Annotated in this window: 93 protein-coding genes (2 of these 93 cut by a window edge); 31 read left to right on the top strand and 62 right to left on the bottom strand. The window is 66.6% G+C overall.

The genetic code is table 11. From position 1 onward, the window contains the following. The 6 genes from ABOD76_RS08020 to ABOD76_RS07995 all read right to left on the bottom strand — a co-directional run. Nucleotides 1-91: the 5' end (the start) of a VOC family protein gene (locus tag ABOD76_RS08020; protein WP_350244292.1), read on the bottom strand. It extends 836 nt beyond the left edge of the window; the window shows 91 of its 927 coding nt (coding positions 1-91); its start codon is at nt 89-91; its stop codon lies off the left edge, out of view. A 60-nt stretch (nt 92-151) separates the two neighbouring features. Then, nucleotides 152-625: a MarR family winged helix-turn-helix transcriptional regulator gene (locus ABOD76_RS08015; RefSeq protein ID WP_350244291.1), complete on the bottom strand. Its 474-nt coding sequence runs from the start codon at nt 623-625 to the stop codon at nt 152-154. Between the two features lie 143 nt (nt 626-768). Continuing rightward, on the bottom strand, nt 769-3,018 hold the full coding sequence (locus tag ABOD76_RS08010) for a hypothetical protein (protein WP_350244290.1): 2,250 nt from the start codon (nt 3,016-3,018) through the stop codon (nt 769-771). Beyond that, complete coding sequence (locus tag ABOD76_RS08005; protein ID WP_350244289.1) at nt 3,005-3,766, bottom strand: fimbrial biogenesis chaperone; 762 nt, start codon at nt 3,764-3,766, stop codon at nt 3,005-3,007. The genes ABOD76_RS08010 and ABOD76_RS08005 overlap by 14 nt, the downstream gene beginning before the upstream one ends. A gap of 59 nt (nt 3,767-3,825) precedes the next feature. Then, the gene (locus tag ABOD76_RS08000) at nt 3,826-4,230 is read right to left on the bottom strand and encodes a hypothetical protein (protein ID WP_350244288.1); all 405 of its coding nucleotides are present in this window, start codon (nt 4,228-4,230) and stop codon (nt 3,826-3,828) included. 105 nt (nt 4,231-4,335) lie between these two features. After that, on the bottom strand, nt 4,336-4,920 hold the full coding sequence (locus ABOD76_RS07995; RefSeq protein WP_350244287.1) for a hypothetical protein: 585 nt from the start codon (nt 4,918-4,920) through the stop codon (nt 4,336-4,338). A 476-nt stretch (nt 4,921-5,396) separates the two neighbouring features. Here ABOD76_RS07995 and ABOD76_RS07990 point away from each other — a divergent pair, with 476 nt between their 5' ends. Beyond that, nucleotides 5,397-7,355, top strand: a complete 1,959-nt coding sequence (locus tag ABOD76_RS07990) for a hypothetical protein (protein WP_350244285.1) — start codon at nt 5,397-5,399, stop codon at nt 7,353-7,355. A 281-nt stretch (nt 7,356-7,636) separates the two neighbouring features. On the opposite strand, the gene ABOD76_RS07985 is transcribed toward ABOD76_RS07990, so the two are convergent. Next, nucleotides 7,637-8,122: a DinB family protein gene (locus tag ABOD76_RS07985; protein WP_350244283.1), complete on the bottom strand. Its 486-nt coding sequence runs from the start codon at nt 8,120-8,122 to the stop codon at nt 7,637-7,639. Nucleotides 8,123-8,761: 639 nt separating this feature from the next. Between ABOD76_RS07985 and ABOD76_RS07980 the strand changes: the two genes are divergently transcribed. The 3 genes from ABOD76_RS07980 to ABOD76_RS07970 all read left to right on the top strand — a co-directional run bounded on the left by ABOD76_RS07980 (nt 8,762) and on the right by ABOD76_RS07970 (nt 11,427). Continuing rightward, entirely contained in the window at nt 8,762-9,682 is a 921-nt protein-coding gene (locus ABOD76_RS07980) for a hypothetical protein (protein WP_350244282.1), read from the top strand. A gap of 444 nt (nt 9,683-10,126) precedes the next feature. Then, complete coding sequence (locus ABOD76_RS07975; RefSeq protein WP_350244281.1) at nt 10,127-10,363, top strand: hypothetical protein; 237 nt, start codon at nt 10,127-10,129, stop codon at nt 10,361-10,363. 53 nt (nt 10,364-10,416) lie between these two features. Further along, nucleotides 10,417-11,427, top strand: coding sequence for a chemotaxis protein CheB (locus tag ABOD76_RS07970; protein WP_350244280.1), 1,011 nt, complete (start codon nt 10,417-10,419; stop codon nt 11,425-11,427). Between the two features lie 9 nt (nt 11,428-11,436). On the opposite strand, the gene ABOD76_RS07965 is transcribed toward ABOD76_RS07970, so the two are convergent. Continuing rightward, on the bottom strand, nt 11,437-14,424 hold the full coding sequence (locus tag ABOD76_RS07965) for a chemotaxis protein CheB (protein WP_350244278.1): 2,988 nt from the start codon (nt 14,422-14,424) through the stop codon (nt 11,437-11,439). Nucleotides 14,425-14,665: 241 nt separating this feature from the next. On the opposite strand from ABOD76_RS07965, the gene ABOD76_RS07960 reads away from it, so the two are divergent. Beyond that, the gene (locus tag ABOD76_RS07960; RefSeq protein WP_350244277.1) at nt 14,666-15,994 is read left to right on the top strand and encodes a sensor histidine kinase; all 1,329 of its coding nucleotides are present in this window, start codon (nt 14,666-14,668) and stop codon (nt 15,992-15,994) included. Nucleotide 15,995: 1 nt separating this feature from the next. Further along, nucleotides 15,996-17,012, top strand: a complete 1,017-nt coding sequence (locus ABOD76_RS07955) for a chemotaxis protein CheB (RefSeq protein ID WP_350244276.1) — start codon at nt 15,996-15,998, stop codon at nt 17,010-17,012. Between the two features lie 134 nt (nt 17,013-17,146). Here ABOD76_RS07955 and ABOD76_RS07950 read toward each other — a convergent pair whose 3' ends face one another. The 4 genes from ABOD76_RS07950 to ABOD76_RS07935 are packed head-to-tail and all read right to left on the bottom strand — an operon-like array spanning nt 17,147 to nt 20,953. Then, a complete protein-coding gene (locus tag ABOD76_RS07950; RefSeq protein ID WP_350244275.1) occupies nt 17,147-17,437 on the bottom strand; it encodes a thioredoxin in 291 nt (96 codons plus the stop codon). Continuing rightward, complete coding sequence (locus tag ABOD76_RS07945) at nt 17,434-18,444, bottom strand: ribonucleotide-diphosphate reductase subunit beta (protein ID WP_350244274.1); 1,011 nt, start codon at nt 18,442-18,444, stop codon at nt 17,434-17,436. Before ABOD76_RS07945 ends, ABOD76_RS07950 begins: the two co-directional genes overlap by 4 nt. Nucleotides 18,445-18,467: 23 nt before the next feature. Beyond that, nucleotides 18,468-20,555 carry a class 1b ribonucleoside-diphosphate reductase subunit alpha gene (gene nrdE, locus ABOD76_RS07940; RefSeq protein WP_350244273.1) on the bottom strand — a complete coding sequence of 696 codons (2,088 nt, stop codon included), beginning with the start codon at nt 20,553-20,555 and terminating at the stop codon, nt 18,468-18,470. Further along, the gene (locus ABOD76_RS07935) at nt 20,534-20,953 is read right to left on the bottom strand and encodes a class Ib ribonucleoside-diphosphate reductase assembly flavoprotein NrdI (protein WP_350244272.1); all 420 of its coding nucleotides are present in this window, start codon (nt 20,951-20,953) and stop codon (nt 20,534-20,536) included. Before ABOD76_RS07935 ends, nrdE begins: the two co-directional genes overlap by 22 nt. A 467-nt stretch (nt 20,954-21,420) precedes the next feature. On the opposite strand from ABOD76_RS07935, the gene ABOD76_RS07930 reads away from it, so the two are divergent. Continuing rightward, nucleotides 21,421-22,521, top strand: a complete 1,101-nt coding sequence (locus tag ABOD76_RS07930; RefSeq protein ID WP_350244271.1) for an alpha/beta hydrolase — start codon at nt 21,421-21,423, stop codon at nt 22,519-22,521. Between the two features lie 281 nt (nt 22,522-22,802). Here ABOD76_RS07930 and ABOD76_RS07925 read toward each other — a convergent pair whose 3' ends face one another. Further along, complete coding sequence (locus ABOD76_RS07925) at nt 22,803-23,495, bottom strand: hypothetical protein (protein ID WP_350244270.1); 693 nt, start codon at nt 23,493-23,495, stop codon at nt 22,803-22,805. Between the two features lie 68 nt (nt 23,496-23,563). Here ABOD76_RS07925 and ABOD76_RS07920 point away from each other — a divergent pair, with 68 nt between their 5' ends. Continuing rightward, nucleotides 23,564-23,833, top strand: coding sequence for a hypothetical protein (locus tag ABOD76_RS07920; RefSeq protein ID WP_350244269.1), 270 nt, complete (start codon nt 23,564-23,566; stop codon nt 23,831-23,833). A gap of 25 nt (nt 23,834-23,858) precedes the next feature. Here the strand turns inward: ABOD76_RS07920 and ABOD76_RS07915 are convergent, their stop codons facing one another. After that, entirely contained in the window at nt 23,859-24,788 is a 930-nt protein-coding gene (locus tag ABOD76_RS07915) for a diacylglycerol/lipid kinase family protein (RefSeq protein WP_350244268.1), read from the bottom strand. A gap of 151 nt (nt 24,789-24,939) precedes the next feature. Beyond that, complete coding sequence (gene tal / locus ABOD76_RS07910) at nt 24,940-25,932, bottom strand: transaldolase (protein ID WP_350244267.1); 993 nt, start codon at nt 25,930-25,932, stop codon at nt 24,940-24,942. 813 nt (nt 25,933-26,745) lie between these two features. Between tal and ABOD76_RS07905 the strand changes: the two genes are divergently transcribed. Next, the gene (locus ABOD76_RS07905; protein ID WP_350244266.1) at nt 26,746-27,312 is read left to right on the top strand and encodes a DUF1990 family protein; all 567 of its coding nucleotides are present in this window, start codon (nt 26,746-26,748) and stop codon (nt 27,310-27,312) included. A 35-nt stretch (nt 27,313-27,347) separates the two neighbouring features. On the opposite strand, the gene ABOD76_RS07900 is transcribed toward ABOD76_RS07905, so the two are convergent. From ABOD76_RS07900 to ABOD76_RS07840, 13 genes are all read right to left on the bottom strand, one after another. Beyond that, nucleotides 27,348-28,856 (bottom strand): sensor histidine kinase, encoded by a 1,509-nt coding sequence (locus ABOD76_RS07900; RefSeq protein WP_350244265.1) that lies wholly within the window; start codon nt 28,854-28,856, stop codon nt 27,348-27,350. A 426-nt stretch (nt 28,857-29,282) separates the two neighbouring features. Further along, the gene (locus ABOD76_RS07895) at nt 29,283-30,332 is read right to left on the bottom strand and encodes an alpha/beta hydrolase (RefSeq protein WP_350244264.1); all 1,050 of its coding nucleotides are present in this window, start codon (nt 30,330-30,332) and stop codon (nt 29,283-29,285) included. An 84-nt stretch (nt 30,333-30,416) separates the two neighbouring features. Continuing rightward, nucleotides 30,417-31,304, bottom strand: a complete 888-nt coding sequence (locus tag ABOD76_RS07890; RefSeq protein WP_350244263.1) for a Nif3-like dinuclear metal center hexameric protein — start codon at nt 31,302-31,304, stop codon at nt 30,417-30,419. Further along, complete coding sequence (locus ABOD76_RS07885) at nt 31,297-32,337, bottom strand: ABC transporter ATP-binding protein (RefSeq protein WP_350244262.1); 1,041 nt, start codon at nt 32,335-32,337, stop codon at nt 31,297-31,299. The genes ABOD76_RS07890 and ABOD76_RS07885 overlap by 8 nt, the downstream gene beginning before the upstream one ends. Next, on the bottom strand, nt 32,334-34,340 hold the full coding sequence (locus tag ABOD76_RS07880) for a dipeptide/oligopeptide/nickel ABC transporter permease/ATP-binding protein (protein WP_350244261.1): 2,007 nt from the start codon (nt 34,338-34,340) through the stop codon (nt 32,334-32,336). Before ABOD76_RS07880 ends, ABOD76_RS07885 begins: the two co-directional genes overlap by 4 nt. Beyond that, a complete protein-coding gene (locus ABOD76_RS07875; RefSeq protein WP_350244260.1) occupies nt 34,337-35,275 on the bottom strand; it encodes an ABC transporter permease in 939 nt (312 codons plus the stop codon). The genes ABOD76_RS07880 and ABOD76_RS07875 overlap by 4 nt, the downstream gene beginning before the upstream one ends. An 18-nt stretch (nt 35,276-35,293) precedes the next feature. After that, the gene (locus tag ABOD76_RS07870; protein ID WP_350244259.1) at nt 35,294-36,265 is read right to left on the bottom strand and encodes an alpha/beta hydrolase; all 972 of its coding nucleotides are present in this window, start codon (nt 36,263-36,265) and stop codon (nt 35,294-35,296) included. A 60-nt stretch (nt 36,266-36,325) separates the two neighbouring features. After that, nucleotides 36,326-37,876 (bottom strand): ABC transporter substrate-binding protein, encoded by a 1,551-nt coding sequence (locus ABOD76_RS07865; RefSeq protein ID WP_350244258.1) that lies wholly within the window; start codon nt 37,874-37,876, stop codon nt 36,326-36,328. Between the two features lie 124 nt (nt 37,877-38,000). Continuing rightward, nucleotides 38,001-39,044 carry a LacI family DNA-binding transcriptional regulator gene (locus ABOD76_RS07860; RefSeq protein ID WP_350244257.1) on the bottom strand — a complete coding sequence of 348 codons (1,044 nt, stop codon included), beginning with the start codon at nt 39,042-39,044 and terminating at the stop codon, nt 38,001-38,003. A gap of 261 nt (nt 39,045-39,305) precedes the next feature. Next, a complete protein-coding gene (locus ABOD76_RS07855; protein ID WP_350244256.1) occupies nt 39,306-39,977 on the bottom strand; it encodes a Type 1 glutamine amidotransferase-like domain-containing protein in 672 nt (223 codons plus the stop codon). Nucleotides 39,978-40,455: 478 nt separating this feature from the next. Next, the gene (gene map / locus ABOD76_RS07850) at nt 40,456-41,199 is read right to left on the bottom strand and encodes a type I methionyl aminopeptidase (protein WP_350244255.1); all 744 of its coding nucleotides are present in this window, start codon (nt 41,197-41,199) and stop codon (nt 40,456-40,458) included. 389 nt (nt 41,200-41,588) lie between these two features. After that, nucleotides 41,589-42,401 (bottom strand): SDR family NAD(P)-dependent oxidoreductase, encoded by an 813-nt coding sequence (locus ABOD76_RS07845; protein WP_350244254.1) that lies wholly within the window; start codon nt 42,399-42,401, stop codon nt 41,589-41,591. A gap of 271 nt (nt 42,402-42,672) precedes the next feature. Further along, entirely contained in the window at nt 42,673-43,089 is a 417-nt protein-coding gene (locus ABOD76_RS07840; RefSeq protein WP_350244253.1) for an Rrf2 family transcriptional regulator, read from the bottom strand. Between the two features lie 264 nt (nt 43,090-43,353). Between ABOD76_RS07840 and ABOD76_RS07835 the strand changes: the two genes are divergently transcribed. Then, nucleotides 43,354-46,134: a GAF domain-containing protein gene (locus ABOD76_RS07835; RefSeq protein ID WP_350244252.1), complete on the top strand. Its 2,781-nt coding sequence runs from the start codon at nt 43,354-43,356 to the stop codon at nt 46,132-46,134. 115 nt (nt 46,135-46,249) lie between these two features. On the opposite strand, the gene ABOD76_RS07830 is transcribed toward ABOD76_RS07835, so the two are convergent. Continuing rightward, a complete protein-coding gene (locus ABOD76_RS07830) occupies nt 46,250-47,458 on the bottom strand; it encodes an LCP family protein (RefSeq protein ID WP_350244251.1) in 1,209 nt (402 codons plus the stop codon). A gap of 150 nt (nt 47,459-47,608) precedes the next feature. Between ABOD76_RS07830 and ABOD76_RS07825 the strand changes: the two genes are divergently transcribed. Further along, nucleotides 47,609-48,385 carry an aminoglycoside adenylyltransferase domain-containing protein gene (locus ABOD76_RS07825; RefSeq protein WP_350244250.1) on the top strand — a complete coding sequence of 259 codons (777 nt, stop codon included), beginning with the start codon at nt 47,609-47,611 and terminating at the stop codon, nt 48,383-48,385. 55 nt (nt 48,386-48,440) lie between these two features. On the opposite strand, the gene ABOD76_RS07820 is transcribed toward ABOD76_RS07825, so the two are convergent. Both ABOD76_RS07820 and ABOD76_RS07815 read right to left on the bottom strand, forming a co-directional pair. Beyond that, complete coding sequence (locus ABOD76_RS07820) at nt 48,441-49,811, bottom strand: replicative DNA helicase (protein ID WP_350244249.1); 1,371 nt, start codon at nt 49,809-49,811, stop codon at nt 48,441-48,443. After that, a complete protein-coding gene (locus tag ABOD76_RS07815; protein WP_350244248.1) occupies nt 49,808-50,851 on the bottom strand; it encodes a hypothetical protein in 1,044 nt (347 codons plus the stop codon). Before ABOD76_RS07815 ends, ABOD76_RS07820 begins: the two co-directional genes overlap by 4 nt. 556 nt (nt 50,852-51,407) lie before the next feature. On the opposite strand from ABOD76_RS07815, the gene ABOD76_RS07810 reads away from it, so the two are divergent. Next, complete coding sequence (locus ABOD76_RS07810; RefSeq protein WP_350244247.1) at nt 51,408-51,863, top strand: hypothetical protein; 456 nt, start codon at nt 51,408-51,410, stop codon at nt 51,861-51,863. A 170-nt stretch (nt 51,864-52,033) separates the two neighbouring features. Here the strand turns inward: ABOD76_RS07810 and ABOD76_RS07805 are convergent, their stop codons facing one another. From ABOD76_RS07805 to ABOD76_RS07785, 5 genes are all read right to left on the bottom strand, one after another. Continuing rightward, the gene (locus tag ABOD76_RS07805) at nt 52,034-53,089 is read right to left on the bottom strand and encodes a P1 family peptidase (protein ID WP_350244246.1); all 1,056 of its coding nucleotides are present in this window, start codon (nt 53,087-53,089) and stop codon (nt 52,034-52,036) included. Between the two features lie 144 nt (nt 53,090-53,233). Continuing rightward, nucleotides 53,234-54,076 carry an alpha/beta fold hydrolase gene (locus ABOD76_RS07800; protein ID WP_350244245.1) on the bottom strand — a complete coding sequence of 281 codons (843 nt, stop codon included), beginning with the start codon at nt 54,074-54,076 and terminating at the stop codon, nt 53,234-53,236. 55 nt (nt 54,077-54,131) lie between these two features. After that, a complete protein-coding gene (locus ABOD76_RS07795; RefSeq protein WP_350244244.1) occupies nt 54,132-54,917 on the bottom strand; it encodes an isocitrate lyase/PEP mutase family protein in 786 nt (261 codons plus the stop codon). Continuing rightward, nucleotides 54,917-55,504 carry a TetR/AcrR family transcriptional regulator gene (locus ABOD76_RS07790; protein WP_350244243.1) on the bottom strand — a complete coding sequence of 196 codons (588 nt, stop codon included), beginning with the start codon at nt 55,502-55,504 and terminating at the stop codon, nt 54,917-54,919. Before ABOD76_RS07790 ends, ABOD76_RS07795 begins: the two co-directional genes overlap by 1 nt. 163 nt (nt 55,505-55,667) lie before the next feature. Beyond that, entirely contained in the window at nt 55,668-56,093 is a 426-nt protein-coding gene (locus tag ABOD76_RS07785; RefSeq protein WP_350244242.1) for a DUF7010 family protein, read from the bottom strand. 443 nt (nt 56,094-56,536) lie between these two features. On the opposite strand from ABOD76_RS07785, the gene ABOD76_RS07780 reads away from it, so the two are divergent. Further along, on the top strand, nt 56,537-56,866 hold the full coding sequence (locus tag ABOD76_RS07780; RefSeq protein WP_350244241.1) for a hypothetical protein: 330 nt from the start codon (nt 56,537-56,539) through the stop codon (nt 56,864-56,866). A gap of 677 nt (nt 56,867-57,543) precedes the next feature. Continuing rightward, the gene (locus ABOD76_RS07775) at nt 57,544-59,736 is read left to right on the top strand and encodes a PAS domain-containing sensor histidine kinase (protein WP_350244240.1); all 2,193 of its coding nucleotides are present in this window, start codon (nt 57,544-57,546) and stop codon (nt 59,734-59,736) included. 251 nt (nt 59,737-59,987) lie between these two features. Here ABOD76_RS07775 and ABOD76_RS07770 read toward each other — a convergent pair whose 3' ends face one another. Continuing rightward, nucleotides 59,988-60,821, bottom strand: coding sequence for an alpha/beta fold hydrolase (locus ABOD76_RS07770; protein WP_350244239.1), 834 nt, complete (start codon nt 60,819-60,821; stop codon nt 59,988-59,990). A 60-nt stretch (nt 60,822-60,881) separates the two neighbouring features. Between ABOD76_RS07770 and ABOD76_RS07765 the strand changes: the two genes are divergently transcribed. Further along, a complete protein-coding gene (locus ABOD76_RS07765) occupies nt 60,882-61,451 on the top strand; it encodes an HAD family hydrolase (RefSeq protein ID WP_350244238.1) in 570 nt (189 codons plus the stop codon). A 195-nt stretch (nt 61,452-61,646) separates the two neighbouring features. Here ABOD76_RS07765 and ABOD76_RS07760 read toward each other — a convergent pair whose 3' ends face one another. Beyond that, complete coding sequence (locus tag ABOD76_RS07760) at nt 61,647-62,063, bottom strand: hypothetical protein (protein WP_350244237.1); 417 nt, start codon at nt 62,061-62,063, stop codon at nt 61,647-61,649. 203 nt (nt 62,064-62,266) lie between these two features. On the opposite strand from ABOD76_RS07760, the gene ABOD76_RS07755 reads away from it, so the two are divergent. Further along, entirely contained in the window at nt 62,267-64,063 is a 1,797-nt protein-coding gene (locus tag ABOD76_RS07755; RefSeq protein WP_350244236.1) for a glycoside hydrolase family 2 protein, read from the top strand. 279 nt (nt 64,064-64,342) lie between these two features. Here ABOD76_RS07755 and ABOD76_RS07750 read toward each other — a convergent pair whose 3' ends face one another. Further along, nucleotides 64,343-65,659: a lactate 2-monooxygenase gene (locus ABOD76_RS07750; RefSeq protein WP_350244235.1), complete on the bottom strand. Its 1,317-nt coding sequence runs from the start codon at nt 65,657-65,659 to the stop codon at nt 64,343-64,345. Between the two features lie 251 nt (nt 65,660-65,910). After that, nucleotides 65,911-66,372, bottom strand: a complete 462-nt coding sequence (locus ABOD76_RS07745; RefSeq protein ID WP_350244234.1) for an Hsp20/alpha crystallin family protein — start codon at nt 66,370-66,372, stop codon at nt 65,911-65,913. A 278-nt stretch (nt 66,373-66,650) separates the two neighbouring features. Between ABOD76_RS07745 and ABOD76_RS07740 the strand changes: the two genes are divergently transcribed. From ABOD76_RS07740 to ABOD76_RS07730, 3 genes are all read left to right on the top strand, one after another. Further along, the gene (locus ABOD76_RS07740; protein WP_350244233.1) at nt 66,651-67,463 is read left to right on the top strand and encodes a hypothetical protein; all 813 of its coding nucleotides are present in this window, start codon (nt 66,651-66,653) and stop codon (nt 67,461-67,463) included. Between the two features lie 65 nt (nt 67,464-67,528). Then, on the top strand, nt 67,529-67,882 hold the full coding sequence (locus ABOD76_RS07735) for a hypothetical protein (RefSeq protein ID WP_350244232.1): 354 nt from the start codon (nt 67,529-67,531) through the stop codon (nt 67,880-67,882). A 107-nt stretch (nt 67,883-67,989) separates the two neighbouring features. Continuing rightward, on the top strand, nt 67,990-68,730 hold the full coding sequence (locus tag ABOD76_RS07730) for a hypothetical protein (RefSeq protein WP_350244231.1): 741 nt from the start codon (nt 67,990-67,992) through the stop codon (nt 68,728-68,730). 197 nt (nt 68,731-68,927) lie between these two features. Here the strand turns inward: ABOD76_RS07730 and ABOD76_RS07725 are convergent, their stop codons facing one another. The 4 genes from ABOD76_RS07725 to ABOD76_RS07710 form a co-directional block, all read right to left on the bottom strand. Beyond that, complete coding sequence (locus tag ABOD76_RS07725; RefSeq protein WP_350244230.1) at nt 68,928-70,805, bottom strand: glycoside hydrolase family 2 protein; 1,878 nt, start codon at nt 70,803-70,805, stop codon at nt 68,928-68,930. 26 nt (nt 70,806-70,831) lie between these two features. Then, a complete protein-coding gene (locus ABOD76_RS07720; RefSeq protein ID WP_350244229.1) occupies nt 70,832-71,668 on the bottom strand; it encodes a carbohydrate ABC transporter permease in 837 nt (278 codons plus the stop codon). Then, on the bottom strand, nt 71,665-72,558 hold the full coding sequence (locus ABOD76_RS07715) for a carbohydrate ABC transporter permease (protein WP_350244228.1): 894 nt from the start codon (nt 72,556-72,558) through the stop codon (nt 71,665-71,667). Before ABOD76_RS07715 ends, ABOD76_RS07720 begins: the two co-directional genes overlap by 4 nt. Nucleotides 72,559-72,649: 91 nt before the next feature. Next, the gene (locus tag ABOD76_RS07710; protein ID WP_350244227.1) at nt 72,650-73,930 is read right to left on the bottom strand and encodes an extracellular solute-binding protein; all 1,281 of its coding nucleotides are present in this window, start codon (nt 73,928-73,930) and stop codon (nt 72,650-72,652) included. A 366-nt stretch (nt 73,931-74,296) separates the two neighbouring features. On the opposite strand from ABOD76_RS07710, the gene ABOD76_RS07705 reads away from it, so the two are divergent. Then, nucleotides 74,297-75,265: an ArsR/SmtB family transcription factor gene (locus ABOD76_RS07705; protein WP_350244226.1), complete on the top strand. Its 969-nt coding sequence runs from the start codon at nt 74,297-74,299 to the stop codon at nt 75,263-75,265. Nucleotides 75,266-75,370: 105 nt separating this feature from the next. Here the strand turns inward: ABOD76_RS07705 and ABOD76_RS07700 are convergent, their stop codons facing one another. Next, nucleotides 75,371-75,637 carry a WGxxGxxG family protein gene (locus ABOD76_RS07700; protein WP_350244225.1) on the bottom strand — a complete coding sequence of 89 codons (267 nt, stop codon included), beginning with the start codon at nt 75,635-75,637 and terminating at the stop codon, nt 75,371-75,373. Between the two features lie 436 nt (nt 75,638-76,073). Between ABOD76_RS07700 and ABOD76_RS07695 the strand changes: the two genes are divergently transcribed. The 3 genes from ABOD76_RS07695 to ABOD76_RS07685 all read left to right on the top strand — a co-directional run bounded on the left by ABOD76_RS07695 (nt 76,074) and on the right by ABOD76_RS07685 (nt 83,796). Further along, nucleotides 76,074-80,978: a HAMP domain-containing protein gene (locus ABOD76_RS07695; protein ID WP_350244224.1), complete on the top strand. Its 4,905-nt coding sequence runs from the start codon at nt 76,074-76,076 to the stop codon at nt 80,976-80,978. 69 nt (nt 80,979-81,047) lie between these two features. Beyond that, the gene (locus tag ABOD76_RS07690; protein WP_350244223.1) at nt 81,048-82,694 is read left to right on the top strand and encodes a sensor histidine kinase; all 1,647 of its coding nucleotides are present in this window, start codon (nt 81,048-81,050) and stop codon (nt 82,692-82,694) included. A gap of 298 nt (nt 82,695-82,992) precedes the next feature. Then, nucleotides 82,993-83,796, top strand: coding sequence for a carboxypeptidase-like regulatory domain-containing protein (locus ABOD76_RS07685; protein ID WP_350244222.1), 804 nt, complete (start codon nt 82,993-82,995; stop codon nt 83,794-83,796). A 532-nt stretch (nt 83,797-84,328) separates the two neighbouring features. Here ABOD76_RS07685 and ABOD76_RS07680 read toward each other — a convergent pair. Next, entirely contained in the window at nt 84,329-84,523 is a 195-nt protein-coding gene (locus ABOD76_RS07680) for a hypothetical protein (RefSeq protein ID WP_350244221.1), read from the bottom strand. A 278-nt stretch (nt 84,524-84,801) separates the two neighbouring features. Between ABOD76_RS07680 and ABOD76_RS07675 the strand changes: the two genes are divergently transcribed. The 3 genes from ABOD76_RS07675 to ABOD76_RS07665 all read left to right on the top strand — a co-directional run bounded on the left by ABOD76_RS07675 (nt 84,802) and on the right by ABOD76_RS07665 (nt 88,095). Continuing rightward, nucleotides 84,802-86,037: a hypothetical protein gene (locus ABOD76_RS07675; protein ID WP_350244220.1), complete on the top strand. Its 1,236-nt coding sequence runs from the start codon at nt 84,802-84,804 to the stop codon at nt 86,035-86,037. A 70-nt stretch (nt 86,038-86,107) separates the two neighbouring features. Beyond that, nucleotides 86,108-86,962, top strand: a complete 855-nt coding sequence (locus ABOD76_RS07670) for a hypothetical protein (protein WP_350244219.1) — start codon at nt 86,108-86,110, stop codon at nt 86,960-86,962. Further along, nucleotides 86,959-88,095: a hypothetical protein gene (locus tag ABOD76_RS07665; RefSeq protein ID WP_350244218.1), complete on the top strand. Its 1,137-nt coding sequence runs from the start codon at nt 86,959-86,961 to the stop codon at nt 88,093-88,095. The genes ABOD76_RS07670 and ABOD76_RS07665 overlap by 4 nt, the downstream gene beginning before the upstream one ends. A gap of 58 nt (nt 88,096-88,153) precedes the next feature. On the opposite strand, the gene ABOD76_RS07660 is transcribed toward ABOD76_RS07665, so the two are convergent. After that, on the bottom strand, nt 88,154-91,525 hold the full coding sequence (locus ABOD76_RS07660; protein ID WP_350244217.1) for a BTAD domain-containing putative transcriptional regulator: 3,372 nt from the start codon (nt 91,523-91,525) through the stop codon (nt 88,154-88,156). 345 nt (nt 91,526-91,870) lie between these two features. Then, the gene (locus ABOD76_RS07655; protein ID WP_350244216.1) at nt 91,871-93,316 is read right to left on the bottom strand and encodes a PLP-dependent aminotransferase family protein; all 1,446 of its coding nucleotides are present in this window, start codon (nt 93,314-93,316) and stop codon (nt 91,871-91,873) included. A gap of 74 nt (nt 93,317-93,390) precedes the next feature. Here ABOD76_RS07655 and ABOD76_RS07650 point away from each other — a divergent pair, with 74 nt between their 5' ends. Beyond that, nucleotides 93,391-93,933, top strand: coding sequence for a GNAT family N-acetyltransferase (locus tag ABOD76_RS07650; RefSeq protein ID WP_350244215.1), 543 nt, complete (start codon nt 93,391-93,393; stop codon nt 93,931-93,933). Nucleotides 93,934-94,078: 145 nt separating this feature from the next. On the opposite strand, the gene ABOD76_RS07645 is transcribed toward ABOD76_RS07650, so the two are convergent. Both ABOD76_RS07645 and ABOD76_RS07640 read right to left on the bottom strand, forming a co-directional pair. Beyond that, nucleotides 94,079-94,876: a hypothetical protein gene (locus tag ABOD76_RS07645; protein WP_350244214.1), complete on the bottom strand. Its 798-nt coding sequence runs from the start codon at nt 94,874-94,876 to the stop codon at nt 94,079-94,081. Nucleotides 94,877-94,893: 17 nt separating this feature from the next. Beyond that, a complete protein-coding gene (locus ABOD76_RS07640; RefSeq protein ID WP_350244213.1) occupies nt 94,894-96,153 on the bottom strand; it encodes a CHASE2 domain-containing protein in 1,260 nt (419 codons plus the stop codon). A gap of 275 nt (nt 96,154-96,428) precedes the next feature. On the opposite strand from ABOD76_RS07640, the gene ABOD76_RS07635 reads away from it, so the two are divergent. The 3 genes from ABOD76_RS07635 to ABOD76_RS07625 are packed head-to-tail and all read left to right on the top strand — an operon-like array spanning nt 96,429 to nt 100,663. Further along, nucleotides 96,429-98,885 (top strand): CHAT domain-containing protein, encoded by a 2,457-nt coding sequence (locus ABOD76_RS07635; RefSeq protein WP_350244212.1) that lies wholly within the window; start codon nt 96,429-96,431, stop codon nt 98,883-98,885. Between the two features lie 4 nt (nt 98,886-98,889). Next, complete coding sequence (locus ABOD76_RS07630; RefSeq protein WP_350244211.1) at nt 98,890-100,356, top strand: hypothetical protein; 1,467 nt, start codon at nt 98,890-98,892, stop codon at nt 100,354-100,356. A 52-nt stretch (nt 100,357-100,408) separates the two neighbouring features. Then, nucleotides 100,409-100,663 (top strand): hypothetical protein, encoded by a 255-nt coding sequence (locus tag ABOD76_RS07625; protein ID WP_350244210.1) that lies wholly within the window; start codon nt 100,409-100,411, stop codon nt 100,661-100,663. A 288-nt stretch (nt 100,664-100,951) separates the two neighbouring features. Here the strand turns inward: ABOD76_RS07625 and ABOD76_RS07620 are convergent, their stop codons facing one another. Together ABOD76_RS07620 and ABOD76_RS07615 are read right to left on the bottom strand one after the other, a co-directional pair. Further along, the gene (locus tag ABOD76_RS07620; RefSeq protein ID WP_350244209.1) at nt 100,952-102,778 is read right to left on the bottom strand and encodes a polysaccharide biosynthesis protein; all 1,827 of its coding nucleotides are present in this window, start codon (nt 102,776-102,778) and stop codon (nt 100,952-100,954) included. Between the two features lie 157 nt (nt 102,779-102,935). Further along, nucleotides 102,936-104,561 carry a hybrid nucleoside-diphosphate sugar epimerase/sugar transferase gene (locus ABOD76_RS07615; protein ID WP_350244208.1) on the bottom strand — a complete coding sequence of 542 codons (1,626 nt, stop codon included), beginning with the start codon at nt 104,559-104,561 and terminating at the stop codon, nt 102,936-102,938. Nucleotides 104,562-104,695: 134 nt separating this feature from the next. Here ABOD76_RS07615 and ABOD76_RS07610 point away from each other — a divergent pair, with 134 nt between their 5' ends. Beyond that, the gene (locus ABOD76_RS07610) at nt 104,696-104,950 is read left to right on the top strand and encodes a hypothetical protein (protein ID WP_350244207.1); all 255 of its coding nucleotides are present in this window, start codon (nt 104,696-104,698) and stop codon (nt 104,948-104,950) included. A 1-nt stretch (nt 104,951) separates the two neighbouring features. Here ABOD76_RS07610 and ABOD76_RS07605 read toward each other — a convergent pair whose 3' ends face one another. The 10 genes from ABOD76_RS07605 to ABOD76_RS07560 form a co-directional block, all read right to left on the bottom strand. Beyond that, on the bottom strand, nt 104,952-106,247 hold the full coding sequence (locus tag ABOD76_RS07605; RefSeq protein WP_350244206.1) for a hypothetical protein: 1,296 nt from the start codon (nt 106,245-106,247) through the stop codon (nt 104,952-104,954). Between the two features lie 382 nt (nt 106,248-106,629). Continuing rightward, on the bottom strand, nt 106,630-106,869 hold the full coding sequence (locus ABOD76_RS07600; protein WP_350244205.1) for a transposase: 240 nt from the start codon (nt 106,867-106,869) through the stop codon (nt 106,630-106,632). Between the two features lie 12 nt (nt 106,870-106,881). Then, entirely contained in the window at nt 106,882-107,451 is a 570-nt protein-coding gene (locus tag ABOD76_RS07595) for an IS5 family transposase (RefSeq protein ID WP_350244204.1), read from the bottom strand. Nucleotides 107,452-107,656: 205 nt separating this feature from the next. After that, nucleotides 107,657-108,961, bottom strand: a complete 1,305-nt coding sequence (locus ABOD76_RS07590; RefSeq protein WP_350244202.1) for a glycosyltransferase family 4 protein — start codon at nt 108,959-108,961, stop codon at nt 107,657-107,659. 200 nt (nt 108,962-109,161) lie between these two features. After that, on the bottom strand, nt 109,162-109,959 hold the full coding sequence (locus ABOD76_RS07585) for a glycosyltransferase (RefSeq protein WP_350244201.1): 798 nt from the start codon (nt 109,957-109,959) through the stop codon (nt 109,162-109,164). A gap of 199 nt (nt 109,960-110,158) precedes the next feature. Beyond that, the gene (locus ABOD76_RS07580) at nt 110,159-111,328 is read right to left on the bottom strand and encodes a glycosyltransferase (RefSeq protein WP_350244200.1); all 1,170 of its coding nucleotides are present in this window, start codon (nt 111,326-111,328) and stop codon (nt 110,159-110,161) included. Continuing rightward, nucleotides 111,312-112,583, bottom strand: coding sequence for a lipopolysaccharide biosynthesis protein (locus ABOD76_RS07575; protein ID WP_350244199.1), 1,272 nt, complete (start codon nt 112,581-112,583; stop codon nt 111,312-111,314). The genes ABOD76_RS07580 and ABOD76_RS07575 overlap by 17 nt, the downstream gene beginning before the upstream one ends. Then, nucleotides 112,580-113,539, bottom strand: coding sequence for an SDR family oxidoreductase (locus ABOD76_RS07570; protein ID WP_350244198.1), 960 nt, complete (start codon nt 113,537-113,539; stop codon nt 112,580-112,582). Before ABOD76_RS07570 ends, ABOD76_RS07575 begins: the two co-directional genes overlap by 4 nt. 16 nt (nt 113,540-113,555) lie before the next feature. Further along, the gene (locus ABOD76_RS07565; RefSeq protein ID WP_350244197.1) at nt 113,556-114,884 is read right to left on the bottom strand and encodes a nucleotide sugar dehydrogenase; all 1,329 of its coding nucleotides are present in this window, start codon (nt 114,882-114,884) and stop codon (nt 113,556-113,558) included. A gap of 52 nt (nt 114,885-114,936) precedes the next feature. Then, on the bottom strand, nt 114,937-115,343 hold the end of the coding sequence (locus tag ABOD76_RS07560; RefSeq protein ID WP_350244196.1) for a tyrosine-protein kinase domain-containing protein. Its footprint extends 1,204 nt past the window's final position; 407 of the gene's 1,611 nt are visible here — the last part of the coding sequence; its start codon lies beyond the right edge, outside the window — the gene reads right to left on this strand; its stop codon occupies nt 114,937-114,939.

Below are 115,343 nucleotides of genomic sequence, written 5' to 3'. Positions count from 1 at the left end.
GGACGTCGCCGCTGAGGGGCGGGCGCTCCGGGTTGAGGCCGATGCGGTCCTGGGGCAGGGTGCGGTAGGGAAGGGTGGGGGGTAGATTCATCGGAAACTCCTTGTGATGCGATCAGGTGTTGAAACAAGTATCGGGTAACGCTGGACGGCCTTACTGCGGTGTCAACCGGCCACGGATCTGGGTCATGATCTCGATCAGGGTGTGCAGCTGACCGGGCGTGAGGTGCCCGAAGTGCTCGTGGTGCAGCGCGGCCACAGGCTCGTCCAGCTGGTCCACCAGCGTCCGGCCCTTCGGGGTCAGGGCGGTGGGCACGCAGCGGCGGTCGGTGGTGCTGCGCACACGCTGCACCAGGCCGGCGTCCTCCATCTTGTCGAGCAGGCGGGTGACGTCGGGCATGCGGGTCAGCAGGCGTTCCCGGATCTCGTTGCGTCCCAGTCCCGCGTCGCCCGCGCCACGCAGGATGCGCAGGATGTTGTATTGGGTGGGGGTGAGGCCGTGCTGCTGGTAGAACGCCTCGCCCCGGTCCGCAATCAGCTGGGTGGTGCGGAAGAGGTTGAGCGCCGCCTCTTCTTCCAGATTTCGGAAGGGGCGCTGTTGGTGAATCTCCTCCCGGAGGGTAGTCATGTCTCCCAATATAGGTGTTGAAACAGATAACTACAAGGGAGTGACCTTCTTGATGATCAGGAGACGCAGGTGGACCGCCGCAGCAGAGCGGTGGGTACCGGACTGCGTTCCCCTGGAGTGCGCCTCTGAACACCGCCTGTGCGTCAGTGGGCGCCTGGGTCTGCGGCGCAGGTCGCTTCCTTGGCGGCCGGCGCCAGGACGACGGCGCAGCGGCGGGTTCCGTCTGGCCCGCGCAGCTCACCGGTCCGGTTCGCCTCAGCCTGGGGCACCAGGCCATACCCCTCGTCGTCCAGCGGGATCTTCTGGCCGTCCAGGTACAGGTCCGCGCCGCTCGCCACCTCGGCCGGACTCCAGCGGAACTGCACGAAGGTCGAAACCTGGAAGTTGTCGCGCCAGTCCACCACAGTCAGGCCGGTGGCCGCAGGTTGCACCTCCGCCTCCACGCTGGTGACGCTCACGCCCAGCGGCAGGTCGCGCAGGTCGATGCGGACCGAGACCGTCTGCGCGGGCGCCACCTGGGAGATCAGGGCGTCGCCCCGCTGGTTGGTAACCACCGTGCCCAGACCATTCACCAGCAGCGTCAGGTTCGGCACGCCGGTCCGGATCAGGATGCCGCGCTGCGCCAGGCCCGAGGTGAGCATCAGGCGGCCGTCCAAGTACGCCACCGCGCCGGTGACCTCGGCGCTGGCCCCGCGCGAGGTGGCGGACGCGCCGACTTCAATGCCCCGGCTGAGGCCGTACGTGACGCCGACCTCGTTGAGGTCCGCGTTGACCGTGATGGCCTGTGTGGGGTCGGGACGGTAGCTCAGGGCCGCGGTCGGCGCAGTGCCCCCCTGTCCGACGCTGACGCCGGCCGCGCCCTGAAGCTTCGGCGTGAAGACGTAGGTGCCGCGCAGCGCCGCCCGCCAGGCGCCCGGCTGCACCGAGGCGGTGAGCGCCATGGCGCTGCGCTCGTTCAGGATGCGGCTCACGCTGGCGTCCACCCGCCACGAACCGCGGGTCAGGCCCGTGGAGGCGCCGGCCGAAAAGTACCACGGAGCGGCACTGTAGGTGGCGCTCAGGTTCAGGGTGCTGCCGGACAGCTCGCCCACCGGCACGCCCACTGCGCCGCTCACGTTCAGCGGCCCACGCTGGTAGGCGACTGAGCCGTTGACCCGCGTGCTTAGCGACGCGGCCGTGCCAGCGCTGCCGGGTGTCCGGCTGACCTGTGCGCCGATGCTTCCGGAGAGCGGTGAGCCTCCGTAGCGCACCAGGGCCGCCGCGTTGACAGCGCCGCTGCCGGACACGCTGGCCTGCGTCTCCACACTCCACTCCGGGCGGACCGCGTAGCTGACGGAGCCGCTGACGCCCCAGCCGGCATCGGTGGCCTGATCGTCGTAGCTGACGCTGGCACTGGCGAACAGCCCGCCGGTCAGGCTGTCCGCAGAAGGCGCCACGTCGTCGAAGCGGCGCGAGCTGACCCCGGTCTCGTCCTCGATCAGCAGTTCGACGGTGTTGTGCGCCTGACGTGGCAGCGGCACCCGCCACAGGGTGACCTCGCCGGCGGGCGCGTCCACGCTGCCCAGCAGCTGGCCGTTGACCAGCACGCTGATCGACGCCGGGTTTTCCAGCTGCACCTTGAGGGGAGCGGCGACGGACGGCACCTGCCGCCGGTAGGTGGCCGTCACGCCACTCACGCTGGACGCGGAGAAGGCTGGCTGGGTGACGCCGGGGGCGGCGTGATACGCGGCGTACACCGCCAGAGCCGGAGAAAAGGCGTACTGGGCCGTGGCCCGAAGTTGCAGCTGGGCGGCGCTGCCCGGATGTCCGGTGTACAGCGCGCCGACGTACCCGGTCGCGTTGCCGCGCCCGCCACCCACCCCGACGTACGCGCTGGCGGCACCGAGCGCCACGGCCGGCGCGCCCTCGGCCCGTTCGCCGCGCAGATCGTAGCTGGCGGCCCCCTGCACGCCGAAATCCAGCCCGAAGGCCGGCACCACCGGGTAGATCCGGGGCGTCAGGGTCTGGCCCACGTCGATCTGCCGCTGGCCCAGCCGGGCCAGCGCCGGCGTGATCCGCACCTCCTGGGTGTCGCCGCGGTACGTCACCCGCAGTTCCGGCAGCAGCCGCACAAACGCCTCGCCGTCGCAGTCCACCCGGCCGGCGACGTACACCTGTTCATTCGCGCGCAACACTTCTGCCGGCAGCAGCAGGTCGGTCACCTGGTCGTCCTGATGCTCGATCCGCACCACGATGCTGCCGCGCGAGGACTGTCCCACCTTCACGTCGAGCAGTTCCTCTGGCAAGTCGCAGCCGGCCGCCGCCGAGAGCCCCGCCGACCCTAGGGCCAGCCCCAGGGCGAGCAGCGCCCACCGGCGTGCCGGCCGGCGGCGGGAGGACTCAGGGAAGCGCAAGGGTCTGCTCGAGGACCCGGCCGTCCTCGGCCTCATATTTCATGGTCAGGGGGCCTGCCTCCCCGCCCAGCCCCGGCAGGGCCAGGGTGATGGTGCTGCCGGCCAGCAGCGGCAGCACCTTGGTGCCGAGCGTAACGGAGCCGCGCACAAACTGGACATTCCGCATGATGGTGCGGCGGTTGCCACTGTTCTGCAGCAGCAGCGAGACGTCTTTGCCCGAAGTCGTCGCGGTGAACGCGAGTTTTGACACGGCACCGGGCGGCGTCACATAGACCGGCAGTGAGAAGGTCAGGGCGATGTTCATGCCGGCAGTGCTGTCCTTCCCGACGGTGCCCGCCCCAATTTTAGGCAGCTCGACGCCCTCGATCGGCACCTGCTGCACCAGCACGCGGTAGGTCAGTTCCGTGGCGCCCGGCTTCTTGCGGACGCCGATGCGGATCAGCTGCGTGCCGCCGGGCTTGATGGTGAAGCTCGGCGGATTGACGATCAGGTCCCGGGTCTCGTCCAGCACTTCCTTGCCGTCCACGATGTGCCACAGCACTGCCACCACGTCGAAGCGTGCCGGGGTGGTGGTGCTGTTCACCATGGTCGTCTCGGTGACCAGGTTGTGCGAGGCGTCGATTTCCAGCAGGGTGGGGGTAAACCCGAACACCTGAGCCCGCACGGGTCCCAATCCGGCGGCCAGCAGCGCCAGCAGGGTCACTACGGCCCGGAACGGATGAAGGGAATTCAGCAGATGACGTGGCACGGGGTTCTCCTCGGAGGTGGGTGGGCGGGGATCGAGCAGCATGCCATTGTGGACTGCCCTCAGGGCAGGGGTGGTCGAAGGGAAAGGGTCAGCGGCAGGCTGTAGGTGCCCACGGAAACCCACTGACCGGCCTTGGCGGTCAGCGAAAAACGAAGGGTCTGGCTGCCGTTGACGCCAAGACCGGCCAGCAGCGGAAGGCCCTGGTTGATCGTGAGGATCAACGGCGCCTGGGTCTGGTACGGCCGGGTGCCGGTCGCCGTGTTGTAGACGGTGAGTTGCAGTTGCTGGTCCATCGAGACGCTCAGGCCGGGGCCCTGCAGCAGCAGCTGCGTGGCGTCTGACGGAGCTTCACATTCGATCTGCACCGCCAGCACGCCTGTGCTGGCACGCAGCGCGCTGTAGTCGGGCATCTCCAGCTGCGCCTGCGCGATGACGCAGCGCGCCCCGGCACTGGACAGGAGCACGCACGCAAGGGGAGCAAGGACACGGAGCACAGGGACCTCCAGACGAGAATGGACGCTGGGCGGGTGCCCTGGCCTCACGACCAAGGGCACCCACCCGGCGCAGCGTTAGTAGTTGACGGACACGTTCAGCGTGCCCTTGTAATCGCCGACCGTGGGCTCGAACTGCCCCTTGTCCGGCGTGAACGTGGCGAGGATGTTGTAGATGTCGCCGTTTCCACCGGGGACGTTGCCGGGGGCGAACTCCAGCTTGTAGGCGCCTTCCAGCGTCTTGTCGTCGTTGTTGACGCCGCTCGCCAGCGTGTACCCCTTGAGCACCAGCGACATCATGCCGTTGAGGGTGGTGGGCGCCTTGCCGCTGGCGGTGGTGGTCTGCACCTCGAAGGTGTTGCCCACGCCGTACAGGGCCTTGGCCGTGATGGTCACGTTGGTCCCGGTCTGGCAGCGGAAGTTGGGGTTGCCGGTTGACGTCGTGTCGACGACGACGGACTGAACGGTCGTGTCCGTGCCGTTGTAGGTCTTGTCCGTCTTGCTGTCGTAACTGGGGGCCAGGTTCACCGCGCAGCCGGGCACCACGGTCATGTAGAAGTTCAGTGCGGTGCTGGCTGCACCGGGATCCCGGCCACCTGGGTTGTTCTCCGCGTATGCCACCGTCATCGAAGCCATCGCCGCAATCAGAAGTGCTTTCTTCATACTCGTTCCTCCTTAGAGACCGTCCAGGCAGAAGGTGAAGGCGCCTGCACCATGTGCTGGTGCGGGTTTCTTTGACTTTGCCTGCTCGGGACTTCTCCAATGTATGAGACACATGTGCCCCTGTCAACGAATTTGATGGGCAAAAAATAAAATGAAGTTAAATAGTCAATCAACGTTTTGGCAAGTTTTAACGACGGAAATGAGCATGTTAAAGGCGGCAGCAAATTCTGGCTCTGGGACAGCTGGGCGTTCTCTGTGCAACCGGGTCTGAACGTTAAAAAGTGTGTGGCGACGTCATGCCCAGACCCGATTTGAGAGCCGCAACAACCGCCGCTCCTTCCCTTCATCTTGCGCACCCACAAATGTGTGCCTGCCCACCCGGCCCGTGCGGCAGAATGGGCCCTGTGCTTCGTGAAGATGGCTCTTCAGCTGATTCAGGCGCATCTGACACCATCCCCTTCACCCCCGCTCCCGACGTGTCCGTCAAGGTGTTTGGCAAGCTGGAAGTCCTGGTCGGGGGAGAGCCGGTCAAACTCTCTGCCCGCGCCGTCACCCTGCTGACCTACCTGGCGCTGGAAGGCGGCCGGATTCACCGCACCACCGCCGCCCAGCTGCTGTGGTCGGAAGCCGGGCCACAGGGCCTGCGCAACCTGCGGGTGGAACTGACCGCGCTGCGCCGCCTGGGCATCGAGCTGAGCCCCAACCGGTCGTCGTCCCTGAGTCTGCATGCCCTGACGGAACTCGATGACCTGCAACAGCGCAGCGGTCAGGCCCGCGCTCGCCTCGCCGCGACCCTGACCCAGCCGCTGCTGAACTTCAACGACCACGGCAACCCGGCGCTGGGCGCCTGGGCCCGGCGGCAACGGCATCATCTGACGCGGGCGGTGGAACAGCTGGTGAGCGCGGCCACGTCCGGCGCCGCACAACCGTCTGCGCCGCTCGGCGTGCCGGCAGACCGGCACCTGGTCCAGTGGATCGCCGACCGGATCCTGCCGGAGCTCCAGTCGTTCGTTCAGGGGGCGCGGCATCCCCAGCTGGCGCTGTACGTGGGCCGGTCCGGCAGCGGTCGACGCGAGTCGCTGGACCTCGCCCTGACCCGGCTGGGCCTGACCCAGGTGGAGGTCACCGCGTCCGCCAGTCTGGACAGCATGCAGCTGCTGCTGCGGGCCAACCTGATGAAGGCCCTCCACCAGACGGAGCCGCAGGACGTGCCGCAGCGCGTCCACCGTCATGGAGCGGAACCGAGCGAGCTGTCCGAACTGACCCAGCTGCTGATGAAGGCCGGTCCGCTGGCCATCGTGGTGCACGCGGGCGAGCGGCTGAGTCTCGAAACCACGCAGCTCATTGACCTCATGCTGGGTCTGGCACGGCCGCTGCTGGTGGTGGTGGTCGCGACGTCCGCCGGTCGGTCCCAGCTGGAAGACCTGCTGAGCCACCACGATCAGCCCGGCTGGTTTCAGGTGATCGCGGTGCCGACCCTGACGCCCGAGAGCCTGCCCGCCCGGTTCGGTGAGGACGCGGCGTCTGGGAGCCTGGACAGCGATGACCGCTTCGAGATCATTCGCCAGAGCGAGGGCTTTCTGGCGGCGATCCGCTGTCAGCTCCCCAGCTCCGCGTCCGTGCGCGGCCGGCTGGGACAGCGGCTGCACCGCACCCTGCATGCGGAACTGGCGGTGGTGCTGGGGGCGGACCTTGAGTATCTGCAGGTGCTGGCGCTGCTGCCGGGCCCGTTCTCCGAGGTGACGGCGCTCGGCACGCTCAGCCAGGCGGGGCTGGAGATCGGCCGGGCCCGCTGGCTGCTCCGACATGCATTGCAGGCGTGCATTCTGGAGCATGTCGACAGCGTCATCGCGGTCCGGATGCCGCAACGGCAGGTGCGGTTGCCGGACGACGCCCGGCTGCTGTGGTTTCACAGCGAACTGCAACGCGCGGCGCTGGCCGGGTCGCTGGATGCGGGCGAGCGTCACCGGCTGAAACCCTCGGTGTGCACGCTGCCGACCGTGGTGGAACCGTCTGGACCGGGCATCACGCTGACACCGTCGACGACCGCCCCCGCCCTGGTGGAGCGGCACGACAGCACGCTGCTGCCCGGAGGCTATGTGCTGCTGACGCGGGCCGGTGGCTGGACCGTCCAGCGCCTGGGGGCGGCAGGTCACGCGGTCCCACGGCTCGAGCTGCACTTTGCAGCGCCGGCCGCTGCCCGGCGCTGGCAGTTCCTTGTGCAGCTGCAGCGCCGCACCGGTGCCGAACCGGGCGTTCAGGTCCTGAATGGAGCGGGTCAGTTGTTTCAGCAGGTACGGGCCGAACCCTGGCTGCAGCCGCTGGAACCGGGCGGGTGGATGCAGGCCGAGGGGGCCTTACGAGACCAACGGCTGATCCTGGCGGTGCAGGCCACCGATCTGATCCTTCATCTGGAGCGTCCGACATTCATCTAAGGCATCCGGGAAGAGCGTAACCGCTGGCATTCGAGTAGGTATGCGTGATGCTCTTTAACTCGAAGGGGGAACGTTATATGTCCTCTGTCTTCGCCCGAGTGAATCCGCGCCAAATTCACGAGTAGGTCCTTGATAAACGACGATCGTGGACGGAGAGGGACCCGTGGAGCGCCGGGATACTGAGGCCCTCGGTTGTTCACAGGAGATTAACCTGCAACTCAGTCCCTGGCACCAGCCATCGGGCTGCCTCCTGCAGGAAGCAGCCCGATGCGAATGTTGCCCTACTGAGGGCGGAGGGTGACCGCGAGGAGCCGGATCGCCCCCAGGTGATAGGCACTGTGAGCCAGGATGCTCAAAAAGCCACCGATGGGCTCGTCGTCCCACACCTCAATCCGGGAAAGGTGCGCCATGGCGGCGGCGTACTCATCTCGAATCGCCCGCTGGAGGTTGCTCCATTCCTCGGCGGTGACCGTCCGGGTCTGCCAGCTTCCCGGCCAGTCGGGCCGCACATCTTCTTCCTGCGCGATGAACCGGCGGAGGATCTGAATGTAGTAGCGGGTATGTTCCGTGTGGGCGGCGATCGTGGCTCCCCCTGGGCTTAGGGGCGTGGACGCGAGCGCATGATCCAGACCCTCCAGGGTTTCGAAGACACTTCCGTGGCCTCGTCCATCGATGTAATGGCTGCCTTGACCGCCCGTCCCTTCAAACGTCTCTCGGAGCAGGTCCATCAAATTGTTGAGGAAATCCGGGGCATGGACCGTGGGCATAACACCTCCAGCGTCGCCCCAACGGGCGGCGCAGAACAACAAGGGCGAAGCCGGCGTGCATGGACGCTCTTGCCGGCCAGGCCGTGTGACAGCTCAATCGGGCTTAACTCAGAAGCGCGCAGATGGGGTTGGCCATGATACACCTGTCGGCGCTCACGCGAGCTCAGCGTTGGCGCACGGAACACTGCCCACTCTATCTGTTGAAGGGAGCGCCGTGCAGTCGTGCACACCTCCCATCCTCAGAGGGAGGCGGGAGGTGCATGGCAGGGCGATGATCGAGGCAAATCTGAGCTGCGTTGAGAGTGTGACGCTGCTGTCCATCCCCCGCGCCTGTCGCACTCCCGTGGGGAGGTGTCTGCGATTCGAAGGCTCATGGAGAGTCTCTGGCCAACCTGTGTTCCGTGAGGTGGTCACGCCTCGGCGCTGCTCCCTGAATTCCAGGGGGTGCAGGTCCGTGAAGGCCGATCATACCCGCCGGCAGACCCTCTGAGTCACCCCCATCAAAATACCGGGGTTGGCCGTCACTGAGCCGGGCGACAGCCTCACAGCGGCATTCTGCAGCTGCCATCCCCCAGCCATGCTCGCGCTTCTACTGTGCTCTCAAGCTCGTTCGGTTCTGAACGACCACAGGAGACGCCCATGAACAAGAAGATGACCCAGCTGATCGCCACGTCGCTCCTCTGCGCCATGCTCGCCTCGTGCGGCGGCACCACGCCCCCCGGCGGTGGCACCGGAGGCACCGGCAATGGCGGCAACGGGAACGGGAATGGCGGCAACGGCGGCGGGACCAGCTCCGTGCCGGCCGATCTGCTGGGCATCTGGCAGGCGGGTGAGGCATCGCCCATCGGGTACTACGATCCGAACAGCGGCGCGTGGCAGGGCGCGACCGGCAGCAGCTTCATCCTCAAGCTCCACGCCGACGGCACGTACCAGTACACCGGCCTGCTGGCGGTGGGGAGCGGCTCGTGCCAGAGCAAGATCCTCAGCACCGAATCCGGCCGCGTGACCTTCGACAGCGCCAAGATGACCTTCACGCCCAGTCAGGGCGACGTGCAGTCGACCGTGTGCAACGGCCCGGTCAAGCACGAGCCGGTCACGCCCTCGGTGCGCCGCTGGGCGCTGAGCGTGGACGATTACGGCAAGGAGGCGCTGTTCACGCAGCTCGAGGACGGGTCAGGCGCGCCGGACGCGTTCTACCGCACCGACAAGCCGGCCAGGACCTACCCGAAAATCGGCATTCGCGGCAGCGTGACGGCCCCCCAGGGCCAGTCGGTCGCGGGGACGCTGATCGTGGCCTGTTACGTGGAGGACCCCACCTGCGCCAGCCCCGCCACCAAACTTCAGGCGGTGACCGGCAGCGGCACCGACGGGACCTTCAGCTTCCCGGCACTCGAGGACCGGGCCTACGCGCTGAGCGCCATCCAGGACCTCAACCACAACGGCAAGGTCGACTCGGGCGACCTGGTGGACGTGTACAGCACCACCGACGCCCCCGGTGCCCGGCCCAGCGTCCGGCCCCCGGCCGAGAACGCCCACCTGGATCTGGTGCAGGTGAAGTAACCCGGAGCGGTGGAGGCTGGTCACGGGGGCCGGCCGGCAGGAAGGATTCGCGCCCAGGTGGAATGCGTCCACCTGGGCGTTACCAGGCCCGCCGGATGCCTGGCCGCACCCTGGCCGAGTGGCTGGGTCGGATGACGCGTCGACCGTGAGATCGGTGGGACCGGTGCAGCCTCCGGGGCCCGTTCTGCACAACGATTCGTTTCACCTGAGCCGACGTTCCCGGTGGGCGCTTCCATCTCCGCCACACCACGCGCCGCCGAACAGGGCGCATACTCGGGGCACCTCGGTCTTGGACCTCCTGTCCGGCCGGGCACCTCACACGTTGAGGTAGCTGTGGCAGTCCTGGAGCTGCGGCGGTTCGTTCGTTCCCGAAGACCATGCCTGTGCTGAGCAGCGTGACCGGGTCTCCTGAACACGTCCTGCGTCCTTGCGCCGGAGCTGCCCATGACCCCCGACCCCCCGCGCCCGTCCGGGATGCACGATGGTGCGAACGGCACCGTCCATGCTCAGCTCGACGAGTTTCGCCGCCTGATTCTGCAGTACCGCCGCGACCTTGCCGAGGTGGACGTCCTGATCCGGCAGAGTGCCGGCCTGTTGGCGACCAGTGAAGTGTGCCTGAAACGGAGTCACGCGGTGATCTCGGCAGCCGGGGGAGACGCCACGGTCGCCCGCCGCGGCTGACACCGGTGCCGCTCATCGCCTCCAGTGCCGTCAGATCGCGTCACAATAGCCCCATGGCTGCGGATCCCATGGTCGTTGTCGGCGCGTCGGCTGGAGGCATTGAAGCGCTTCAGGCGCTGGTTGCTGGACTGCCCGCCGATTTTCCGGCAGCCCTGTGTGTCGTGCTGCACCTGCACGCCTCCAGCCACAGCAGCCTGCCGGAGATTCTCAGCCGCGCCGGGCCGCTGCCGGCCCACCATCCGCACGACGGAGAGACCATCCGCCCCGGCTGCATCTATGTGGCGCCGCCGGACCACCACCTGCTCGTCGACGGCGACACGCTGGGGGTGAAAAAAGGCCCCAAGGAGAGCCGCTTCCGGCCGTCGGTGGACGCGCTGTTCCGCTCCGCGGCGCACACCCGCGCGCCCCGCGTGATCGGGGTGGTGCTGTCCGGGGTGCTCGACGACGGGGTGTCGGGGCTGTGGCACATCAAGCGCGTGGGGGGGGTGGCGGTGGTGCAGGCCCCCGAAGACGCCGCCTTCGACCCGATGCCCCGCCACGCCCTCGAGCAGGTCGAGGTCGACCATCAGGGTGTGGCCGGGGAGTTGGGCGCGCTGCTCGACCAGCTGGTTCGGGCGCACGCATTCGACGACCCCACACTGAACATGGACGACCAGAACCGCCTCGCCCTGGAAGTGCAGATCGCCGCTGACGGCCCCCGTTCCCCGGCGAGTGTGAGCCAGCTCGGACCGTACACCCCGTTCACCTGCCCGGAGTGCCACGGCACGATGGTGCAGCTTGAGGAGGGTGGGGGGCTGCGCTTCCGCTGCCACACCGGCCACGCCTACACGGCCCACGCCCTGCTGGCGGAGCTGTCCGACGCCATCGAAGACAAGTTCTACCAGACGCAACGGGTGATGGAAGAAAGCTTCCTGCTGCTCGGACGCCTCGGCCAGCCGTTGCCGAAGGCGCGGGCGCTCGCGCTGCGCGCCCAGGCGCAGGTCATGGAGCAGCGGGCCAGGGCGCTGCATCAGCTGGTGCTCACCCACACCGCGCTGAGCGACGAGGAACCGTCGCCCGGATGACCGGGCGGCTCAGGGGCTGCCGGAATCGTTCGCGTCTCCGCTGAACGCCGCGCCTTCCTGCGCCGCGCGGCGCAGCAGGGCCGTCACGTCCTCGAGCTTGAGCAGGAACAGGGCCGTGCCCGGCTCATCCACGGGAATCGGATCCACTTCCACCTTGACCTGGCACTGGCCCAGTTCGGGCAGGTCGAGGGTGAGCACCTGATTCACGGTGGCTTCCTCGGTGACCACCACGTCCTGCAGCAGCCGGATCAGGTCCGGCGTGTCCAGCGCGAAGTTGCCGAGATCATACACGCGCTCGCCCATCACCTGCGCCATGGTGGCCTGCAGCAGGGTGAGCAGGGCGCGGTTGGCCGCCACGACCTTCAGGTGGGTGTCGAAGATCAGCAGGGGGTCGTGAAGGCTGTTCAGCACCCGTTCGGCATACGCCGCCGTGTGCCGCAGCTGCTGCTCCAGCGCCCGGACCACCGTGATATCGGTGAACGCCACCACCACGCCGTCGATGTAGTTGTCGGACGTGCGGTAGGGGCTGACGCGCATCAGGTACCACTGCCCACTCAGCGTCTGCACCTGCACCTCCACAATCTCCAGGGTGTCCAGCACGCGGGTGAGGTCACGGGTGAGGAACTCGTACTGAAGGTTGACGCTGATGTCCGTGATGGGGCGGCCGATGTCCACCGGCATCAGGTTGATCACCTGCGAGATGCGCGACGTGAAGCGCTTGATCTTCAGGTCGTTGTCGAGGAACACCGTCACGATGCCCGCGCTGTCCAGCAGGTTCTTCAGGTCGTCGTTGGCCTGCGCGAGGTCGTGAATCACCCGCTGGTACTCGGCGTTGATGGTGGTGAGTTCCTCATTGAGCGACTGCAGCTCTTCCTTGGAGGTGGTGAGCTCCTCGTTGGTGCTCTGCAGCTCCTCGTTGGTGCTCTGCAACTCCTCGTTGGTGCTGCGCAGCTCCTCCATCGACACGCCCATCTCCTCGATGGTGGCCTGCAGCGTCTCTTTGCTGTGCTGCAGTTCGCGCTGCAGCGTCACGACCGGGTCGGTCTGCTCGGCGGCCAGCGGACCGGACCGTCCGTCGGAGCGTTCCTGGAACTCGATCATCAGCAGGCCGGAGGCGTTGCCCGGCACCGGGCGCACGGTGACGTCCACGCTCCACACCACGCCGTCCGCCTCGACCGGCACGCTGGCAAGGCGCACCTCGCGGCGTTCCGTGACCGCCTGGCGCACCGCCACCGGCAGTTCGTAGCGCAGGCTGCTGCGGGCCATCTCGAAGACGTTGGTGAGCGTCGTCCCGGCCGGCAGTTCCAGGTAGCGGGCGGTGGGGCCGTGGACGAACAGGATGTCGCCGGCGTCGTTGATCATCACGGCGGGTGGCGCGTGGTGCGCGAGCAGCAGCCCCTGGGCGATCTGTGCCGTCTCGTTGTGTCTGGATGGCCGCGCCGGCGGGAGCGGGCTCCGGGCCGGGGGGAGCGGAAGGGTGCCGGTGCTGTGGCCCTGCTCCACCGGCCAGGCCCCCGGGTCTCCATGGCCGCGCTGGTAGATTTTCCACCGCAGGTTGAGGGACCGGAAGCGCTCGCGCTCCACTCCGGCCGTTTCACTCGCGCCCAGGAACAGCAGGCCCCCCGGACGCAGCGCGAAGTGAAACACCGACATGATCTCGGCCTGCAGCGGCGGCGACAGGTAGATCAGCAGGTTGCGGCAGCACAGCAGGTCCAGGCGCGTGAACGGCGGGTCCCCGAAGGTGTTGTGCAGGGCGAAGGTCACCAGGTTGCGGATCTCCGGGCGCACCGCGTACCCGCTGGCCGTTTCCCGGAAGGCGTGGCGCAGCCGCTCGGGAGAAACGATGTATTCGATCTCCCGAGGGTACTGCGCGGAGCGCGCCTTCTCGATCGCCTCCGCGTCGATGTCCGTGGCGAACACCTGCACCCGGAAGACCCAGCTGTCCTTCAGTTCCTCCATCAGTTCGTGCAGCACAATGGCCACCGAGTACGCCTCTTCCCCGGTCGAACAGCCGGCCACCCACACCCGCAGGACGTCACCGTCGTGCTTGTGCGTGGGAATATAGCTGCGCAGCTGCGCCTTGAGCTCCTCGAAGGCCTCCGCGTCCCGGAAGAAGCTGGTGACGTTGATGGTGAAGTCCTGAAACAGGGCCTGCACCTCTTCCGGCGAGTCCTGCACCAGCCGCACGTACTGGGTGATGTCGTCGATGCGGTGGGTTTTCATGCGGCGGTCGATGCGGCGCACCAGCGTGCCGCTCTTGTACCGGCTGAAGTCATGGCCGGTGCGCATGCGCACCACGCGCAGGATCTTCTGGAGTGGGACGCCCGCCTGGGTGTCGGCCGGCGACAGGTCCTCCAGGCGCAGCGACTGCCTGCGCGTCACCAGGGTGTACAGTCGCGGGGCCAGGTCCTCGGCGGGCAGCACCTCGTCGGCGAGCTGGGTGGCGGCCGCGCTGCGCGGCATCGAGGGGTACTCGGCCGACTGCGGGTCCTGCACCAGCACCAGTCCGAAGTGTTCTTTGAGCGCCTGAACGCCGCGGGTGCCGTCGTTGCCCATGCCCGACAGGACCACGCCGACCGCCCGCACCCCCTGATCGGCGGCGAGCGACTCGAAGAAGTGGTCGATGACCTTGCCGTTCGCCGCGTCCAGGTCGTCGAGCAGCAGGACGCCGTTCATCACCGTCAGGCTGTGTCCGGGCGGCACTACGTACACCCGGTTGGGGAGCACCGCCTGCCCGTCCTCGATCTGCGTGACGGGCATGGTGGTGCACCGTTCCAGAATGTGCGGCATCAGGCCGTGGTGATCCGGGTCGAGGTGCGGCACCACCACGAACGCCATGCCGCTCCCGTCCGGCAGGCTCAGGAAGAACCGCTCGTAGCCGTCGAGGGCGCCCGCCGAGCCGCCGATGCCCACGGTGGCCGTGGGCATCGGCGGCTCGGTGTGGGACGGCGCCGCCTGAGGGGTGGAGGGGTCCGAGAGCGGCTGTTCGTCTTCCATGGGCGCGTCCTTGAGGGGTCGGAGAGGTGGACCAGCCGGCCGTGGGCGCCGGGGCCTTCATAGACCCTCGATGATGATTCTCGGCCGGCGAGTTCCGAGATACTATCGCGGTTGAGGCCCCTCCACTGTACAGATCGCTCGTTCCGGACGTCGCCCGATGACCCCGAGCCTCACGTGACGATGGACCCCGAAGCGTTCGCTCCCCGCGTGGGAAGCCGGACGATGGACGGTGGGAGGCAGCGTGAACAGAGAAGCCGAACCGACCCGCGCGTTGCGTGTTCAGGCAGAGCAGGAGCTGCACGGCCAGGGGCCTGCCGGAGCGACGCCGACGCCCGGCGATCCCGTGGCGTTGCTGCAGCAACTCCAGCGGGAACAGCACGAGCTGCTGGTTCATCAGATCGAGCTGCGCCTTCAGAACGAAGAATTGAGCCGCGTCAACGCCGCGCTGGAGCAGACCAGCCACGATTACCAGGAGCTGTTCGATGACGCTCCGGTCGGGTACCTGACGCTGGACGAGACGGGCGGCGTGTGCCGCGCCAACCTCACCGTGTGCCGGATGCTCGGCGTGGAGCGGCCGGGGCTGCTGCGTCGGCGGCTGTCCGCCTTTCTCGCGCCGGAGGAGGTCGGCACCTTCGCGCTGTTCCTGCGGCGCCTGCTCGACCGGGGCGAACGCCAGTCGGTCGAGCTCTGGCTGGTGGGCGCCAACGGGACCCGGTTCGCGGCCCAGCTGCAGGGGGAGGTGGTCGTGACGGCTGACCGGCGCCGCACCGCCTGGCTGATCCTCACCGACATCACCCTGCAACGTCAGGCTCAAGACGAGGTGCGGCGGTTCAATGCGACGCTGGAAGCGCGCGTGGAGCAGCGGACCCGTCACATCCAGGAACTCACCGCGGAACTGGAGACCTTCGTGTCCGGCGTGACGCATGACCTGATGACCCCCCTGCGGCACATCCGCAGCTTCACGGACCGCCTCGCGGAGCAGTTCCAGCCGCTCGAGCCGCAGCAGGCACGGTACGTGCAGCACGTCGAGCACTCGGTGGACCGCATGGAGCAGCAGCTGGAGGCGCTGCTGAACTTCTTCCGGGCGGGCCAGGGCCGCATGCGCTTTCAGGCGGTTCAGCTGGACCGGGTGCTGAAGGAAGTCCTCAAGGACCTTGCGGCGGAGCTGGAGGGCCGCGACGTCCAGCTCACGGCCGAGGCGCTGCCGGTGGTGGAGGGCGACAGTCTGGCGCTGCGGCTGGTGTTTGCGAACCTGCTGGGCAACGCGCTCAAATTCACGCGTGGCCGGACGCCGGCACGCATCGGCGTGCACGGGTGCGAGACCGAGCGCGAGGTCGTGGTCGGGGTGCGGGACAACGGGGTGGGGTTCGATGGGCGCCACAAGCAGCGGCTGTTCGGGATGTTTCAGCGGCTGCACCGCCAGGAGGACTTTGAAGGCACCGGGGTGGGCCTGGCGCTGGTCCGGCGGGTGATCCACCGGCACGGCGGGCGGGTGTGGGCCGAGGGAAAAGTCGGCGAGGGCGCCAGCTTCTGGTTCAGCCTGCCCAGGAACCCCACGGAGCGGCCCTGACATGCCGCGCCCCCCTCCGATACCCCTGGTGGTGATCGGCGGTTCCGCCGGCGCGCTGGACGGCCTGATGCGGCTGGTGGCGGACCTGCCCGGCGACTTCCCGGCGGCCGTGCTGGTCGTGATCCACCTGCCCCCGGATCAGCCGAGCCTGCTGCCTGAACTGCTGCACAGCGCCGGACCGCTGCCCGCCAGGGCGGCCGTGGACGGCGAGCCGGTGCAGGCCGGCCAGGTGTACGTGGCGCCCCCCGACCACCACCTGCTGGTGGGTCCCGACCGGCTGCAGCTGTCGCGCGGCCCGAGGGAAAACCGCTCGCGGCCCAGCATCGACGTGCTGTTCCGCTCGGCCGCCTATACGCACGGCGGGCACGTGGCGGGCGTGCTGCTGTCCGGCATGCAGGACGACGGCACGTCTGGCCTGTGGGCCATCAAGCAGTTCGCGGGAACGGCCATTGTGCAGCACCCCGAGGAGGCCACGTACCCCGACATGCCACTCAGCGCCATCCGGCTGGTCGAGGTGGACGACATTCTGCCGGTGCGGGAGATGGGGGCCCGGCTCAGCGGCTGGGTGAACACCCTGGGCGCCAGGGAGGGGGGAGAGCGGATGGACGACGCGGAACGTCGGCGGGTGGAGCTGGAGCTGGGCATCGCGGCCGAGGACAACGCCTTCGGGGCGGGCATCCTGAATCAGGGCCCGCTCTCTCCGTTCACCTGCCCGGAATGTCACGGGGTGATGGTGCAGCTCAAGGAGGGCGCGCACACGCGCTTCCGCTGCCACACCGGGCACTCCTTCACGTCCAGCACGCTGATGTCCGGCGTCCGGCAGATGGTCGAGGACTCGCTGTGGTCGACCGTGCGCGCGCTCGAGGAGCAGGTGATGCTGCTGGAGCACCTCGGCAAACACCTCCGGGAGGCGGGCCAGCTGGACGAAGCCGACCGGCTTGAGCGGGAGACGAGGGAAGCCCTGCAGCGGAGCGAGCTCCTGCGGCGCGTTGCCGTCAGAAAGGAGCCCCCGCCGTAAGCCTCCGGGCGGGGTGGGCCGCCCGGAGGGACCACCGGGGGTGGGCGCTCCGGAAGCGGTCACCCTGGGCGGGAGCGCGACCCGAGCGTCGTCCGCGCCCCGGCACCGCCGCTGCCACGCGCCGCACCGGCTCCTCAGACCGTGCCGGTCTCTTCCCCGTTCAGCCGCGTCTGGAAGAACCGGTGCACCTCGCTCAGGCCGGTCGGGTGCAGCAGCGCCGCGCTCGGGCGGTGCAGCAGGGTCGGGGTTGACCGGACGGCGTGGAGCCGGGTGAGGTGCTCGAATTCCTCGGGATCCCGCTGGCGATGCACCACCTCGATCTGCGGGGTGAACTGCCCTTTCAGGGGGCCGCTGAGCATGCGTTCCAGGCGCTCGCAGGCTGGGCAGTGGTCCTGGGTGAGCAGCACGAAGGGCCGGTCCGTCATGGGCGCCCCGCCGGGGGGCTGTCCTCGGGGAAGCCGCCGGACCACAGCGCGGCAACGTCGTCGTCGGTCAGCGCTTCCACGCCGATCCGCGCGTAGCTGCTGCCCTTGGCGCTGAAGAAGTCGTGGGTGGTCCCCTGCGTCTGGATGCCGTTGTGCACCACCGGGTGGATGGCCTCGTCGGGAAAGGGGCGCTCCAGGTCGAGGTTGTCGGCCAGCACGTTGAAGTTGAAGCGGATGAAGCGCTCCACCTCGGCCTGCAGGCCGAGGCCGGCGTACAGCACGTCCGTGTATGCCAGCTCGTTACGGTACAGGGTCTGCAGCGTCTGCTGGTACCACGCCCGCGCGCTGGCCTGCTCCGGCCCGCTCAGCGCGGCGTACTGTTCCTGGGCCAGCAGGGCCACGTACACGCCGTGCAGCGCCTCGTCGCGGATGATCAGGTTGAACAGCTCCCCGGCCGACGTCATGCGGCCCTGCCCGGCCAGGTACAGCGGGTAGAAGAAGCCGCTGTAGAACAGCGCCGTCTCGAGCATGCACGACACCACCAGCTTCTTCCACAGGCCCAGGCCGGACCGGTCGGGGTCCGCGAAGATGCCCTCGATCACCTGGATCTTGAACTGCAGCTGCGGCTGGGCCTGTACCCACTCGAACACCTCGCGCTCCTGGCTGGTGGTCAGGAAGGTCTTGTTCATCAGGCTGTAGCTGCGCGCGTGAATGTCCTCCATCATCCCCTGGAACTGCAGGGTGGCCTTGCGGATGTGACCGTGGACCAGCCCGCGCAGGGTGGGCATCCCCACCTCGCCCTGCAGGGTGTCGAGCGCATTGAGGCCCGCCGAGGCGTGGATGTAGGTCCAGCGCTCCGGCTCGCTGAGCTGCTGCCACGCCAGCGCGTCGTTGGTGAGCGGCAGTTCGTCGGGGAACCACAGCTGGGCGGTGTAGTTCTCGTAGAAGGTCGCCGAGAAGTGATCTTCGGGGTCGGACCAGTTGGTGGCGGAAAACGGCTGTGACATGGAATTCCTTTCGGGCGGGGCCGTCACACCACGCAGCTGAGGCAGTCCTGCACGCTGGTCTTGCGCAGGCGGGTGTAGTACAGCGTCTTGAGGCCCAGGCGGTAGGCGTAGAGGTAGTAGCGCTGCAGCGTGCGGGTGGTGACGGTGCCCGGCACGAACAGGGTGCAGCTGATGCCCTGGTCCACGTGCCGCTGGGCGGCCGCCACCGTGTCCAGCACCCGCCGCTGGTCCAGGTCGTAGGCCTCCTCGTAGTACCACTCGGTGGTCTCGTTCAGGTGCGGCATCGGATAGATGGTGCGCGCCTTGTTGCTGGTGCGCGTCTCGACTTTCTCGGTGATCGGCATGATGCTGGCGCTGGCGTGCGAGACGTAGCTGATGCTGCCGGTGGGCGCGACCGCCATCACGAACGAGTGCGCCAGGCCGAACTGTTGGATGTCCTGCACCAGCTGCTGCCAGTCCGCGCGGGTGGGCAGCACGTGGCCGTGAAACAGCCGGGCCACCTCCGGGGTCTTCGGCAGGAAGTCCTGCTCCAGGTACTGCTGGAAGTGCTCGCCGCTGTGGTAGCGGCTGCCCTCGAAGCCCGCGAACACGAAGCCGGTGTCGCGGGCGATCTCCATGCTGGTCTTGCGGGCGTGATAATGCGCGGCGGCGAAGAACACGTCCACGAACTCCAGCGCCTCGGGACTGCCGTACATCAGTTCGTTCGCCGCCAGGAACGAATGCAGGCCCATCGCGCCCAGGCCGATGGAGCGCATCTGCTCGTTGGCTTTCTTGACGGCCGGCACCTCGTGCACGCTGGTGGAGCGGGCCACGTTGTCGAGCAGCCGCACGGCCGAGCGCACCACCCGCCCGATGTCGCCGCTCGCCACGGTCTGCTCGATCACCAGCGACGCCAGGTTGCACGACACGTCCAGGCCGATCACGTCGCGGTGCTCCTGCCCGTACGCGTGAAAGGTGCTGGGCAGGGTCGGCTGCAGGATCTCGCTGCACAGGTTGCTCATCTTGATGCTGCCCACGTTGGGCAGCGGGTTCGCGCGGTTGGCGTTGCCCTCGAACAGCAGGTAAGGGTACCCGCTCTCGCCCTGGGTGATGGCGATGTCCTCCAGCACCCGGCGGGCCGACACGCGCTTCTTGCGGATGCGCGGGTTGTCGGCCAGCGCCTGATAGTCGCGCGTCCAGTCGATGCTGGTGAAGGCCTGCCCGGTCTCCTGCCACAGCGAGTGCGGGTAGAACTGGTAGATGTCCTCGCCCGCGCGCACCTTGTCCATGAACACGTCGGGGATGGTCGCGCCCACGCTGAGCGTCTTGAGGCGCGCGTCCTCATCGGTGGCGATCTTCTTGGCGTTGAGGGTGTCCAGGAAGTCCGCGTGCATGACGCTCAGGTAGATGGCGCCCGCCCCCGGCCGCTGGCCCGCCTGGTCGGCGTAGCGCAGCATGTTGTCCAGCATCTTCGCGACGCCCATCACGCCCTTGGTGACGTTCTGGATGCCGCGCAGGCTCTCGCCGCGGGCGCGCAGGTTGCTGACGTCCACCCCGATGCCGCCGCCCCCCTTGCTGAGCTCCGCCACGAAGCTCAGCGTCTTGGTGATCGAGTCGAGGTTGTCGGTGCAGTCCTGCAGCAGAAAGCAGCTCACCAGCCGGCCGGTGTTGGCCTTCCCGCTGTTCATCAGGGTGGGGGTCGCCGGGGTGAAGGTCTGGTTCACCAGGTGATGCACCAGTTCCAGCGCCTCCCGGCCGGAGTCCGCGCGGGCCAGGGCGGTGATGGCCATGCGGTCCTCGTAGCGCTCCAGCCAGCGGGACCGGTCGGGCGTCATGGTGGCGTACTCGCTGTAGAACTTGTAGGCGCCCATGAACGAGCGGAAGCGGAACTGCTGGGCGTCCGCCTCATCGAAGACCGCCTGCACCTCCGCGGGCGTGTACCGCTCGAAGACGCTGCCGTCCCAGATGCCCTGCTCGGTGAGGCTCCTGATTTTCTCGTCCAGGCTGCCGAACACGGCCGTGTTCGGGTTGACGCGGTCCCGGAAGTACACCTGCAGGGCGTCGAGGTCGTGCCGGGTGTCCACGGTGGCGCCGGCCAGCACCTTGTTGTTCAGTTCGATCCAGGGGTCCATGCGGCCTCCAGCATGTCGGGTGAGAGAGAAGGGCGGTGGTGGGCCTGCACCCACCGGACGATCCGGGCGACATCCGCGTCGCTGCCGGCCTTGTTGACCTTCGCCACGACCGGCACGTGATAGTGGGCGGCGATCAGGTCCGCGGCGCGCGCGAAGGTGTCGCCCCAGTGGTACGAGCCGCTGGCGACCACCCCGCGCAGGCCCGCGCTGTGCCGGGCGAGAAAGGCGCTGGTGGCGCCGGGCACCGTGCCGCGCTGGAAGGTGTAGGTCAGCAGCAGGTAGTCCCCCTGTGGCACGGCGTGCCGCAGGTCCAGCGCGTCCGGCAGGCCGGCCTGCCGCGCCACCCGGCCGGCCAGGCGGCGGACGTTGCCGGTCAGGGACTCAAAGACCAGCTGCATGGGGCCCGTGAGGCACAGCGGGAGGGTCACTCGGTTCGGTCATCACATCGGCTCCAGACACAGCGGCACAAGGGCACGGCCGCACGCGGGGGCTCCCGCGTGCTCCACGTCATAAAAAAGACGCGCCCAGTTCAGGACACGTTCAAAGCAGGTTTAGTTGCGCAGCATGCATCCACCTGACGCCCTTGACGCGAGGGCACGCGAGACGTGGTATTCCGCGAGGCGAGCGTTCGGACTGAAACCGTAGCGCGACTGTGCCGGACTGAACCCCGTGGGGGCGTGACCGGACTTCCCTCAATTCCTGCGGAGGCTTTCACCGTGAAAGCACCAGTGGATACTATATGTTGTACTTCCATCAATCAAGCGGCCACCCCTGGACCCGGATGGGCCATGATGATCCGGGAGTCGCGGCCAGGGCCACGGCCGGTCCGGTGGTCCGGTGCCCGTCCCTCTCCACAAGGAGTCCCATGAACCCACCTCCTGCTGAACGGCGGCGTGCCCGTCGCCTCCTCCGGGCCGGCCTGCTGGTCCTGCTCGGGGCCGCCGCGTATCGCCTGCTCCGCCCGGCCCGGCGGCGTCCCGAGCCGCTCCCGGACCACACGCTTCCCCCGCTGGATTCCCGGATGAAGCTGATCGGCACCCTGCTTCAACGGGCGCCCGGCCCGTCCATGTCCGACATCACCCCCGAGGAGCTGATCGAGCGGTCCAGCACCCCGCACTCGGGGCTGATGTTCCGCCTGATCACCGGCTGGCCCCGGCGCGGGGTGCGTCGGGAGGACCGGACCGTGCCGGGGCGTGCCGGCCCGATCCCGGTGCGCGTCTACACCCCGGAGCGTCCTGCCCGTGCGCCCAGACCGCTGGTCCTGGCATTTCACGGGGGCGGGTGGGCTCAGGGGGAGCTGAACATGGCCGACTGGATGAGCAGCACGGTCGCGGCCGACCTGGACGCCGTGGTGGTCTCGGTGGGGTACCGCCTGGCACCGGCCCATCCCTTCCCGGCCGCGGTCGAGGACTGCTTCGATGTCCTGACGTGGAGTGCCGCGAACATGGCCTCGCTCGGCGCCGAAGGCCGGATCGGGGTGATGGGGGAGAGTGCCGGCGGCAACCTCGCGGCGGTGGTCTGCCTGCTCGCCCGCGACCAGGGCGGCCCGGCCATTCACCATCAGGCGCTGATCTACCCGGCCACCGACCTGGGCTTCGAGTCGGAGTCGCGCCGCACGCACACCCATCAGATCATCCTGACCCGCGCGGACATGCAGGCCTACGAGCGCTTCTACCTCCCCGAAGGGACCCCGAACACCGACTGGCGGATCTCGCCCCTGCGCGCCCCGAGCCACGAGGGGCTGCCCCCCGCGCTGATTCAGGTGGCCGGGTACGACCCGCTGCACGACGACGGTGTGCGGTATGCCGAGGTGCTGCGCGCGGCGGGCGTCCCGGTGGTGCTGGACGCCTACCCCTCCATGCCGCACGGGTTCACCAACTTCCCGTACTTCAGCCGGGACGCCCGCCCGGCCATGCGGCAGGTGGTGGCCCAGCAGCGTCAGTTCCTGAAGGCAGGACCTCCGTAAGGCCGGTGGCCGGGAGCGGGGACCGGTTCACGCCCATCCCCAGGACGGAGTCATGGAGCGGCTCTGACCTTCGGTGAAGCCGTGCGGCGTTGGTGTGGAGCCGGTCGCGCGTCAGCGGGCCCGGCGCTCCTGCCGGTGGACGACCGGGGGTCCAGGGACCGGAGCATGGCGCCTCCACGCTGGTGCCCCTCCACAGCAAAAAAAAAGCCGACCCGCAGGTCGCCTTGATTTCTCTACTCTACCCCGGTATGCAGCGGGTGTCAACGCCATGCGGTGTCCGCTCATGGCTCCGTCTCCTGCCCATCTGCCGCCTGCGCGCTCAGCGCGTCGGCCTGGGCCCGCGCCGCGTCCGCCAGGTCATTCAGGGCCGTGATCTGCTGCTGGCTGGGCGCCTGCGACAGGGCGGCCATCTGGGCCACCGCCTGCTGACTCACCAGGCGCAACGACTCCAGCTGCCCGGTCGCTTCCCGGACTTCGATCGCCTCAATCTCTTCATGCACCTGCGCATTGACGTCCTCGAGCAGGTCGATCTGCGCCTGGGATTGGCTGCGCTGCTGCACGTCATGAATCAACCGTTCGAGCGTGACCAGCTGGGCCTGGGCACTCTGGTTGATCTCCCCCAGCACCTCCACGCTGATCTGGTCGACCGGGGTCGACGTGACGGCCTGCAGCGCCAGCGTCACCACCTGCTCGACCTGCCGCACCATCTCGAGCTGCTCGCGGCTGGCCTCCAGCAGCTCGTCGGTATCGAGCTGCACGGTGCCGGTTTCGGGCGCCTGCAGGCTCTGCGCGATCTGCTCCAGCGCCCGGCTGATGCCCGGCTGGCTGCGCCCCACCGCCACGATGCGCTCCAGGGCCGCGGTCTGCTCGAGGCCCGCCATGCCCACGTGCTCCCGTGCGGCCAGCACGACCCGCCGGTCGGCGAGCCCCTGCGCTCGGATCTGGCGCAGGGTCAGGGAGGGGAGGTGGTCCATGCCTGATCATACGCGCCCACCCACGACGTGGCGGCCTGCTCCCGCTGGTTCTGCGCCTGCTCGGCCGGGTGTTGCTCTGGACCGTTCCGCTCAACGGTCGTCGCGCCTGTTTCGACGGCTGTCGGAGCGGAACGGGAAAGGCCCGCCAACTCGCTGAAGGAGCGATCGCTGCTCAGGTCATCGCCAGCGAGGGCGAGCAGGCCAAGGAGCTCGCCGAATCCCATCCGGTGCCGGGCGAGGTGCTGGTGCTGCCGGTGAACAGGCGAGCAGCACCATGGGCAACGCGCCCCGACGCGTGCCATGAGCGGATCTCGTGGGTGCACTGGGATGTTCGTTGAGTGTCTCAGCCTTTAACGGCCGTCTTCAGGTGGTCAGGTCCTCGTGCGTTCCCTGGGTCAAAAACCGCGCCGCACCCGGCAAGACGCGCACGCTGGCTGGAAGGGCCGCGTCCTGAAGTTCGCCATCGTACTGGAGGGGAAGCTGTTGGTCGGCCATCAGGGTCGCCTCCCGGCATTCGTAGAGCTCCAGCCGGTCCTCGAACATGGGGTCACCCAGATTCAGGCGGCTGCGTACACTGTCGATCAGGGTGGGGAGCAGGCTGAGCGGCGTCAGCCCCTTCAACACAATGACGGCCAGCCGCCCGTCCGAGGGGTCGATGCCGCTGGCCACCGGCAGGCGAAAATTGGCCATCCCGAAGTTGGCGAACATCACCGAGATGCCTCGGGTCTCGATGAGCTTCCCGTCGAGTTCCAGACGAAAATTGACCTGCTGTGGCGTGAACTGCTTGAGCGCGCTGAGCAGATACGCCATCGCGCCAAAACGCGGCTTGAGCTCCTCGCTGTCCTTGATCATGGCGGCGTCGATCCCTGCGCCAGCCATCAGGGTGAAGCCCCACGTGAGGTCGCCGGAACGCAGTTCGGCCAGGTCGGTCCTGAGGATGTTTCCGCCGTCGAGCACGTCCGCCAGGGCGTCCGGCGTGGTCGGGAGATTCAGATTCTGGGCAATCAGGTTCGCCGTTCCTGCAGGAAAGGCGAGCAGCGGGACGTTCATCTCGCGGGCCTCGTAGGCGATCGAGCTGACGGTGCCGTCCCCGCCCGCCACCACCAGCGCCTGATACTCGCGCGCGTCCCGCACGTGTTCCGCGTTGCGCTCCGGGTCGTCCAGCAGACGTTCCGTGACCTCATAGCCGCGGGTCTGGAGCATCGCTGTGAAGGCGTCGACGTCGGCGTTGCCCTGGCCTGATTTCGGGTTTTTGAGCAGCAGCACCCGGCGTGCAGGAGCGGGGAGACTCATGCGGACCGTCCTGTCCCCGGCACGTCGCCGGCACACATCCATTGTGGGTGAAGGAGGGCAGGCGCGCTGGGTCGGAGCCGGCCTATGGGCGACATCCGTGGAGTTGGCGCTGGATTCCGGCCTGGACGGCCTGGACTCTGAACCATGCGGGTCATGCCTGGTCCGCCTTGGCCGCGGCACCCTGGACGTCGCGCTCGCCCGCGTCGAGCTGTTCCACCAGGTCCCGGAGTTTGAGGTAATCCACGTGAAACTGCCGCAGGCCCTCGTGGAGCTTCTCGCCCGCCATCTGGTTCACGATCAGGGCCCACAGAAAGGTCGCCTGGCTCACGGGCGGCGTGTGCTCGGCCGAGTGGAACGCCTCGGGGGAGAGCTGCCGGGTCAGGACACCCTGATCCTTGTCGAGCTCCCCCAGCAGGGCGGCACTGACGGTCAGGCGGTCGCAGCCGGCGAGCGCCTCGACCTGAGCGGCGCTGCGGAAGGACGCCCCCATGATCACCGTCTGGAAGCCCTGCTGTTTGAAGTGCGCGTAGATGCGCTTCACCGACTGCACCCCAGGGTCGTCCTCCACCGGGTAGCTGTCGCGGCCCTCGGCTTTCTTGTACCAGTCCGTGATGCGTCCCACGAACGGTGAGATCAGGAACACGCCCGCCTCGCCGCACGCGACCGCCTGCTCCATCGAGAAGACCAGCGTGAGGTTGCAGTGGATCCCCTGCTGCTCCAGCTGGCGGGCGGCCTGAATGCCTTCCCAGGTGGCGGCGAGCTTGATCAGGATCCGGTCGCGCCCGATGCCTTGTTGGTCGTACAGGGCGATCAGCGACTGCGCCTTCTGAACCATGCCCTCCACATCGAAGGACAACTGCGCGTTCACCTCGGTCGAGACATGACCGGGCACCAGACGCGCGAGCTCCGTGCCGAACCGCACCGCCAGCTTGTCGAGCGTCCGTTCGATGCTGTCGCCGGCCGCGCGGGAGGCCAGGACCACGTCACGGACGAGTTCGGCGGATTCCTCCTGCTGGGCGGCCTTGAGAATCAGGGAGGGGTTGGTGGTGCAGTCGCGTGGCCGGAACTGCTTGATGGCGTTCAGGTCGCCGGTGTCGGCCACGACGGTGGATATCTCTCGCAATTGATCGAGTTTACTGGGCATGTCAACACTCCTTGATTCAGCGGCCGGTGGTGGCCAAAGCAGCGGGGCGGGGAACGCCGGTCGTCCCTTTGCCCTATCACCTGACCTGCCTCAGGTCCAGTGCTAAACGCAACGCTCTGCAGACGCTGAAGGTCCGCGCTTCGCTGGCTGGTCGGTCGAGCGGGGTGAAGGCCGAGGCCCGGTGGGCTGTGCCTGACCTCCGGGACACCCAGAACCGACCCGGCGTGTTCCGTCGCAGCGGCCCCTCCCAGGCTTGCTGGCCGCGTGTGCTTCCATGGCCCATGAGAAAAGGAGCTCTTCGCGAACGAGGATGAGCTCGGACCGGGGGAGCACGCGGGGCACGTGGCCCGGACGGGCCGTCAAAGCGGGAAAGCTGATCCCGCCGGTGGCCTGAAACGAGGGCCAAAGCGCCTCTGGAACCCACGGACGGATGTGGCTCCGGTCCCGTGCACTTCCCTCATGCGCTGCTCAATTTCTCACGGGCAGACCAACCTTCTCTGAACGCGCCTGCACGTGCAGCTCAACCACGGTGCGCTTCTCTGCCCTAGCCTGCGCTGAGGAGTCGGGTCGCTGGACTCGTGTGATGGAACGGGCAAGAGCCGCGGACTGGGGCACACCGGCACCACGCCGGGCCGGTCTATTTTCCGTCAACCCGTTCTCGACCAAGGCGCTGAGGACTCGCGTCATCTGTGAGGTGATTTCGTGTTTCCGCGTTTCCTGAAACTGTTGACCGCTGGACTTTCGGCAGCGCTGACCGTGTTGATCGTGAAAGGGCCGGCGGACCCGTTGCGGCCGTCGACGCCCGAGGATGGCGTGGGTCCCCTGACCCGCCGGCGGTACTGGGTGGACATTGAAGGTGCCACCCGTGCCCCGGAGGACGTGGCAACCGAGTGGCGCGATCACCTGGCGGACCACGCGCCGAAGTGGCTCGCGTGGTTCCGTGGGTTGGACCATCCGGTGCCGCCGGTGCGGCAGGGCGACCGGCTGTGGATTCAGATGGTCGGGGTCCGGCGGGGTCGCGTGGTGATCGAGCACGTCGACGCGTTGGGGTTCCGTGCGCGCACGCTGCGACTTCATCCGGACGCGGGCACCTCCGATTTCCGGGTGTATCCGGGCGAGCAGCCCGGCCGGATGGTGCTGCAGGTCGAATCGCTGATGCGGACCAACTCGGCCTTCGACCGGCTGGCGTACATCCTGGGCGTGCACGCGGCGCAGCGGCGCTGCTGGGAGCTGACGTTGACCAGCGTGGCCCGTTTCGCGGGCGGGCGGATCGAGAGCCGCGGGCACGAGTCGCTGGAAATGCCGCACATGGCGCATTCGTACACCCTGCCGGACCTGCCAGACGTGCGGATCGGCAGCACGAGCGAAACGGTCAGCTGAAGCGTGATCCTGGTGGGCGGCGCGGCTTCGCTGATTCAGGCGGGCAGGGTGAAGCTGAAGGTCGCGCCCTCGCCGGGAACTGCCGTGGCCCAGATCCGGCCACCGTGGCGCGTCACGATGCGCTGCGCGGTGGCGAGGCCGACGCCGACCCCCTCGAACTCACTGGCCGGATGCAGCCGCTGGAACACCCCGAACAGCTTGCCCGCGTCCTGCGGATCGAAGCCGACCCCGTTGTCTCGCACCTCAATCACCCATTCCGTCTCCTGGAGGCGCGCCTGAATCCCAATGGTGGAGACGGGACGCTGCCGGCTGTACTTCAGGGCGTTCTGCAGCAGGTTGCTCAGCACCTGATGCAGCAGCGTCTCGTCCCCCTGGACCACCGGCAGGGTCCCCACCGTCCAGTGCACCTGCCGCCCTCCCAGATCCGGCTGCAGCTCGGCTTGCAGCCGGGTGATCACGCGTGCGAGGTTCACCGGCGACCGGCGCAGCGGCTCGCGGGCCTGCCGGGCCAGGGTCAGCAGCGACTCCACCAGCGCGTCCATCTGGCCCGCCGCCTGTTCGATCACCTGCAGGTAGGCGGCGCTCTTCTCGTGGTCGTCCTGCGCCAGGGCGCGCCGCAGCAGGCCCGCGAAGCCGCTGATGTGGCGGATGGGTGTGCGCAGATCATGCGAGACGCTGGAGCTGAAGGCGTCCAGTTCTGCGTTCAGGTCGGTGAGTTCCAGCGTCCGTTCCGCGACCTGCGCTTCCAGGCTCGCCTGCCAGGCCTGGCGTTCGCGCTCGGCCCGTTTGATCTCGCGGATGTCCCTGGTGACGGTCGCGAAGCCGACCGGCGCGCCCGTGGCCGGGTCGCGCACCGTGAAGATGGTGCGGTGCACGTCGATCGCTTCGCCGGTGCCCTGGTGAAGCAGGCGCATCTCGCCCTGCCAGTGGCCGGTGGCGCGCACCGCGGGCCACGCCTGCTGAATGAGCAGGTCCTGGTCCTCCGGATGCACCAGGTCAGCCAGCGTCGCCTGTTCGGGAATCCTGCCCTCGTACCCGACCAGGCGGCGGCCCGCCGTGTTGATGTACAGCAGGCGGTTGTCGAGGTCCGAGAACGCGATGAAGTCGGTGCTGGCCTCGGCCACCTGGGCCAGCTGGTCACGCTCCTGATCGATGCGCCGCTGCTCGGTGAGGTCCCGGATGTAAGCGGCGAAGTAGGTCCGGCCCTCGAAGTCCAGCGGGTGGAACACGATTTCACACGGGAAGATTTCCCCGCCGCGCCGCTGGGCCACCGTCTGGACCCGGTGATTCACCAGATGCGGGACCCGCGTGGCGACATAGCGCTTCATGCCGTGCTCGTGGGCGGTCCGGTACGCTGGGGGAATGATCAGGGTGCTGAGCGGCTGCCCCAGCACTTCCGCGCGAGGAAACCCGAACATCCGCTCGGCGGCCGAATTCCACTCCACCACCAGATTGTCCTGATCGATGGCCACTATGCCGTCCAGCGAGGCCTGGAGCATGGCCTGCGCAATGGCGGTGGTCGCGAGCGGGAGGGAGGCGGGCACGTTGATGCTGTGCAGTCTACTGGACCGGTCCGGTGGGGTGCGCCGCCGTCGCACCCATTGGGGGGTGCCTTCGGGGAACGCCCGTGAACGGCTGGGCTGCTCGGCGACTCGCCTCGGTCACTGCGGTCCGGCGGACTTGGGTGGCGGAAGAAGCGGAGCGGGGGAGGAGCGGGAGCGCCCCGTTGCGCGGCTGAGCAGGCACAATTCCCCTCCAGCCGCGCCGCCGGGGCGGGCACGGAGGCAGGTGGGCCGAGGGCGCCCACCGCTCACGCCACCACAAGGCCCAGCACCACCGAGAGGGGCCGCGTCCACCGGACGGTGTCGCTGTCCACCGCGATGCGCTCCGGCGGCTGTGGCACCACGGATTCGGAATCATCGAGGATGTCGCGCGTCCTCCTCTTGTCCCGGAGCGGTCCGGCCGCCTGCTTACCGGGTGTCCGGCAACACCGCGTGAGCCGCTGTGGACTCGGGCGCGGGAATTGCCATCCTGGCCTGATCAAGCGCGTCCTGCGGAGCCGCAGGATGCAATGCCCGGTGCATCACCTCCAGGCGCGTGTGGATGATGCGCCGGCTGAGTGCAGCGTCCGGGGCCAGGAATTCCGAGGCGTGAAACGCGCCAGGGTACACGTGCAGTTCGGTCGGAACGCCCGCCTGCATCAGGCGAAGGGCGAACCCGATGTCCTCGTCGCGGAACACGTCGAGTTCACCCACGTCGATGAAGGTCGGCGGCAGATCCCTCAGGTGCTCCGCGCGCGCGGGGGCCGCGTAGGCATCGGGCTGTTGCCCGCCGAGGTACCAGGCCCACGCCTCGGCGTTCTTCGCTCCGTCCCAGATCGGCCCGAGCTCACCGAACGCGCGGGCGGAGGGGGTGTCGTTGCGGTCGTCGATCATCGGGTACAGCGCCATGACCTGACACAGCCGGGGGCCGCCCTGATCGCGGGCCATCAGGGCGACGGCCAGCGCCAGCCCACCGCCCGCGCTGCCTCCCCACACCCCCAGCCGCTGCGCGTCGACGCCGAGGGAGACGGCGTTCGCGCTCATCCACACCAGCGCGCCATAGCAGTCCAGCAGCGCTGCCGGGTACGGGTGTTCCGGCGCCAGACGATACTCCACCGAGACGACCACCGCGCCAAGGTGCTCGCACAGGGTCGCGGCGAATTGGTGCTCGTGGGCGACGCTGCCGCCCCACATGCCCCCCCCGTGGATCAGCAGCAGCCCCGGACGATGTTCCTTCCCCTGCCGGGGATGGTAGCTGCGGACCGTGGCGTCCGGCTGCCCCGGCAGACCGGGGATCACCTGATCCTGCCAGCGCACCTGTTCGACGGGGGGCAGGCCGGCGGTCATGGCGGCGAGCTGATCTTCGCTGGCCCGCCGGCGGAGGACGGGGTCCGCATCCCAGGGGGCGGCGGCGTACAGACGGGTAATGGCCGCCAGGGGCGCCCGACACTCGGGGTCGACGCGGTCATGAAAGGTCACGCAGAAACTTCCTTTTCTTGAGGAGCGAGGGCTGAACAGGGCGTGGGCGAGGTGGGAGCGTTCTGGCCCGCCACCCTGCTGGGCTCAAACGGTCCGAAACGGGTCACCGCAGGGGATGTGGGTGACCGGCACGCCAGGACAGAGGGGACGCAGCCATTCGGCCAGGTAGGCCATGCCCGGCTCCTCGCTGAGGGCGTGTCCCACGACCAGCATGCCTTTCGGCCGGCCGAAGGCCTCGGCGTCCCGGAGGAACTCGCAGGTTTCCCACTCGCGCGTTTCTCCGCTGATCACCACGTCCACGTCGTCGCGCTGCAGGGTGGCGATGGTCATCTTGCCCGGCAGGGCGCCCAACGTCAGGCCCACCCGGCGGACGCTCAGGTCATCCGGGCCGATCATCCGCACCGAAGCGGCGCCCAGCCGGTCCTTCAGCTGCCGGGCGAGGTCCACCAGGGACGTTTCCGGGATCGTGGCGATGCCCGTGGCAGCGCCGGCGATCCGCTTGTCCCAGCCGTTGCCGGCGGTCATGGCCTGCATCTGCATCACGTCATGCATGGAGACCGCCGGCGGGTCGACGGTCCACCCCATCAGGTTCGCCAGGCCCGTCACGATGCCGTCCGGACGCATCATGTGCCAGTAATCGTGGAAGCGCCAGATGACCATGCCGTGGTCCTCGATCAGGCGGCGTTTCGCCTGATAGACCGGGTCCCCTTCGAGCCAGCTGAGGTCGTCGGTGTCCTCGGCGGAGTAGAAGGTGGGTTCGTGCGTGATGATCAGATTGGCGCCCTGATCGGCGGCCTGACGGATGACGTCGGCCGTCGCCAGGAAGGTGGTGACGATGCCGGTGAGCGGCGCGTCCGGATCGCCGGTTTTGAAGGTGTCGGCCGTGTGGGAGAGGGCCGGCACGGCAGCCTGAGCGAGGACGGTGTCGATGGCGTTCCGGACGGACAGGGGAGTTGAGGGCGCGTCATTCATGGGAGAACACCTCCGGGGTGGGGCGCAGGGCGCGCCATTCGGGATAGCGGTGGCAGGCGGTGAGGCCGCCCGCGTCGGTCGGGACCAGCGGGGGGCGCTCGGCGCGGCAGATGTCGATCACGTACGGACAGCGCGGCGCAAATGGGCACCCCTGGCTGGTCGTCAGGAGGGAAGGGGCGACAGCGCTGGCCGCCACCTGGCGCGCCATGGTGTTCCGTTGGCGCTGGACCCGCGGGTTGGCCACCGGGGCCGCGTCCAGCAACTCCTGGGTGTACGGGTGCGCCGGATTCCCGGTCACGGCCCTCGCCGGGCCCGTCTCCATCACCTGCCCGAGGTACAGCACGTAGATGCGGTCGGAGATGTAGCGCACCACCTCGATGTCGTGGCTGATGAACAGGTAGCTCAGCTGCTTGCCGCGCTGCTGCTCGACCAGCAGGTTCAGGATCTGCGCCTGGATCGAGAGGTCCAGGGCGCTGACGGCCTCGTCGCAGATCACCAGCTGCGGGTCGACGATCAAGGCGCGGGCGATCGCCAGGCGCTGCTTCTGCCCGCCGGAGAACTGCGCGGGGTAGCGGGCGGCCGCTTCGGGCGGGAGGCCCACGCGTTCCAGCGCGTCCGCCACCCGCTGGCGCAGTTCGGGGCCAGGACGCAGGCCATGGACTTCCAGCGGCTCACTGAGGGAGCGGCCGACGGTGAGGTAGGGGTTGAGCGAGGCGTTGGGGTCCTGGAAGACCACCTGCAGGATCCGGCTCAGGTCACGTCGACCGCGCGGACCCAGGTGGGTGATGTCCCGCCCAGCGAGGGAAATGGAACCGGCGTGGACGGGAGCCAGGCCGAGGGCGGCCTTGGCGACGGTGGACTTGCCGGAGCCGGACTCGCCCACCACCCCAACCGTTTCGCCAGGGAAGACGTCGAGGCTGACGTGATCGGAGGCCTTGAGCACCGGGTCACGCCGGCGCCGTCGGTACTGCACCTCCAGGTCCCGGACTGAGAGCAGGGGGAGGGGCCGGCCGAGTTGCTCGGTCTGGGTCATGAGGCCTCCTGGTGGCCCGCGGCTGGGGTGGTGGCCGTGGCGTGGGGTGCCCGACCCGGCGCAGCTGTCGGGAACACCTCGTCGATGCGGACGCAGCGACTGAAGTGCTGATTCACCGGTTGCAGGAGTGGCACCGGTCCAGCGGTGCATTCCGGCGCGGCGAAGGCACACCGGGCGGCGAAGCGGCAGTGGGTGGGCCAGGAGCCTGGGGGCGGCACGCGCCCAGGGATCACCGTGAGCGGTTCCCCCGGCTGGGCGTGCGCGGGATTGGCGCCGAGCAGGCCCAGGGTGTAGGGGTTCAGCGGCCGGTCGAACAGCTCATCCACCGCTGCGTCTTCGAACACCTGCCCGGCGTACAGCACAAGGACGCGGTCGCACAGGTCCGCCACGACGCCCAAATTGTGCGTGACGATCAGCACCGACATGCCGGTGCCCTCCTGCAGCTGGCGCAGCAGGCCCAGGATCTCCTTCTGCACCGTGACGTCCAGCGCTGTGGTGGGTTCATCCGCGATCAGTAATCTGGGCCGTCCGGAGAGGGCCATCGCCATCGCGACGCGCTGGGCCATGCCGCCAGACAATTCGTGCGGGAAGGAACTCAACACGCGTTCCGGCTGGCGGATCTGCACCTGCCGCAGCAGCTCCAGGCAGCGCTCCCGGTTCCTGGTGCCGGACACCCGATCATGGAGGCCGACCAGTTCGCCGAGCTGGCTGCCGACGGTGAAGGCCGGATCCAGGCTGGACAGCGGCTCCTGGGAAATCAACCCCAGCGCCCGGCCGCGCAACCGGTCGAAGGCCCGGTCGTCGAGGCCAGTGATGTCCTGACCCTCGAACCACACCTGGCCGCCGCGGATCCGCCCGCCGCTCGCCAGCAGCCGGAGCACCGCGAGGGCCGTCACGCTTTTGCCCGCTCCGGACTCGCCGACCAGCCCGACCGTCTCGCCGGGGTGAACATCGAAGCTGACGTGATCGACGATCAGCGTCTCCTGTCCACGCTGCTCGAACACCACGCTCAGGTCCCGCACCGACAGCAGGGCGGCCGGATCCGCCGGGCGCGCAGGCGAGCTCGCTGCGGTCCGCGCCCTCGTCTCATTGGGGGTGGAGCCTGTCGTTCCCCTGGCCGGGCGTGCCACCTCGGCGGCGCTGCCGACATCGGCGGTGGCGTCGCGCAGGGCATTGCCGAGCAGCATCAGCGCCAGGGCCATCAGCGCGATCAGCCCGCCCGACGGCACGAGCAGCCACGGTTGGGTGCTGATCTGCTGCGCGGCCGCCGCGACGATCTGCCCCCACTCCGCCTCGCCGGGGCTGGCGGTCAGCCCCAGGAACCCCAGCGCCACCGCGAACAGCAGCGCATTCGCGGCCACGAAGGACGCCTGCACGATGGCGGTGCGGGTCACGCCCGGCAGGATGTGGCGGGCCATGATGGTGCCTTCCGACACCCCGGCGATGCGCGCGGCGGCCACAAAGTCCGCTTCCTTCAGCGGCAGGGTGACGCCGCGGATGATGCGGGCGAAGCCGGGCGCGACCAGCAGGCCCAGGGCGATCATCGCCGCGTTCAGGTTGTTGGGGAAGACCGTGAGCACCACCAGCACCAGGATGATCGCGGGGATGGCTAAGACCAGATCGGTGACGAACGACACGGCGCGGTCGAGGGCGCCACCGAGGTAGCCGGCGAGGATGCCGACCGGCACGGCGACCAGCACGGCGGTCAGCACCGCTTCCAGGATGCCCAGCAGCGCTTTGGTGCCGCCGTACAGCAGGCGGCTGAGAATGTCCCGGCCCAGCTCGTCGGCACCCAGCAGATGACGGGCGGTGGGGCCGCTGAGGCGGGCCGGCAGGTCGAAGGCGTCGGGGGTATACGGAGCAAGCTGCCGGGCGAACAGCGACGCGAGGACGATCAGCGTCAGGAACGCCAGCGCAACGACGGCGGTGGGTTGCCGCAGCAGGGCACGCAGGAGCGGGAAGCGGCGCGGTCGGATGAGGGGGGGAGCGGCGAGGTGGGTCACACGCGGATCCTCGGGTTGAGCCAGGCGTACAGCAGATCGATCAGCAGGTTCACCACCACCACGATCACCGTGAAGTACAGGACGATGCCCTGGATCACCGGGAGGTCGTGCCGGCCAGTGGCTTCCACCGCCAGGCCGCCCAGGCCGGGGAGGGCGAAGACGTTCTCCGCGATGATGGTGCCGCCCAGCAGCGCGATGAACACCAGCCCGATCACGGTCAGGACCGGAACACCGGCGTTGCGCAGGGCGTGGCGGTAGATCAGCGAGGCGGGCCGGACGCCGCCGGCGCGCAGGGTGCGGATGAACGGGCGCTCGAGCACGTCGAGCATGGCGTTGCGGGTCTGCTGGGCGATCAGCCCGATGGCCGGCCCCGCCAGCACCGCGACGGGGAGGACCAGGCTCCGCAGCCAGCCGCCCAGGGACGTGCCGGGGGTCACGTAGCCGATGGCGGGCAGCCAGTGCAGGCGAACGGCGAAGATGGCCACGAGCACCAGCGCGACCCAGAAGTTGGGCAGGACGATGCCGAGCAGCGACAGCACGTCGACGCTGCGGGCGAGGGCGCCGCGCTTGAGGGCGCTGGCGATGCCCAGCGTGACGCCGATCACGCTCGAGACCAGCGCGGTCAGCAGCACCAGGGACAACGTGACGCCGAGGCGGGCGTTGAGTTTGGCGATGACCGACTCGTTGTTGAAGATGGAGGTGCCGAGGCTGCCGTGCGCGAGGGTGCTGACCCACTGGGCGTACTGGACCGGGACCGGCTGGAGCAGGCCGAGCTGCTCGCGCAGCCGCTGGTATTCCTCGGGGGCGCGGTTCTGGCCGAGGATCACGACGGCCGGGTCGCCGGGGGTGAGCGACACGAGGAAGAAGGTCAGGGCGGTGACGAAGATCAGCAGCGGGATCGAGAGCAGCAGCCGGTGGCCGAGGATGCGCAGCATGGGAGGCTCCCGGACGGCTCAGGTGTCCTGAAGTGCGGGGACGGGGTCGGGGACGCCGTGGGCGCGGCGCAGGACCGCGAGCACCTCGTCGCGCCAGGCGCGCGCCGACGGCATCGTGCGGGTGAAGGCGGACGAGCCGTGGATGTGGCCTTCCCCGAGCGTGAGCGTGACCGGCACGCCCGCTTGCCGTAGGCGCTCAGCATAGGCGGTGCCGTCGTCTCGCAGCGGGTCGTATTCAGCGATCATGATGTGGGCGGCCGGCAGCCGGGTCAGGTCGTCGGCCAGCAGCGGGGAGACGTACGGCTCGCTCGCCAGGGCTTCGGCCGTGAGGTAGTCGCGCCGGCACAGTTCCAGGGTGTGGAACGTCAGGCCGTACCCCTCTCCGAGCGTGTGGCAGGACGGCTGACGGAACGTCAGGTCCAGTGCCGGCACTTCCAGCAGCTGGAACGTCAGAGCGGGTCCGCCCTCGTCGCGGAGCTTGAGCGTGAGGGCGGCGGCGAGGTTCGCGCCGGCCGACTGCCCGCCGACGGTGATCCGGCTGGGGTCCACCCCCAGAGCCCCGGCGTGCTCGACCAGCCAGTGCAGCGCCGCGGCGGCGTCGTTCAGGCCGGTGGGGTACTGATGCTCGGGTGCCTTGCGGTACTCCACCGACACCACCACGCAGCGCGCGCCGATGCAGCGCTCGCGGCAGGCGGCGTCGATGAAGCGGCCGTGGATGGTGCCCTGCGACCACCCGCCGCCGTGCAGGAACAGGTGCGCGGGATGCGGCCCCGGTTCGAACGGCTGATAGACGTACACCTCGATGTGGCCGCCGTCCACCGGAAGTGTGAACGCCTGGCGTTCGCGGACGGCCGGGCCCGGCTCGCCCATGGTGTCAAACAGCAGGTCGCTCTGCCGGTTGACTTCGGCGCGCCACGCTGGGTGGTCGGTGATCTCCGGCTGCTCCGTGAACTGCGGCAGGAGGGGTTCGAGGAAGGGATCGATCGGCATCGGGTGCTCCTTGTGGGGCGGCGCGCGGCTGAGCACGGTGGAGCACGCCGCCGGGGAGGCTTACTTGACGGGTCTGACGTCCAGGATGTCGATGACCGGCTGCGCGCCGGACGGGGTGGCCAGCGTGACCTTTTTCGGGTCGTACACGTAGTTGAGCTTGCCGCTGTAGACCGGCACGAACCACGCGTTCTTGGTCATGAAGCTGTTGATCTGCTTCGCGATCGGCGCGGCCTTGGACGGGTCGGTGACGCGCAGCTTGTCGATCAGCGCCTCGAACTGCGGGACCGGCGTCTTGTCGGGGTTCCAGACGGCGCCGGGATGGAAGCAGCAGTTCCAGGCGAGCAGGGTGGGGTTGGTGGCGCCGAGCGCCGCGGCGGACACCGCGTACTTGCCGGAGGTGAGGCCAGCGAAGAAGTCGGAGCCCTGGGTCTTGTTGTCGATCTTGGCCTTGACGCCGATGGCCTGCCAGTACCCCACGATCGCCTGCACCAGGGTGTCGAGGCCGGCGATGGGCGTGGACAGGATCGTCAGCTCGAAGCCCTGCGGGTAGCCGGCGGCGGTGAGCAGCTGCTTGGCTTTGGCGACGTCGTAGGGGTAGGCGTTGTCGAGGGACGCGTCGTAGCCGTCGGCGCCCTTCAGGAACTGCGTCGAGATCGGGTCGCCCTGCCCGCCGCCGAGTGCGGTCGCGAGGGCTTTGCGGTCGAGGGCGTAGTTCAGCGCCTGGCGGACGCGGACGTCCTTGAGCGCCGGGACGATCTTGCCGCTCTTGTCGAGGAAGTCGAGGCCGAGGATGTTCTGCGGGACGCCGGCGCTCTTGAGGCCGGCGCCGACCGCCGATTGGATCAAGGAGGCCTGGGCGGGCCAGGCGACCTGCGCCTGACCGGCGCGGACGGCGTCCAGGGCGGCCTGCGGGTTGGTGACGACCTTCAGGACCAGCTTGTTCCACTGCACCTTGGCCGGATCCCAGTAGTTGGGGTTGGGGACGTAGGTGTAGGTGTCGCCGGTGACGGTCTGCTTGGCGTCCAGGACGTACGGGCCGGTGCCGCAGGTGGCGGCTTTCAGCAGGGCGGGGTTGGCGGAGGCTTTGGGACAGGGAATCACGCCGGACAGCCAGGTGCGCGACAGGAACAGCAGCGCCAGCGGGTTCGGGTCGGTCATGGTCAGCCGCACCTTGAGCGGCCCGGTGACCTGGACGGATTTGGTGCCCAGGTTGACAGCCACCGGGGACTTGTTCTTCATCTGCAGGTCGAGCCAGCTCTTGACGGCCTTGGCGTCAAAGGTGCTCCCGTCGCTGAACTTCACGCCGGGGCGCAGGGTGAGGTCCAGCACCTTGAAGTCCTTGCCCACCCAACTCCAGGCGGTGGCGAGGCCCGGCTTGTACTTGGCGTCGTAGTCGAACTTGATCAGCGAGTCGTACGCGGGCGTGTAGTAGTACTCGTTGGACGCTTCGCCGCTGGACGGGTCGAGAGAGGCGGGGGCGGCGCTGATGGCGACCGTCAGGGTGCCGCCGGGCGGGGTGGCGGCCGACGCGGCGGGGGCGCTCAGGAGCAGCGCCAGGGTCAGCAGCGGGGCGGCGGGGGCGGGACGCGGGGTGCGCTTGGGGGTGTTCATCGACTTCCTCCGGGGGGTGGATGGGGTCTGGGGCAGCGGGCCTGAGCGGGAGTATCAGCGGTCCGGTGGTGGGCGCATACGCCGTCCTTTCCTTGGCAAACGTTTGCCCAAGCGGGAAAAAAATTCAGAGTCTGCGCACGGTGTCGCGGAGAACCAGACGATACGGGTACAACTGCACGGCCGGGACCTCGGCTCCCTGCAGCGCGTCGATCAGCGTGCGGGCGGCGAGCACGCCGAGCTCGTAGAAGTCGAAGGCCACGGTCGAGAGCCGCAGCATCGGGTGAGCCGCGATGTCCAGGTCGTCGAAGCCCATCACGGACACGTCTCCCGGAATCGAGAGCCCCTGCTCCAGGATGAACTGCATCGCGCCGATCGCCAGGTTGTCCGACGCGGCCAGCACGGCCGTAGGCCGGTGCGGGAGCAGGTGCGCCATCGCCTGATAGCCGCTGCCCTCGGAGGCGGTGTCCCGCCCGTGCGGAGAGACGTCCCCGTGCACCACCAGGTCCGGGTCAGGCCGGATGCCGTGCGCCGCGAGGGCGTCCTGAAAGCCGCGGAAGCGGTCCAGGCCCACGGCACGGTCGTTCAGGTCGCCGGTGATCATCGCGATGCGGCGGTGCCCGTTGCCGATCAGGTGGTCGGTCGCGTCGTAGGCCGCGTGGTAGTTGTCGACCAGCACGCTCGGCAGGCCGTCGCTGGAGAAGTTCTGCGCGAACACGACGGTCGGCAGGGCATGATGCTCGCGCCACGCCCGGTGCGCGTCCGTGTACGTCGCGGCGGCCCACAGCACCCCGTCGATCTGCTGCTGACGCATGATCGAGAAGCATTCGATTTCCCGTGAGGTGTCCGCCGCGGTCGTCATGAGCAGCAGGGTGTAGCCGGCCTCGCGGGCGTAGGATTCGGCGCCCTCCAGGATCTGCGCGGCGCCGGAACTGCCGATCTCCGGCAGCATCACCCCCAGACAGCGGGATTGCCGGGTCTGAAGGCCGCGGGCGAGGGTGTTCGGCACGTACCGCAGTTCCTCGATCGCCTGCATCACCCGCAGGCGGGTGGGTTCGTCCACCGGCTTCGAGTTGTTGACGACGCGCGACACGGTAGAAAACGACACCCCAGCCACGCGCGCAACGTCCTTGATGGTGGCCGGCTTGACCGGCGTCCGGGCCCGCGACATTGATTTCACCCCCTTGACGGAGACATCAATCCTTTCCCATTCAGACGATGGGACAACGTTTGCCTTGTGTTGGTTCATCATGCCGGACCCACCCGGTGCTGTCAAGCGAGCCGGGGCTGAAGGGACGGGCTCCGGCGGACGATCACGGTACCGGTGCGCTGTGTGAGGGCAGGACGCCCGGCCGTGTGAAGGCATCAGCCTTCGGAACAGCATCACCGGCGGACAGGGCGAACCGCCCCACTCACCCGGCAGCGCCAGGCATCAGGACCGCAGGAGTTTCCAGTGGCCTTCGGACACCACCTCGACCTTCCCATCCGTCACTTTGATGGCCGTCTCATCGTCGATCGCGTACGCCGGCCCCGAGAGCCCGGCGGCCCAGCGTTCTGCGTTGTGCAGGGTGTTCCACGGCAGATCCGGGTGGTCCAGATGCGGGAAGATCGAGAAATCGACCAGGCCCAGCGTTTCATCGCTCCCGCTAGGCGGCGTCCAATTCACGAAGTCCTCGCCGATGCGGGGCGTCATCACCATGCTCCCTGCGCTCAGGCCCACCCAGACGGTCTCGCGCAGCGACGGGAAGAGCTCCGCCAACCCCGATTCTCGTATCCAGTGGTGCAGGTACATGGCGTCGCCGCCGTTCACCAGCAGGACGTCGGTCTGCTGGACCCAGGGCACCCAGCGCGCCCGATCGATGCTGGGCAGCGCCGTGAGCTCGAGGACGCCCACGGAGTTCCATCCCAGTTCGGTCATCGGGCACCGGGGTTCCTGGCCACTGATAAAGCGCCAGGCGTGGCTGGGATTGGTCTGGGGATGTCCGTACCCCGCGGTGGGGATACACAGGGCGTTGGCGTCCCGGATCGGCTTGCCCAGGAGCTCCACCAGCGCGTCGTGGATCGTCGGGTTCTTGATTCCAGCAGAGGTGAGCAGAAGGTTCATGGGGCTTCTCCTTGCGGATGGAGCTGCACAGGCTCCTGCCGGCGAGTGTGGGGTTCCAGAGCAGAATAGTCCCTGAACGTAAGTGGTGCAACTATTACACTCAGAGCAGAGTGAAGCTGACCGGCAGCGCCTTTGACAAGGACGCACCGCTCCTGTGGGTGTCCTTTCGGCAGTCTGCGGAGGACACCGAGGAAAGAACGTGCGCCCTGCGGAGGGTCCGGGGCGTAGCCGAGTCCACACCCCACCCGGCCCCACCCACTGAGTCAGTCCTCACCGGCTCCTGCCCAGCCACGAAAGACAAAGGGACTCGGTCGCGCCTGGGGTGGATGCCGAGGGCCGTTCATGGTGCGTTCTGCCTGTGACGTCACGGACGTGAACGGGAGGAACGACGAGCCGGTGCCACTCGAGTGGCACCGGCTCGCTCCCCGAAGTGCTCCAGCCGTGGGGCACCTGACGGGTCTGCCTCGGCGTTGAGCGTTCAGGCCGTCAGGATCAGCGGTTTTTCCCTGGTGATCATGACGGTATGCTCGAAATGGGCCGCCAGGCCCCCATCGGTGGTGCTCAGCGTCCAGCCGTCCCGCCGCGTCCTCACCCGAGGTGAGCGCCCGGTGGAGACCATCGGTTCGACCGCGATCACCAGGCCCTCGTGCAGCCGCTTCCGGTCCTCTGGCCGGAAGTAGTTCGGCACGTTCGGCTCCTCGTGAATGGCCCGGCCGACCCCGTGCCCGAAGAGTTCCCGCAGCACCGTGAAGCCGCGGCGCCGCACCTCCTGCTCAACGGCCCGGCCGATCGCATGGACCGGCTGGCCGGCCGTGGCCGCCGTCATCCCCGCCTGGAACGCCGCCTCGGTGCACTCGATCAACCGCATCACCACCGGGGAGGCCGGGGGAACCGCCACCGTCACCGCGGCGTCGGCGATGTACCCGTCCACGAACGGCGTGACGTCGATGCTCACCACGTCGCCGGCCGCCAGTGGCCGGGCGGTGGGCAGCCCGTGGACGATGTCGTCGTTCACGCTGATGAAGACATTGACGGGGGCGTCGTAGGTCATGCGCGGTGCGGACCGGGCTCCGTGGTGCTTGAAGACCGTTCCGGCGAGGGCATCGAGCTCGGCGGGCGTCACGCCCGGACGGATGGCCGCTTTCAGGGTGCGGAGCGTCTCGGCCACGACCCGGCCTGCGCGCTGCATGCCCTGCAGGTCGGTTTCGGTGTTGATGGTCATGCCCTACTGTAAGCCACCGGCCCGGTCCAGACACGGCCAAAACTCATGGGGAAGGGGCGGTCAAGACCGTGATTTCCGACAGGCGGCAGGCCCTCGTGGTTCCCTTGCGCCTCAGCGCGACCCCGCGCAGGTGGACGGGAACCCCAGTTCGAGGAGGTCGTCTCCTCAGGACTTAGGCCAAGACGGGCGGCAGCTGGATCAGGCTGTACGTTGGGGTCTGGATGCCGTCTGGGATGCGTTTCAGACTCCCTGGTGTCCTGGCCACCGCGGAACAATCGCGACGTGTCCGCTGGGGAAAGGGGCGGCAGGACGCCGCCCCCACGTCACCGAGTTGAGAGCACAGGTGCCGCTCTGAGGTGCAGGGCCTGCAGCGGGGGCATGGCGCTCGATCAGGCGACGTAGCGCACGACGCCGCCGTCCACGCGGAGCGCCGCGCCGGTGGTGGCCGAGGCCTGGTCCGAACTGACGTACACGATCATGTTGGCGATCTCGTCTGGCGTCGCGAACCGCTGAATCAGGCTGGTCGGGCGAAGCGCCTTGAGGAAGGCCTGCTCGGCTTCCTCCTGCGTGGTCCCCTGCGCTTCGGCCTGCTGCGCCATCAAGCTGCCCAGCGCCTCGGACCTCGTCGGGCCGGGCAGCACCGCGTTGACGGTGACCCCGCTGCCCGCCACCGCCTCGGCGAGGCCCCGTGAAACGGCTAGCTGCGCGGTCTTGGTCACGCCATAGTCGAGCAGCTCCTTGGGAATATTGACCGCGGATTCGCTGCTGACGAACACCACCCGGCCCCAGCCTCGGGCGACCATCCGCGGCAGGTAGTGGCGGGAGGCGCGCACGCCGCTCATCACGTTGAGCTGAAACAGGCTGAGCCAGTCCTCGTCAGGAATCCTGGCGATGTCCTCGATGCCCTGGTAGTCCCGCATGTACGCGTTGCCCACGTTGTTGACGAGGATGTCCGCGTCTGGCGCCTGCGCGAAGAGCGCTTCAGCGCCCTCGGCGGTCGTGAGGTTGGCGACCACGCCGCTGATGTCACGTCCGGGAAAGGCCAGCTGCATCTCTTGCACCACCGCGTTGACCCGTTCGGCGCTGCGCCCGTTGATGACGACGGACGCGCCAGCCCGTGCCAGCCCTTCGGCGGTGGCCCGGCCGATGCCGGCGGTTGATCCCGTGACGATGGCCTTCCGGCCCGTGAGGTCAATATTCATCGTGTGTCTCCTGTTGTTCCTGCTGGGGGTGGGGATGGCCGCACCTGGAAGCACGGGTGGTCCGTGCTCCTGGATGGGGGGCCACCGGTGATGGGCGTCGCCTCAGTCCGTCAGGGGTGAGGTCATCGATGTTGACCTGGGGGACGGCGAGGGGACCGTTCAGTAACGGGGTCTCGTTCACTTCGGCTGGACGGCAGACCGGATCATCCAGCGGGTACGACTACAGACGGAGAACATGTAACCGATATAACTACATGTTACGTAAAAAAAATCAGCCGATACGTCGAGCGAGATCCGACATCACGTCTGCAAGGGTGACCTTCGCCAGGTAATCATCCAACACCTCTTGCGCCCCGCCGAAGACGGATCCCAACGTGTCCAGAATGTTCCCACCGACCGAGCACTGGGGGTTGGGCCGCTCGTGCAGCCTGAACACCGATTCCGGCGCATCGACCGCGCGGTACACCTGGAGCAGCGTGAGCTCTTCCGGCTTGTGCGTGAGGTGGATGCCAGCGACGCCCTGGTGCGTCTCCACCAGGCCGGCGGCGCGCAGCAGCTTGACAATGCTGCGGATCACGACCGCATGCGTGCCCACACTGCTCGCGAGGTCCTCCGAACTGAAGGTTCGTTGGGGATTCAGCGCGATCATGGACAGGATGTGGATGGCGACGGCGTATTGGCTTCTCACGGGTGCGGCCTCCCTTCCGCTTGTAATCAGTATGACTACATGTTCTTGGGGTGTCAAGCGAGCCTCGTCGGCAGCTGTACCGGGCGCAGGCCTCCAGGCTGGCTTGCGGTCCTGGACGTCCCCGGCCCGCAGCTGCTGAACCGGGTTCGGCACCGAGTCATCCTCTCGAGCCGGGTCTCCTCACGCGTCCTCCATCCAGCATCCTGGTGACATTGCGTTGCCTGCTTCACCGCGAACCTGCGAGGGGGCAGCGTATCTTGAAGCATGTCCTCCCTGCCCGCTGCGTCCTCCGGTCCGGAAACTGCCCTGGAGGTGCAGCTTCAGGACGTCACACAGGCACTCGCGGCCGCGCGAACGCAGGTGGAGGTCCTGGACGCGGTGCTCGACGCGGCCGTGCGGGCCCTGGCGGCGACTTCCGGTGCCGTCCTGCTGGTCGACGAAGACGCCCAGGTCCTGCGGGTGGCGGCGGAGCTCCAGCGGCCGAACCCGGCTGAGCCACTGGCGGTCTGGCAGGACGGCCCGCTGGACGCCCAGGAGCCGGCCGCGGAGGTGCTGCGGACGCATCAGGCGCTGTACCTGGAGCAGCGGGCCGGTGCGGTCGCGGCGGTTCCGATGGTCCTGGCCGGCCGGCTGCTCGGCAGCGTGGTGCTGGCGTTCCGGGAAGCGCGGCCCTTCACCGCCGAGGAACGCGCCTTCCTGGACACCCTGGCCGTGCACGGGACCGTCGCCCTGGACCGGATAAGGCGGCGTTCGCTGAATACGGGCGTCCCGGACGAACGCCCCGAGCCGCCCCCGGTGGACGCCCGCGCCCAGGACGCCTTCATGGCCCTGACCGAGGCCGTCGGCAGCGAAATCGACCTGCCGGTGCTGGTGCGTCAGGCCATCGCGGTGCTGCAGGGCCGCTTTCCCGGCGCGAGCGTCGGCCACTACGTGCAGGAAGGCGAGCTCTGGAAAGCCCAGGTCTGGAGCGAGGACATGACGCCGGAGCTGACCGCCGTGATCACCGCGGGCCTGCCGGCCGAAACGCCGCTGATCGCTCGGGTGCTCGAGGGCCGTCAGCCGGTCTTCATCGACGGCTGGAACCCTGAGGAGGAGCAGATCAGCCCGAGTGAGGCGTACGCGTCCGCCGCCGGCTACCCGCTGCTGGTGAACGGGGAGCTGCACTCCCTGCTGGCCGTGGGGCTCCGGGACACCCCCCGCTGGAGTGAAGCGGACCGCGGGATCGTCCGGGCGGTCGGCCGGAGCCTGAGCCTGGCGCTGGAACGCACCCAGACCGCCCGGCGCCTGCTGCGGCAGAACGCGGAGCTGCAGGCCCGGACCCGCGCGCTCGAGGCCTTCGCGGCCTTGACGCGGGACCTGGCGCTGACCAGCGATCCGCTGCTGCTGATCCAGCGGGCCCAGGAGGTCGTCATGTCGATGCTGACCGACGGGGCGGCCATGTACTTCGAACCCCAGGGGGACCGCTGGGTCTGCCGGGTGCAGTCCGGCGACCTGCAGTCCCCCGAGCTGCAGATTCAGATCGACGCCGGTCTGCCGTACGCCGAGACGCACAGCCTGCTGGTGCCCTGGACCACCGGGCAACCGTACTTCCAGAACGTGCACGCCCAGCGCACCGACCAGCTCGCCCCGCTCACAGGGCACATCGCCGCCTCGGCCACCCTGCCGATCCGAACCGGCGGCCGGACGGTGGGCGTGCTGGCTTTCGGGTTGTTGCGCCAGCGGACGTGGTCGAGCGTGGACCGGGTGCTGCTCGGCACCGCCGTTCAGAGCCTCGAACTGGCGCTGGAGCGCGCTGCCCAGACCCGGACGCTCGACGAGGAACGGGTGGCGCTGGAAGCGTTCACCCGCTTCACGCAGCAGGTCGGCAGTGAGCTCGACGTCGATGTGCTGGTGCGCGAGGCCATCGCCCTGCTGCAGGAAACGTGCGAGGTGGACGTCGCCTACCTGGAACTCGACGGCGATCTGTACCGGGCGACGGCGTGGAACCCCGGCTACGACCCGGCGCTGCTGTCGCGGCTGCAGGAGGGCTTTCCGCTCCGGCGGTCGAACCTCGCCCTGATCCTGCGGGACCATCAGGTCGCGTTCATCGACCACTGGGATGCCGCCGGCGAGTGGATCCTGGAGTCGGTGCATTTCCTGGCGGTCGCGGGGTATCCATTCTTTCGAAGCGGCGAGCTGCACAACGTCCTGGTGATGGGGTCGGGCGCCTCGGCGACGTGGTCGGAGCGGGACAAAGGCATCTTCCGGGCAGTCGGCCGCAGCCTCGATCTGGCGCTGGAGCGGGCCCGGCAGGCCCAGACGCTGCGCGAGCAGCGCGACGCGCTCGCGGCCCGCACCCAGGAGCTCTCGGTCGCCACCGAGGAACTGCAGGCGTTCTCCTACTCGGTCACACACGACCTGCGCACGCCGGTGCGGCACATGATCGGCTTTCTGGAACTGGCGAGAAAAGCGCTGGACGGCAAGTTGGACGCCCGCAGCGCCCGCTACCTGGACGTGGTGGAGCAGGCCGGCGGGCAGATGAACACATTGATCGACGCGCTGCTCAACCTGTCGCAGGCCACCCAGCAGCCGCTGCGCCTGGGCATGGTCGATCTGAACACGGTCGTGGCGCAGATCAAGGACACGCTGATGCCGGACCTACTGACCCGCCACATCCGCTGGGAGGTGGCGCCGCTGCCGACCGTGTGTGCGGACGCGGACGCCATGAAGCAGGTGCTGACCCAGCTGACCGAGAACGCCCTGAAATTCACCCGCTCCCGCGATCCGGCCATCATCCGGGTGTACGCCGAGGATCAGGGGAGCCGGTGGGGCGTGTTCGTGCAGGACAACGGGCTGGGCTTCGATCCGCGCTACCAGGATCGGCTGTTCAACGTCTTCCAGCGCCTGCACAGCGCGCAGGAGGCGACCGGCTCGGGTGTGGGCCTCGCGAGCGTCCGCCGCCTGATCGCCAAGCACGGCGGGCAGGTGTCTGCCGCTGGACAGCCGGGCGAAGGGGCCACCTTCGGCTTCAGCCTGCCCAAGGACATGGAGCAGGCGCGCCGGTAGCGGAAACGCCACCCCAGGAGGTCAAGGTAAGGCCCCGACGCGCGTCTGGGTCCGGCGGCCTTGGTCCCCCATTTGGGTCATCGCCCCGCTCGACGTCCCCATGTGCGCGTTCGCCTCACTTCGGTGGGGCCTTCCCGCGTGACGCCAGTGGCCTCGGGACCGCGTCCCACCCGACCCAGACCGTGACGTCTGCGTACACGGACCCCTGCCCCGAGGCGCGCGCCACCCCGAATCCGAGATCGCGGCGAACCCGGCTGGCCTCACTGGCGCTGGCGTTCGACAGCACCGCGCTCGCCCGCCCAGGCGGGACCTCGCGCCGGCTCACGAAGATCCTCCGGTAGCCGGCCTGCCACAGCCGCTCCTGCACCCTCGCGAGCTGGGCGGCCGTTCCGCCGGAGCTGATCAATGCCACCCGCAGCGCGCGCACGTCACGGGCGGCTGCAGTCGCGGGCGCACCTCCAAAGTTCGCCAGGGTCCGCCGCGCCGCCGTGGCGTCCATCTCCCAGAAACTCCCCCGGTTCACGGTGAGAAAGCGCCCCGGCAAGAAAAACGTCTCCACGCGTGGCCAATGCAGCGCCATGCCCAGCGCCGCGCTGAGGTCGCGGGCCCCGGCGTTCGTGCGGATGTCGCGCTGCAGCACTCCGGGAAGAACGCCCAGGCGGGCCGCGCCGGACGGGGCGAGCAGCCGGCGGGCCAGGGCATTCACGAAGGTCTGCTGCCGTTGCGCGCGGCCGATATCGCCCATCGCGTCGTGCCGGAAGCGCACGAACTGCTCGGCCTGCACGCCCGACAGGTGCCGCCAGCCTTTGGTGAGGTGAATGTGCAAGTTGGCGGCCGTGTCGTCGTAGGTCATGTTCTGCGGCACGTAGATGTCCACCCCGCCCAGGGCGTCGGTCAGGTGGCGCACGCCGTCCAGATTGACCAGCACATACGCCTGAAGGTGGAGGCCGGTCAGGCGTTCGACGGTGCGGACCATCCCGTCCGGGCCGAGTCTGGGTAGGGCGGAGTTGAGCTTCCCCCAGCCGAAGCCCGGCAGCCACACGCGGGTGTCGCGCGGCAGGCTCAGGGTCCGCACCGTGTTGGACACCGGGTCGAGTTGCAGCAGCAGCAGGCTGTCCGTGTTGCCCCGGAAGTGCTCGGGCGCGCGCACTCCTGGAGCGCGGTAGTCGGGGGCCACGCCCGCGATCAGGTAGTTGACCGCCCTGGTGGGCGGGTGTGGGGTGACCGCCACACCATGCAGCCGAGCGGTGGCATGGCTTCCCGCTGGGGCCAGCTGCCCCACCGCCACCACCGGAGCGGGCAGCAGCGTGCTGAGCAGGAACACGAGCGCAGTGACGAGACAGAGACGCGCGACGAGACGGACCGGAGGCATGTTCATCCTTGTGGTGAGCGTGATTGACGTCCAGCTGAGGGGTGGACCCTCACGATACCCGATTCTGTGGTGGCCTCACCACACGGCTGGTACGCTCCTGGCATGAACCGCCCTGCACCGCCGGACGTTCAGCAGCTCGTGGGCCGTCTGGCGCAGGAGCTCCCTCAGCAGCTGGGCGAATCGTTGATGGGGCTGTACCTGCACGGCTCCCTGGTCACGGGCGATTTCAACCCGCAGCGCAGCGACATCGATCTCCTCGCCGTCCTGGCTCAGGACCCCTCCGAGGAGGACCTGGAGCACCTCCACCGCTTCCACCGGGAGCTGGAGGCGGAGGAGCCGGCCTGGCGGGGCCGGATTGAAGTCAACTACAGTTCGCTGGCCGGTCTCCGGGACTTCCGCACGCAGCCGCATCTGATGGCCCGCATCAGCCCAGGCGAGCCGCTCCACCTGGTCCAGGCGACCCGGCATTACCTGCTGCAGTGGTACATGGCGTGGCATAGCGGCGTGGCCCTGTTCGGTCCGCCGCCGCAGGACCTGCTGCCGAGCTTCGACCCGGCGGAATTCGTCGCGGTGGTCCGGGAACACGCCGGCAACTGGCCCGTCTGGATCACGGAGATGGACCCCGGCCAGGAGGGAGGCCACGCCTATGCCGTGTTGACCGTGTGCCGCGCCCTGTATACCGTGACCACCGGGGAACAGCGTTCCAAGAAACAGGCCGCGGTCTGGGCGGCCCAGCGCCTCCCGGCGTGGGCTGGGTTGATCGACTGGGCGGTGGAGTGGTGGTTCGACACGGGAGCAGCGCGGGCGCGTCCTGACTGTTCGACCGTCCAGCGGTTTGTCATGTCGATCAGCGAGCAGATTGCCCACCTCCCTGAATAGGCGGAAGGTGAAGCCTCTACAGGAGGCGCGACTGTCCAGGCTCCAGTCCCTGCGCTCAGGCGCCCCGTTGCCCCACCTGAGGCTGCCCCGCTGCATACTCCGCCGCGAGGGTCTGGAAGCGGATGAAGTGGCTCTGGAACTGCACCTGGCATTCCCCCAGCGGGCCGTTGCGCTGCTTCCCCACGATCAGCTCGGCGACGCCCGGCTGGTCGGTGCTGGCGTTGTAGTACTCGTCTCGGTAGATGAACAGCACCACGTCGGCGTCCTGCTCCACCGCCCCGGACTCGCGCAGATCGCTGAGCATCGGCCGGCGGTTGGGCCGCTGCTCGACCGCGCGGGAGAGCTGCGAGAGGGCCAGCACCGGGAGCTGCAACTCCATCGCCAGGGCCTTGAGCGCGTTGCTGATCAGGGTCACGCGCTGGACCGGGTGCTCGCCGGCCCGCCCACTCACCTGCACCAGCTGCAGGTAATCGAGGATGAACAAGCGCAGCGGCTGGCGGGCATGTTCGCGCCGTACCTCGTCCAGCAGCGCCTGCAGCGTCAGCGCCGGTTTGGCCAGCGCGTCGTACCGGCCCTGGTCGAGGCGCTGCTGGGCCTGACGCAGGCGCGCCCAGTCACGGGCCTGCAGGGCGTGCGGCTGACCACGCCGGGCCCTGCTGAACTGCTCCAGGCTGACCCGCGCCTCACTGGCGACGATCCGGGCCGCGAGTTCTTCGGCCGGCATCTCCAGGCTGAAGGCCAGCACCCGGCCGCTGGCCCTGGCCACATGGGCGCCGATCTGGAAGGCGAGCCCCGACTTGCCCATGCCCGGCCGGGCGGCCAGGACGTACAGCCGGCCCGCCTCCAGCCCGCCGGTCAGACGGTCCAGCGCCTCCAGCCCGGTGGGCAGGCCCTGGGGGCCGGTGCCCCGCTCCGCCTGCTCCAGGACGGTGCCGATGCTGCTGGAGAGGCTCACCACCTGCGTCCGCGCGAAGGTCAGCACCGGGGGCGCCCCCTGTAGCGCGCCGAGGTCCTCCAGGTCGATGTCCTGGGCGTAGGCGTGGCGGATCACCTGGGCGCTGTGCTGGATGCTGGCCCGCAGGTAGCGCTTCTCCAGCACGATGCGGGCGTAGTGGTCGGCGTGCGCGGAGGTGGGGACCTGCTGGCCCAGGCCGATCAGGGTGCCGAGGCCACCAGCGGCGTCGAGCCGGCCGCTGCGGATCAGCTGCTCGCTGAGCGTGGTGAGGTCGATCGGCGCCGTGACCTCCTGAAGGGTCCGCATGGCCCGCCAGATGTGCCGGTGCCGCTCCAGGTAGAAGTCGTGGTCGCCCAGCTGCGCCACGTCCGGCAGGCCCAGGGTGTCGTTGTCCAGCAGGACGCTGCCCAGCACGCCGACCTCGGCCTGTTCGCTGTGGGGCTCGGTCCTTGGGGGGTGGATGCCGCTCACGCGGCCCCACCGGCCAGCGGCCAGCGCTCCACGATCGCCGCGCCCAGATCGGCCGGCGCGCCAACGTCCTCGAAGTACACCAGCCCGTACTCGACGCTTTCCACGGTCCAGGTCCGGCCATCCGGCGCGGTGCGGCGCTCGCCCGGCCGGACCGTGGGGCCGCAGCCGGGCGATTGTGGTGGCGGGGCCAGCTGTTTGGCCATGCGGGCCCGGAGGGCGCCCAGCGGATGGGCGAAGCTGCCGCTCTGGATGATGTCGTGGACGTGCGCCTGCAGCGGTTCGGTCAGGCCCTGTTGGATCCAGGCCTGCCAGAGTGGCGCCTGCCGTTCCTGTGTGACCGGGTGCAGCCGGTTCAGCCGCACCCAGTCGTGCCAGGTGGGCAGCAACCCGGCCGCATTGATTGCGTCGCGGGCGGCGTGGAACGGGCCCGGCGGCGTGGACGAGTTGGCGCTGCGGCGGGCCTGTGCCGGATGCCCGGTGAGCCCGTCCAGAGCGGTCGGAAGGCCGGGGTGGTCTTCGTCAGGCTTCGTGGTGCTGGGACCGGACCCGGCAGCGTCGTCCCTGGGGTGGCGCTGCCGGAGCTCATCGGAAGTCACGGTGCGGATGATGTTCCTTCCAGCTCCTTCACCTTCCTTCAGGGCCGGCTGGTGGCCGTCCAGAACGATGTTCTGGGGGTCGAAGGGCGAATGGTGGAGCGAACCGCCGTTCGCTCCACCGTTCGCACCGGCGTTCGGGGTGGTGTACCTCCAGCGCCGGCCCGTCCTGGTGCAGAAGCCCAACTCGGCCAGGGCGGCGAGGGCCTTCTCGACCGCGCGTTGACCCAGACCGGTCTCGAGCTGGATCTCGGCCACGCTCACCTCCGCCTTGTGAATGAAGTTGGCGCGCTGGGCCAGGACCGTCAGCGTGCGGGACGTGGCCGTGCCGTTCTGCTTCTGGAAGTCGACCACGGCGCGGTCGGTGGTGGTGTAGGTGCCGGCCTCGCGTCGCCTGGACGGGCGGTGTGGCGGGTGCTGAACGATTCCAGCGGAGGGCAGGGTCATGGCTGCTCCGGCAGGAGCGCCCGGAAGGGGGCTGGAAGCGTAACGATGACCCTGAGACCGAAGCGGAGAGGGGAGACCCGCTCAGGACGGGACGGGTGGGGGTGACGGGCGAGATCAACCTTGGAATGGAGCATGTGGGCACCTTTTTGCAGAGAGCAGCCGAGGGAAGAAGCGGGCCAGACGAGTGCAGAACCACACAGGTGGAGCTGACGAGCAAAGGATGGTGGCAAGAAGTGGGCAGTATAGATTGCTAGAGTAATAAGACTCGGCCACAACAGAGCCCCCTCAAGAAGAGCAGACCGTTCAGGGCATCGGTCGATCCCAGTTGTTCACATCGATCTTAAAGCTGGCTGACATAAACATATGACGGACACGAGCATTGTCACCGGTCTAGTTCAGGCTGGAACGCACGCGCACAATTTATTGCTTATGCAATATCTAATCAAGTCGTCTGCCGTTCATTTGAGCTACGCACCGCCGCGAATGCTTCTGGTAATATTGCTCAATTCCTATGGACGACGCTTCAGCATCCCCAGCTGCCCGCCGCTCACCGCGAGTGAACGAATGGCTGATTGACCAGCGCACCCGTCTGGGGTTGGGCCAGGACGAAGTCGATCGCCGCACGCGGGACCTGGGCGCGCGGGTGAGTCAGCCGTACCTATCGCAGCTGGAACGCGGAGTCAAAGCGCTCGAAGACCTGGGTGGCGCCCGGATGGACGCCCTCCGGCGCGTCTACCAGGTCAGCCCGGAGGCGTGGACCGATCACACCGGTCTGGCCATCGTGACGCCTCAGCAGGGTCCACGACCTGCGGCCAGCCCCGCCCCAGCACCTCTGCCGGACGGGCTTCAGCAGGTGATCCAGCAATATGGCGCCGTGTTTTCTGAGCTTCAGGAACACCGCTGGCAGCACTACCTGGCCCGGTTGAAGTGGCGCGGCGGCCTGGCCACACCCGATCAATGGTTCAACGTCTTCCAGGCGATGCGCGCCAACGGCATTGAGCCGGACCACTGAAGCGCAGGGAAGGAACGCTGCCGAAACCAAGATGGTTCTTGACCAGGCCGGATGCCTGGCCAAAGCGTCACCCGAAAGAGTTCGCCCTCTCCCCAAGGTCATCTCGCACGCTCGTGGTTGCCCTGGAAGGTAGCGCTAGACGTAGACAGCCGGACCTTTCCTCCTCTTCCCTACTTCAGCCGGCCGTACTTGCGCATCAGGTCCAGGGTGCGGTCCTGGGGCAGCGCGTGGACGGTCCGGCCATGCAGGCCCGTCATGGTCTGTGCGGCGAACAGCGCATTGACGATGGCTTCCTCGGTGGCTTCGACCGTCGCCCTGAACAGGGGATCCAGACTGGCCTGGGGCAGCGCCGACCAGTGCTCGATGCCCGCTTCGACCCGCGGCACCACGGTCGAGAACGCCAGGAACAGGTCGCCGGAGCCGTTGTGCGCCACGCTGCCGGTGCGGGCCAGCCCCAGCCCGGCGCGGCGGGCGAGGCGCTTGAGCTGGTGCGGCAACAGTGGCGCGTCGGTGCCCACCACGATGATGATCGACCCGTCACGCTCCGCAGGACCACGCTGGGGCAGGTGGTCGGGCACGTCCAGACCGATGGGCACGCCCAGCAGCATCAGGTCCTCGCGCGCCCCAAAATTCGCCTGCACCAGCACGCCGACCGTGCAGGGGACGGGCACGTCCAACACCCGCGACGCCGTCCCGATGCCGCCTTTGAAGCCCGAGACGATCATGCCGGTGCCGCCCCCCACATTCCCCTGCAGCACGGGACCACCGGTGGCCGTGTCCAGCGCCTCGAAAGCGTGCTCGGCCGTGACGTGGAAGCCGCCGATGTCATTCAGGAAGCCGTCGTAGGTCTCGGCCACCACCGGCAGGCTCCACAGCGCGTCCCACCCCTGCCGCTGGCCCCAGGCGACCACGGCGTCGCGGACCACGCCCACCGAATTCGTGTTGGTCAGCAGCACCGGGCCGGTCAGCCAGCCGGACTCCTCGATCCAGGCGGTGCCGGTCATTTCCCCGTTGCCGTTCAGGGAGAACCAGCCCGCCGGCACCTGGGACCGCCGCGGGTCGCGGCCGCCCGGCAGGATGGCGCTCACGCCCGTCCGCACGGCCGCGGCTCCCTCACCGGAGATCAGCGTGACGTGGCCCACCTCGACGCCGGGCACGTCCGTGATGGCGTTGTGGGGGCCGGGGTGCCCCCGGAACGGCAGGCCGAGGTCTCGGGGATTGGGCATGGGTTCAGTGTGACAGCTCCGGGGATGCCGTTCCGGGTCACGCAGCTGCCCGTCATGGGGTTGGAACAACGCAGGGCTCGCCGTCAACAAGAGCGAAGCCCCTCCCTGGCCAGGGAGGGGCTTCGCTTCCATCAAGTTTTTTGCTCAGCGCGCCAGGAAGTCCAGCAGCAGCGCGTTGAAGGCTTCGGGGTGCGTGGCGTTCAGGCCGTGTGGCGCGCCCTTCATCACGTGCAGCTCCGCACCCGCCTGGTACTGCGGCACGCGCTGGCCGCTGACCTCCAGCGGCACGATCCGGTCACTGTCCCCGTGCACCACCAGCAGCGGGACCGTCAGCCGGGCGAGGTCCGCGCGGAAATCCGTCGTCCCGAACGCCTGCACGCACGCCTGGGTGGCGACCGGGGAGGCCTGGAAGTACAGGGACGCCGTGAAGGCCAGGAACTCGTCGCCGAGCATCTGGGCGGTGTCGCCCTGATCCCAGTTCAGGAAGTTCTTCGTGAACGCGGCCAGGTACTGCGGGCGGTTGTCCGCGACCTGCTGCACCATGCCCTCCACGTCCGCTTCGGTCAGGCCGCCGCCGGGGTTGTCGTCGGTCTTCAGCAGGTACGGGGCCACCGAGGAGATCAGCGCGGCGCTGTGCAGGTACTGGGTGCCGTACAGGCCCGCGTAGCGGCTGACCTCCCCGCCGCCCATCGAGAAGCCCACCAGGGTGACGTCGTTCAGGCCCAGCGCCTCGATCAGGTCATGCAGGTCGGCGGCGAACACGTCGTAGGTGTACCCGCCGTTGGTCTTGCCGCTCTGCCCGAACCCGCGGCGGTCGTAGGCGGTCACCTGATACCCGGCGTGGCGCAGCGCATCGATCTGCGGCTCCCACATCCGGCCCGACAGGGGCCAGCCGTGGATCAGCACGACGGGGCGGCCCTCCCCGTACGTCTCGTAGTACAGCTCGGTCTGGGGCGCGTGGGCGTGCTTCGTCTGAATGGTGGGCATGCTGGAACCTCCTCTTGAGGGGTGGGAAGGAGCCGCTGCTTCTTCCCTGGTCGGATCAGTTCAGGGGCCGGGTGGTGGCGGGCAGGGTGCCGCCGCCGAGGATGTCCGCGGCCGCGTCCTGCAGGGCGGTCAGGGCCACGCGCTGCGTGAAGGGGCCGGTTGACACGCGGGCCACGCCCAGCCGTTGCAGCTCACGGGCCGGGAGGCTGACGCCCGGCACACTGATCACCGTCAGCTTCCGCTGTCCCAGGGCGTCACTCACCTCCTGAATCTCCTCGCGGGCGATCAGCCCAGGCACGAAGACCACCGGCGCGCCGGCCTCCAGGAACGCCTGGCCGCGGGTGATCACTTCCCGGATGACCTGGGTGCGCGACTGCTCGGGCGTGGCCCGCAGCGCGGCGTCGGTGCGGGCGTTGAGGACGAAGTCGACGCCGGCCGCCCGGCCCGCCTCCATGACCGCCTGCACGGCGGCCACCGCTTCCCCTAGGGGGCGCATGCCGTCCTCCAGGTTGCCGCCGGCCACGCCGATCTCGATGGCGCGGCGGGCCGTGTCGCCCGGATGGCCGTAGCCGGCCTCGAAGTCCATCGACACCGGGAGCGACACCGCTTCGACGATCCGGCGGACCATGTCCAGGTGCAGCTCCAGCGGGATCCGCTCCCCGTCGGGGTAGCCGAAGGTCGAGGCGATGGAGTGGCTGGCCGTGGCGAGCGCCTGAACACCGGGCGTGGCCGCGACCACCTGGGCGGACACGACGTCCCAGACGTTCGGCAGGACCAGAATCTCCGGCTGGGTGTGCAGGTCGAGCAGGCGGCGGGCGTGGTCAGCGGTGGTCTGGGGCATCAGAGACTCCTGGGAAGGCAGAGGGCGGTGAGGGCGTGCTGGGTGACGTGCTGGAACCGGTGCGGGCTGCGGGTGGCTCGGGCCATCAACATGGCCCCTTCGACGGTGGCGAGCAGCACCTGGGCGGTGTCGGTGGCGGAGCCGCTGAACTGCAGTTCCCCCTGCTGCTGGCCCTCGGCCAGCGCGCGGGTCAACCACTCTTCGCTGAAGGTGAAGAACGCGTCGAGTTCCTGCTGAATGGCGGCGGGCAGGATGCAGTCCTCCGAGGTCAGCTGCGTGCACAGGCAGATGCGGCCGTCCTCGTGGACGACGCCCTGATAGCCAGTGAGGTACGCGCGCAGACGCTGGAGGGGCGAGGGCTCGGTGTCGCTCAGATGGGTGAGCTGCGTTTCGATCTGCCGGCGGTAACGCTGGACCAGGGCCGTGCCCAGGTCGGTCTTGCTGGGAAAATGGTGGTGGATGCTGGCGTTGCGGATCCCAAGAGCGGTGCTGATGTCGCGGTACGCGACGGACGAGAAGCCGCGCTGCTGAACGAGCTGTTGCGCCACATCCAGAATGCGGTCGCGGGTGGTGGGGGCACCGGTCACGTGTGTCACTATCTACCTACATGTAGGTAGGCGTCAAGCGGAACGTCTGAACATGAAGATGCGGCGAACGCTCCGACCAGTGGGTCTGACCGGGCCGCACGTCCAGGGCTCACGTTGGTTCGGTGGAACGGCCGGCCAGGACCCGGAACTGGCGTCGCGATGCTCACATGGCCGCTAAGAGGGCAACCGCACTCGCCCACAGGATGGCGCCGGTGGCCAACAAGCTCAGCCCCACACTGCGGCCATCGCTGCCGAACAGCATGCACAGCAGCGCGACCACGATCAGAGCCGCTGCGGTCAGGGTGTAGCCCCGGTAGCGGAAGAGGTGCGCCAGTGGGAAGAAATGAAGCCCGGTGACCAGGATGACGCAGGGCAGGATCCAGGACGGATGGTTCGTCAAGGCCAGCAGCAACACGGCGACGCCGATGCTCGACCACTGCACGATGTTGACAACGATGAACCCTTTGCGGACCCTGTTGCCTGCGGCCCTGTCGCTCGTCCCTGAGAATCCGCGGCGGCGCGAGGAGAAGCGCGTCACGGCCCATGCCGTCATCAGGAGACTCAGGATCAGGATGGCGGCCAGGATCAACGGGCGAGGACCGGCATACGGATAGCTGGCGGCCGCCAACCAGACGGCGCCGAACAGAGAAAAACGCCACCAAAGGCCAACGCGGGATGGGATGAGTGTGCGGTCGTCACGATTGCTTATGTATCAAGAACATGGCGTCGTGGACGCAGGTGGCATAGCTTTCCGGATCGCGTGGTCCTCAGCGTGGAGGCAACAAGGATCCCTCAACATGCAGCAATTCAGCGTGCTGGGCCTACGCAGGCTCACAGGGGCACCGTACGCCCGCGACTGCGCCATTGAGTCGATTCGGGCGCGGGCTGATGCCGTGCCAGAACATGTGAGGTGCCAAGGTCCTGGCGATCCTCTTCGGGCAGAGAGACGGGAGTGGCTGAGGGGGCCGCCCCGTGAGCACGACCCACACCCAACCGAAGCCCAGTCACGGCCGACAGACGCTAGGGTGATCTATGACCACCATCGACCAGCGGAACGATATTTGGGAAACCGAGCTCAACGGGCTCAACCTGGCGCTGTGGGAGCGAATGAACGCCTTGGGCGTCCAGGCCGCCTGGGAGCACACCGTGACCGGTTCGGACCCGGAGATGACCGAGCAGGTGGGCACCATGAGGCGCGCGATGGCCCGCAGTGAGTTCTACGAGTTTGTGGTGAAGTACCAGGGTGAGGTGCTGGAGACGCAATCCAGGCATGACGAGGACTTCCGCAACGTCGAGATCAACCTGCTGATCAGCGCTGCAAGAACGTTGGAGGAACGGGGACTCACAATCTTCCCGAGATGACCACGCGTGCCACAGCCAGGAGACGGTCGGAGCTCGCCAGGCAATGACCGACCGTACGAAGGAAACGTGCGCGCGAGACGGAGCCGTCAAGCGCGCAGGTCGCACTTAACGAAGCTCACTCGGCGCGTCCATGGGCATGGGACGAAGGCTGCGTCTGGGTCCGCTCTGCCCTGCACAGGGATGCATCACGCCAGGAGAAATCGTTCCGCCGTCGCGGTGCTGAGGCAGCCAGGGTGCACTGAGGCGTGCGGCGGAATCGTTGCGTCGGTGTGAGCCAGGGGATCTGACTGGGAGCCCTCCCCAGCGGTGAGGGCCCCCAGCCCATGCTTCGCAGTCGCAGGGAGGGTGGGATGAGCCATGGCCGAACGCAACCGGGTCACCCCGGTGGTCACGCTGCAGGCGCGCAGGAACGCTGGAACAAAGCGTCGGGCGGGGGTCCAGGAACCTGGGCCGCGCCGGCTGGGCCGTCCACTGCAGGGCGCTCCCGTTGGGCGGGGGGTGAGCGGTGGCCTCGCCTGAGCAGGACAGCGCGGGCCTGACGGCAGACCGGACGAAACCGGGCAGCTCCAGCGCGAACTGCACCGGGTGGTCCCAGATGCAGTGGAGGATCCGGTCCATGCCGGAAGCTCACGTCGACTGCGCGCGTCCGGTCCACGCCTTCCCTATGCTGGAGAGGCATGACTGAGTTCGACGGTTCATTCGCGTTCGATCGACTGTTTCCTGGTGATGGGGAAATGAGCGTGCGGATGCGTGCGTTCGACTGGAACGCCTCGCCCCTGGGACCGCCTCACGGCTGGCCGGCCGAACTCCGCACCTACGTGAACCTGATGCTCACGTCCAGGCAGCCGATGTACCTGGCCTGGACCCATCAGCTGATCGCGCTGTACAACGACGCCTACCGGCCCATCCTCGGTGACGACAAGCATCCCGCCGCGCTGGGGTCCCGCACCGCCGACATCTTCGGGCAGGACGGGTACCCTGGCCTCAAGCCGGTCTTCGACGCCGCGCTGCAGGGGGGTGACAGCGTCATGTTCGAGAACCTTCTGGTGCCGCTCGTGCGACACGGGTACATGGAGGAGTGCTACTTCGACGTGAGTTACAGCCCCGTCTCCGTTGCCGGACAGGTGCAGGGCGTGTTCTGCTCGGTCACCGAGACGACCGAGCGGGTCCTGGCGGCCCGGCGCACCCGGACGCTCGCCGACCTCACCGCCGCCCTGCTGAGCGCCGGCGATCCGCAGCAGGTGATCCGGACGGTCCTGGACGTGGCGCGGGCCAACCCCCAGGACCTCCCGGCGGTGCTGCTGCACCGCCCTGCGGCAGACGGCACGATGACGCTGGCCGGGTCGGCCGGGTTGAGCCCAGCGGACGCGGCACCCTTCCGCCGCGCGCCGGAGGCCTGGGGAGTGGCGCAGGGCGCCCAGGTGCTGGATGTGGCGCCGCTGCCGACCTCCGCGTGGCCAGAACCGGTTCGCCAGCTGGTGCTGCAGCCGCTCACGACGCCGGACCAGTCGCAGCGGCTCGGGCTGCTGCTCCTCGGGGTCAACCCGCGGCGTGAACTCAACCAGGCCGCCTGGGATTTCCTGAACCTGTTCAGCGGGCAGGTGGCGGCGGCGCTCCACGCGGCTGAGCTCACCCGGCACCTGCAGGAACGCAATGCCGAACTCGACGCCCGGACCAGGGCGCTGGAAGGGTTCGCGGAGCTGACGCGTGACCTGATCCTGGAAACCGATCCCTACGCCCTGATTCAGACGGCCCAGCGCCTGGTGGGGGATCTGCTGCCGGGCAGCGCCACGGTGTACTACGAGCCCGAAGGCGACCGGTGGCAGTTGAAACTGCGGACCGGTGAAGTCCACGACCCGGCGCTCGAGCAGGTGATTCAGGCGGGGGTGCCGCTGGAGCAGGCACGGAACCTCACGATTCCCTGGCACAGCGGCGCGCCGTATTACCAGGACGTGTATGACCCGGCCACCGACAGCCAGCCGCTCGCCACGCGGACGGTCGCCAGCACCGCCACCATCCCGGTGGTGGTCAGCGGAACGGTTCGGGGGGTGCTCGGCGTCATGCTGTTCGACCAGCGCCGATGGACGGCGGCGGACAAGGCCGTGCTGCAATCGGTGGAAGGCAGTTTGAACCTGTCGCTGCAGCGGGCCCAGAGCCTGGAAAAGATCGACGCGCAGCACCGCTCCATCAGCAAAGTCAATGAGGAACTCGAAGCGTTCGCGCACTCGGTGAGTCATGACCTGCGGACCCCCGTGCGCCACATCAAAGGCTTCAACGCCCTGTTGCGCCGCGCGTTGGGGACCCCCATCGCCCCAGGGGTGGACCGCTACCTCACGGTGGTCAGCGAGGCGGCCGACCACATGGACACCCTGATCGACGCGCTGCTGGACCTCTCGCAGTCGTCCAGAAAACCCCTTCAGCTGGGGCTGGTGGACCTGGGGCTGCTGGTGGAGCATGCCCGCAAGGAACTGGAAATGGACGCGCTGGACCGGCGGATCGTGTGGAGCATCCACCCGCTGCCGATGGTGCAGGGCGACGCGGACCTGCTGCGACAGGTGCTGCAGAACCTGCTCGGCAACGCGGTCAAATACACCCGGAAGCGCAGCGAGGCGCACATCGAAGTCTGGGCTGAGGAGCACAGCGGCGACGTGGCCGTGTGGGTGCGGGACAATGGGGCGGGCTTTGATGCCCGGTACGTCGACCGGCTGTTCGGGGTGTTCCAGCGGCTGCATCGCAGCGACGAGTTCGAAGGCACCGGGATTGGCCTGGCCAACGTCCGGCGAATCGTGGAACGTCACGGCGGCACGGTGACGGCCACCGGAACGCTGGGGGAGGGCGCCACCTTCGGGTTTCGCCTCCCCCGCACCTGATCCGGCTCGACAGCACTGCTCGACGCGGGCGGGTCACACGGTCTGGCCGACGCCCGCCCAGGGTGGAACACTCAGGGCGAGTATGGGGAAGGCGAAACCCGCCCTGACCGCTGGAGGTGAGCCGGCAGCTGTTCGGCCCGAGGGGCTGCACCACCCGGCGGACCGCGTGATGACGTCCGGCGGTTGGTCACGTCGAAGGAAAGGTCCCCTGGAGGCTGGGGATCCGCCGATTCGCTGCTCGCCTGGCCGGCTTAAGTCCCGGATTCATCCGCGACCCGCGGCCCGACGAAGGACTGGACCAGCCGGGCCAGCTGTTCCGGCTGGTCATAGGGGAGCCCATGGCCGACGTCCGCCATCAGGTCGGAACGGAGCAGCGGATTCAGGGCCTGCAGGTTCTGAGCGGTGTCCAGCGAGACCACCCCCCGGCTCCCCATGACCAGCAGCATAGGTGCGCGGATGCTGCGGACCAGCTCGTGGTACTCGGGGTTGGGAGGGACCAGCACCTCAAACGCCTGGACGCGCGTCTGAAACCTGGCCTCGGTCAGCAACTCGATCATTTCTTCTGAACGCTGGGGGTGCCGCTGCCGGGTCTGGGCCAGCACGACGCTTCTTTCCTCACCCAGGAGCTGCTGATGTTGCTCGGCTACGTCGCTCTCGTACACCTCGCGCTGCCACTCGGGACTGATGAACGTCGGGTCCGCCAGCACGACGCCCCGGACGGCCGACCCGAGCTGGCTCGCCACTACCGCGGCGGTCATTCCGCCCATCGAATGGCCGAGCAGCACCGGATCAGTCAGCGCCAGGGCTTCAATGAGGCCCAGGACGTCGCGGGCATGGTCGCGGTAGGCGTACCCGCCCGGCGGGGCGCTCGACCTTCCGTGCCCCCGAGCGTCGGGCATGATCACGTCAAAGTCGTTCTCTAGGGCGCGCGCCACCGGCGTCCAGCAGGCCCCACTGCCGCTCAAGCCATGCAGCGCGATCAGAGGGGGCTTGTCCCCGCCCGTTCTCAAATAGTGGAGGTGGATTCCGTTCGCTTCACAGGTGTCGCGGGTCCATCCTGCCGTGACCGGATCGCTGTGCGTCATGCCCACAGCCTCTCACGGGTTGCCGCTTTTCCGCCTGTGGACTCCTGCCATGATCGAGCGGTGGACCCCGAGCCCCTGAGCCGCCCCCTGCTGGTGCTGGACCTGGACGAGGCCCTGTGGCTTGGCCAGGAGGATCCGGGTGCGCCCGCCGGCGTGCGCTTTCGGCTGCGTCCTCATCTCGGCACGTTCCTCGAACGCGCCCTGCAGTCGTACGATCTGGCCGTGTGGACGGCGGCCACCGAAGACTGGATGATGGCCGGTCTCGCCGCCATCAACGAAGCGACCGGGATCGATGTCGCCTCCAGGGCGTTCTTCCTGTGGCACCGGACCCGCTGTACGCCCACCCGGAATGAGTGGGGCGAGTTGGAGTGGCACAAGCCCGCCAGGAAATTCAAAGCCCGCTGGATTCAGCGCCGTTATCCGCAAGGCCGCATTCTGGTGATCGACGACCGGGCGTCGAATTATGCCACCGGCTACGGGCACCTTGTGAAGGTGTCGGAATGGCAGGGCGATCCGCAGGACGAGGAACTGCTGCTGCTGGCCGAGTACCTCACGCTGATCGCTGGCGTCCCCAACTTCCGCTGCCTCGAGAAACGCGGCTGGCGCTCCCAGGTGAAGGCCAGGTTGTGAAGGGCGGTGGAACGCCCTTCTTCGGAGGTCACCGAGATGGGATGTCCGGTTGGCTTCCGCGAATCTGGGAGAGGCGCCAGCGACCCAAGGGCACCTGCCGTCAGACACCTCTGGCGAGTCCAGGCGTCTGAATGGGGCCTGGTGAGGCCGGCTGCACCTGAGCCTCAGCCCTGTAGTCGGGTTCCGTCCGCGAAGTCACACCCCCGGCGCGGGGCGGGCGTCCGCTTGGGGCCGAAAGAACAGCACCCGCCAGGCAAACGTGACAGCCAGTGCCGTGAACACCAGCACAATCCCCCACATGCCGCTGGGCAACCCTCCGGACGCGGTCGCCCGGCCCAGCGACGCGCCGGCTGACAGGAAGCACAGCAGGTTGCTCAGGCCCAGCGGCCGGCCATAGATGCCCCCGACGAACTGCCCTCGGGACCACCAGTTCATCACGCCGAGGCCCAGCAGCCCACCCGCGGCCAGCTGCGCCAGCACCTCACCGGAGGGTGAGGGAACGTCGAGCCACCCCGAGACCACGTCCGCCGCGAACAGCAGCGGCACGCCAAGCGCGAACAGCACCAGGGCCGCCACGGTGAGCAGCCAGCGGCCAACAGGGTCTTGAGTCATGCGTTACGTTGGCAGATGGGCGACTGTGAGTCAAGGCACAGAGCGGTGCTTGATCCAGCCGTAGTCCAGCCTGGGTTTATTTGCGTGTTACGCTCCAGGAAGTCTACACAGAGCATTGAGGACGGCCGCGCTGGTCAGGCTGTTCCAGGAACAGCCGCCCCCATTCCCCTCGTCCTCCGCTGCTGGAAGGAGAGTTCACATTCATGTTGAACACCGTGCGGGTGCTGCTGTCGTTGCTGGGGCTGTGTCTGCCGCTCGCGCAGGCGAAGTGGGCGGCCGCGCCCGCCCCGCTGGTCACTCGCTGGGGAAAGGCGGTGACCCCGGCCAATGTGCTGGGCGAGTACCCGCGGCCGCAGCTGGTACGCCGGCAGTGGCAGAACCTCAACGGCCTGTGGTCATACGCCTTTGCAGCGGTGGACGCCCCCCGCCCGCAGCGCTGGGCCGGACAGATCCTGGTGCCGTTTCCGCTGGAGTCGGCGCTGTCGGGGGTCCGGCGGCCGCTCGATGAACGGGAGCGCCTGTGGTACCGCCGGTCCTTCACGGTGCCGGCCGGCTGGCACGGGCAACGCCTGATGCTGAATTTCGGCGCGGCCGACTGGGACACCGTGGTCTGGGTCAACGGCCATAAGGTGGGCGAGCATACCGGCGGGTACGATGCGTTCTCGTTCGACGTCACGGACGCCCTGAGCGGCACGGGCCCCCAGGAGCTGGTGGTGAGCGTCTGGGACCCCGGCGATTCCGGTGGGCAGCCGCGCGGCAAACAGGTGCGTGAGCCGCACGACATCTGGTACACCTCCAGCAGCGGCCTGTGGCAGACGGTGTGGCTAGAGCCGGTCCCGGTGGCCCACATTGCTTCGCTTCACATGACCCCGGACATTGACCGCGGCCGGCTGGTGCTGCGGGTGGACGCGCCGCCGGGGGACCGGATTCACGCGGTCGCGCTGGCCGGGAGCGTGGTGGTGGCCGAGGCGAGCGGCCCGGCCGGCGCGCCGCTGACGCTCCAGCTGAAGGCGCCGAAGCTGTGGTCGCCCAGCCAGCCGTACCTCTACCGGCTGACCGTGGAATTGCAGCACCAGGGACGCGCGACCGACCGCGTCTCCAGTTACTTCGGCATGCGCAAGATCTCCGTGGGGCCGGATGCCCAGGGGAGACCGCGTCTGCTGCTGAACAATCGCCCGCTGTTTCAGCTGGGCGTCCTGGACCAGGGCTTCTGGCCGGACGGCCTGTACACTGCCCCCAGCGACGCCGCGCTCCGCTCGGACCTGGAGACGCTCAAACGCCTGGGGTTCAACACGGTGCGCAAACACGTCAAGGTCGAGCCCGAACGCTGGTACTACTGGGCCGACAAGCTCGGGCTGCTGGTGTGGCAGGACATGCCGAGCGGCGACGAGACCGCCGAGCAGGGCGGCCCGGACATCTCGCGGCTCGACGGCTCGGCCACCCAGTTTCAGCGGGAGCTCACCCGGCTGGTGACGCTCCACCAGAATCACCCGTCCATCGTGATGTGGGTGCTGTTCAACGAAGGTTGGGGGCAGTTCGACACCGCTCGCCTCACCACGCTGCTCGTGCGGCTTGATCCGACCCGCCTGGTGGACAGTGCCAGCGGCTGGAACGACCGGGAGGTCGGCAATGTGCTCGACTGGCACCGCTATCCCGGCCCCGAAGCGCCGCCGGCCACTTCAGGCCGCGCTGCGGTGCTCGGCGAGTTCGGCGGGCTGGGCCTCCCGCTGCCGGGGCACACCTGGCAGGCCCAGGCCAACTGGGGCTACCGCACCTACAGCGACCGGGCGGCCCTGACCGGCGCCTACACCGGCCTGATCACCCGGCTGGAGCCGCTGGTCCGGCAGGGCCTGAGCGCGGCCATCTACACCCAGACGACCGACGTCGAGATCGAGGTCAACGGCCTGCTGACCTACGACCGCGCGCTGCTGAAGATGAATGAACGGCAGGTCCGGGCCGCGCACGACCGCCTCTTCAAGGTCGCCAGTCAGGTCCGGTAGGAGGCGACGCGAATGGACCGCGCTTTGCCGAAGCCGGCGGGTCCCGGACGGCCCAGGACACTCTATGGTTGCCTTCCAGTGCGGCCGTTCGATCCCGCCGCCCACGTCCTGCCGCCCGGCCCGTTCTGTCATGGTCGGCATGAAGTGTCCCGAACAGCAACACCCTGACAGGGCCGCCAGACGGCGGGGTGCGCGGCACTGGAGCCCAGGGGGTGAACAGGGGAGGTCGGCCATCCCTCTTCTGGAACGACTGACCGTGAGCTCGACCCCTCCTTGAGGTCAATCTCCTCGGCTGGACTCCATCGGCGTGTTCGTGTCCCGGTCCTTCGGTTGGCCTGTTTCCCCTGGGGCCAGGACGCTGGCGTCCAGCGCCCGCGCGCTGCGCACGCCCAGCAGGCCCAGCGTCAGGTCGAATTCCGCGATCACGTTCCGGATGACCTCGCGCACGCCGGCCTCCCCGGCGATGCCCAACCCGTACATGTAGGGCCGGCCGAGCAGCACGGCCCGCGCCCCAAGGGCGAGCGCCTTGGCGATGTCCGAGCCGGTCCGGATCCCACTGTCGACCAGCACCGGCAGGTCCCCGGCGGCCTCCACCACCGCCGGGAGGGCGTCCAGCGTGGCCTGCTCGCCGTCGATCTGCCGGCCGCCGTGATTCGAGACGACCAGGCCGTCCAGCCCCCGGCGCGCGGCCTCGCGGGCGTCCTCGGGATGCATGATGCCCTTGAGCAGGATCGGCAGGCGGGTCCACTCGCGCAGCCGGGCGAGGTCGTCCCATCCGAGGGCTGGATTGGTGTACGTCGCGACGAACCGGGCACAGGCCTCGCGGATCTGGGTGCTGCTCAGGTCGAAGGTGCGCGCTTTGGCCAGGTGCTGCAGCGCCACGCGCAGCAGGGCCGGGGAGCGCGGGGGAGACCCGCCGGCCGGAGCGACCGGCACGTTCAGGCGTGACCGAAACACCGGGTCGGACAGGTACTGCGCGATGCCCTGGGCGCGCAGGAACGGCAGCGAGCCGAGGTCCAGGTCGCGCGGTCGCCAGCCCAGCAGGGTGGTGTCCAGCGTGACGACGATGGCCTGCGCGCCGGTGCGCTCGGCCCGTTGGACGAACGACCGGGTGACGCCGTCGTCGGTGCCCCAGTACAGCTGGAACCAGTGCGGCGTGCCGTTCATGGCGGCCGCGACCTGTTCCATCGGGTAGGACGCCTGGGAACTCAGCACGTAGGGAATCCCCTCCGCGTGAGCAGCGCGCGCCACCGCGAGGTCCGCCTGGGGGTGGGCGAGTTCCAGCACGCCGATCGGGGCGAGCAGCAGCGGCGAACGGTAGGTGTGGCCCAGCAGGGTGACGCTCAGGTCGCGGGCGTGGCTGCCCACCAGGCGCCTGGGAACCAGCTTCGTGCGTTCGAAGGCGGCGAGGTTGGCCCGCGTGGTGCGCTCAGCCCCGGCGCTGCCCGCAACATACGCGAACGCCACCTCGCTCAGGTGCCGCTGCGCGGCGGCTTCCAGCGGGGCGGGGGCGGTGGGGACCAGGGGCCGGCGGCCCCCCAACCCCTGAACAAAGATTTCTCCCTGGCGCTGACGGCCGGTGGCAGGTCGTGGCATAGGCCATTACACCGCAGTTCACCCGTCCGGATAGCGCGGGGCAAAGCGCGCCCTCCCGAGCCCACAGGGAGGGGTCACCCACGCCTCAGCGGCTGGGTGGGCGGAGAAGAGGGGCCTTGCCGACCCGGTCTGGTCCGGTGGATTCGCTTCAGGGGACCGAACCGGATGGGACCTTGTGGCCGGGCCGATGACCACCAGATGCAAAGGAAACGGCCCTCCCATCCGGGAGGGCCGCCACTTCAAGCTTCAGGTCAGGCGCTGGGGTTGTCGTTGTTCAGGGCGTTGGCATTCAGCGTCGTCCCACCGGACTTCACCGTGATGCTGCGCTTCTGGGCGGCTTCGCTGCGGGGAACACGCAGGGTCAGGCTGCCATTCTCGAAGGTGGCCTCGACCTTGGAGAGGTCGTACTTGGCCGGGACGCTGAAGGTGCGGGAGTAGGTGCCGTAGGCGCGCTCGACGCGGTGGGCGGTGCGGCCTTCCGTGCGGCTGTAGCGGCGCTCGGCCTGGATGGTCAGCGTCTGGCTTTCGGCGTCGACGCTGATGTCCTCGGGCTTGACGCCCGGCAGGTCCAGGGAGAGTTCGAGGCCGCTGGCGTCCTCATGAACGTCGACGGGGGGGGCGAAGCGGACGGGCGCCTGGGTGGCCTGACCGAATGCACGGTCAACGCGCTGGCTGAGTTCTTCGATTTCGCGGAAAGGATCAAATCGCATCATCTTTTGTCCTCCTGCTGGTTGGTGTGGGGGTTCGGCGTGCCTGGGCACGTCCTTACCGATGACCACATCTTATAACTTGAGCGCTATTGTGTCAAGTTTAGTGCGGCTTGAGAATCTGATTTCCGGAGTAGCAAACTAGGTGTTGCAGGGTCCGTGCCTTCTGGAAGCGAAGCGTCTGGAGACTGTTTTTCGTGTACTGGACAGCACTTGCTATCTGCGGGTGTGTTTGGCATGGTGTGCGCTACCCGGACAGCGTGCACGCGCGGGCAGGTGACCCCATGACCAACGAACCCGCGCCAGACTCGCCCCACCCGAGTGCTCTGCTCGCCGCCGAAGCGCTGCTGCAGCGCCTCTTCCCCTCCAGTACCCCCTTCACCCGCGCCGAAGTGCAGCAGCTGACCCTGCAGGCCGGCGTGTGGGCCCTCAACGCCGAAGTGCAGCGCCAGGGCCGGAACCTGCCGCAGCAGCTCACCCAGCAGCTCGGTGTCCTGCGCCGGCCTCCACCCGCGCCAGCAGTGCGCCCACCCTCCTCGCCTCCCGTTCCCGTGGAGCTGATCCTGACGGTCCGAAAGCGCTGTGAGGCGCTGGGCCAGCCGTGGCGGTTGAACCGCCCGGTGCGCGACCACGTCACCCAGACCAGTTACCGGATCTACCCGGCGCTGCTGAGCCGAGTGCAGGCGTTGCAGCCGGGGGACGGCTCGGTCCGTGAGTACGAGTTGCAGCTCACCCTCGCCCTGGCCTACCTGGCCCTGCCGGAGTGGCGCCACCGCGTCGACGCCCTGCTGCGGCTGCGCTATCTGCATGCCCTGACCGACGCGGCCACCCAACGGAATCCGGATGCGCTGGCCGTCGCGGCGGTGCTGGCCGACAGCGGCCTGCCGTGGCGAGGACGGCAGCCGCTGCGCCAGACGACCAAGCAGGTGGCCATGCGGGTGACGACAGCACTCGCGGACGCGCTCAAGACCGCGCCCCCAGCGGACCTGCGCTGCACCATCGCGGACCTGCACACCACCCTGCTGGCGCTGTATGTCGCGGACGACCCGCTGCGCGCCCAGATGGACATGCTGCTCAGAGCCAGACAACGCACCTGAACACAGCAAGTACAGGCGAGTCCCAGCTGTTCACCCCTCCGCCTTCTCTCCACAGGAGCGCTGCCATGACCCATGACGACCTGCCGGACCCTCTCCTCGACGTCGATCCCACACCCACCACCAACTGGAGTGGCATGGATGATCCATTCAATCAGAACATCCGGCTGCTGCTCCTGCGGGCCGCCATCGACAACACGCTGGCGCTGCGGGGCCATCCATTGGCACGGTTGAGCCGTCCGGAGCCAGAAGACTGGACCGACGAGGGCCTGTCCGACTTCATCACGGACGAGCTGGAGGTGGCCGATCTGCGCGCGCTGGCCTCGGCCCTCCAGGCGACGCTGGAACTCACCTTCCGCTTCACCGAGGGCGAGCCGCTGACGGTGCGGCTCGACGCGCCGGAGAGTGGGCAGGAAGAGTAAGCTGAAGACACCACCACGCAGAGCGTCAGCCCGGAGCAGGAGTGAGCCGCGACCCGTCGTGACCCAGCGCGCCGTCAGCCGCAGGCTGACCGAGGACCGGAGGGAACATGAGTGTAGGCAGAGGGGGGAAAGCCGCCGCTGTGCTGGCCCTGGGCCTGACCGGGCTGGTGCTGGCGGCCACCAATTACCGGCTGATCGTGAACGGCCAGGTCGCGGGAAAAGCGGCGGTGGTGATGAACGGTGAGACGTACGTGCCGCTGTCGGCGCTGAAATCGCTGGGCATCACCGGCACCGTGAGCGGCAGCACCCTGACACTGTCGTCGAAAGGGGCGGCCACGGGGGCCACTCAGACGGCGGCCGGCGGCGCCAACCAGATCGCGGCGCTGGAGGGCTGCCTGAACGAGACGCTCTTCAACGGCATCTGGCGCGTCAAGGTGAGTGGGCTCAAGGCCATTCGGACGCCGGATGCGGGCAGCCCGGACATTCCCGGCTGGTCGGTGCACCTGGAGATGCGCAACGGGGCGACGCAGACCACCTCGATGATGAGCACCGGCTTCGGAGCCAGCAGCGGGGGCAGCCAGCCGATGCTGCTGCTCTCCGACGGCACCAGCCTCCAGCTGGACGACAACGATTTCCTCAAGCCCTGGAGCCAGGACGTGCTGCAGGGCGGCGTGCTGAATTATGACCTGCGCTTCTCGTACCCCAGGGGCACCACTGACGCTCAGGCGCAGGCGATGCGCCCGGACAAGTTCATCCTGCAGATCAACCCGAAGATCCCGGATTACGTGGGCGTCAAGTACACGGTGCCGGATCCGAGCCTCCGGGTCCGGCTGACCTGCCAGAAGTAGAGCGGAGCGCCCACCTCAAGGGGCCTCGGAAACGCTGGGCGGGGCGCCAGACGACCCTTCAGGGCTGAGACGTCGAGCCCACCGACAGCGGGAGGGTACCGGGACACCTGCCCGTCCAGGACGCGGCCTCACCTCGGCCGCGTCCCTGCGAACCAGAAGACGGCGGCCTCGTGGGCAGCCCCTGGACCCCGCCGGGATCAGGAGGGGGCCGGCTCCGCCGACAGGGTCCGTCTGCCGAGGGTGCCGGCCCGCTCCTGGGCGTCGTGGTGGATGTCCTGGACGATGTCCCCCGGAACCGAGCGGGCCGGGCGGCGGTTGATGGCCCGCAGCTGCGCCGGGTCGACCTTGGGGGTGCGGTCGGCGCGCAGCAGGCCGTTGGTTTCCTGCGCGGTGTCGGTCAGCTGGGTGTAGCAGAAGCCCATCAGCACGTCCGAGGACAGCACGGCCGACACCAGCGTGTCGTACGCGCTGAGCAGCGCCTCGGCCGACCCGACCGTGGCGTAGCCCCACCACTGCTCGTCGTTCTGCGGGCGGATGCTCAGGCCGCCGAACTCGGTGAGCATCACCGCTTCGTCCGAGCGGTGGTGGCCGTCGGTGAAGATGTTGCGGAAGTGCGGCTGCACCGAAGCGAAGGTCCGTTCGATCTGCTCGTGGCTGCCGTAGCGTTCGCGCAGCACCTCGGCGTTCAGGGCGTAGTCGTGGATGCCCAGGATGTTGCCGGCCACGTGTTCCCAGCCGTCGTTCGCCACCACGGGCCGGGTGAAGTCCAGCGAGCGGGTCAGGTGGTAGAGCCCCTTGACGAAATGCCGCTGCGCCGGGTCGCGCTCCAGGTTCGGGACGCCCCACGACTCGTTCAGCGGCACCCACGCCACGATGCACGGGTGGCTGACGTCGCGCCGCAGCGCTTCGAGCCACTCACGGGTCAGCCGTTCCTGCGCGTCGCTGGTGAACAGGAAGGCGTTGGCCGCCTCGCCCCACACCACCAGGCCGAGCCGGTCACACCAGTACAGGAAGCGCGGGTCCTCGATCTTCTGGTGGATCCGCACGCCGTTGAAGCCCAGCTCCTTGGCCAGCTCCACCTCGCGCCTCAGGTGATCCGGGCTCGGCGCGGCCAGGTGCGACTCGGGCCAGTAGTTCTGGGCCAGGACCAACCGCAGGAAATAGGGGACGCCGTTGAGCAGGAAGCGGCCGTCGCTCACCTCCACGCTGCGCAGCCCGGCGTAGCTGTAGACGGTGTCCGACACCTGGCCGTCCGGCCGGATGACCTCAATCAGCGCGTCGATCAGGTTGGGGAAGCGCGGGGACCACAGCAGCTCGTCCTTGTCGTACGTGCCGGCGGCGTGCGCGAGGCTGAGGGTCAGCGAGGCGTCCCGGCCGGTCAGGGCCACTGTCTGCTCGGCCAGCAGGTCACCGCGCAGGCGCAGCGTCACCCGCGTCCGCCAGCCGCTGGGCGGCGGCGTGACCAGCCGCAGCTGCAGCCGCACTTCCTTGCGGTCCGGGTCCGGCGTCCAGCGCAGGGCCGTGAGGTGCACGTCCGGCACCCATTCGAGCCACACCGGCTGCCAGATGCCGGTCGTGCGGTGGTACCAGATCACGTGCGGCTCCTGCTTCCAGTCCTGCTTGCCGCGCGGCTGGGACAGGTCATGCGGGTCGTCCTCGGCCCGCACCACCACGTCCAGCGCCGGCGCGTCGCCGGCCACGGCGCTGATGTCGGCCGAGAACGGCGTGTGCCCGCCCTCGTGCTCGGCGACCAGCTGACCGTTCACCCACACCGACGCGCGGTAATCGACCGCGCCGAAGTGCAGCAGCAGCCGGCGCTCGCCCGCCACCGGCCGTTCCGGCCCGCGGAGCGGCACCCGGCAGCGGTACCAGACGACCGCGTGGAAGTCCGTGTCGTGCACGCCGCTGGCCGGGCTTTCCGGGGGAAACGGCACGGTGATCCGCCGGTCGAACGTGACCTCGGCCGGGGACCGCCAGATGTTCTGGTCGTCATAGGCGAAGTCCCAGGTGCCGCTGAGGTCGCGCCAGTCGGCCCGGCGCAGCTGTGGACGTGGAAAGGTCGGGTCTTCAGTCATGGGGTCCTCGGGGTCATCAGCGCGCGTCAGCCTTTGAGGCCGGAGGCCGACAGGAAGCCTTCCGTCACCCGGCGCTGGAACAGCAGGTACGCCAGGATCACCGGGAGGCCGCCCAGAATGGCGACCGCCATCGTCTGGGCGTAGCGCAGGCCGTAGGCGCTCTGCACCTGGGTCAGGCCCACCGGGATGGTCATCTGTTCGGTGGAGTTCACCACGATAAACGGCCACAGGAAGTTGTTCCACGCGCCGATGAAGGTCACGATCGCCAGCGCCCAGATGATGTTGGCGCTCAGCGGCACGAACACGCTCCACATGATCCGCAGTTCGGTCGCGCCGTCCATCACGGCCGCCTCCCGGAATTCCTTGGGAATTTGATCAAAGAACTGGCGGAACACGAAGATCGCGATCGGCGAGACCAGCTGCGGCAGGATGATGCCGGCGAGCGTGTTGATGGCATGCAGGTTGTTCATCAGCTTGTACAGCGGGACCAGCAGCGCCTCGAACGGCAGCATGAACCCCGCGAGCGAGAACCAGAACAGCGCGTTGCGGCCAGGAAAGGTCAGCTGTGAGAAGGCGTACGCCGCCATTGCGGAGAGGATCAGCGTCGCGGCGGTGATGATCAGCGAGGTGACCACGCTGTTGGCGTACCAGCGCGGCAGGTTCCCGCTGGTGAGCACCGCGGCGAAGTTCTCCAGCGTCACCGGGTTCGGCAGCCACACGATCGGCTGCGCGGCCGCCTGCAGCTCCGGTTTCAGCGCGGTGATCAGGGCCCACAGCAGCGGGGCCGCCCACACGGCCATCATCAGCAGCAGCGCCATGGTCGCCAGCACCATCATCCAGACCGAACGGCGAGACGCGATCATGCGCGGCCCCGGTTCAGCAGGGTGTTCTGCAGCAGCGTCAGCAGCAGGATCACCACGAAGAACGCCACCGCGATGGCCGACGCGTAGCCGGCGTCGGTGTTGGTGAAGGCCGTGTCGTACATGTACTCGAGCACCACCCGCGTGCTGTCGAACGGCCCGCCGCCGGTCAGCAGGTACACCTGGGAGAAGATCTTGAAGGAGCCTACCAGCTGCAGCGTCAGCACCAGCGCCGTGGTCGGCCACAGCGCCGGCCAGGTGATGTACCGGAACACCTGCCCGCCCTGGGCGCCGTCCAGCGCGGCCGCCTCGTAGGTCTCCTGGGGGATGTTCTGCAGGCCCGCCAGGAACAGCAGCATGTTGAACCCGATGGTCCACCACACCGTCACTGCCGCCACCGCCGGCATCGCCAGGGTGGGGTCGGAGAACCAGGCGATCTGGCTGCCGGTGGCCGCGTTCACCACGCCCAGGTTGGGGTTCAGCACCCACTGCCAGATCAGGGTCGCCACGCTGACCGGCAGCACGTACGGGATGAAGAACACCGCCTGCGCCACCCGCCGCAACCGGCCGCCCGAGCGGGTCAGGATCGCCATCAGCATGCCGATGGCCGTCAGCGGAATCACGGTCAGCACCGCGAAAAATACGGTGTGGCCCAGCGCCGACCAGAAGGAAGCGTCGCCGATCAGGGTCCTGAAGTTGCTCAGGCCGGTCCACGGGCCGGTCTCGGTCAGGCCACTGGTGGTGAAGCTGAGCCAGAGGGTCTGCAGGGCCGGCCAGACGAAAAACAGCAGGTACACCGCCAGGAACGGCAGCAGCAGGAAAAAAACAGGCCCCCAGACGGTGGAGGCCCGCCTGGGTCCGTGGCGTTGAGCGGGACGTTGGAGCGCGGTCATGTCAACCTCCAGATCGACCGGCGGTCCACGCGCGGCGGCCCACCGGCCTGAAGTGGCCGGCGCCCCTGGTGGGGGTGCCGGCCGTCACGGTTCAGGGCTTCGGCGCGGAGGTCAGCAGCTTCTTCGCGTCCGTCTCGAACAGGCTGATCGCCCGGTCCACCGGCAGCTGACCGTTGATCGCCGCGGGAAAGTACTTGGCCGACGCCGCTTCCAGCGGGCCGGCGGCGCCGCTGTACCAGCCCTGCGGATCGTAGGTGACGTTCTGCGCCGCGACCGCCGCGTAGTCCGAGTTAGGCTTCATGGCCTTGAACGCCGCGCCGTTGGCGACCGTGAGGTTGGCCGGGACGTGCCCGCCGCCCGCCCAGACCAGGGCGTTCTTCTCGGCGTACGCCACGAACTGCAGGGCGCCCTTGACCTTGTCAGGGTCGGCCGCCTTGCCCACGTTGTTGGGCAGCACGAAGGCGTGCGAGTCGGCCCAGGTGCTCTGGTTGCTGTAGAGCTTGGGGAACGGCACCACGCCGTACCCGAACTTGATCTTGCCGGCCTTGGTGCCGTCCACCAGGGTGGGCGCCTCCCAGACGCCGTTGATCATGAAGGCGGCCTTGCCGTTCACGAACTGCGCGACCGAGGTGGGGTAATCGACGTTCTTGCCCGCGTAGCCGTTCTTGACCCAGTCGGTGATGGTGTTCAGCGTTGAGGTGCCCAGGGCGCCGTAGGTCAGCTTGTTGCCCTGCTCGATGCTGCCGCCCTGCTGGGCGATCAGCGCCAGCCAGATGCGCCACGGCATGTAGGAGGTCGGGCCGTTCTCGAACGAGAGCGCCTGGGCGCCGGTCTTCTTGATGGCCGCCAGGGCGGCGTTGAAGTCGGCCATGCTGGTGATCGGCGTCATGGTGCCGTCCGCGCCGAGCAGTCCGGCTTTCTTGAGGATGTCCTTGTTGTAGTACAGCACCATCGGGTGGGTGTCGAGCGGCACGGCGTAGTTCTGGCCGCTGTAGCTGGACGCCTGCCAGAGCTTCGGGAAGAACTCGCTGCCCTTCAGGCCCGCGCTGGAGAGCTCCGCCGGGGCGATGGGGCGCAGGATCTTGGCTTCCGCCCAGCCGCTGAGGCGCGAGAGGTGCAGGATCGCGAGGTCCGGACCCTGACCGACCGCCGACGAGGTGCGCACCTTGGTGTAGTACGGAATGCCCCACGCCAGGGTGGTGCGCTTGATCTGGTACGTGCCCTGACTCTTGTTGAAGCCGTCCACCAGCTGCTGCATGCGCGCGCCGTCTCCGCCGCCGAGCAGGTCCCAGAAGGTGATGGTGGTGGCCGCACTGGCCTGGCTGGCGAGGGTGGTGGACGCGAGGGCGAGCGTGATCAGCAGACGTTTCATGGTGGCTCCTTGACGCCGGGCAGCCGGCCCGGAACGAGAAATGGTCGTGGGCGGAGGGATCCTGGCGAGCCGCATGAACGAACGTTCAAACACCACGGGTGGAGGGGAACCGCCCGGTCAGGGACCGGCCCGCTGGACCACCGGACGCAGGGGTGCCGCTCCAGGGGCCGGATCGCCCCTGGATCAGGTGACAGGAAGGGTGAGCTGGACCACCTGGACCTCTCGGGGACGTGAGCAGGTGGACCATCTGGCGCTGTCGGGTTTGAACATCTGTACTGTAGAAGAACTCTTGGAAAAGTACAACTATTCTTGGAGCAATCCGGCCGGTTGGCCTCGCCGGGCAGTAAACTCGGTCGGTGAGGGCACATGGCTGTTTCCGGCAGTAAGCAACTGCGCATCAGTGGGACCACGGCCCGGAAGGTGATCCGGGCGCTGGATTCGGACGTTCGCCTGTTGATTCTCGGCATCCTGTCACACGAGGTGATGAACCTGACGGAACTGACGGCCGCGCTGGGCATTCCGCTCAGCACCGCCGGCTTTCATGTCAAGCAGCTGGAAGCGGCCGGGCTGCTGCAGGTGGAGTACCAGCCGGGCTCGCGCGGCTCGCAGAAGCTGGTGAGCAAGCGCTACGACGAAATCCTCTTCGATCTGCCGGGCGCCGCCATCCGGGCGAGCAACGACGACAACGTGGTGGAGATCAGCATGCCGGTGGGCAGTTACAGCCAGTGCGAGATCCACCCGACCTGCGGCCTGGCGTCCGAAGCCAGCATCATCGCGCGGCTCGACGATCCCCGGTCGTTTTTCGAACCGGATCACGTGCACGCCCAGATCCTGTGGTTCGGCAGCGGCTACGTGGAATACCAGTTTCCCAACAACATCCCGTTCGGCGCCACCATCCAGCAGCTGGAACTCAGCATGGAGCTGTGCAGCGAGGCCCCGCAGTACGCGCTGGACTGGCCGTCCGACATCACCCTGTGGGTCAACGACCAGGAGGTGGGCACCTGGACCAGTCCGGGAGACCTCGGGGGCGTGCGCACGCCGCTGATGCCGGACTGGTGGATCGAGCACCAGTCCACGTACGGGGAGCTCAAGCGCTGGACGGTCCGCACCGACCAGTCCTACCTGGATGACCAGGTGGTGTCGGCCCGGACCATCGCCGATCTGCAGCTGCAGGGGAAGCATTACATCCGGGTGCGGATCGGCATCAAACCGGATGCCCAGAACGTCGGTGGGATCAATCTGTACGGCCGGAAGTTCGGCAACCACGCCCAGGACATCGTGATGCGGATTCATTACCAGTTCGAGGGGGACGCGCGTCCGTACCGGATGCAATAGGCCCGCCGCCGAAGCCCCACGTGGTGGAAGCCCAGCGGCTCGAACGTGTGTCTGTGGAACCAGAAGAAGGCGGCCCACTGGGCCGCCTCTGATCAACCGAGCGTGTTAGACCCGCGAGGTGGTGTTGCGGTCCGGGACCACCACGGTGGGCGGCTGACGGCGCAGACCCGCCAGACCCGCCAGACCGAGCAGGCCCAGCCAGCCGTAATCTGGCTTGTTGTTCTGCGTGGTGGTGGTCGTGCCGTTGGTGTCGGTGCTGGTGGTCGCGGGGGTGGTGGCGTCGGTGCTGGAGGTGTCGCTCTGCGCCAGGGCAGTGATCGGGGCCAGGATCAGGGCGAGGGTCAACAGCGTCTTGGTGGTCGCGTGCGGCATGGTGGTCCTCCTGGGCGTGAGATGACAACAGCGCCTGCCGTTGGTGAGGACAGCATGCCTTTGCCCCCTCAGGATTGTCTGGCGAGACGGTCAAGGTGAGTTTGTGGAGTGAAAAGCCGCGCTTCACGCACGGTTGATGTGACCTTTACAGGTGTTCCGGGCCGCGGCGTGTTGAGGTGCAGGGTCTCCGCCCAGCAGACGGACGCCTCCTGGCCCGGATGGGCGGGTGGCTTCTGCAGAGCGCCAATCTCCAGGTCGCGGGTGCCCGTTCGCTCAAGCTCCGGTGAGTCCCAGACGCCTCACGTCACTCGCCGGATCCTCCCCCGAGACCATAAATTCTTCATTCCCTTGGCGACAACCGGTGCACTAAGCTGTGGCGACATGATGTTCCCTCAACTGTTGGCCGTGTGCGCTTCCGCCCGCTCTGGACACCCGCATGTCTGACTCCGGCGCCCTGATGGTGGACCAGCTGGACGCGCAGCTGCTGCTGTCGGCCCTGGTCTCGTACCGGGACGGTGATTTCGCCGCGCGGCTGCCCGTCACCTGGACTGGGGTGGCCGGCAAGATCGCGGACGCCTTCAACGACGCGCTGGCCAACACCCAGCGCATCGCCCATGACGTGGCGCGGGTCGGGCGCATCGTCGGCAAGGAGGGCAAGGTCACGCAGCGCGTGCCGCTGGGGCCCACGGTGGGCGGCTGGGCGGAGCTGATCGAAGGCGTGAACATGCTGGTCGACGACCTGGTGTGGCCGACCAACGAGATGACGCGCGTGATCACGGCGGTGGCGGGCGGCGACCTCTCGCAGACCATGGCCCTGGAGGCCGAGGGGCAGCCGGTGCAGGGGCAGTTCCTGCAGACGGCCCGGACCGTGAACACCATGGTCAGTCAGCTGAACAGCTTCGCGGGCGAGGTGACACGCGTGGCCCGTGAGGTGGGCACCGAGGGCAAGCTGGGTGGTCAGGCGGATGTGGTGGGTGTGGGCGGCACCTGGAAGGACCTCACCGACAACGTGAACTCGATGGCGTCCAATTTGACGGGCCAGGTGCGGAACATCGCGGACGTGACCACGGCGGTGGCGAACGGGGACCTGAGCAAGAAAATCACGGTGGACGCGCGCGGCGAGATTCTGGACCTGAAAAACACCATCAACACGATGGTGGATCAGCTGAACAGCTTCGCGGGCGAGGTGACGCGCGTGGCCCGTGAAGTAGGTACCGAAGGTAAGCTGGGCGGCCAGGCGGATGTACGCGGCGTCGCGGGCACCTGGAAGGACCTGACCGACAACGTGAACTTCATGGCCGGCAACCTGACGAGTCAGGTGCGGAACATCGCGGACGTGACCACGGCAGTGGCGAACGGGGACCTGAGCAAGAAGATCACCGTCGATGCACGCGGCGAAATTCTTGACCTGAAGAACACCATCAACATCATGGTGGACCAGCTGAACAGCTTCGCCGGAGAAGTGACCCGCGTGGCGCGCGAGGTGGGGACCGAGGGCAAGCTGGGCGGTCAGGCGGACGTGCGCGGCGTGGGCGGCACGTGGAAGGATCTCACCGACAACGTGAACTCGATGGCGTCCAACCTCACCGGGCAGGTGCGCAACATCGCCGAGGTGACCACCGCCGTGGCAAATGGCGACCTGAGCAAGAAGATCACGGTGGACGTGCGCGGCGAGATCCTCGAGCTCAAGGAAACCATCAACACGATGGTGGATCAGCTGAACAGCTTCGCCGGAGAAGTGACGCGCGTGGCGCGCGAGGTAGGTACGGAAGGCAAGCTGGGCGGTCAGGCGGACGTGCGCGGGGTCGCGGGCACCTGGAAGGACCTCACCGACAACGTGAACTTCATGGCCGGGAACCTCACCGGGCAGGTGCGCAACATCGCCTTCGTGACGACGGCGGTGGCGAACGGGGACCTGAGCAAGAAGATCACCGTGGACGTGCGTGGGGAGCTGCTTGAGCTGAAAGACACCATCAACACGATGGTGGATCAGCTGAACAGTTTCGCCGGCGAAGTGACGCGCGTGGCGCGCGAGGTAGGTACGGAAGGCAAGCTGGGCGGTCAGGCCGATGTACGCGGCGTGGGCGGAACCTGGAAAGACCTCACGGATAACGTGAACTCGATGGCAGGCAACCTGACCGGTCAGGTGCGCGGCATCGCCAGCGTGGTGACGGCGGTCGCGAACGGCGACCTGAAGAAGAGCCTGACGCTGGAAGCCAAGGGCGAGATCGCGGAGCTGGCCGAGACGATCAACGGCATGATCCACACGCTGGCCACCTTCGCCGATCAGGTGACGGGCGTGGCGCGCGAGGTGGGCGTGGAAGGGCGGCTGGGCGGCCAGGCGAGCGTGCCGGGTGCCAGCGGCACCTGGAAGGACCTGACCGACAACGTGAACCGGCTGGCCGCCAACCTCACCACCCAGGTGCGCGCCATCGCGGACGTAGCGACCGCCGTGACGGCCGGCGACCTGACCCGCTCGATCAACCTGGATGCTCGCGGAGAGCTGGACGCGCTGAAAGACAACATCAACGCGATGATCCACAACCTGCGCGACACCACCGAGAAGAACACCGAGCAGGACTGGCTGAAGACCAACCTCGCGCGCTTCACGCGCATGCTGCAGGGGCAGCGCGACCTGCTGACCGTCAGCCGGCTGATCCTCTCGGAGCTGGCGCCGCTGGTGCACGCCAGCCACGGCGTGTTCTACACCATGGACGAGGCGGCGCCCACACCGACCCTGCAGCTGCAGGCCAGCTACGCCTACCGTGAGCGCAAGGGCCTGGGCAACCGCTTCCGGATGGGGGAGGGGCTGGTCGGGCAGTGCGCGCTGGAGCAGCAGCCGATCGTGCTGCGGCAGGTGCCGCAGGATTACATCCAGATCAACTCGGGCCTGGGCAGCGCCACGCCCAGCAGCATCATCGTGCTGCCGGTGGTGTTCGAGAACCAGACCAAGGCGGTGGTGGAGCTTGCGTCCTTCGGCACCTTCAGCGACACGCACCTGGCGTTCCTGGAGCAGCTGACCGAGTCGATCGGGATCGTGCTGAACACCATTCAGGCGACCATGCGCACCGAGACGCTGCTGGCGCAGTCGCAGGGCATGGCGCAGGAACTGCAGAGCCAGCAGGAGGAACTGCGGCAGACCAACGAGGAGCTGGAGGAGAAGGCCCGCCTGCTCGCCGACCAGAACCGCGAGGTGGAGCGCAAGAACAACGAGGTGGAGCTGGCCCGGCAGGCGCTGGAGGAGAAGGCCGTGCAGCTGGCGCTGACCTCCAAGTACAAGAGCGAGTTCCTGGCGAACATGAGCCACGAGCTGCGCACGCCGCTCAACAGCCTGCTGCTGCTGGCCAACCAGCTGCAGAGCAACCCCGAGCACAACCTCTCGGACAAGCAGCTCAGCTACGCCAAGACCATCTACGCGTCCGGCAACGACCTGCTGACCCTGATCAACGACATCCTCGACCTGTCGAAGATCGAGTCGGGCACCGTCACCGCCGACCTGAGCGAGGTGCCGTACCGCACGCTCAGCGAGGTGCTGGACGCGACCTTCGGGCCCGTGGCGGCCGACAAGCAGGTGGAGTTCGCGCTGCAGCTCGACCCGAGCCTGCCGGCCAGCCTCGCGACGGACGAGAAGCGGCTGCTGCAGATCCTGAAGAACCTGCTGTCGAACGCCTTCAAGTTCACGCCCAGGGGCCAGGTGACGCTGCAGGTCGCGCCCGCCTCCTTCGGCTGGACCAGCGACGAGCTGGACCGCGCGCCGGGCGTGGTGGCGTTCCAGGTGGCCGACACCGGCATCGGGATCGCGCCGGACAAGCAGCGGGTGATCTTCGAGGCGTTCCAGCAGGAGGACGGGTCGACCAGCCGCAAGTACGGCGGCACCGGCCTGGGCCTGGCGATCAGCCGGGAGCTGGCGCGCATCCTCGGCGGGGAGATCACGCTGGAGAGCACGCCGGGGCGCGGCAGCGTCTTCACGCTGTACCTGCCCGCCGGCGAGCCGTGGAGCGGCCCGGAGCGGGTCAGCCGGCCGCTGCCCAGCGGGAACGCGGTCACGGGCAGCGCGACGCCCTCAGCGCCGGCGCTGCCCAGCAGCCGGAACGTGCCGGAGGCCAGCCTCAGTGCCCGCCCCAGCGCGGCCGCGCTGGAGGATGACCGCTTCATCGTGCAGCCGGGCGACCAGACGGTCCTGATCATCGAGGACGACCCCACCTTCGCCGGCATCCTGCTGGAGGTGGCGCACGAGCGCGGGTACCTGGGCTTCATCACCGCCCTGGGCGAGCACGCGCTGAGCCTCGCGCAGACGCACCGGCCGGACGCGATCCTGCTGGACCTGACGCTGCCCGACACCAGCGGCTGGGTGGTGCTGGACCACCTGAAGCACCACCCGGTGACGCGCCACATCCCGGTGCACATCATCTCCGGCGCGGAGCACAGCCTGGTGGGCCGCAAGCTCGGCGCGGTCGGGCACATCATGAAGTCCGGCGACAAGGCGGACCTGACGCAGGCCTTCGACCGGCTGGAAGCGGTCCGGTCCGGTCAGCCGCGCCCGCTGCTGCTCGTTGCGGCAGACGCGGCGCAGCGCAAGCAGATGAAGCAGCTGGTCGGCGGGGCGGACGTGGCGGTCACGGCGGTGGGGACCGCGGCCGAGGCGCTGGAGGCCCTCGGGCAGGAGGCGTTCGCGTGCATCGTGCTGGACCTGCAGCCGGGCGCCGCGGTCGGCATGGAAGTGCTGCAACTGCTGCAGAAGCACCCGCAGGCCAAGACGGTCCCGGTGATCGCGTACAGCGCCCAGGACCTGACCCGGCCGCAGGAGGTGCAGCTGCGCAAGGCGGCGCGCGCGCTGATCCTCAAGGACGCCCGCACGCCCGGCTGCCTGCTGCACGAGGTCACGCTGTTCGTCCACCAGGACGAGGCGGGACTGCCGGAGGCCCAGCGTCAGCTGCTGGCCGAGGAGCGGCGGCAGGACTCGGCCCTGCACGGCAAGCGCGTGCTGGTGGTGGACGACGACATCCGCAACATCTTCGCCCTGACGGCCGTGCTGGAGCGTCACCGGATGACCGTCTTCACGGCGGAGAACGGGCAGGACGCCATCAGCATGCTGGAGAGCACGCCGGACATCCACGCGGTCCTGATGGACGTGATGATGCCGGAGCTGGACGGCTACGAGACGACGCGCCTGATCCGTCAGAACCGCAAGTTCAAGACGCTCCCGATCATCTCCCTGACCGCCAAGGCCATGCCCGGCGACCGGGAGAAGTCCATCGAGTCCGGGGCCAGCGACTACATCAGCAAGCCGGTCAACACCGATCAGCTGCTGTCGCTGCTGCGGATCTGGCTGGCCCATTGAGCCGGGGGCTGTCGTGAAGCACACCCGGCCACCCAGCAGCGCTCCCCGTCCTCGGGGCAGGCCGCCCGCATGACCCTGCCGACCGCACCGATCCTGATCGTGGACGACCAGGCGTCCAAACGGCTGGCGCTGGCCGCCGCCCTGGAGGTGCTGGAGCAGCCGATCGTGTTCGCCGGCTCGGGCGAGGAGGCGCTGCGCCTGCTGCTGAAAGGCGACTTCGCGGTGATTCTGCTGGACGTGCGGATGCCCGGCATGGACGGCTTCGAGACCGCCAGCCTGATCCGCAGCCGGCCGCAGAGCGAGTCCACGCCCATCATCTTCGTGACCGCCTATGACCGGGCGGAGACCGAGCTGCTGGGCGGCTACCGGCTCGGCGCGGTGGACTTCATCTTCGCGCCGGTCCAGAGCGAGATCCTGCGCGCCAAGGTCGGCGTGTTCGTGGACCTGCACCTCAAGACCCTCTCGCTGCAAAGTCAGGAACGGCAGCTGCGCGCGTTCGAGGCGCAGCGGGCCCAACAGGCGCAGACCCAGCTGCGGCGCGAATCGCAGCGGGCCCGGCAGGAGCGCGACAAGCTGTCGCGGGCCCTGGACCAGCTGGCCGACCCGGTGTTCATCACCGACCGCGCCGGCACCATCGAGTACGTGAACCCGGCCTTCGAGACGGTCACCGGCTACCGGCGAGACCAGGCGCTGGGCCGTCGTCCGGACCTGCTGAAGTCCGGCGTCCACGACGACGCGTTCTACGCTGACATGTGGACCACCCTGGCGCGCGGCGACACCTACCGGGGCGAGGTGGTCAACCGCCGGCAGGACGGCACCCTGTACACCGAGGAGAAGACGCTGACCCCGCTCAAGGACCCGCGGGGGAACATCACGCACTTCGTGTCCACCGGCCGGGACATCACCGACCGCAAGCACATGGAGCAGGAGCTGCAGGCGCTGACCGTGTCGCTCGAAGCGCGGGTGCAGGAGCGGACCGCGCAGCTGCAGGACATGAACGCAGAACTCGAGGCGTTCGCGTACAGCGTGTCGCACGACCTGCGCACGCCGCTGCGCCACATCGCCAGCTTCGCGGACCTGCTGCACCGCAAGGCGGGTCACGAGCTGTCGGAACGCTCCCTCGGGTACCTGCAGACGATCCAGGAGGCCACCCACCGCATGGACCGGCTGATTCTGGGGTTGCTGGACTTCGCCCGCACCAGCCGCCAGGACCTGGACCTGCGCCCGGTCGACCTGACCGCGCTGGTCCGGGAAGTGATTCGGGAGCTGCCGCCGGAGGACCAGTCTGATCGCGTGCGCTGGAACGTCCAGCAGCTGCCGGTCGTTCAAGGGGACCTCACCGCGCTGCGGCAGGTGTTCGTCAACCTGCTGTCGAACGCGCTGAAGTATTCCTGCCACCGCGAGGAGGTGGTGATCGACATCTGGGCCACCCACCAGGACCACGAGCATGCCGTGCACATCCGCGACAACGGCGTGGGGTTCGACATGGCCTACGCGAACAAGCTGTTCGGGATCTTCAAACGCCTGCACGGCAACTCGTTCGAGGGCGTTGGGGTGGGGCTCTCGAACGTCAAACGGCTGGTGACCCGGCAGGGCGGCCGGGTCTGGGCCGAGGGGCGGGAGGGGGAAGGCGCGACGTTCAGCTTCGCGCTTCCGGACCGCGAGCGTCCCCTCGAACTGGAGCCGGTCGGCGAGGTTGGCAGCGAAACCGTCTGACGTGCAGATCCGCGCTTCCGGACCGTGAACCGCGGCTCACGTCGATCGAGACACCGAGACGATCGAGGCGCGCGTCTCGTGTCGCTGGCCGGCGTCGCTCAGCCCCGGACGCCCGCGAGGCGAGGTGCCGGAAGGCGATGCAGTTTCGTTGCCGGTCAGCACAGCCACCTTCAAGCCTGCCAGACCCTCGCGGCGGGTGGGGGAGCAATCATTCGAAATACATCCTGTGTGGTGCACCCTGACCCCAAGCGAGAACGGGCCGTGAAGACCAGCGGTCCGACTCCGCCAAGGAGGATGTATGCGAAACGTACTGGTGTTGGCCACCGTGGCCCTGACGCTTTCGGCGTGTGGGGGGAGCAGCGTGGGAGCAGGACCGTCGGCGGGTGGAGGCACGCCGGTGCCGGGGCCGGTGGGCGCCGCCGCGAATACCGTGGCGGGTCAGGTGCTCGACGAGCGCGGCGCGCCGGTCGCGGACGCCCGGATCATCATTGAGCCCGCGATGTTCCGCGGCACCTTCTTCGCGTTCACGAACGCCCAGGGACGCTACCAGTCGGTGCCGCTCAACACCCAGACGGCGCCGTACTACGCCACCGCCTTCAAGGAAGTCACGTACAACGGTCGGCACTACTGCGTGCGCATGGCCCCCAACAGCCGCAGCGACGCGGAAGCGTTCAACCCGGCCAACGGCGCGGTGCGGAGCTTCACCTGGAAAATGACCGGCGACACCGGCGAAGAGGGCGACGCGGTCTGGGGCGGTACGGTCGCGTTCAACAACCTGATCAACGCCACCGAGGACCAGATGGTGGACTGGGATGCCACCGTGGAAGTGAAGTTCGTGCCGGATGGGCCGCTGATCGACGGCAGCACCGGGAAGACCGTCATCAAGACCGGCACCCTGCGCGGCGGGGTCCGGGACATCCCGGTCGGCCGCTACACCGTCTCGGCGATGCTGGTGGACGGCCCGTCGAAAACGCCGCTGAAGATCGCCACCCACGACGCGGATGCCCTGACGACCACTGAGACGTCCCTGATGTTCAACGGCTTTGACACCTGCGGTCATTCCGGTACCTTCAGCAGTACGCCGCTCTGGGTGTCACGGTAAGGGCAGAAGAAGGGGAGTCCACCGCGGACAAACGCCAGTTCATTGGGCGAGCCTGGGCAACCGGCTCGCCCAACACGGTTCGGGCGGTCGGACCGGAGTTGAGTTCAGGCGTGTCACCCGTGCCCGGCTCCACCTAAAGGCTGGCCGGTGTTGGCGTGCTCCTCCCGCGGGCGATCCGAGACACAGATGCGCACCAACATTGGGATTGGCCACCCACGCCCATGCTGAGCCCTGTCTGTGGGCTGACCCGCCGAGCAGAGACGCAGCTCGGGAGGCGCCATCCTGACACGGCTCTGGAGTCTGCTCGCCCTGTTGCTGCCGTTTTTGCGGGAGACTTCACTGCGGGGCAGCACCGCCTGAACCAGGCCATGGACGCGATGAACGACTCGAGACGTCTGGCAGGCCCCGTCGGCCCGAATCTCGAAGGACCGTCCTGAAGCGACGCTGTGCCGTGATCCAGAGCACCGCCGAGCAGGCCCTGAACCGCAGGGGGCCTGCTCGTTTGCGGGCAGGGGAACCCCAGCATCCGCGGTCAGCCGTTCCGGTCTGGCCCGTCCCGCGCCACTTCCGCCTCGAGAAAGCTCAGCAGGTCGTGCGGGGAACTGAAGGCGCGGCGCTGGTCCTGCAGGCGGATGGACGCGCGCCACACCTGCAGCAGGCCGTCATGCTCGAACCAGATGCGCAGCACGTAGAGCCGCGGCGCGTCGTCTTGGTGGGGGGGCGTCATGGCGGAGCGTCCAGAGGGTCAGGCGTCGGCATGACGCACAGTGGCGTACGCGGGATGAACTGCCGGTGATCCGGTCGCTGCACGAGAGGAGGCCGAAAGGCCAGCGGTTGAGTGGCCGGGCCGAACGGTGTCGCTCACCGGACCAGGGCTACGCGCTCCAACCGCATGCGCTGGACAGCACGCCAGGGCGAATCATCGGAAATACATCCGGTTCGGTCTACCTTCTCGTCGTCTTCGCTGCGTCTGGCGCGGCTCCCGTGACGACGGAAAGGAACCTGATGAACCACCGCATGATGATTGCCCTCAGCCTCGCCCTGCTCACCCCCGCCCTGGCGGCACCCAACTCCGTTTCATACGGGGGCGTCCACACCACGCTCGATACCCAGCAGCGCGCCGACCGGACCTATCTGGACGCACAGGCGTTCGTCAAGGCGTTCAGAACCTCCCTGAACGTCAAGGCCCTGCCGAGCACCGTCTCCATCAACGGCCGCCCGTACGCGGAGGTGAACAGCCTCGCCAAAGCGCTGGGCCTGACCGTCGCCGTGAGCCGGGGAACGCTCGTGTTCGCCAAGGTGTCCGGGCCGGCCGTGATGGGCACGGCTCAGCGGCCCGGCGACGCCGCCCGGCCGGGGCAGGAGTACACCGTGGGCCGGCAGAACCCCATGAACTTCATCCTGCGCGGCGCCGAGTTCAGCGTGGGGCGGGCGAACGTCGGGGGCGGCAGCGTCATCCCGACCCGCGAGCAGAAGCTCCTGATCGTGCACTACACCCTGCACAACCCGCAGCAGCAGGACCTGCTGGTGCGCAGCGACCAGCTCAAGCTGACGGCGGTGGACGCCCAGGACGTCAACCACGACGCCGAGGACGCCCTGTCGCGCGAGGGGCAGACCACGCCGCTGGAGCTGCAGCTGAAACCGGGGCAGAGGATCGACGTGGTCACCGCCATCCTGGTGCCGGCCACCGGGCCGGTGCCGAAGCTGATCGTCCAGCCGCTCGGCGACGACCATCCGGCCGTGCTGCGCTACGACCTGCGCGGCGTGGTGAAGCCGCTGCCCGCCGCGCTCAGCACCCCCAATGACCCGGTCACCGCGCCCGCCGTGATTCCAGCGGCCCTGGGCACCACGCTGCCGCTCGGGTATTTCGACGCGCAGGTCAAGGGCGTCACGTACACCAGGGATACCTTGACGGCCTTTGCGGCCCCCGAGGACGGGCAGCAGGTGGCGGTCGTGGCCCTGACCCTCAAGAACGCGGGCAGCAAAAGCCAGTTCTACCGCGGCGACGTGTTCCCGGCGGAAGTGACGCTGGACAACGGCGAGCGGGTCAAGTTCACGGATGTGATGGTGCGCGCCGACCGCAACGCGGACGCCGAGGGCGAGCTGCGGCCGGGCGAGCAGCTCTCGGTGCGGCTGCTGGGGCTGATCCCGGACGGGCGCACCGTCGCGAGCGTCACGCTCAGCGAGAACGTCAGCGCCCTCGACGGGCTCACCCACGCCTTCACCGTCCGCGTGAAGTGAAGCGGCAGCGCTGAAGGCCACGGCTCCAGCTCGGTGCTGGTCCTCCTCCCCGAAAGGCAGATGAACCCGTATGACGCGACCCACCCCACATCCTGTGCCGCCGAGCATGGTCGCCACCCTGGCCTGCGCCGTGCTGAGTGCCGCCGCCTCGTCCTCCACCCCGCTGCCGCCCGTCACCCGTGCCGGGCAGGTGTCCCTGACCACCGTGCAGGTGCCGCTGCTGGGTCAGGGCCTGTCCACCACCGTGACGGTGGAGGCCCGCTTCGTGCCCGGCCAGGGCGAGGCCGCCGGCGTGGAGGCTCACGATGCCTGCACGGTGCAGGCAGAGGACCCCGCGGCCAGCCCGGACCAGCCGCGCCCGGACGCCTGGACGTCCGCCAGCGTTCCCGCCCGCACGCTGGACGCCGGCGATCCGCTCACCCTGCGCGGCGCCCAGCCGTACGCCCTGCTGCCGCGTACCCGGCAGGGCCAGCTGTTCTCGTACACCCTGCGCGCGCCGCTCCCCCAGGCGCCGCCGCCCGACCTGAAGCTCGACATTCCCGGCGCGGCCGGGGGCTTCCCGGCGATGAAGGGCCTGACGGTCCCGACGGTGGCGCCGCTTGCCCTCACCGCGCCGGCGGCGGACGACGTCACGCCCGACACCATCTTCCGGTGGTCGAATCCCTCCCGCGATCCGGGCGCGCTGGTGCTGCTGACCGGCCGCCAGGACGACGGGGACCTGATCTTCTCCTGCACGGCGGTGGACGACGGCAGCTTCTCGTTTCCGGCGGCCACGGCGGCGGAGCTCCGGCGCCGTGGCTTCACCGGCAGCCTGACGATGACCGGCCGGATGGTGGCCCGGGGGTATCGGCAGAACGACGCCCAGCTCGTTCTCCGGGTCATGCGCCTTCAGATGCGCCTGCCGGGCGAGGAGGGGGAATCGTGAGGCGGTCCTGGTGGCTGGCGGTGCTGCTGGGCGGCAGTGGCCTGGCGTCCGCCCTTCCGGTTCAGGGGCCGCTGGCCGGCACGCGGGCCCAGCCGTGGGGCACCGCTCCCCTGGCGTTCGTGCAGGACCCGGTGCCGCTGCCTCTCTCGCCCGGCGGCATCGCGCTGGCCGAGGCGTACGCGGGTGTCCGGCGGCAGCTCGCGGCGGCGAAGACCGACCAGGGCCGCTTCGACGCGGCGCTCCGGGCGCTGGAGAAGTGGGACGGGGACGTCAGGCGCCAGGGATACACGTCGCTGTTCCGGGACGAGCGGGCCGCCGCGTGGGCGCTGGCCGCCGCCGGCCTGACCAACGCCGCGCAGACCCTCGCCCGGCGGTGCGTGGAGGACCACGAGCTCACCGTCCTGGACGACTTGTACAAATACGCTTATTGGGCGCTGAAGGACCCGCAGTTCAACGGCTACTTCAAGAAGGAGACCCAGGCGCGCATCCGGGCGGAAGCGGAGGCGTGCGGCACCTTTGAGCTGCGCATGACGTCCAGCCTCGGCGTGACCTACCCCGCGGACGAGTACAACCTGACGGACGATGACGCGTCCGCGGAGGTGCACGCGGCGGTGACGTTCACCCTGCCGGTGCTGCCGGAGCAGACGCCCGCCCCGTGGGGCGCGGCCCCGGTCGACTACGGCTTCTACCGCACCGCCTTCGGCGAAGGCTGCGCCCGCTCGGTGGCCTTCGACCTCTCCGACCTGCAGCTGATCCGCTTCGAGCGACCGGAGCTGATGGCGCTGACGAAACAGGGCGCGCGGCTCGACTGGGACCTCACCATCGACACGGGCGAGCCCACCGAGCACGTGGAGGCCGAGTGCGCCGACGGCTCGCACGGCACCAGCTGGATGAGCTTCTGGGCCGGGCTGTTCGCCTTCTTCCACAAGGATGAGCAGAGCGCCGGGCCGCTCGCCGGGGAGCACCGCTTCACCCTCAGCACGTGGCAGCCGGGGGAGAACGGGGCGTTCCTTCAGGCGAAGTACCGGCGTTCGGGCGCCTATCCGTCTGCGGCGATCGGCCACGCCGAGGAGGACACCACCTTCAGCGTCGTGCACACTCCGCGGCCGTTGCCTTCCGCCTCAGGATCGTGATGCAGGGCGCGCCCCACGCGGGGTGATGATCCGGTGCCCGACCAATCCGATGTTCCGCTCAGGCCCGCTGCACCGCCGCCTCCAGCTCGGCCCCCGCGAGCTGCAGGATCTGCGGCACGCCCGGCGCATGGTGCAGGAAGGACGCCTGGTAGTCGGCTGGGACGTGGGCCGCCAGGGTGTCCTGTACCCAGCCGAGGGCCGCCTGCAGCCAGCGCGCAGCCTCGGGATCACCGCGCTGCTGCGCCACCAGCGCGCGGGTGAGCCGCAGCTCGCCGCGCGACACGCGCTGCGCTGGGGCGTCCGGTGCGGGCGGCACGTCCACCGGGAGGCCCGCTTCCAGCCGCGTCTGTGCCAGCCGGGTGAGCAGGGCCGGTGCACAGCCGTGCAGGTCGTACTGGCGGGCGACGTCCAGGGCCCGGCGCAGCAGCGGGAGGCGATCCGGCCCCGGCACTAGCGTGGCGCGCTGCTGCGTCAGCTTGACATCCATCATGGGCGTCCTTATGCCGAGGATGGCGGCGGTGGCGTCGTCCAGGGCCTGCAGAGCCTCGTCCGGCCGGCCCTGGGCGCCAAGGGCCTGCGACCGCACTAGGTGGGCGTCCCAGCGCCGGTTCGGCGGCAGGTCGCCGTGCTGGATGGCCGCGTCCGCCAGGGCGAGGGCGCCCTCCGGGTCCCCGAGCGACAGCAGCACCCGCGCGCGCTCCAGCAGCAGCAGGCGGGCGATGCTCGCCGCACTCTGCCCGTAGGCCGTGAAGGCGTGGTCGAGCGTGTCGAGCGCGGCGGCATAGGCGCCGCGGGCATGCAGGCAGGTGGCGAGCCCGTACGCGGCGATCACCTGGGGCGGGTCGAAGCCACGGATGTCCCGCAGGTGCGCCCTCGCGCGGAGGTAGGCCCCCTCGGCGGCCTCGACCTGGCCCGCGATGATCAGGGCGTCCCCGAGCTTGTTGGCCGCCCCGGCGGCGTCTCCGGGGTCCGTTGCCGTGGGCCCGGTGAGCCCCGCCAGACAGGCCTGCTCCGCCAGCCGGTAGTGGCGCAGGGTGTCGGCCGCGCGGCCCTGCTGCTCGGCCACCATCCCGAGCCCGGCGTGGGCGACGTACGTCCACTTCGGGTGGGCGTGCGCCTCCCCGATCACCCGCATGCGCTCAAAGCTCTCCTGCGCGTCCGGCTGGCGGCCCTGCAGGAACGCAGCGATCGCGACCGACTCGAGCAGCTCCGCTTCCAGCAGCGGCTGCCGGCTGGCGGTGGCGTGGTCGAGGCCCGCCTGTGCTTCGCGTTCCAGCAGGGTGAGGTCGCCGAACGCCAGGGCGCGGTGCGTCTGGGCCTTCGCGGCGAGCGCGCGCTGCTCGTGCGTCCTCGCGACGGCACTCAGGTGATCGGTGCGGGGCACCAGGGCGTCGCGGTCCCCCAGCGCCACCAGGCACTCGGCCTCGCGGACGGCGGCCGTGAAGTGCTCCGCGTCCGCGCCGTCCGATCCGAAGGCGGCGGCGGCGGACGCGAACAGGTCGGCGGCGGCCCGGAACAGGTAGCGTTCGTGAGCGCGCTGGGCGGCCTGCATCAGGAACGGCGCGGCGCGGCGCGGCTGCTGGCCGTCCAGCCAGTGCCGCGCGATGCGCGCTGGGTCGGCGCCGTGCTGCTCCAGGGCACGGGCCGCCGCGCGGTTCAGGGCCCCCTGGTACGCGGCGGGCGTGGCGGCCCGGACCGTCTCGGCCAGCACGTCGTGCGCGAAGCGGTCGGCGGCGATGATCTGCGCGGCCTCCAGTTCCTGCCAGTGATCCATCACATCGAGGAAGGGGGCGCCCAGCATGTCGGCCACGACGTCGACCTGCAATGCGGTCTGCAGCACGCCCGCCGCCTGAGCCACCCGCAGCGCTTGTCCCGACAGCCCCGCCAGGCGCTGGCGGATCAGTTCCTCCATGCGCGGCGGGATCGGCAGGGTCCCGGCCGGGGCCGGCCCGCCGCGCTGCACCATCAGCCGCACCGTCTCCAGGGCGAACAGCGGGTTCCCGGCGGCGTGCCGGACGAGCGGTTCGGTGAGGGCCGCGAGGTCCGGGACGTTCAGGCTGGCGATCAGGTCGCGCATCGCGTCGTCCGTGAGGGGCGGCAGCGGGACGTGCACCGCGCAGGCCTCGCGGACCAGCGGGTCCACCAGGGCCGCGGCATCGAGCTCGCCCGTGCGGAACACCGCCACGGCACGCGCGCCGTTCGCGGCGGTCGACAGCTCGCTGAGCGCGTGTCGCAGGGCGCTCAGCGACGCCGCGTCGCTGAACTGCAGGTCGTCGAGGACCAGCGCCCGGCCGCCCTCCAGCGCGGCGCGCAGCACGGTCAGGTGGGCCTGCAGGAAGCGGGTCTGGTCCGCATCGCTGGTCATCGGGGCGGGCGGCGGGCCCTCCGGCGCCACGTCCGGCAGCAGGCGCGACACCTCCACCCGCACCCAGCCGGGCAGCGTGTCGGCCGGGACGTGCTCCAGGCAGGTGCGGGCGGCGCGCGTGAGGGTCGCGTAGGGCGTGACGGGATCGCCGGGCCGCGAGGACAGCAGCAGGACCGGCCCGTGCGCCGCGGCGAGGTCCATCGCCAGCCGCGACTTGCCGCTGCCGGGCGGGCCGCTGACGAAGGCGAGCTTTCCCGCCGCCCACGCCGCGCACAGCTGGGTCCATTCGGCCGCGCGGCCGAGCAGCTGTGGCGGGCGGGTGACGTCGAGGGGGGGATGCCTGGGGAGCACCACCGCCTCCGCAGGGGGGACGGTGTCTCGGATGCGCTGCATCAGCGCGCGGGTGCTGGCGAGCGGCGCCACGCCGAGCTCTTCGCGCAGCAGGCGTTCGCACTTCCCGTACCACTCCAGGGCGCGGTGCCGGTCGCCCTGCAGGTGACACAGGCGCATCAGCGTCACGTGCGCCTCTTCGGACAGCGGGTCCTCTTCGCGCAGCTGCTGCGCCCAGCGCAGCGCGCCGGACCAGTCGCCCAGCAGCTCGGTGTCCTGCGCCAGCAGCCGCAGCGCGGTCAGCCGCGCCTCGCGGCTCCGCTCGCGTTCGTAGGTCAGCCACTCGGCGAAGTCCGGGCAGTCCTCGTAGCTGTACCCGTCCAGCAGCACCGCCGGGAAGGCGAGGAGCTGCTCGAACCGCTCCTCGCGTTGCGCCGCCCTCGCCTGGACGGCGTCCACGTTCACGTCAGGATCGAACGAGAGAATGGCCCCGCCGCTGACCAGGGGGTGGCCGGTGCGCTGCTGAAGTTTGCGGAGCGCCTGCACCAGATTGTTGCGCGCGGTGCGCTCCGGAGAGTCCGGCCACAGCAGGCTGGCCACCCGCTCACGCGAGGCGGTCGTCTCCAGCGCCAAGTACGCGAGCAGCGCGGCGGGTTTTCGCTCCAGCCGGCTGCTGGAGCCGTCCCCAGCCCACAGGGTGGGGGCACCCAGCAGCTCCAGCCGCCACGCACACATGAGCAGAGTATAAATGTCCCGTGGAGGCCGATGGATGAGCTGCCGCTGGACGTCGAGGTCAGGGGGAGGACCAGACCACAGAGGAGATCGATTGACGATCCTGGCCGCCGAGATCAATCAGCGAATGGGGCACGGGCCTGGTTGAGATGAGGGTGGCGGTGCTCAGGGACCTGACCTTCTCCACGCTTCAGGGCGGACCGGGTTGATCAAGCCTCTCCTGCACCGGCTGGGGTGCAGGTGGACTCGCCTCTGGAACAGAAGGGAGCGTCGCTCCCATGGACCAGGGTCGGGCGAACGTGCCGGATTCAGGCGAATGCCGCGGCCGACCCATCTCTGCGAGGACGTTCACACGTCCTCGTGTGCCGCGGACTGTGACGTGTGAGCTCTGGTCTCCTGCGCGCTCCCACCCCGGAACAACCGGGCAAGCCGAGAGACGCCCTCCTGCAGTTCATCGGCCGGGCGTGCGAAAGGAAGACGCAGCTGGCGCGCGAACACGCCCGCCTGGCCGAACCGTTCTCCAGCCGTCAGGCGGAGGCCGAAGCGGGGCGCCTGGGCCAGCACGGATGGTCCGACCGCCTGAGGCAGCGTCACCCACAACGAGAGGCCGCCTTCCGGGACGCGGAACGTCCACTCCGGAAAGTGATCGCGCAACTGCGTGGCCAGCACATCCCGTTGCTGCCGGAGCTGGTCCCGTCGGGGTTGAAGAGCCTGCTCCGGGTCCTGTAGCAGCCAGGCACTGGCCAGCTGTTCCACCACCGGGGTTCCCAGGTCCATCGCGGAGCGCGCGGCGGCCAGGCGTTCGGCCACATCACGGGGGGCGCGGATCCAGCCGAGGCGCAGGCCACCCCAGAAAGATTTGCTCATCGAGCCGATGCTCACCACTGCGGCCTGCCGATCATGGCTGGCGAACGGCACCGGGGGCGGGACGTCCAGGGCCAGTTCGGCGAGGGTTTCGTCGATCACGATCACGCTGCGGGTGTCACGCAGGACGCGCATGACCTGCTTCCGGACGCCGTCTGGCATCAGGTGCCCGGTGGGGTTGTGGAAGTCGGGGATCAGGTACGCGAGGTGCGGTGAAGTCTGGCGCGCGGCCGCTTCGAAGCCTGGCAGGTCCCAGCCCTCGGGCGTCAGGGCGACGGGGATGACCCGGCAGGCCGATTCCCTCAGGGTGCTCAGCGCGTGCGGGTACGTGGGCTGGTCGACCAGGACGCGGTCCCCCGGCCGGGTGAGGGTGCGGACGATCAGGCTGAACGCGTGCTGGGCCCCGAAGGTGACCACGATCTGGTCTGGAGAGGTGGGCAGGCCGCGCGCGGCGTACCGCGCCGCGACGGCCTCTCGCAGAGCGGGCAGCCCGAGGGGCGTGTACCCGTGGGTGGGGAGATAGGCGGGCAGAGCGGTCAGGGCGTGCGCGAACGCCTGGTGGATCAGACCTTCTGGGGCAGGCAGGGCCGCGACCGCGAAATCGATCAGGTGCGGGTGGGTGAGTGGGGGCAACGGGACCCCCGGCGTGCTGGCCGTCGGGGGAAGCGTGATGACGCCGCGTGTGCCGGGCCGGACCTGCACGAACCCGTCGTCCCGGAGCACGTCATAGCTCGCTTTGATGGTGTTCCGGCTGAGCCCGAGGGCATCGGCGAGCGCCCGTTCGCTGGGAAGCTGCGCCGCGAGTGGCAGTCGGCCGTCCAGGATCAGCTGTTGGATTCCCCGCGCCAGGTTGAGATACGCCGCTCCCCGGCCAGGCCAGCGGCCGAGCAGGTGCGTCAAGGTCGCCGGGGAAATCTTGCGCTGCGTCATGGGGCCAGCTTACCCAAACTGGTCCTCCTCAGGAGGTCCAGATTTTCCTAAGGTGCAGCCAGGAGGAAGCCAGCATGACCGACACCACCAAAGCTTCGGCCAGGACCAGCCACGGGGCCGTAAAGATCGCGCCGATGACGGGGACCGCGGATGAACGCGCCTTCTATGACCTGAATGCCGAGTGGATCACAGCGCACTTCGAGATGGAACCGAGTGACGTGCAGATCCTGAATCACCCCCACCGAGAGGTGATTGAGCCAGGGGGGCAGGTGTACCTCGCGCATCGGGAGGGCAGACCGGTGGGATGTGTGGCCCTGATGGCGTATGGCCCTGGCGTCTACAAGGTCGCGAAAATGGCCGTCTCCCCGGACCACCGGGGCCAGGGCACCGGACGACAGCTCATGGTTCATGCCATGGAGCAGGCCCGGCGGCTTGGCGCCCAGACGCTGTATCTGGCCAGCAGCAGCCGTCTCGTTCCTGCGATCGCGCTGTACACCTCCCTGGGGTTTCAGCGTTTGAGCGCTGAGAAATGGCCGTTCGCGCGGTTCGCCCGTGCAGATGTTTTTATGTGCTTGACGTTGGGGTCGCAAGAAGCAGGCGTATCAGACGCCACTTGACCGGAATCAGGAGGTTCGGGAGGTCCATCCAAGCAGGGGAGAGGACGAAGGGGCAGGCCCCACGGTCAACCCGGAGGACCGGGTGGTGCTGCAGGCCGCTCCTGGTGCCCCCCCTTCCGTCCGGTGTCGCCCGCTTGGTCAGGCATCACTCAAGCGTCACGAAGCACGGGTGAATCACGTCGCGGTACAGCGTCTGGGCGGCTTCGGTTTCCCCGGCGCGCAGCAGCAGGGTGTAGGCCGGCACGGTGTACCCGATCAGCCCGGTGTCGAGCAGCGCGCGGGCGCGCTCGGTCAGGGCGGCGGGGTCCAGGCCGGCCGGGCCGGGGAACTCCACCCACTGTACCGGCCCGCGGTAGATGGCCTGCTCCAGCGCGTCGCTGACCTCGACCTCGGTCGCCTGGCGCAGCGGGGCGAGCGGCAGGTCGAAGCCCTGGTCCGGCTGCGTCTGCGTCGCCTGGTACAGCAGTTGTCCCTGCGGGCCGTACACCCGCACGGTGCGCGGGTCCGGCGGGTACGTCACCGGGAGCTGCAGGGTGGGCAGCGGGTAGTCGCGGGGCAGCAGCAGGTCCGGCGCGGCTTCGCTGCACGCCTCGGCTGCGCGCGACTCGGCGTTGGTGGTGCCGGCGCTGCGGCTCTTGGGCAGCCAGGAGCGCACCACGTCGGTCAGGCTGGTCAGCAGCGAGCGGGGCGCCGGCACCTGCAGGCACTCGCCGGCCCGCAGGCTCCGGCGCACGCCGCTGGCCGTGACGCTCACCGTGCCGGCCGCCACGCACGCCTGATCGCCGGCCGAGAGCGGCACCTCCAGCGGCCCGCGGTACTCCAGCCCGGCGGGCCGCACCGTCACCCGACTGCCGGCGGGCAGCGTCAGGTGGTCGGCCGTCTGCGCGCCGGCAACGGTGAGGCTCCAGGCCACCAGGGCGGCCGCGATGGTCCTGCGCATCATCCACACTCCTTCGCCGCTCACAGCAGCTTCGCCAGTTTGAGGGTTTTGGTCACGAGTTTCCCGGTCTGGCGGTGAAGCGCCAGCCGGCTGAGTTCCAGGCTCAGGATCGGCAGGGCGTAATCCAGGAACCGCCCCAGGGAGCGGTACGCGAGAAAGGCGGTCAGGAACAGCAGCGCCCACATCAGCGGGTGCTCGAACGCCACGCTCCAGCCGCGCGGCAGGCCCAGGCGCTGCAGCGCGCGGGCCAGCAGGCCGCTGAGGAGCGGCGCGGCGAGCATCGCCACCAGCATCGCCAGGAACGCCGCCAGCGCCGCGAGCAGCGGCGGCACCGGCTGGAGGGTGTGGTGGTAGGTGAGCAGGGTCATCAGCGCGTCGAGGTGCAGCGTGATGCCCGGCAGCTGGCCCACGGCGCTGGCGTGCTGGTCCTGGCTGGCGCGGTCGGTGCGGCCCACCACCACCACCGCGCCCGGTTCCAGCTGCACCGGATCGGCGTCCAGCAGGTCACCGGCCCGCACCACGCTCAGGCCCGGCCAGCCGTAGTCGGCGCTGTCGGCGGATGGCACGCGGTGAAAGAGGACCGGTTCGCCGTACAGCTCCGAGCGGTACACGTTGCTGGGCGGCGCCGCGAGCGGCTCTGCCTGTGACGCCTGGCAGTGGAAGCCCTGCGGCGTGGCGGCCAGCGCCAGCGCCTCGGCGGCCGGGGAGGGGCCCGGCGGCACGCGGCGGGGAATCCGGCGCACCGTGTCGCCGCGGTCGGTGATCACGTCCGGCCGCACCCAGCACAGCGACCCCGGCAGCGCGCGCACCGGCTCGCCGAACAGCTGCGGCTGCGACAGCAGCACCGGAAAGCGCCGGGGGGTGGTGAGCACCCGCAGGAGCGCCTGATCCCCGGCCGAGCGGGGAAAACGTGCAGCGCCGGTGCGCTGGAGGTCCGGTTCCTGGCTGGCCACGCTGAGGTTCAGGTCCAGGTAGAGGGCCCGCGGCTGCGCGGCGCCGAGCCGCTCCACCAGGCGGGCCAGCAGGCCGCGGTGAAACAGGTACGGGCCGGGGTTGTAGGTGTTCACCGTGGCCTGGTCGATGTCCACGAACACCACCCTCGGGGTGCCAGGCGGCGGAGCCACCGGACTCGCGAACTGGTACTCGAAGCCGGCCAGCACGTCGTACGCCTTGTCCTGCGCGTCGGCCAGGGTGTCGGAGAACCACCCGAGCCGGCCCTCGGTGGCGGCCCAGGACAGCAACAAGAACACCAGCACCGCCAGGCCGCTTTCGCGCAGCACCTGGAGTGTCTGGGGCGACGGGCGCCAGCGAGGGGGCTGAGGCGAGGTCATCTGGGCGGGCAGTTCCAGCGGGCGGCGTTCGGGGCCCGCTGGAACCGCGCGGTACTGGAGCGACGCCGCGCCACACGACAGGGATACAGGACGGAAGGCAGGAGCTTCATGCGGCGGCCGGACCTCCACAGGGCACTTCTCAGGATGAGCTCATCCTACTGTGAGGGTCGGCGCGGTTCAAGCGGGTGACGGGGCCGGTGGGCGACCGGTATGCTGCGGGCATCATGACCAGGATGTGGCGCGGCGTGCGGGCGCGCGGCGGGGCAGCGGCCCTGGCGCTGCTGCTGTGGGCCGGCAGCGCGGTGCGCCCGGTCGCCGCACAGGGCAGCGCGGACGTGCCTTCGGACGTGCTGCAGGCGGCGCAAGCGGTCGCCGCGTACCAGCAGAGCGACTTCCCGTCGGCGTTAAAGGCGTTCCAGGCCGCGTACGCCGCGCGGGCCGCGCGCCTGGGCGCCGAGTCTGTGGAGACGCTGCAGTTGCTCACCTGGATCGGCTGGACCGACGAGCAGCTGGGTCAGCCGGCCGAGGCGCTGCAGGCGTTTCAGCAGGAGCAGGCGGTGCTGGAGCGCGTGATCGGCGCGGCGTCGCTCGACAGCGCCCTGCTGGTCGCGTACATCGGCGTGGCGCAGCGCGACCTGGGCCAGCTGGACGCGGCCGACGCGGCGTTCCGGCAGGCGCTGGAGCGGCTGGACCGGCTGGTGCCGCAGGGCACCGAGAACACCGCCTGGGTGCTGCAGCAGCGCGGTCGCCTGGCGGTGCAGCGCTCGGACGACGCGGTGGCCCTGCCGCTGCTGCAGCGCAGCCTGAGCGTGTACCGGGCGGCCCTGGGACTGGACGCGCCGGAACTGGCCCCGCTCGACGAGGACCTGGCGAACGTCTTCGCGCGGGCCCGGCGCTTCAGCGAGGCGCTGCCACTGTACGCGGCGGCGCTGGCCGGGTACCAGCGCAGCTACGGGCCAGACCATCCGTTCGCAGCGCGCATCTACGCCGCCCTGGCCCAGACGTACCGCCAGTCCAGCGTCAGCGACTTCGGGAAGTCACTGGCCTATGACCGCTTATACATTGGGGCCTTTCTGGCCAACCAGCAGGCGGCCTTCCAGACGCTCGACACCGACGGCAAGGTCCGCTACAACCAGCAGCTCCGCAGCGAGCTGGAGCACTACTTCGAGACGGTGTTCATCGACCGGATGGCGGATGAGGCCGGCAGCCGGCCGCTGATCGAGGACGCCTTCAGCACCTGGCTCACGTACAAGGGGTCGGCCTTCGCGCTGGAGAACGGGCTGTCGGCGCTGCTGGGCCGGGCCGACCCCCAGTTGCGCGCGCAGGTCGAGCGGTACCTGGCGCTGCGCCGGGAGCTGGCGGCCGTGTCCACGGTGCAGCCGCTCAGTGCGGCAGAGGCGACCGCGAGCCTGACACGGGTGGCCGGGCTGCGCACCGAACTCTCCGCGCTGGAGGCACAGCTGTCGGGGCAGCTGGGCCGCTTTCAGGACCTGCTGCTGCCGGGCAGGATCGAGGCACAGGACCTGCAGGCGGTGCTGCAGCCGGGCGAGGTGTACCTGGATTACGTGTGGTCCGACAACAACCTCTTTGCCTACGCTTACCGCTGGGACGGCCGGTTGGACGTGCAGTGGCTGCCAGTCGCGGGGCGGCTGGCCCCGCAGTTTGAGGCCCTGCGGCGCGGTGCGGAGGGCGGCGCCTCCCTGGCGGCGCTGCAGCCGCAGACCACCTTCTTCTACGACCAGTTGCTGCGGCCGCTGGAAGCGTCGCTCGCCGGCGCCCACGCGCTGGTCGTGTCGCCGGACGGCCCACTGAACTTCCTGCCGTTCGAACTGCTCTCGGACGGCCACCAGGCGCTTCTGGAACGCTTCGTGATCCGCTACGTCCCGAGTGGCCGCGACCTGCTGCGCCTGCGCCGGGCCGCCGACACCGTGCCGCTCAGTCCGCCGGCGGTGTTCGGCAATCCGGCCTTCGCGGACGAGGCGGCGCCGGAGTCGGCGGCCTCCAGGGGCGTGGACCCGCCGCCCGCCACCGGGGTGCCGGGGCCACGGGCCGCGCTGCCCACCCTGGCGCGGCTGCTGCGCGGCACGGTCTTCCCAGCGCTGCCGGGCACGGAGACTGAGGCCAGAACGGTGGCCCGGTTGCTGGGCACCACCACCCGAACCTACCTGGGCCAGGCCGCCAGCAGCGCCCACCTGTTCGAACTGCGCTCGCCGTCGGTGCTGCACGTGGGCACCCACGGCTTCTTTCTTGGCACGGACCAGCAGCGCCGTCAGCTGCCCAATCCGCTGCTGCGGGTGGGCCTGGCCCTGGAGGGCGCGCAGCAGACCGTCAACGGCCGTCCGGGTGATGGCCTGCTCTCAGGGCTGCAGCTGGCGGGTCTGTCGCTGGACGGCACCCAGCTGGTGGTGCTGTCCGCCTGCGAGACCGCGCTGGGCGACGCGGTGGCGGGGGAGGGGGTGGCCGGGCTCAACCAGGCGTTCCTGACCGCCGGGGCCCGGCGGATCATCCTCAGTCAGTGGCGGGTGCCGGACGCCGAGACCGGGCAGCTGATGGCCGGCTTCTACCGCCGCTACACCGGCGGCAGCGAACCGGCTGAGGCGCTGCGGCAGGCGAAGTTGGACCTGATGCGCCAGGGCCTCCCGCCGCGCGACTGGGCCGCGTTCCTGCTGAGCGGACGGTGATCGGGTGACTGAGCCGCTGGTGCTGGTGCACGGCTTCTCGGCCGAAGGGCGGGCCGGTGAGGCGGCGCACATCTACGGGACGCTGCCGCAGGCGCTGCGCGGGCTGCCGCTGCTCGACATCAACCTGGGCCGCTACGTCACCCTGGACGATCACGTGGATCTGGAAGACGTGACGCTGGCCCTCGACCGGGCGCTGGCGGCGCGGCCCGAGCTGCTAAAGGGCGGCTTCAACGCCCTGACCCACAGCACCGGCGCGCTGGTCCTGCGCAACTGGGTGCGCCGCCGGGGCGAGCGGCCCTCGCCGTTGCGGCGGCTGATTCACCTCGCCGGCGCGCAGTGGGGGAGCGGCTGGGCTCACCTGGGCCGCAGTCAGCTGGCCCGCTGGCTGCACCTGATCGGCCAGGGCAGCGCCGAGCGGGGCCTCGGGGTGCTGTCAGCGCTGGAACTCGGCTCCCCCTGGGCGCTGGACCTGCACCTGCACTTCCTGGCGCCGGGACAGGACCTGCTGCGGGACTATGGGGTGCTCGAAGCCAGCCTGATGGGCAGCGCGCTGCCGCCCGGCTGGGCCGCGCTGCCGTTCCGCGCCGGTCGCGAGGCCGGGTCGGACGGGGTGGTGCGCGTGGCGGCCAGCAACCCCAACGTCATTCACGTGCAGGTGGGCCCGGCCAGTCCCCCGGACCGGCTGGACTGGGCGCAGGTGGCCCGGTACGTGGGGGAGACGGCCACGGCACTGCCGGGTCAGCCGGTGCCGGCGCCACCCGAGCCGTACTACGTGGTGCGGCGCGAGTCCCAGCCGGGCCACGATGGGCGCGCGGTGGTGCCGTTCGCTCTGCTGCCGGACTGTGCGCACATCGGCCCGGAGACCGGCATCCTGACGGGGACGCGGCCCCAGGCAACTGTGCTGCGGCAGGTCGCGGCCGTGCTGAAGGCCAGCCCCGCTGAAGTGGACGCGCTGGTGAGTCAGTTTGAAGCGGTGAGTGCGCAGACGTATGCCGCGCTGGGCGGGACGGAGCATGGCCCACTGGGCCAGGTCCAGCACCCTGCCGCCACGCAGCATGACCCGCATGCCCAGCTGATCGTGCGCACCTGGGACCAGCTGGGCCGCCCACTGCCCGGCTGCGCGCTGCACGTCAATTCGTTTGGGGGTAACGGCCAGCCGCGGCAGCTGATCAATGACCTGTTCGAGGACGTGCACGTGAACTCCGGGGCACCGAACACTCTCACGTGCTATCTGCGAACGCACCGTCATGATTCGCGGACTGGCGAATGGGTGGCGGCGCTGCCGGAGGTGAACGGCGTGGACCTGGAACTGGATGCGCCCACCGGGCCAGGAGGCCGGGTGGTGGTGGTGCCGCTGCGCCTGCGACTGGACAGCGCCACCCTGCAGCGCTGGCTGGAACCGCACCGCACGACGCTGCTGGACGTGCAGCTGCTGCGGCTCCCTTCGGTCGACACCTTTCAGATGTACTGAGCTGGGGATCACGGAGGCATAGGGAAGAGGCAAGCTGGGTGGTCAGGCGGACGTGCGGGACGTTGCCGGCTCGTGGAAGGACCTCACCGACGACGCGAACTTTATGGCCGGTACTCTGACCGGCCAGGTGCGGGACATCGCCTTTGTTACGACGGCTGTGGCGACTGGCGACCTGAGCAAGAAGGTCATGATGGACATGTGCGGCGAGCTGCTCAAGCTGAAAGACAGCATCAGTTTCGCGCGCTCGGACCGAGAGCGTCCCCTCGACGTGGAGCCGGTCGGTGGCGGTGGGACCGATGCGGTCTGATGTCCATCGAGGGGAGGAGGGCTGCTTGCCTGACTGCCCCGCATGTCCTCATGGCATTTATCTCGTTCACATACATCAATGTCGAAAAGTTCGCATACTGATGTATGGCCATCATCACGCAGTGGTTCCGTCGGGTCTTTCCGGTGTCGCAGACGCAGCCGGTCGCTCCGTCTCCGCGTGCCCTGCCCGCGCCCACGCGCGTGTCGCGTCCAGTGGACTTCGATGACATGCTGAGAGCGATGGGCTGCGACCTCTAAATTCAAACCTTTGATCGGCGCGGAACTGCGATTACCGGACCGCGCCGAATTTGTGTTCCGGGATCAAACGGGCGAGTTCAGCGCGGAGTGCCTCGACATTGTTCTCGGCGGCGTACTGCTGCAGGGTGGTGAGGTGAGCGCTGAGCAGCGCCGGGTCCACCTGTTGCAGCTTGGCGCTGAAGATCTCGCTATGACTGGTGCTGTCGGTGCCCTCGCTGCTGGTCAGGAGCTCCTCGTAGAGCTTTTCGCCGGGGCGGATGCCGCTGTAGACCACGTCGACATTCTGGGCGCCACTCAGCCGGATCACGTCGTGTGCCAGGTCCGAGATCTTGACCGGCTGGCCCATGTTCAGCACGTAGACCTTGCCGTTCTCGGCCAGTCCACCCGCCTGGAGCACCAGCCGCGACGCTTCCGGGATGGTCATGAAGTAACGGACCATTTCCGGGTGGGTCACCGTGATGGGACCACCCTCGCGGATCTGGTTCATGAACGTGGGGACCACGCTGCCGCGGCTGCCGAGCACATTGCCGAAGCGGACCGACACGAAGGCCTGATTTTCCCCGGCGCGCGCTGCGCCCGCTGCCACCACCATCTCCGCGACCCGCTTGGAGGCACCCATCACGCTGGTGGGGTTGACTGCCTTGTCGGTGGAGACGTTCACCAGCCGGCGCACGCTGTACTCCAGGCACAACCGCACGACGTTGCGGGTCCCAACCACGTTGTTCAGGATCGCCTCGGATGGCGACTGCTCCATCAGCGGCACGTGCTTATGAGCGGCCGCGTGGAACACCACCTGTGGGCGGTAAGTATCGAACACAGCCCGCAGTCGAGCCTCGTCGCGAACGTCACCGATCAGGCCGATGTGCTTAATCTCCGGCCAATTGCGGTTCAGTTCCTGCTGGATGCTGAAGATGCTGTTCTCGCCACGACCGAACAGCAGCAGGGTGGCCGGCCGGTAGGCAATCAGCTGCCGGACCAGTTCCGAGCCGATGCTGCCGCCCGCCCCGGTCACCAGTACCACTTGGTCCTTGAGGTAGTCGGCGATCTCAGTGGTATGCAGTTTAACTGGTTGGCGGCGCAGCAGGTCCTCGACATTGACGTCGCGGATCTGATTGATGTTCACGGTGCCACTCAGGATCTCGAACACGCCGGGGATGATTCGGTGGCGGACCTTCGCCTCGGCCGCCAGGGTGACTACCCGCCGCACGAAGTCGCCGCTGGCCGACGGCACCGCAATGAGGATCTCCTGGGCGCTGGTACGTTCTACCACCGCCACTAGGTCATCCACACGTCCTAACACTGGCAGCCCCAGCATCCGCTGACGGGCCTTTCCTGGCTCGTCGTCCAGGAAGCCGACAGGAATTAGGCCGGCCTCTGGATGCCGCTGCATCTCGCGCACGATCATGATGCCTGCCGAGCCAGCCCCTACCACCAATACCCGCTGCTGGTTGATGCCGTCCACTGTTTGCATCAACCGGCGCTCATTCCAGAGGCGCATTGACAGACGCAGGCCACCCAGCATGATAAATGCGAGAACGCCGGTCAGCACTGGGATGCTGCGCGGCAGGTTCAGGTTGGAGCGCAACAGGAAGCCGGCCGCAAACAGGATCAGGGTTGTGACAACTACAGCGCGTGCCAAGATCGCTAAGTCGCGCACGCCCACTTGCCGCCACGCTTGCCGGTCGAGCGCGTATTGAGAGTTGACGAGAGCTGCCACGATTACTGTTAGCAGCACATAAGCCCAGACCTGCAGTGGAATATTGTTTCCCACAATATCAGTGCGAAATGCGTAAGAGAACAGGCTGGCAGTTCCCCAGGCACCGAGGTCGACTACATGTTTGATTATGGGTTTGGGCATGTTCTTCCTTCCTCAGTGTTGATTGCCGAAATGTTGTACAAACACGCACATGATTTTGTCCGGGGTAGGACGGCTATCTGGAATTATATGTAGTCTGGATTCATTGAAGGTTATTTCGAAGGTATTTAATTTGCGGACAGATTGTTGATCAGCTGATTCATTTAGTGCCGGTTCCTTTTGAAACCGAATCTAACGTCATCAGCAGAATGTGTAGGTCCATCTTGGGGTTGAAGTTTTTGAGATATATGGAGTCGCGTTCAACCTTTTCGACATCGCTGAGATTATCGCGTCCTGTAACTTGGGCAAAACCTGTGATACCTGGCAGCAGCTGGTCAACTCCGCTCTCTTTACGTAGATTGATAACGAGTGTTTGTGTCAATAGAGCTGGACGAGGACCAATAAAGCTCATTTCGCCGTACAGAATATTTAATAGCTGCGGAAGTTCGTCAAGGCTTGTGCGTCTTAGAAACGACCCCAGACGTGTAATAGAACTTAAACCGCGCCTTTGCATTTCTTCAGTCGAAATACTAGGTGTACCCACGTGCATCGTGCGAAATTTATAGATCTGGAATGGTCGATTAAATCTTCCGTTGCGCTCTTGTATGAATAGAACTGGCCCTTTAGAATCAAGCTTTATTAAAAGGGCGATGACTAACAGAACTGGGAAAAGAGCCACCAGACAAATTAGGGCTAACAGCCGTTCGCATAACGACCGCGCATTGATGTATAGTCGCTGACGCCTATTCATCGATAATCTTTCTGCAATTCTTGTTGGAGCGGGTGGATTTGATAGCTGCCGTCCTGTGCGCGCCAGAGCATGCCATACAGGGTAAGGCGGGTTCCAATCTAGCAGATGTTTTGCTTTATCACTGTTCACTTGTAGATTTCCCGTCAGTCGATCTATGATATTTGAGCGTCCTGTCAAAAAGCCTGCCAGACGCAAAAATGTTACAGGAACAGCGGGCAGCCAAGGGCGTACACCCTGGGCTTCGGCTAAGTATCTCGTTAGAGTAGGTGTAGAGATATCTTGGCCGTCAGACGCAAAAAAAATCTGTCCAACTGCTGCAGGATGCTTTAAAGTAGTGGCAATCAGATCAACTAAGTTCTCGACATAAATCATACTGCGTTGATTGTGTATAGCGCCGATTGGAAGTGGAAGTCCATATCGTGCAGCTTTAGCTAATGCCATAAAATTAGCTTTCACGCCAGGACCATAGATAAGTGGGGGACGGAGAATGACTACCTCTAAGGTGGTCTGATTCCCTAGTGCCATAAGCTCTTTTTCGGCCTCTAACTTGCTGATCCCGTAAAGGTCGATTGGGTAGGTTGGCATACTTTCTGTTAATGGGGTTTCGCTAGATTCACCATTCACTTTTACGGAACTTAGATAGACAAAGCGTTTGACACCGCTTCGCGCCGCTGCCTGCGCCAATGACACAGCAGCATCACGATTTATGGCGCGATAAGCTGCAGCGGGATCAGGATGAGTGTCGTTCATCACGTGTACTCGCGCCGCTAGGTAGACAATATAATCTATGCCCTCAAGTAAGCCGGACCAGTCACGCACTGGTTGGGTGAGGTCAGGCAAACGGACAAATTTGGCGCCTTCGGGAATACCTTCTGAGCGACGTGCCCCAGCTCGTACCTGCCATCTGCGGCTGAGTAGATGGCGCACTAAAACGCTGCCGACGAAACCATTTGCACCAACTATCAAGACTGTCCCTGTCATATCTGGTTTCCTAACTCGAAAAGTGTGAATTTTCGAACTGCGTTTTGTATCCAAAGTGAGACTGGAGAGTCAGTGAGTGCAATAGGTCGTCTCTGCCCTTAGGATAAGTTTTGCTTAATTGCAGGTTTATGACAGGTGGCTGGCGACGTCAAATTTGGAATCTTCCTCAAGATGTCCAGGTAGCACTGATGGGTAGCACTACCTACGACTATTCAAGTACTGCGACGGGCGCGTCGGCGATCACTGACAACTTCAGCATGACTGGCGCGGCGCTCGACAACGCGGTGGTAAGTGGCTGTGATACCCCTTCCTTGCTCAGCAGCTTTGTCCATCTGCGTGTCTGGATGGACTCCACTGACACCGAGACAGTAAAGGTAGACAACTGCACTGGGGTAGCCATTGATCCGGCGAACGCTATCTACAGCGTTCGGGTGCTCAAGTGATTCAGCGCCAGACCACCCGGCGCGGCCGGAAGCCGAAACGTAGGCGGGTGGTGGAATTGAACAAGGCGAACATCCCCAGCGCTACCAGCGCCACCACACCGAAAGTGAGGATCTCGGCAGGCAGCGAGTACCCGAACATCCACATCACGGAGAAGCAAAACGGGGCGATGAGGCTAGGCACGCGAGCCACTAGGCGGTCTAGCCAACCAATCACTACTCCGTAAAGCAGCAGACCTGGCACGACTCCAATGAACCCAAAGTTGAGCAAAAGTTCGTCGAGCAGCGACATCCCCAGGCCCCAATTAGTATCCTGCACAGCGGTCCCCGCCTTCCAGGCGGTGTAGTACTTTGCGGTGTTCTCGCCCTTAAATGGGGCCAGCGATCTAGGCACGAAGAACAAGCCGCTGTAGACGTACCCGCTACCGGGATAGGGCAACAAGGTGGTACCTGCAGTCGGGGCGTTGTGAATTGTTTCGGCCAGCATGTTGGCGCGGTACAGGTCAAACATGACGGTGGTCACGACAAGGTTCTCCCTCGGCGTGGCCTGATCATTTCCAAACTTGTACTTAAAGACGGTCAATAAATTAGCCGCGACTACCAACAGGAGCACTCCGGCGATGGCCATGCGAGCTAGTGAAAGACGGCGCCAAAACAGCCCCACCACCAATAGAGGCAGCAGCAGTAGGGTTCGCTGGCCCACTGCGAGTGGGGCGATCATGCTACCGAGCAGCAGGAGGATCGTGAACAGCTGGCCGAAACGGGTATGTGACTCTTTTTGCCGCACAAAAAACGCGAGGATGCCCAGTGGGATGTAGAAGATTGTGATTGCCAGCCCGAAATCATCTCCAACCCCGGCGCGGGTCTCCCAGATGTTCCCGCCAGCGCTCAGGACCTGCCGGAAGCCTAGTAGATCAATCCCGAGCGTGGCCACTGTGGCCATTACATAGAACATTGGTTTCCTACGATGCAGGAGCTCGCCCATACCCACCTGCGGCTGTAACGGGCTGCCACTGTTGGTCAGATACGACCCGACCCGAATGATCCAGGGCGCCAGGGCGATTAGGACAGCAGCAGCCCAGACGTCCTCGCTAGAGTTATCAAAAAAGGGGCGCCAGTACACGTTGTCGTACCGCACACCGAGCATTTCAAACGCCATGCCCAGGTCGAAGTACATCAGAGCGCCGATGCCTACGAAGTCCACCACGCGGGGCAGGTGGCCGGTCCGGTGAATGCTGACAAAATGCCGGAGGTACAGCAAATGTGAAAGCAGCACGCCGCAGAACACCAGAAAAGTCATCCCCACGAGGATACCCCCCATGTTGTGACAAGCGCGTCACCGTCAAGCTGTCATGGCCTGAGCTCTGCATGTGCAGGAAGTCATGCTCTCAAGTTTTAATGACGGGCTGTTGTAAGAGGCGGCCAAGGTTGATGAGGTATTCATGAGTAAGAGCAGGGCGTGGAGTCGTGCAATCGCGTGCGGATGGTGGAGATGCGTGACCAAAACGTTGAGCTGGTCTGGCGCACTAGGCAACTCGTGGACTAGGATGGCCGCACATCTTATAAGGCCTTCCTAGAAGCACGCATCGGTTGGCGTGGACAGGCTCTGAGCGCCACAGAGCCCCTGAGCTATCACCAGCAGGTTCGTTCTAGAGCGCGTATTAGAAATCGAGGCAGAGGGGTCACGGCCGGGTGAGGCGACGCAGCAGGAGGCGACTCATGGCCAGGTCGCACCACGTCTCGGTAGCCTTTCCAAGGTATTCGAAGTCTTTCGCGAGCCGTCTGTTGCGTCCGAGCCAAGCGAAGGTGCGCTCCACGACCCATCGCCTGGGCAGCATATGAAATGCGGTGTCATCGAAACCTTGCGCTTCGAGCATCTCAGGCGCGTAGCGTTCGAGCTGCCGCCACCACGGATACTCCACCTCGAGATCCAGCTAGAGGGGTGCATTGGCCCAGGTTCTGAAGGCCCCGGTATACCCCTGATCAGCCCAGATCTTGTTCAGCGTAGGGAGCTCTCCCTTGATCGCTTCTACCAACAATCTGCCACCCTGACGGTCCTGCAAACTCGCTGGGTGCACGACCACTTTCAACAGCCGGCCGAGCGTATCGACCAGGAGGTGCCGTTTCCGGTCCTTAATCTTTTTGTTGCCGTCAAAGCCTCGCTGATCGCCAACCTCGGTCGTTTTGGCGGACTGGCTATCGATCACTGTGGCGTGTGGATCGGCCGTGCGTCCGATCTGCACCCGGTACTGTTGCCGTAGAGCAGTGTTGACCCGCTTCCAGATGCCGCTCAGCCGCATCCGACGGAAATGGTAAAACACGGTTTGCCATGGTGGAAACTCTTTGAGAAGCGCCCGCCAAGCGATGGTGCCGCGCAGGACATACATGATGGCGTCCATGATGCGCCGCCGTGGCCATTTGGGGCGGGTCCCCCGCGTTGATCGAGCTGGCCAGACGGCCTGAAGCGTCGCCCATTCCGCATCACTGAGGTCCGAGTCGTACATCGTGGTTGGCGTGATCCCACGATGCGAGCACTTCCTTTGAGCTGCGTGATTTCCAAAACGCGCTCTGGGTACGATAAACGTCAAGCACCTGACAATATCTATCTGTGCGGTATGTAGTCCTGGGAGCCAAGTAAATTGGCGTTGGCAGCACGTTACGATATTGAATGAGTCATTCTTTTGGTTTGCTTTGAGTTTAATATGTGCTCTAGCGACGTTTGCTTTTAATTAGTGGGCTGACGAGATGAACTGAAATGTGCTTCAATACTCTCGTTGAGATTGCTAATACCAAATGTGTGATATGTTTTATAAAGATTCTGGTTTTTTGTGCATTCTTGCGACGGCGAGCATGATGTTCTTCCATCAACTCTTCATATAATGAATCTAGTAGTTGCCAAATGCGCTGTGGTTGAAAATCTCTCTGAACACGTGCGCGTCCTGCATTCCCCATCGCCGCAGCAGTGTTTGGTTCATATATCAGGAATTGAATTGCGTCAGCTAGTGCCTTAGAGTTATTTACAGGGACTATTAAACCTGTTATGCCATGCTGTACAGCATCTATAACACCTGTTGCCGTTGTTGCGACGACTGGTATTCCTGCTGCGGCAGCCTCGAGTGCAACGTTACCGAATCCTTCACGGTGTGTGGGAAAAGCCAACAGATCCATTAAATAATAATAAGGAGATGTGTCGGTGACGAAGCCAGGGCAAATAATATTAGGATGACTCTCTATTTTGTGGCGTATATTTGATGGAACCGGATCGCCTTCCTCATATCTGCCCAATAATAATAGGCGTAAATCCGGCATCTCTATAGAAAGCATCTCGAATGCTTCTATTAACTCAGTTATTCCTTTATCCTTTACAAAGCGGCCCACGAAACCTATAGTAGGTGGACCGGCAGGTAAATTCAGAAACGTTCTGATTTCTTCTGCGCGACGCAGTAAATCGCTCGTAGGCATAAAGCGTTCGCTGTCCAACCCATTACTGCTTCCTGCGCCAAGGACCACTGCTTTATCTGGTGGCGTCAGCCTCAGCTCTACCGCTCGCTCGCGGAGACTTGGACTAACACAGACAACTCGATGGGCGGAAGCGCAGGCTAATTGTTCCATCCATATTAATAGTTGGCGTCTAATTCCTGATGTTGTTTCTAACCGAAGCCCACGAAGCGTATACACTCTGGCGGGTGTACCTGATAGTGCCGAAGCCAGACCGCCAATTAGGCCGGCTTTAGGAGTTCCGACATTGGTAATGTCAGGACGTATACGGCGCATAAGACGCCACGTCGCAATAAGTGCCTTGAAATCCTCTTTTATTGAGATTTCACGTACAAGGGGAACAAAGTGGGCCGATACGCCTTCATTATCAGCCACTCGAAGAAGCTCTTCGACTGGTTGGGGAGAAGAGGCAACATGAACTTCGTAATCGTATTTTTTTAGTGCTTTAAGCTGACCTGTCAAAAAGGTTCTAGCACTAACAGGCACTGTAACCATATATAAGAGACGTTTGGGCATAGAATTTCCGTTGATGACTCTTCACCTCCCGTTCACAATCGGTCTTTGGGACCTTATATGCTTCTGATTGAGCACTTTTGTGTAGATACTTATCGGCTTTAAGATATCTTATTCAGACCTAGTCAGCGTAAGAACCTTTCATATTTTATGACATCAATATATTTTCATCGTTTTGTAGCTGAAATTTTTTTTATCATTAATCAAATTATTTTATTGCGGAATTCGCTCTTAAGTCTGTCAGTGGCTTGCTTTTTCTGTTCTTCCGTAAATGACTGGTTTCTTTTTGATGTCAAATTTGACTCGAGTCCTAAAAAGTTGGCCAATGAATAGGTTAGCATTTTCCCAGATATCAGGAAGCTGAAATAAATCGCTTCTCTTGGGCTGATATACTTGGTCGCGTAATCTTTCAGAAGTGCTAATTTCTCAGTTTGTGTTTTGATATATTTTTTATATTGAGCAATACCCGTTTCGCGGTAGTACAATAGCGGCTCTTCAATATTATGGAAGGTCGATTTTTTATATGTTCTAACCCACATATCGAAATCTTCGGACCTTTTTAGGGCAGTATTGTAACTATTCTCTAAAAACCAGCTTCGTCTACCCATGACCGATGGATGGATAAACATCCCTCGCCGGACTATATCGATTAATTTACGTGCGGGCTGTTTGGCCGATCTCAGTCCTGTAACATTATTTTGCAAGTCGATAATGTAAGCTGATGATCCTACAAGATCTACTTCCGGGCGCATTTCAAGGTATATGAGCTGCTTCTCTAAACGACGTGGATCCATAATATCGTCCGCATCCATCCTTGCAATCATATCGCCAGAGGCAAGAGCGGTTATCTCGTTGAGACGCGACGCTAAGCCCTTATTTAATTTATCATCAAGAAGTATAATTCGAGGATCTGAATATGATTTGGCAATAGTGACTGAATTATCTGTGGAGCCATCATTAATCAAAATCAACTCCCACAACTCATAAGTCTGCGAGAGCACGGATTCGATAGCATATGCAAGCGTCTGCTCACAATTATAAAACGGAAGACCTACAGTTACTTTCATTGTCGCCCTCGATTGGCCTGGTGAGGCTTGAAGATTTGACTTGACTGTTATGCCGCAATTGTCCTTCATATATCATATTAGGTTACAGAATTGATTAACTGAGGAAAAATTGCCTCCGTCTATGTCTATGGTTTCAATAGGTAATTAAGTTAATATAAATAGCAAGAATTTTTTCTGCAGTCGAAGTCACATCCATACCTCTCTCTTTAATAGCCTTAAGAGCTTTCATTTGTCGTCCAGTTTTTTCCGAGCCATCAATTTGGGAAATATGTCTAGCCCATATCTCAACAGGCTCGCTGAGGGAGAGGCGAACGGTGGAGCCTGGGTAGACTTCAGCTTGGCTTGGAATAGAATCGGACATAATCGTATACAGGCCTGCAGCTTGCGCTTCTACCAAAGCTAATGGGATACCCTCAAATAGAGAGGGAAACACAAATCCGTCCATTGCCTCCTGCATTATCGTGGTTACGTTGTTTGCTGCTCCAGTGAACGTCACATTTTCGCTGATACCTAGGCGGTCAGCCTCTAATTTTAGCTGATCAATTAGACTTCCTTGCCCTATGCATAGAAGGTGAAGCTTAGGATTAAGCGATCTAGCATTATGAAAGGCTTTCAGCAAGAAAGTGTGATTCTTTTGTCGCTCCAAACGGCCCACATGGCCTATCACAACACTCTCTTCGGGCAATTTGAGTTGTTTTTTTGTGGTAGCAGCATCTAAATTTATCTTGTACTTCGTAATATCAATGCCGCAAGGTATAATATGGTCGTTAGCAATAGGCTTCCACTTTGCACCGAATAAATCTGCTCCAGCGTTTTGACTCACTGCAACCTTCGCCAATGATAATTTATTAATCAGCGTTCTCATTATTGACTGATAAGTCTTTTGCATCAGTGATGGCTTTCCCATAGATGCCAACTTATCGATGTGAGAATGGCAAACCAGTGCCCTAATCCCAGCAAGTCTAGAAGCGACTAACGCAAATCCTGAATAATAGTGGATATGGGCGTGGATAATGTCATACTTGGGCCTTTTCTTAAGTGCTCTAAAAAGCGAGGCTGTATAATAAACAGGATTCCCCGCATGAGTGCATCTAATAAATTCACATCCCATCATTGTTAACTCTTCTTCATAGTCATAGGTTTTATTTCCGTGAACAACAAAGTCCATTTGAATCAATTCTTTGCTTAGACACTTTCTGACATTGTATAGCCACGTTTCTGCTCCTGCACGATCCATACCTCCAACAATATGAAGGACACGTATCTTCTTCGGCTGGCCATTTGTTTTACTGATGGACATCATGCTCCTTTGGCGAACTATTTCTTGATAAAATGGCGTGATAGGTTATGAACGCCCCACCACCGAGTTGCACGACGTTTGATATTAGAGTTGCTAACGCGGCACCAGATAATCCATAACGGGGGACGAAAATGTAAGACAGCATGTATGTAATTGCAGTGCAAATTAGAAATAGCGGCACTTGTTCCTTAAACTTCCGAGCAGCTGTCATTGTATAACCTAGAAATGAAGCAAGATAGCCAAATCCTGCAGCAACCATGATAGTAACCAGAAGCGGAGCATATTCTGAGTAAGCCGCGCCATACATAAGGTTAAGTACTAAACGTCCCAGAATAGAGGCACCAATTATCCCGACCATGCCAAGGAATATACCTATAGACAACATCTTATACAGTATTTTAAAAAAACCCTCTTTGTTACCTTCTGCAAAATAACGAGCCAAGCGTGGACTGACTGCTTGACCAGTAGCGTTGATGATAAGACTAATTGCGACAGTTATATATGCAAGAGCAGAATAAATTCCCAAAGCACTAGTATTAAGAGAGGCCTCTATCTGGTAGCGTGGTATATTCGTGTTCAATGATACTAGCCCCATTACAATACCAAGTGGCGCAGAAACTTTAAAAAGTTGCCATAAAACACGAATACCGCCCCATCGTATGTCGTCTTTTGTGCTCATACGCAGAGCGTTTGGCAGATCATACGCGACCAACAAAAGTAGCCAACCGGCAGCTAACAAGCCTGCTGCCCCAGGGAGTCCCTCCCATAAAAAACCAACAAAAAGCGCCAACAGCGAAACTGGTCCCTTGATAAGTGTGGATCGCGCGATGCTATCCATCCTCTCGTGGGCCTGCATGCGTCCATAGAGAACGTCGCTAATTGTTTCAAATGCCTTTGCGAGACTGATCAGTCCGATCACTATGCGTGTGTCTGGCGCATATCGGTAGACTATGACTGAAAGAAAAATCAATCCGATAATAGTTGTTACAACACGCAGAACTAAATAATCGCCAAAAAGATAAGTTTTGTTTGCATCAGTAGCTTGCACACCTCTAAGCTGAAGGTTTAATGCCATATATACTGGAGCGCTGACGGCTAGCGCAAGCGAATATTGTCCCACAATATGGGGTGAAGACATTCGAGCAAGTATTACTAACATTCCCCATTGCGAGAGCGCATAAACTAAATTTCCTACAAGAGTCCAAGAGATATTTCGACGTAGGCTTAAGCCTTTTTGAGAGTTAGGGGTAGCACTCATAAGATATTTGGTGTGTCCATCAATTGTCTATAATGGTCCACAGTCTGTTCCAGACCCTCCCAGAACCTTACCAAAGGCCGGTAATTTAGTAACTGCGCCGCTGCAACTATATTTGCACACGAATGTTTGATGTCTCCAGGTCGGGTGGGTCCAAATTCCGGGGCTATATTTGTTCCAAGTATCTGATTAAGGCCTGATACGATGTCAACAAGACTGATCTGATCGCCACAAGCAATATTGAAAGAGCGACCAACAACCTGTTGGGCAGGCATTTCTAAGGCTTTTAAATTGGCATCGATATTGTTAAGCACGAATGTAAAATCTCTTGATTGCAAGCCGTCTCCATTTATAATCGGTGCACGTCCTTCAAGCATAGCGTTAATAAATTTTGGGATCACTGCTGCGTACGGACTATTTGGCCATTGGCGCGGCCCAAATACATTAAAAAATCGCAGGGTTACAGTTTCAAGGCCATAGACTAGGGAAAAAATCCTACAATACTCCTCTCCCGTCAACTTTGTCAGTGCATATGGGGAGATGGGCCGCAGCGGCATTGTTTCTACTGTTGGCAGTGCTACGTTATCGCCGTAAACACTGCTACTGCTGGCATAGACTACACGTTTTACTCTTGCTTGCTTTGCTGCAAGTAAAACGTTTAGCGTACCGGTTGCATTTACATTATGACTTGTAATTGGATCAGCGATAGATCTTGGAACGCTCCCAAGTGCTCCCAAGTGGCTCACAAAATCCACGCCTTCCATAGCAGCTTCGACTGCTGGCAGCGTTCGTAGATCGTCCCTGACAAATCGGAAACGGCCTTCGAGATGAGCGATGTTCTCATACCGGCCACTGGACAGATCGTCGAATACAACTACGTCATCTCCACGATTCACCAGGGCTTCCACAAGATGGCTGCCGATAAAACCGGCACCTCCGGTCACCAGGTATCTGGCCATAATATTTTTTGCCTAATTACAGAAGGACGATATTATTAGACACGATACCCTGAGTCGCATTGCGAGTGTCTAAAACACGACGACTGTGCTTCACAACTTGCTGATAATCCACATTGCTGTGCGGGGTAGTAATAATCACCAGATCCGCCTGTTCAAGTGATTCGATTGTTAGTTCGCCCAAGCCCTGAATGGTCTGTCCGTGCTCCTCAACAATACTAACGTGCGGATCATAGAATCTAATGTCTGCACCAAGCGCTAAAAGCTGTTCATAAACGACCAGAGCAGGTGACTCGCGGTAATCGTCAATATTGCGCTTATATGCCATGCCGAGCTGAAGAATACGACTACCTTTTACAGCTTTACTATCATTATTAAGCAATCGTGTGACTTTCTGAATCACAAAATCCGGCATATTACGATTAATCTCGCTGGCTAGAGTAATGAAGCGGGTCTCGAAGCCGTACTCGCGAGCCTTCCACTCTAAATAATGCGGATCTAAGGGAATACAATGACCGCCGACGCCGGGACCAGGATAAAACGGCATGATCCCGAAGGGTTTGGTGAAAGCTGCGTCCAGCACTTCCCACACATTCATGCCCATGCGATCACATAACATTGCCAACTCGTTCACCAATGCAATGTTGACTGAACGGAAGGTATTTTCATAGACCTTAACCATTTCGGCTACTTTGGCGCTGCTCACTGGTACCACGTGCTCAATGGCACTCTTATAGAAGACGAGTGCTGCTTCCAAACTCGCTGGATCATTCCCACCAACCACTTTGTTGGTATTGGCAGTACCGAACTTCTTGTTCCCAGGATCGACTCGCTCCGGGGAGTGGGCCAGAAAAAAGTCTACACCCGCTTCCAGGCCGCCTGCTTCCAAGAGCGGCTTCATGACTTCTTCGGTGGTACCGGGGTAGGTAGTGCTCTCCAGACTGACCAGCTGTCCAGGGCGGAGGTAACGGGCAATCTCCGCCGTCACTTGACGAACAAACCCCAGGTCGGGCGTCAAGTTGCTATCCAGTGGCGTCGGCACACAGATAACGATCACATCAAGCTCAGCCACCTTCTCAAAGTCAGTGGTAGTAGAGACGAGGCCGCGGGCCACCACGTCTCTCAGCTCGGCGTCATGGACGTCACCAATATAATTTTCACCCCGAGCAACCATATCCGCCCGGCTTTGGTTCTTATCGATTCCGGTGACATGAAAGCCTACTTTGGCTTTTTCGACGAGGAAAGGCAGCCCAACATATCCCAAACCCACCACACCGATTCTGGCGCTGCGATCCCGAATCTTATCTTTAAGGGCGGACAGGAGATCAACTTCGAGGGTACGTGACATAAAACCTCAGGGAAAGGGCAGGACGCAGGCGTCCAGGAGAAGGTCGTTGCTCTTATTTCTGGCTGGGCGCAGTGTAGCTGTACCCGTAGTAGTACCGCTGTTCAGAGCGCGGCAACTTGTTCAGCACTGCGCCCAGTAGCTTGATACCGTTCTGTTGAACGATTTGCTGGACTCGCTCGACCTCGTCCAGGCTGGTCACACCAGATTCCACCACCAGCAGGACGCCGTCGGTACTTAAAGTCAGCGCCAAGGTGTCAGCCAGGGCTAGCACCGGTGGGGTGTCAATCAATATCAGGTCATACCCAGTAGCCCAGCGGCGCAGCAGCTCAGCGAGGTCGGGATGATTTAGCAGCTGTTGACGCTGTCGCCCTGGTTGTCCAGCCGGCAGCAGATCCACCTCCGCTTGCGCTGGGTCGCGGAGCGCACACGCTTCATCGGGATACATCAGGGCATGAGGCA

Source organism: Deinococcus sonorensis KR-87, from assembly GCF_040256395.1.
GTDB classification, from domain to species: Bacteria; Deinococcota; Deinococci; order Deinococcales; family Deinococcaceae; genus Deinococcus; species Deinococcus sonorensis.
Note: the sequence above shows the minus strand (reverse complement) of the source record. Positions and strands in the feature narration are given on the sequence as shown.

Bases quoted from the DNA above. Each gene is read 5' to 3' on its own strand.
- ABOD76_RS08015 (WP_350244291.1), bottom strand. From the start codon at position 625: ATGACTACCCTCCGGGAGGAGATTCACCAACAGCGCCCCTTCCGAAAT.
- ABOD76_RS07995 (WP_350244287.1), bottom strand. From the start codon at position 4,920: ATGAAGAAAGCACTTCTGATTGCGGCGATGGCTTCGATGACGGTGGCA.
- ABOD76_RS07985 (WP_350244283.1), bottom strand. From the start codon at position 8,122: ATGCCCACGGTCCATGCCCCGGATTTCCTCAACAATTTGATGGACCTG.
- ABOD76_RS07980 (WP_350244282.1), top strand. From the start codon at position 8,762: ATGAACAAGAAGATGACCCAGCTGATCGCCACGTCGCTCCTCTGCGCC.
- ABOD76_RS07975 (WP_350244281.1), top strand. From the start codon at position 10,127: ATGACCCCCGACCCCCCGCGCCCGTCCGGGATGCACGATGGTGCGAAC.
- ABOD76_RS07970 (WP_350244280.1), top strand. From the start codon at position 10,417: ATGGCTGCGGATCCCATGGTCGTTGTCGGCGCGTCGGCTGGAGGCATT.
- ABOD76_RS07965 (WP_350244278.1), bottom strand. From the start codon at position 14,424: ATGGAAGACGAACAGCCGCTCTCGGACCCCTCCACCCCTCAGGCGGCG.
- ABOD76_RS07955 (WP_350244276.1), top strand. From the start codon at position 15,996: ATGCCGCGCCCCCCTCCGATACCCCTGGTGGTGATCGGCGGTTCCGCC.
- ABOD76_RS07950 (WP_350244275.1), bottom strand. From the start codon at position 17,437: ATGACGGACCGGCCCTTCGTGCTGCTCACCCAGGACCACTGCCCAGCC.
- ABOD76_RS07945 (WP_350244274.1), bottom strand. From the start codon at position 18,444: ATGTCACAGCCGTTTTCCGCCACCAACTGGTCCGACCCCGAAGATCAC.
- nrdE (WP_350244273.1), bottom strand. From the start codon at position 20,555: ATGGACCCCTGGATCGAACTGAACAACAAGGTGCTGGCCGGCGCCACC.
- ABOD76_RS07935 (WP_350244272.1), bottom strand. From the start codon at position 20,953: ATGCAGCTGGTCTTTGAGTCCCTGACCGGCAACGTCCGCCGCCTGGCC.
- ABOD76_RS07930 (WP_350244271.1), top strand. From the start codon at position 21,421: ATGAACCCACCTCCTGCTGAACGGCGGCGTGCCCGTCGCCTCCTCCGG.
- ABOD76_RS07925 (WP_350244270.1), bottom strand. From the start codon at position 23,495: ATGGACCACCTCCCCTCCCTGACCCTGCGCCAGATCCGAGCGCAGGGG.
- ABOD76_RS07915 (WP_350244268.1), bottom strand. From the start codon at position 24,788: ATGAGTCTCCCCGCTCCTGCACGCCGGGTGCTGCTGCTCAAAAACCCG.
- tal (WP_350244267.1), bottom strand. From the start codon at position 25,932: ATGCCCAGTAAACTCGATCAATTGCGAGAGATATCCACCGTCGTGGCC.
- ABOD76_RS07890 (WP_350244263.1), bottom strand. From the start codon at position 31,304: ATGAATGACGCGCCCTCAACTCCCCTGTCCGTCCGGAACGCCATCGAC.
- ABOD76_RS07885 (WP_350244262.1), bottom strand. From the start codon at position 32,337: ATGACCCAGACCGAGCAACTCGGCCGGCCCCTCCCCCTGCTCTCAGTC.
- ABOD76_RS07875 (WP_350244260.1), bottom strand. From the start codon at position 35,275: ATGCTGCGCATCCTCGGCCACCGGCTGCTGCTCTCGATCCCGCTGCTG.
- ABOD76_RS07870 (WP_350244259.1), bottom strand. From the start codon at position 36,265: ATGCCGATCGATCCCTTCCTCGAACCCCTCCTGCCGCAGTTCACGGAG.
- ABOD76_RS07865 (WP_350244258.1), bottom strand. From the start codon at position 37,876: ATGAACACCCCCAAGCGCACCCCGCGTCCCGCCCCCGCCGCCCCGCTG.
- ABOD76_RS07860 (WP_350244257.1), bottom strand. From the start codon at position 39,044: ATGTCGCGGGCCCGGACGCCGGTCAAGCCGGCCACCATCAAGGACGTT.
- ABOD76_RS07855 (WP_350244256.1), bottom strand. From the start codon at position 39,977: ATGAACCTTCTGCTCACCTCTGCTGGAATCAAGAACCCGACGATCCAC.
- map (WP_350244255.1), bottom strand. From the start codon at position 41,199: ATGACCATCAACACCGAAACCGACCTGCAGGGCATGCAGCGCGCAGGC.
- ABOD76_RS07845 (WP_350244254.1), bottom strand. From the start codon at position 42,401: ATGAATATTGACCTCACGGGCCGGAAGGCCATCGTCACGGGATCAACC.
- ABOD76_RS07835 (WP_350244252.1), top strand. From the start codon at position 43,354: ATGTCCTCCCTGCCCGCTGCGTCCTCCGGTCCGGAAACTGCCCTGGAG.
- ABOD76_RS07825 (WP_350244250.1), top strand. From the start codon at position 47,609: ATGAACCGCCCTGCACCGCCGGACGTTCAGCAGCTCGTGGGCCGTCTG.
- ABOD76_RS07815 (WP_350244248.1), bottom strand. From the start codon at position 50,851: ATGACCCTGCCCTCCGCTGGAATCGTTCAGCACCCGCCACACCGCCCG.
- ABOD76_RS07805 (WP_350244246.1), bottom strand. From the start codon at position 53,089: ATGCCCAATCCCCGAGACCTCGGCCTGCCGTTCCGGGGGCACCCCGGC.
- ABOD76_RS07800 (WP_350244245.1), bottom strand. From the start codon at position 54,076: ATGCCCACCATTCAGACGAAGCACGCCCACGCGCCCCAGACCGAGCTG.
- ABOD76_RS07795 (WP_350244244.1), bottom strand. From the start codon at position 54,917: ATGCCCCAGACCACCGCTGACCACGCCCGCCGCCTGCTCGACCTGCAC.
- ABOD76_RS07780 (WP_350244241.1), top strand. From the start codon at position 56,537: ATGACCACCATCGACCAGCGGAACGATATTTGGGAAACCGAGCTCAAC.
- ABOD76_RS07775 (WP_350244240.1), top strand. From the start codon at position 57,544: ATGACTGAGTTCGACGGTTCATTCGCGTTCGATCGACTGTTTCCTGGT.
- ABOD76_RS07770 (WP_350244239.1), bottom strand. From the start codon at position 60,821: ATGACGCACAGCGATCCGGTCACGGCAGGATGGACCCGCGACACCTGT.
- ABOD76_RS07760 (WP_350244237.1), bottom strand. From the start codon at position 62,063: ATGACTCAAGACCCTGTTGGCCGCTGGCTGCTCACCGTGGCGGCCCTG.
- ABOD76_RS07755 (WP_350244236.1), top strand. From the start codon at position 62,267: ATGTTGAACACCGTGCGGGTGCTGCTGTCGTTGCTGGGGCTGTGTCTG.
- ABOD76_RS07750 (WP_350244235.1), bottom strand. From the start codon at position 65,659: ATGCCACGACCTGCCACCGGCCGTCAGCGCCAGGGAGAAATCTTTGTT.
- ABOD76_RS07745 (WP_350244234.1), bottom strand. From the start codon at position 66,372: ATGATGCGATTTGATCCTTTCCGCGAAATCGAAGAACTCAGCCAGCGC.
- ABOD76_RS07740 (WP_350244233.1), top strand. From the start codon at position 66,651: ATGACCAACGAACCCGCGCCAGACTCGCCCCACCCGAGTGCTCTGCTC.
- ABOD76_RS07735 (WP_350244232.1), top strand. From the start codon at position 67,529: ATGACCCATGACGACCTGCCGGACCCTCTCCTCGACGTCGATCCCACA.
- ABOD76_RS07730 (WP_350244231.1), top strand. From the start codon at position 67,990: ATGAGTGTAGGCAGAGGGGGGAAAGCCGCCGCTGTGCTGGCCCTGGGC.
- ABOD76_RS07725 (WP_350244230.1), bottom strand. From the start codon at position 70,805: ATGACTGAAGACCCGACCTTTCCACGTCCACAGCTGCGCCGGGCCGAC.
- ABOD76_RS07720 (WP_350244229.1), bottom strand. From the start codon at position 71,668: ATGATCGCGTCTCGCCGTTCGGTCTGGATGATGGTGCTGGCGACCATG.
- ABOD76_RS07715 (WP_350244228.1), bottom strand. From the start codon at position 72,558: ATGACCGCGCTCCAACGTCCCGCTCAACGCCACGGACCCAGGCGGGCC.
- ABOD76_RS07710 (WP_350244227.1), bottom strand. From the start codon at position 73,930: ATGAAACGTCTGCTGATCACGCTCGCCCTCGCGTCCACCACCCTCGCC.
- ABOD76_RS07705 (WP_350244226.1), top strand. From the start codon at position 74,297: ATGGCTGTTTCCGGCAGTAAGCAACTGCGCATCAGTGGGACCACGGCC.
- ABOD76_RS07700 (WP_350244225.1), bottom strand. From the start codon at position 75,637: ATGCCGCACGCGACCACCAAGACGCTGTTGACCCTCGCCCTGATCCTG.
- ABOD76_RS07695 (WP_350244224.1), top strand. From the start codon at position 76,074: ATGTCTGACTCCGGCGCCCTGATGGTGGACCAGCTGGACGCGCAGCTG.
- ABOD76_RS07690 (WP_350244223.1), top strand. From the start codon at position 81,048: ATGACCCTGCCGACCGCACCGATCCTGATCGTGGACGACCAGGCGTCC.
- ABOD76_RS07685 (WP_350244222.1), top strand. From the start codon at position 82,993: ATGCGAAACGTACTGGTGTTGGCCACCGTGGCCCTGACGCTTTCGGCG.
- ABOD76_RS07680 (WP_350244221.1), bottom strand. From the start codon at position 84,523: ATGACGCCCCCCCACCAAGACGACGCGCCGCGGCTCTACGTGCTGCGC.
- ABOD76_RS07675 (WP_350244220.1), top strand. From the start codon at position 84,802: ATGAACCACCGCATGATGATTGCCCTCAGCCTCGCCCTGCTCACCCCC.
- ABOD76_RS07670 (WP_350244219.1), top strand. From the start codon at position 86,108: ATGACGCGACCCACCCCACATCCTGTGCCGCCGAGCATGGTCGCCACC.
- ABOD76_RS07660 (WP_350244217.1), bottom strand. From the start codon at position 91,525: ATGTGTGCGTGGCGGCTGGAGCTGCTGGGTGCCCCCACCCTGTGGGCT.
- ABOD76_RS07655 (WP_350244216.1), bottom strand. From the start codon at position 93,316: ATGACGCAGCGCAAGATTTCCCCGGCGACCTTGACGCACCTGCTCGGC.
- ABOD76_RS07650 (WP_350244215.1), top strand. From the start codon at position 93,391: ATGACCGACACCACCAAAGCTTCGGCCAGGACCAGCCACGGGGCCGTA.
- ABOD76_RS07645 (WP_350244214.1), bottom strand. From the start codon at position 94,876: ATGATGCGCAGGACCATCGCGGCCGCCCTGGTGGCCTGGAGCCTCACC.
- ABOD76_RS07635 (WP_350244212.1), top strand. From the start codon at position 96,429: ATGACCAGGATGTGGCGCGGCGTGCGGGCGCGCGGCGGGGCAGCGGCC.
- ABOD76_RS07620 (WP_350244209.1), bottom strand. From the start codon at position 102,778: ATGCCCAAACCCATAATCAAACATGTAGTCGACCTCGGTGCCTGGGGA.
- ABOD76_RS07610 (WP_350244207.1), top strand. From the start codon at position 104,696: ATGGGTAGCACTACCTACGACTATTCAAGTACTGCGACGGGCGCGTCG.
- ABOD76_RS07605 (WP_350244206.1), bottom strand. From the start codon at position 106,247: ATGACTTTTCTGGTGTTCTGCGGCGTGCTGCTTTCACATTTGCTGTAC.
- ABOD76_RS07595 (WP_350244204.1), bottom strand. From the start codon at position 107,451: ATGTACGACTCGGACCTCAGTGATGCGGAATGGGCGACGCTTCAGGCC.
- ABOD76_RS07590 (WP_350244202.1), bottom strand. From the start codon at position 108,961: ATGCCCAAACGTCTCTTATATATGGTTACAGTGCCTGTTAGTGCTAGA.
- ABOD76_RS07580 (WP_350244200.1), bottom strand. From the start codon at position 111,328: ATGATGTCCATCAGTAAAACAAATGGCCAGCCGAAGAAGATACGTGTC.
- ABOD76_RS07575 (WP_350244199.1), bottom strand. From the start codon at position 112,583: ATGAGTGCTACCCCTAACTCTCAAAAAGGCTTAAGCCTACGTCGAAAT.
- ABOD76_RS07570 (WP_350244198.1), bottom strand. From the start codon at position 113,539: ATGGCCAGATACCTGGTGACCGGAGGTGCCGGTTTTATCGGCAGCCAT.
- ABOD76_RS07565 (WP_350244197.1), bottom strand. From the start codon at position 114,884: ATGTCACGTACCCTCGAAGTTGATCTCCTGTCCGCCCTTAAAGATAAG.